Raw genomic sequence first — 114,944 nt, 5'->3', positions numbered from 1 at the left:
TTGGTCGGAACGGCGGGACGCCTGGGTCATATACCCTAGAGTGCGTCGTCGCCGAATTCTCCAGTACGGATGCGGATGGCCTGCTCGATCGAGTAAACGAAGATCTTGCCATCGCCAATGCGACCGGTTTGCGCGGCGCTGCGAATGGCCTCAATGGCCTTTTCTGCCAGGGCGTCGGGGCACACAACCTCGACCTTCACCTTGGGCAGGAAATCCACGACATATTCCGCGCCGCGATAGAGTTCGGTATGGCCCTTCTGGCGTCCAAAGCCTTTGGCTTCGGTCACGGTGATGCCCTGGAGCCCGACTTCCTGCAGTGCTTCTTTGACTTCGTCGAGCTTGAACGGCTTTACGATAGCCTCGATTTTCTTCATTTGAGCCTCCCGGGTCTATCTGCACACATACCGCAAACGGGTATGCACGGCCTGTGCCAGCTGAATTGGCGGCGTAATTGCCTTTTTCTTTCAACGCGTTAGCGGTAGTTGCCCGAGGCGGGGTCCGACTGTATCGGGCGGCCGATGATCATTTAATAGGCAAACTGCGTTCAAATTAGGCAAAACACTGATCTCAGTCCCGCCCTGCGCGGCAGTTTCGCCGTTACATTGTGCAGAGCTGTGCAGGGGCAGATTAATCCGCGCCCAAAGCGGTTGCGAAAGGGCAGGGGCATTCGGCGCAAATCGCTCAGCAAGGCTTTGACTGGCTTTCCGTCTTCATATAGATGCAACGCCAACCCGGCCAACGGGTCCCCTGCGGGTGTGGCGGAACTGGTAGACGCACTGGATTTAGGTTCCAGCGCCGCAAGGCGTGGAGGTTCGAGTCCTCTCACCCGCACCACACTGGGCCCTGGCCCCCTGATCAATGAATACGGGATTGAACCGAATGCAGGTTACCGAAACCCTCAATGAAGGCCTGAAGCGCAAGTTGAGCGTCACCATTCCGGCCGCCGACCTCAATACGCGCCTGAGCGCCAAGCTCGAAGAGCTCAAGGGCCAGGCCAACATCAAGGGCTTCCGTCCCGGCAAGGTTCCGCTGGCGCACATCAAGAAGATGTTCGGCCGCTCGGCGATGTCCGAAGTGATGACCGACGCGATCAATTCCACCGTCTCCGAGACGCTGGATAGCCGCAGCGAGCGCGCTGCCGCCCAGCCCAAGGTTGACCTGCCCGACGATCAGGCCGTGATCAACGACGTGCTCGACGGCAAGGCTGACCTGGCTTTTGAAGTCGAATATGAAGTTCTGCCCCCCGTCGCGCTGATGGACCTCAAGGGCGTGCCGCTGACCAAGCCGGTCGTGGCCATCACCGAGGACGAAGTCACCGCTGAAGTGAACCGCGTGTTCGCCCAGAACCGCGGCTACACCGACAAGGGCGATGGCGCCGTGGTCGAAAATGGCGATCGCCTGGGTCTGTCGTTTGTCGGCAAGATCGACGGCGTGGCCTTTGATGGCGGCACCTCCGACCATGCCCACCTGACCGTTGGCTCGGGTGAATTCATCCCCGGCTTCGAAGAGCAGCTGGTTGGCATGAAGAAGGGTGAGCCGCGCGAAGTGAAGGTGACCTTCCCCAAGGATTACCAGAACGCCGAGCTGGCCGGTAAGGAAGCCACGTTCGACGTGACCGTGCTGCATATCGACGGCCCCAATGCCGGCGAACTGGATGATGAATTCGCCCAGCGCCTCGGCGTCGAGAACGTCCAGGCCATGCGCGACGCCGTCAAGGCCCAGATGGAAGCCGCTCTTGGCTCCATGAGCCGCCAGCACATGAAGCGCCAGGTCCTCGATGCCCTGGACGATGGCCACAAGTTCGACGTACCCGCCCAGCTGGTCGAGGCCGAGTTCGCCACGATCTGGCAGCGCGTCGAGCATGAAGTGCAGAGCCATGGCCGCTCGTTCGAAGACGAAGGCACCACCGAGGAAGCTGCGCGCGAGCAGTATCGCTCGATCGCCGAGCGCCGCGTCCGCCTGGGCCTGGTTGTTGCCGAGATCGGCAACCAGAACGAAGTCAACGTGACCGAGGAAGAGCATCAGCAGGCGCTGATCGCCGAGGTCCGCCGCTTCCCGGGCCAGGAACAGCAGGTTTACGACTATTACCGCAAGAACCCCCAGGCCCTGGCTGGCCTGCGCGCGCCGGTGTTCGAGAACAAGGTCGTCGACTTTGTCATCGACCAGGGCAAGATCACCGAGAAGGCCATGGGCCGCGAAGAACTCGCCAAGCTCATCCAGGCCGACGAGGACGAGGTTCCCGAAGAGCATCACCACTAAGATGTCTCGCCTTTGAATAGGAAGCCGCCCAGAATTGGGCGGCTTTTTCGTTTCTAGTCCCTGGCATTCTGTTTCCATTGCGAGTTTTCATGGCCCCCACCAGCATCGACATTCTCCTCACGCCCCAGCAGATGGCCCAGGCCGACCGCCTGGCCATGGAGGCGGGCACGCGCGGGCTCAAGCTGATGGAGGCAGCCGGCAAGGCCGTCGCCGAGGCGGTGATCGAGCGCTATTACCAGCGCTCGGTACTGGTGCTGTGTGGGCCGGGCAATAATGGCGGCGACGGCTTTGTGGTGGCGCGGCTGCTCAAGGACAAGGGCTGGCCGGTGCAGGTGCGCCTGGTGGGCGAGATGAGCGCGCTCAAGGGCGATGCCGCGGCCATGGCGGCGCAGTGGAGCGGCCGCGTGGTGGCGCCGAGCCTGCAGGACATCGAGGACGCCGATCTGGTGATCGATGCGCTGCTGGGCGCCGGGCTCGACCGCGACGTCGACGGGGAGATGGCCGAGATCATTGCGGCGGTGAACGCCAGCACACGGCCGGTCGTCGCCATCGATGTGCCCAGCGGGCTGGACGGGGCACTGGGCCAGCCGCGCGGCGTGGCCATGATCGCCGAAATGACGGTGACCTTTTTCCGCCTCAAGCCCGGCCATCTGCTGCAGCCGGGTCGCGACCTCTGCGGCGAGGTGGTGCTGGCCGATATCGGCATCGGCCAGGAGGTGCTCGAGACTATCGGCGCCAGCGCCTGGCAGAATAGCGCGAGCCTGTGGACGCTGCCCGCGGCCGAGACGGGCGGCAACAAATTCCACCGTGGCCATTGCATTGTCGTCTCTGGCGGGGCGCTGCAGACCGGCGCCGCGCGGCTGGCGGCCATGGGGGCCTTCCGCGTCGGGGCGGGGCTGGTGTCGCTGGCCGGCTCGGAAGAGGCTCTGCTGGTGCACGCGGCCCATGTGACGGCCGTCATGCTCAAGCCCGTCGAGGCGCCCGAGGATCTGGTGGACTTGCTCAGCGACAGCCGCATCACCGCGGTGGTGATCGGGCCGGCGGCCGGCATCGGCGAGCAGACGCGCGCAGCGGTGCTCAGCGTACTCGAATCGGGTGCAGCGGCGGTGGTGGATGCTGATGGGCTCACCAGCTTTGCCGGTTCTGCCGAGGTGTTTTTTGCTGCCGTGAAGGCGGCCGAGCAGCCGGTGGTGATCACCCCGCATGAGGGCGAGTTCGAGCGGCTGTTCGGCATGGTGGCGGGTAGCAAGCTGGAGCGCGCCCGCGCCGCCGCAGCTCAGAGCGGCGCCATTGTGGTGCTCAAGGGCAGCGATACGGTGATTGCCAGCCCCGATGGGCGTGCTGCCATCAATGCCAATGCGCCGGCCTGGCTGGGGACGGCCGGTTCGGGCGATGTGCTGGCCGGCATGATTGCCGGATTGATGGGGCAGGGCATGGAGGGCTGGGAAGCCGCCTGCGCTGGTGTATGGATCCATGCCGAGGCCGCCAATCGCTTTGGCGGCCCGGGGCTGATCAGTGAAGACCTGCCGCTTCTGGTGCCCGGCGTGCTGGCGAGCCTTTAGTCCCAGCGCACCATCAGCTTTTCCAGCCCGTGGAAGTGGTAGACGTCGTTGTAGCGTGGGGCTTCGGCGAGGCGCAGCCTGGGCAGGCGACGGAAGAGTTCGCTGAGCGCTACCTGGAGCTCGATGCGGGCCAGCGGCGCACCGATGCAGAAGTGGATGCCGGCGCCGAAGCTGACATTGAGGCCGTCCGTGCGGAAGGGATCGAAGCGGTCGGCATTGGCAAAGCGGGCTGGGTCGCGATTGGCGGCGCCCAGCATCAGGCCGACGACATCGCCCTTGCGCAGATGAATGCCCTCAAATTCGAGATCGCTCAGGGCATAGCGGGTGAACAGGTGCAGCGGCGCATCAAAGCGCAGGCATTCTTCCACTGTCGCCTCAGTCTGCTCGGGGGAGCTGAAAAGCGTAACCGGATCGATACCGCTTTCCAGGATCGATTTGACCCCATTGCCGGTAGTATGGACGGTGGCCTCATGGCCGGCATTGAGCAGCAGGATGGCGGTGGACATGACCTCGTCGTCACTGAGCCGGTCACCGCCGCGGTCTGAGGTCAGCATGTGGCTGAGCAGGTCTTCGCGCGGCTGCTTGCGGCGCTCGGCGATAATCGCGGCCAGATAGTCCATGAAATCCTGCGAGGCCTGGTTGGCGTCCAGTTCGGTCTCATGGCTGACCCCGAACATATACATGGCCACCATGCGATTGGACCAGGCAAGCAGTTGCGGCGCGCTCTCGGCTGGCAGGCCGATCATTTCAGCGATGATGATGGCCGGGATGGGCGCGGCAAAGGCCTTGATGAGGTCAACGCTGGCCTCGCCCTCGAAGCCGTCGATGACCTCGTTGGCCAGCTTGACGATGCGCGGGCGCAACTGCTCGACATGGCGGGACACAAAGGCGCGGTTGACCAGGGTGCGCAGGCGCGTATGGGCTGGCGGCTCAAGATTGAGCAGGGAGTGCTTCTCGGTCAGGTCAAAGGCAGCGGTGTGCGCCTTGGGTTCGGGCAGGCCGATTTCCTCACGCGTCGCCACGTGCAGAATCTCGCGGCCGAAGCGCTTGTCGCGCAGCAGGGCGTTGACCTCCTTGAAGCCGGCAAAGCACCAATGCCCATACTGTTCCCAATAGAAGTTGGGCGCGCTGGCGTGGCGCTCGGCATAAAAGCCATAGGGGTTCTGGAAGAAGGCCGGGTCGCGCGGGTCGGCGCTGGCGCGGCGCTGGGCGGGAACGTCGGTGATCGGCTTGATCTGGAGAATGGCGGCCATGGTGGTCCAAGCAGGTAGGGTTCTGATACCATAGGGGCCGGAAGCGGCGTTGCAACTGCTGTTGCGCAAGGCGTGCAATTGGCCACACAGAAATAGTCGATCGGGCGCGGGCCGGTTCGTCGGGAGCGTGTCCAACACCGGAGACCCGACCATGAAGTTCCTTTGCCTCGTGCATTTCGAACCCGATGCCTTTGCCGGGCTCAGCCCGCAGGAGATGGCCCGCATCGACGACGCCACCATTGCGCATGACCACAAGCTGCGGGACGGCGGGCATTTGCTGATCGCCTCGCCGCTGATGGCGCCAGAGGAGAGCGTCAACATCGACCGGCGTACCCGCATGAAGATGGAGCGCCTCGACGGTCCCTTTGCGGAAGCCAAGGAAATGGTGGGCGGCTTTGTGCTGATCGAGGCGGCCGATATGGCCGAGGCAGTGGCGCTGTTCGATGATGACCCGATCGCGGCCTATGCCCGGGTCGAAATCCGGCCGCTGATGGTTGAGCATCGGCACAGCGAAACCGGGGTTGCCCGGCCGGATTTCGAGGCGCGGTAAGCCAAGGGCGCCATTTTGGAGCCGGCATACGGCGGTCAGGCCAGCGCGCCGCCGCCGCATTGCCGTCAAAAGGGCTTGGCAAGGCGGCTGCAATCATGTCTTGAAGGCGGCCAAACGACCAAGGACCTTGCCATGAGCGACATCACCGTTTCCCAGGCGATCGATGCGATCTACGCCTCGATCAAGAACAACAACGAAGACATCGACCTGCATATCGCTGCGCTCAAGGCGGCCATGGCGCGCGAAGGCGTTAGCGAAGCCGTGTTCGAGCCGGGCAAGTTGGCCCAGCCCAATCGCCAGGGCCGCAAGATCATGCAGTCCTATTTCAAGAAGAAGGGCGTGACGGTCGGCTTCACGGCCTAGACCGTTGCCAGCTGCTGGCGCCGCATAGCGCGCAGCAGCAGTCCACTGAACAGCACGGCATTGAACATGGGGAAGGCCGATACGCTCAGCGGGAGAACGCCCGTTGCCGTATAGTAGAGGCCTACGCCCAGATCGACCAATTGGATGCCCCCCATGGCCTGCAGCCAGAGAGGATCAACCTGCTGGCGTCGGGCCAGCACGACCAGCACAACGCCAAACGCCAGGAAGCGCGCGGCGAGCATGCCGATCAGGTAGAATCCGTATGCGGGCACAGCGTTGAGGCCCATGGCCTGGATGAAATATCCGGGTGCGAGCAGGGTCAGCAGGCCAAGGGCGAGCTGTGAGACTGCAATAAGCAGCAGGACGATGCGGAGATAGGTCATTGTTGTGCCTTTCGGTCGTTGATTGCCGAAGGCTAGATTGCTAGCTATATAAAAGTAAGTAGTTACAAAAAGTATAGCGCAAAATGCTGGATCCGAAAGCCGACTGCGCCTCCGATTGCCCGGTTGCGGAAGCCGCCGGTGTTCTTGACGGCAAATGGACGACATTGATCTTCCGCGAGTTGCTCGGTGGTACCAAGCGGTACAGCCAGTTGCAGCGCGCTATCGCGGGGATCAGCCCGCGCATGCTGGCGACGCGGCTGCACGATCTGGAAGCTCGCGGATTGATTGCAAAGACCATCTATCCAACCGTTCCACCCAAGACGGAGTACACGCTGACAGCGCTCGGGCATTCGGTGGAGCCGGTGATTGCGGCGATGGCCCAGTTTGGCGTTCAGTTGCAGCAACGGGCAATTAACCCCACGCATGGAGAATGATCACCGTGACGTTGCCCCTATTGAAGCGGGGGCGATTGCCGCCTATCTGTGCTTTTACCGCGCGTTAAGGCGGCATGGTCTGCAATCGGCCAGTACCGCTGATTCGAATTCGACATGATTGCGCTGGTCCGGGCACTCGCCCCGGTCACTGATCGTGTCCCAAACAACGACACCGCTCGCCCGGTCCGCGACCTGGCACAGCAAAGGGGCATTCCATGCGGGATCCGCACGATACTTATATGAACACCCTCGTTCCCATGGTGGTGGAGCAATCCAACCGTGGCGAGCGTGCCTTCGACATCTATTCGCGCCTGCTGCGCGAGCGCATCATTTTTGTGACCAGCGTTGTCGAGGACAACATGGCCTCGCTGATCGTGGCGCAGCTGCTGTTCCTCGAATCAGAGAATCCGAAAAAGGAAATCTCGCTGTACATCAACTCGCCTGGCGGTGTTGTGACGGCGGGCCTGTCGATCTACGACACCATGCAGTTCATCCGCGCACCGGTCGCCACCATGGTGATGGGGCAGGCGGCCTCGATGGGTTCGCTGCTGCTGGCAGCCGGCGAAGCCGGCATGCGCACCGCGCTGCCCAACGCCCGCGTGATGGTGCACCAGCCGTCCGGCGGCTTCCAGGGTCAGGTCACCGATATCCTGATTCATGCCAAGGAAGTCGAGGGTTTGAAGCGCCGTCTTAATCAGATCTATGAGAAGCACACCGGCCGCACCTACGAGGAAATCGAGAACGCTCTCGAGCGCGATCGCTTCCTGTCGCCCGAGGAAGCCAAGACCTTTGGCCTGATCGACAACGTGTGGGACAAGCGCGTCGTTCCGGAGACCGCGAGCTGATTGGGCCCGCGTTAAGCACATTGCTGACGCGCCGTGGACTGTGATCCCTGCGCGATTGCACCGAGCCGGATCGATCTTTAGGATCGGTTCGGCTTAGACTTTCTTTAGGCTCAAGCGATACCGTCAGGGAATGGCTTGGTTTTGGAGGCGCTCTGCCTCCGGGAGTAACAGGATGTCCAAAGAGACAACGAACGGCGAAACCTCAAAGAACACGCTTTATTGCTCGTTCTGCGGGAAATCCCAGCATGAGGTTCGCAAGCTGATCGCCGGCCCGACCGTCTTCATCTGTGATGAATGCGTCGAGCTGTGCATGGACATCATCCGCGAAGAGAACAAGACCTCAATGGTCAAGTCCTCCGATGGCGTGCCGACACCTGCCGATATCTGCAAGGTGCTCGACGACTACGTCATCGGCCAGTTCCGCGCCAAGCGCGTGCTCTCCGTGGCCGTCCACAACCACTACAAGCGTCTGCACCACGCGACCAAGAACCAGGATGTGGAGCTGAGCAAGTCCAACATCCTGCTGATCGGGCCGACCGGTTCGGGCAAGACGCTGCTGGCCCAGACGCTGGCGCGCATTCTGGATGTGCCGTTCACCATGGCTGATGCCACCACGCTGACCGAAGCCGGCTATGTCGGTGAGGACGTGGAAAACATCATCCTCAAGCTGCTGCAGGCCGCCGACTACAATGTCGAGAAGGCCCAGCGCGGCATCGTCTATATCGACGAAGTCGACAAGATCAGCCGCAAGTCCGACAACCCGTCGATCACCCGTGACGTTTCGGGCGAAGGCGTGCAGCAGGCCCTGCTCAAGATCATGGAAGGCACCGTGGCTTCCGTTCCGCCCCAGGGCGGCCGCAAGCATCCGCAGCAGGAGTTCCTGCAGGTGGACACGACCAATATCCTGTTCATCTGCGGCGGCGCCTTTGCTGGTCTGGAAAAGATCATCTCGGCCCGTGGCGAAGGCTCGGGCATCGGCTTTGGCGCCACCGTCAAGGACCCCAACGACCGTCGCGTGGGCCAGATCCTGGCCGATGTGGCGCCCGAGGACCTGGTGCGTTTCGGCCTGATTCCGGAATTCATCGGCCGCCTGCCTGTGCTGGCGACGCTGGAAGACCTGGACATTGCAGCGCTGATCGAAATCCTGACGTCTCCGAAGAACGCCCTGGTGCGCCAGTACCAGCGACTGTTCCAGATGGAAGAGGTCGAGCTGACGTTCCACGAAGACGCCCTCAAGGCGATCGCGGAAAAGGCCATCGAGCGCAAGACCGGCGCCCGCGGCCTGCGGTCGATCATGGAAGGCATCCTGCTCGACACCATGTATGACCTGCCATCGCTCGAAGGCGTGGAAGAGGTGGTGATCTCGGCCGAAGTGGTGAATGGCAAGGACGTGCGTCCGCTGTACATCTATTCGGAACGCAAAAAGGAAGACCTGCCCGCCGGGGCATAAGGTTTTCGTCGGATTGAATTGAAAGCGCCGGGCCCTTGGGTCCGGCGTTTTTGTTTTTGGGGGATCTGATAGTCAACCGCCGCGAGGGCCGCGTCAGGCGGCCTGTTGCGGCTGGGGGCCGATATAGACCGACATGGGGCGGATGAGGCGGCCGGTTTCGGCCTGTTCGCGGGCGTGGGCGATCCAGCCGCCGGTGCGGCCCATGGCAAAGACGCAGGTGAAGGCGTCGCGCGGGAAGCCGAGGGCCTCGAGCAGTAGCGCAGTGTAGAACTCCACATTGGTGTCCAGCGCCCGCTCGGGCTTGCGTTCGCGCAGCACGGCGAGGGCTGCGGCCTCGACCGCTTCGGCCAGGGCCAGGCGCTTGGGATCGATGGCGCCCGAGCTGGCCAGGAGACGCACTGCGCCCTTGAGCGCATCGGCGCGCGGGTCGCGCACGCGATAGACGCGGTGGCCGAAGCCCATCAACCGGTCGCCGCCGTCGAGCGCGGCTTCCAGCCAGGCGCGGGCATTGGCGGGCGTGCCGACACCGTCGAGCATGTCGAGCACCGGGCCGGGCGCCCCGCCATGCAGCGGGCCCTTGAGGGCACTGAGCGCGGCCAGCACGGATGAGGCGAGACCGGCCTTGGTGGAGGCGACCACGCGGGCGGCAAAGGTCGAGGCGTTGAGGCCATGGTCAGCGACCGTGACCAGATAGCGGTCGAGCGCGGCGGTCTGCTGCGGGCTGGGCAGGGCGCCATGCAGCATGCGCAGCGTATCGGCGGCGTGGGTGAGGCTGGCATCGGGCGCCAGCGGCGCCTGGCCCGCCCGCAGGCGCAGGAGGGCCGTGGTGAACACGGCGGGGCCGGCCACCAGTTGCAGAGCGGTATCGCGGTCCTCGCCGTCGCCCAGCCGGGCCAGCAGGGCCCGCATGGCATCGACCGGCGGCAGGGCGAGCAGGGCAGAATCGGCGGCAGCGACATGGGCAAAGACGGCGACGCGGGCCTGGCCCAGCGCCCGTGTCAGATCGTCGGCCTCGGCGAAGAAGCCGCCAAACAGCAGCGCCAGCACATCCTCATAGCGGCTGCGGCTCACCAGCTCGTCCAGCGATCGGCCGCGCACGATCAGGCGCCCGTTCTTGCCGTCAACATCGGACAGCACCGTCTGGGCGGCGATCACATCTTCCAGACCAGAGTTCATGGTCATCTCCTGTGGTTGTTGCGCGGCAAAGTAGGAGCATTTACATTGACGTCAATCTTGACCAATTGGATCAATGTATCGCCATGGACTGGTTGACTGCCGCCGAGGCGCTGGCGCTGCTGGGGACGCAGCCCCAGACGCTCTATGCCAATGTCAGCCGCGGCCGCATCAAGGCGCGGCGCGACCCGGCCGACAGCCGCAAGAGCCTCTATCGCGGTGACGACGTACGCCGACTGGCGACGCGGGCCGCCGGCCGCAAGAAGCAGGAGGCGGTGGCGGCGGCGGCCATCGACTGGGGCGAGCCGGTGCTGCCGACGCGGCTCTCCACGGTTCAGGGCGGGCGGTTGCTCTATCGCGGAATGGATGCCGTGGTGCTGGCCGAGACGGCGACGCTAGAAAGTGCTGCCGATCTGCTATGGCAGATGCGGTGCCAATTGCGCGATTCAGCTAACCAAGTGACAGGGTACGGGTTACGCGGTGCGTTCCTGGCGCTGGCGACGGGGGCGGCAGAGCCGGTGGGGCAAGTGCTGGGGCCGGCTGCGTTGGGTCAGCAGGCGGGCGCCGTACTGGGGGCGGTCGCCGGGTCGCTGTGTGGTCCCGGCGATGCGGCCATGCCGCTGCATGCGCGGCTGGCGCAGCGCTGGCAGCGGCCGGAGGCTGCCGACATCATCCGCCGCAGCCTGGTGCTGCTGGCCGACCATGAGCTCAATGCCTCGACCTTTGCGGCGCGGGTGGCGGTCTCTACCGGGGCGTCGCTGTGGGCCGGGGCGCTGGCCGGGTTGGCGACGCTCAATGGTCCCCGGCACGGCCTGGCGTCGCGCAGCGTGACGGCGCTCGCCGAAGACATCGGCACCGAGGCTGAAAGAGCCGAGGGGGCGCTGCGCGACTGGCTGGGCGAGGGGCGCGCCGTGCCTGGCATGGGCCATCCGCTCTATCCTGAGGGCGATATCCGCTGCGCGGCCTTGCTCGATTGCTTCAGCCTGCCGCCGGCCTTCGTGGCTTTTCGGGCGGCGGCAGAAGCCATTACTGGGGATGCACCCAATGTCGACTTCGCCCTGGCAGCACTGGCGCAGGCCTATGGTCTGCCGGACGAGGCGCCGCTGGTGCTGTTTGCCCTGGCGCGCAGCGTGGGCTGGCTGGCGCATGGCATCGAGCAGGCCGGCAGCGGCCAGCTGATCCGGCCCCGGGCGCAGTATGTCGGCCCGGGCGCTGGGGGCTAGACGGCGGTCGGCGCCTCGCTGATGCCGTCCTGCACGGTCTGTCTCGGCATGATCTGCCGGCCGAACAGGCTCGCCGCCAGATCGACCAGCAGGCGGGCGCTCATGCCCGCGTGATCGAGATAGGGGTTGAGCTCGACGATATCGAGCGAGCCCAGCGCGCCGCTGTCATGGATCATCTCCATGGCCAGATGCGCCTCGCGGAAGGTCAGGCCGCCCGCCACCGGCGTGCCGGCGCCGGGGGCAATGGCCGGGTCGACCGCGTCGACATCCAGACTCACATGCAGATGCGCCCCGGCCGCCGTCACCTTGGCCAGCACGTCGCGCATCAGGGCCACCACGCCCATTTCGTCGATCTGGCGCATGTCGATGACGGTGACGCCGCGGCGCTCCAGCAATTGCCGCTCGGGCCGGTCGATAGAGCGGGCGCCAAAGACCGTAACGTTGCGCGGGTCCACGACATCGCGCCAGGGCCCATTGTAGTCGGGGCCGAAGTCCGGTTCGCCGCAGAGCAGGGCCAGCGGCATGCCGTGGATATTGCCGGTCTCCGAACTGGCCGGGGTATTGAAATCGCCATGGGCATCGACCCAGAGCACGTGCAGCGGCCGACCATTGGCCCGGCAATGGGCCGCTACGCCAGCCAGCGTGCCGATGGAGAGGCTATGGTCGCCTCCGATGAAGGCGGGCAGGGCGCCGCTGGCAAGGCTCTCCAGCCCCCTTGTATGGCTCTGTGCGGCCATGGCCAGCACGGTGACCAGACGCTCGTCAGGCGTGGCTGCGCGCTCGCCGGCGGCGGCAATGCCAGCGGCCAGGTCGCCATGGTCAGTGACCGCGTGGTCCAACGCCGCCAGCGTGTCGGCCAGGCCCGCCACACGCATGGCCGCCGGTCCCATGCCGCAGCCGCGCACCGAGGCGCCGGCTGAAGTCGGGATGCCGAAGAGGTCGATGCGGCGCGGTCTGCTCATGCTGATATCCTTGTGTCTGGGCCCGATGATCACCAAATGCGGCGGCGGGGCAAGGCTGTTCCTGCGCCCGATTTGTGCCGCTGTCGCGACAGGCGTTGGCAGTGCCCCGCATGCAGTGTGCAGCCAAGGCACATGGCTGTTCCTGGCCCCTGGAACATATCTTGTGTGCACTGTCACATTAACCGTCACTTTTACCGGGAGGTTGACTTGCAGCGGCCCCGGGGGGACCTATTTATTAACCGGAATCAGCCCAGCCTTGATGTTTGGAGCTGTCTACTACGGGCGCGCACCTCACCTTTCCTCCGCGCGCCCCGGAAAGGATACGAGATGACGGACGTCAATCCCACAGGCGGCGAATCCAGCCGGGATCGCGTTTACCCAGTGCTTCCGCTGCGCGATATCGTCGTTTTCCCCGGCATGATCGTGCCGCTGTTCGTGGGCCGTGAAAAATCGGTCAAGGCGCTTGAAGAGGTCATGCGCGACGACAAGCACATTCTTGTTGTGACGCAGAAGAATGCGCAGGACGATGATCCTGCGCCCGACCAGATCTATGAAACTGGCACCATTGCCACGGTTCTGCAGCTGCTCAAGCTGCCCGACGGCACCGTCAAGGTGTTGGTCGAGGGGCTGAACCGCGCGACCATTGATCGCTATCTGCAGACCGTGGACTATTTCGAGGCGGAAGCCTCGCCCTTGCCCGAGCCGGTGGAAGATGCCACCGAGGTCGAGGCGCTGTCGCGTTCGGCGGTCAATGAGTTCGAGAACTACGTCAAGCTGAACAAGAAGATCTCGGCCGAGGTCGTTGCGGCTGTCGGCCAGATCGAGAACGCATCCAAGCTCTCCGACACCATTGCCAGCCATCTGGTGATCAAGATCCACGAGAAGGAAGATTTGCTGTCCACCGTGTCGGTGGTGGAGCGCTTCCAGAAGATTCTTGGCCTGATGGAAGGCGAGATCGGCGTGCTGCAGGTGGAAAAGCGCATCCGTAGCCGCGTCAAGCGGCAGATGGAAAAGACGCAGCGCGAATACTATCTCAACGAGCAGATGAAGGCGATCCAGAAGGAACTGGGTGACGGCGAAGAGGGCTCCAACGAGATCCAAGAGATCGAGGAGCGCATCGCCAAGACCCGGTTGAGCAAGGAAGCCAAGGCCAAGGCGGAAGCCGAGCTGAAAAAGCTCAAGGCCATGAGCCCGATGTCGGCCGAAGCCACGGTGGTGCGTAACTATCTTGATACGCTTCTGGGCCTGCCCTGGGGCAAGAAGAGCAAGGTCAAGCGTGACCTGGTCCTGGCCGAGAAGGTTCTGGATGAGGATCACTATGGCCTCGAAAAGGTCAAGGAACGCATCCTCGAGTATTTGGCCGTGCAGGGTCGTACCGGCACGCTCAAGGGGCCGATCCTCTGCCTCGTTGGTCCTCCGGGCGTCGGCAAGACCTCGCTGGGCAAGTCGATCGCTAAGGCGACAGGCCGCGAGTTCGTGCGCATGGCGCTGGGCGGGGTGCGGGACGAAGCCGAAATCCGTGGCCACCGCCGCACCTATATCGGCTCGATGCCCGGCAAGGTGATCCAGTCGCTCAAGAAGGTGGGCAAGTCCAACCCGCTGTTCCTGCTCGACGAAATCGACAAGATGGGCCAGGACTTCCGTGGCGATCCCTCTTCGGCGCTGCTTGAGGTGCTGGATCCGGAACAGAACCACACCTTCGCCGATCACTATCTCGAGGTCGATTATGACCTCAGCGACGTGATGTTCGTGACCACCTCGAACACCCTGAACATTCCCGGCCCGCTGATGGACCGCATGGAGATCATTCGCCTGTCCGGCTATACCGAGCAGGAGAAGCACGCGATCGCCAAGCAGCACCTGATCCCGGAAACGCTCAAGGAAAACGGGCTGGCCCATGGCGAGTTCGAGCTGAGCGATGCGATGCTGACCGCCTTGATCCAGCGCTACACCCGTGAAGCGGGCGTGCGTAACCTCAAGCGCGAGATCAGCAAGCTGATGCGCAAGGCCGTGACCGAGATCGTCAAGACCAAGGTCAAGACCGTGGTCATCGACGAAGAGAAGCTGACCAAGTTCCTGGGCGCCGACATCTACACCCATGGTGAGATCGAAGCCGAGGCGCAGGTTGGCCTGGTGACGGGGCTGGCCTGGACATCGGTGGGTGGCGAGCTGCTGACCATCGAAGGCGTGATGACGCCGGGCAAGGGCCGCATGACGGTCACCGGCAACATCAAGGAAGTCATGAAGGAATCGCTGACTGCCGCGACGGCCTATGTCCGCTCCAAGTCGATCGATTTCGGTATCAAGCCGCCGATGTTCGACACGCGCGACATCCATGTCCACCTGCCCGAAGGCGCCACCCCCAAGGATGGTCCGTCGGCTGGTATTGGCCTGGCCACGGCAATCGTCTCGGTGATGACCGGTATCCCGGTGCGCAATGATGTCGCCATGACCGGCGAGATCACGCTGCGGGGCAGGGTGCTGCCCATCGGCGGCCTCAAGGAGAAGCTGCTTGCGGCCCTCCGCGGTGGCATCAAGACCGTGCTGATCCCGGCCGAGAACGTCCGCGACCTCGCCGAGATCCCCGATATCGTCAAGGACGGCATGGAGATCGTGCCGGTGAGCCGCATGGACCAGGTGATCGAGCGCGCCCTGGTGCGCAAGCCCGAGCCCATCGAATGGAACTTCGATGAAGCCACACCCGCCGTCTCCACCACGGTGGAAGCGGCCGGCGAAGACACCACCACCGGCCTGCCGCACTAAGCAGCGGCGCTTTGAAATGCAAACGGCGGCCCCCATGGGCCGCCGTTTTTTGTTGCGGGATCGTCAGCCTAGGTTTGCCCTGTCCTGGACTTCAGGCTGAGGGCAATACCGTCGACAAAATAGTGCAGGCCGCTTTCGAAGGCCTTTTCAGTGTTGACCGTTCCGGTTTCGAACAGCGACCTGGCGCCTTCGGCCAGAAGCGGGAAGTCCGCCAGCTCGGGCGCCAGATCGCCGCCTTCAGCCGCGTCCAGGTCGTTGCGCTCACGCTCGCCCTGTTCTTCCAGCACATAGCCGACCACGTAGCGCGCGAGCGACAGGGCGATGTTGAGCGCATCCTCGGGCGAGAAACCGGCATCGCAGTAGAGCTTGAGCACTTTTTCGGTGTCGGCGAATTCGGGCGCCGACGGCCTGGTGCCTGCGGTGAGACGAGCGCCGTCGCGGACCGCCAGCAAGGTGCGGCGCATGCTGCGCGCATTGGCCAGGGTGAACGCCATCCAGTCTTCACCGGGGGCCGGCAGGCGATGCACATGATAGCGCGCCAGCATGGCGCTGTTCATGGCGTCGAGCAGGAGCGACTTGTTGCGGAAGTGCCAATAGAGAGCTGGCTGGGCCACGCCCAGCCGTTCAGCCAGCTTGCGGGTGGTGAATTTGTCGATGCCCACTTCGTTGAGCAGCTGCAGCGCCTGCTCGACAATATGGTCACGATCAATGGCCATGCCTGAATCCTCACTTGACTTATCATTGATAAAGCGCTTATCGGTGATAAGTGAATTTATCACCGATAAAGTACTTTAGGAGGTCCTGATGAACAAGGCCTTGATCGTCATTCTTGCCACCGTTGTCCTGGATGCTATCGGCGCCGGGCTGATCATTCCCATCCTGCCGGACCTGCTGGCCCAGGTGAGCGGTGATGGCGATTTCGCCCTGCTGTTTGGGCTCATGCTGGCAGTCTATGCGGTGATGCAGTTCGTGTTTTCGCCGGTGCTGGGGGCGCTCAGCGACCGCTTCGGACGACGGCCGGTGTTGCTGCTGTCGTTGGCAGGCACGCTGCTCGACTATCTGGTGATGGCGCTGTCGCCGGTGGGCTGGGTGCTTGTCGTCGGGCGGGCAATGGCGGGCATCACCAGCGCCAATATGGCCGTGGCCTCGGCCTATATCACCGATATCACCCCGGCCGAGCAGCGGGCGCAGCGCTTTGGCCTGGTCGGCGCCGTGATGAGCTCGGGCTTTATCATTGGTCCGGTGATTGGTGGCGTCCTGGGCGCGTGGTGGCTGCGGGCGCCGTTCTTTGCGGCGGCGCTGTTCAACGGCATCAACCTGCTTGTGGCGCTGTTCGTGTTGCCCGAGAGCCGGCAGGCCAGCGACAGCAAGTTTGCGCTCAAGGAGCTGAACCCGCTGGCGCCACTGGTCTGGCTGTGGAACTTCAAGCCGCTGCTGCCCCTGGTTGTGGTGTCGGTGGTGTTCGGGCTGATCGCGGCCGTACCCGGAACCATCTGGGTGCTCTATGGCGCCGAGCGCTTCGGCTGGGACCCGGTGCACATGGGGTTGTCGTTTGCCACATTCGGGGTGGCCAGTGCTCTGGCGCAGGCGCTGCTGGTCGGGCCGCTGTCGCGCCGTTTCGGTGATCTGGGCACGTTGATGATCGGCGTGGCCTTTGACATGCTGGCCTATACCCTAATGGCCTTCGCCGATCAGAGCTGGATGGGCTATGCCGTGGCGCCGCTGTTTGCGCTGGGCGGCGTGGCCATGCCAGCGCTGCAGTCGCTGCTGACCAGCCGGGTCTCGGACGATCAGCAGGGGCAGCTGCAGGGTGTGATGGCCAGTCTGATGAGCCTGGCCGGGATCGTCGGGCCCGTGCTGACCACGGCCCTGTTCTTCTCGACGCGGACCGTGTGGATCGGGACGGTGTGGCTTGTCGGGGCAGGGCTCTATCTGGCCGTTACGCCACTGTTCGCCACCTTTCAGCGGTCCAAAGCGGGGGCGGTATCTGCGGGCTAAGCGGGGCTTCTACTCTGGCAGGCCGGGCGGTAGCTGGCCGAGGCGCAGCAGGACTTTTGGTTCGTCATAGGTGTCGGTTTCGATATCGACGTCCTGAGAGAAGCAGAAGACGCCGGCCCGGCTGGTGGCCATGCGTTCGGCCAGGATGATGGCGTCTTCGCGGGTCTTGGCGGTGCGCGCCTGGTCGGGCATCAGCTTGCGGCCCCTCAGTTGAAAGCCCTGCACGATAAAAGCAACGACCATGAAATCCTCGCGGTTCTGAGGCTATGGCCTATCACACCCACGGCCAGACGCCGCCTGCCAAATGGTGCTGCCACGATTTGGCAGGGATAGGCGGCAAATGGGACTGCGCTGCAGCTCTTGCCTAGGCAGTGCGGAGGCCTTACCCCAGAGCCGCCACAGCGATGGCGGAGGAGAGAACCCCGTGAACAAGCCCCTGGTCGTCATCCTTGCTGCGGTCATGCTTGATGCCGTCGGTATCGGGCTGATCTTCCCCATTCTGCCGGCCCTGCTGCGCGAAGTGGGCCATACCAGCCAGATTTCGACCATGCTGGGGCTGATGCTGGCACTGTATGCAGCCTGCCAGTTCCTGTTCTCGCCCGTGCTGGGCGTGCTCAGCGACCGCTTCGGGCGCCGTCCGGTGCTGCTGCTGTCGCTGGCTGGGGCGGCCATCGACTATGTCATCATGGCCTTTGCGCCGCATCTGTGGATGCTGGTGCTGGGCCGGGCCATTGCCGGCATCAGCAGCGCCAATATGGCTGTGGCGACTGCGTATATCACCGACATTTCCAGCGAAGAGCAGCGCGCCAAGCGATTCGGCTATTTCCACGCCATGTTCGGCATCGGCTTTATCATCGGGCCGGTGCTGGGTGGGTTGCTGGGCGATTTCTGGGTGCGGGCGCCGTTCATCGCCGCTGCCGTGCTCAATGGCGCCAATTTCGCGGTCGCGCTGTTCCTGCTGCCCGAATCGCGTCCGGGCGCGGCGGGCGGAAAGATCACGCTGGATACGCTGAACCCCTTCACGCCGCTGCGTTGGGCGCTGACCTTCAAGGCGCTGATCCCGCTGATGGGCCTGTTCGTCATCCTCAATTTCGTCGGCACCATCTATGGCACCACCTGGGCGGTCTATTCGGAAGATGTGTTCCAGTGGAGCGGGCTGACCATCGGCCTCTCGCTGGGGGCGTTCGGCGTATTCCATGCGCTGGCGCAGGCCTTTCTTACTGGACCGGTGGTGGCGCGGCTGGGCGAGCGGCGCTCGCTGTTGCTGGGCATGGCCTTTGAGATCGGCGCCATGTTGACACTGGCCTTCACCCCGTTTGGCTGGGTGCTGTTTGCCATGGCGCCGGTGTTCGCCATGGGTGGCATCGGCATGCCGGCGCTGCAATCGCTGACCACCCGCCAGGTCGATGGCGAACGGCAGGGGCAGCTGCAGGGTGTTCTGGCCAGTCTGGTGAGCCTTTCGGCGGTGTTCGGGCCGGTATTTTTCAGCACCATCTACTTTGTGGTGCGGCCCGATTGGCCAGGCATGATCTGGCTGGTGGCCATTGGCGTCTACCTGCTGGCGCTGCCGCTGATGCTGGGAATCGGCCGCTTGCCGCGCGAGACGGCGCCGGCTGCCGATAGGGCGGAATAGGCGCGGAAAAGCCCGGAAAACCTTGGGATGGGCACAATCCGGACTTGCTCGCCCGGTTTTTCAGGTTCATTAACGCATTTGTACCGTCCGGCCTCGCCTCAAGCCCGGAAATCCTTGCGTTTGGTCCAGAATCGACCAAGGGTTGCCGCGTTTTAAAGTTCGCCAGCGAGGGCGGGCACTTCACTGTGAGGAAACGCAATGAACAAGAACGATCTGGTTGGCGTTGTCGCCGACAAAGCGACGATTACCAAGGCTCAGGCCGCTGAAGCGGTTGACGCAGTGTTTGAAGCTATTACCAACACCCTCAAGGCCGGCGACGAAGTTCGTCTGGTTGGCTTTGGCACTTTTGCCGTGTCGCAGCGCAAGGCTTCGACCGGTCGCAACCCGGCCACCGGCGCCGAGATCCAGATTCCGGCCTCCAATCAGGCCAAGTTCAAGCCCGGCAAGGGCCTGAAGGACGCGATCAACTAAGATCGGTTCTGTTTGAACTTTTTGATCGGCCCCGTGCGCTTTGCGCCGGGGCCTTTCATTTTGCCGGTTGACGGCTTGGGGCAGGGCCCTTAATCAGGGCCACCTTGCAGCGGCAATGCCCTGCGGGCGATTAGCTCAGTTGGTAGAGCGCTTCGTTTACACCGAAGATGTCGGCGGTTCGAGCCCGTCATCGCCCACCATTTCTCCTCTCAGTGGCGCCGGACGCCAACGCAGTGCCCCCAGCGGCCGTGGTGACCGCCAGGCGCGTTTGCGGCGCGGCGGCGCGATTCTGAGGTTACACATCAAGTTTCGCGTGCTAGCGGCTGATCCCATGGGGGTTTTCCACAGCTGGCTGCAGTTTCTTGAAAATGTCGCATCAATGTGGATTTGCTCGCTTGACTTGCTCATGGCTGGTCGGTAAACGACACCCACGTTGCGCAGATGACCAGTTCATCCGCCGCTGCGGGAGTAGCTCAGTTGGTTAGAGCGCCGGCCTGTCACGCCGGAGGTCGCGGGTTCGAGCCCCGTCTCTCGCGCCACCCTTTCTCAGGGTTTGCGCGCAATGATCCCCAGACGTCTCAATTCCTGCGCTGACCGAGTTTCGGTTGTTTGAAATCGTTCGGCACGCCAGCGTGTCGCTTGCGCCTCTTCTCGCACGCTTCGTCGTCCAGCCTCAGCCTTGTGACCCAATGTCGCGATTGGGAATTCTCCTGTGACCGAGGCGTCAATGGTATTGGCCGTTCCGGCACTGTCGTTGTTGTCGATATCGCAATGTGCCGAGGTCGAAGCGATACGATAAAGCGGGCGCCCCGTGCGGCAACCACGCGCAATCTCGAGACCGGCGCAGCGGTTTTCTCGAGGCGTTTTCATCGCCATGCTCCATAACGACGACGCGAACGGGAGCGTTGTGACCAGCGCATTTGCTATGGCTCTGGTCCAGCGGCGGGCCGTAGACAGCTCGCCTGCGAATCTGTAAGTCATTGACAGATAATAATTTTTTAGTTCGCCCGTCGAATTTAACCGGGCGTCTTTGTTCAAGTTTGAGCGGGGCGCGATCAGCCGTTTCTGCGGTGATCGCGCTGGTGTAGGCAGAATGGGCTTCGTTAACGCGTTTGATGGTGTGCGTCTTCTGGCGACGGTGATGCACTGTGCTGGCATCTGGCTGAAGCGCCTGGCAAGAGTGGTGAAAACCGGCCTTATCGGGCTGCTGGCGATTACGCTGGCGAGCTTGGGCATGGCAACGGCAGGCCGTACCGGCGGGTACAACCGCGTCCTACGGACTGTTCTGGGCGCCCTCTTTGCCATTCCACTGGCTGTCAGCTTGGCCGTTGCGCCCGCCTATGCGCTGTCGAACGATTGTACCGCCATCAATTCGACCCTGGGGTCACAGACCTGGGCGCCGGCCAATGGTCAGCGCCGCCTTCAGAACTATGAGTTCTTCAGCCTGGCCGAGGGTGAGACAATCACTGTGTCGGCCTCCTCGACGGGCAATGGCCCGAATGGCAATTCATCCACAATATCGCTCGGCTATGGCGCCAATGGTGATATCATCGTTGAGGCCGACAACAGCCCGCGCAATGGCGGCAACTTCAATGTGTCGGGTTCGCACACGTTCGTCGCTGGCGAAGTGCCGGGATATCTTTCCGTGTATCTGGATGCCGACAATCAGGGCAACCAGGCCAACACGCTGACCTTCAATATCACCTGCTCGGTTGGCGGCGTCATCACACCCGGCGCGCCGGTGATCGGCACCGCGACGGCCGGCGACGCGGAGGCGACGGTGACCTTTACCGCCCCGGCCAGCAATGGTGGCGCGGCGATCACCAGCTATACCGTCACTGCAAGTCCCGGTGGTGCGACCAAGTCCGGCTCGGCCAGCCCGATCACCGTGACGGGCCTGACCAATGGCACAGCCTATACCTTCACCGTGACTGCCACAAACAGTGTCGGCTCCGGCTCAGCCTCGCAGGCGTCCAACTCCGTCACGCCAGTGGCGGCATTGCCGGCTCCCGTCGCCAATGCGGTCAGCGCCACGGTCGCCGCCAACTCGTCGAACAATGCGATCACGCTGAACCTGACCGGCGGTGCGGCCTCGGGCGTTGCCATCGGCGCGGCTGCCTCGCATGGCACGGCCACGGCGTCGGGGACCACGATCCGATATACGCCGACGACAGGCTATTCTGGCAGCGACAGCTTTACCTACACCGCCACCAATACCAGCGGCACATCCACGCCAGCCACTGTGACCGTCACCGTCACGGCTCCGACCTTCGGCTTCGCACCTGCGGCCGGCGCATTGACGGCGGCACGTGTTGGAACCGCCTATAACCAGGCGATTGCTGCCTCAGGCGGCACGGCGTCTTATACCTATGCCATTACCGCAGGCACGCTTCCGGCCGGCTTGAGCCTCAACACCTCGACCGGTGCCATTACCGGCATGCCGACGACGGCCGGCAATGCCTCCTTCACCATCACGGCCACCGATGCCAACAGCGCCACCGGATCGGCGAACTATACGCTGGCCGTGGCTGCCACGGCACCCGGCGCGCCGTCGATCGGAACCGCGACTGCTGGCGATGCCCAGGCGAGTGTGACCTTCACCGCGCCATCCAGCAATGGCGGCGCGGCGATTACCGGCTATACGGTGACCGCAAGCCCGGGGGGCGCCACCGGAACCGGTTCGGCCAGCCCCATTACCGTCTTTGGCTTGACCAATGGCACGGCCTATACGTTCAGCGTGGTCGCCACCAATGGTGTCGGCCCCGGCTCAGCCTCGCAGGCGTCCAACAGCGTCACGCCGGTGGCGGCATTACTGGCTCCCGTCGCCAATGCGGTCACTGCCACGGTCGCCGCCAACTCTTCGAACAATGCGATTACGTTGAACCTGACCGGGGGCGCGGCTGCGTCGGTGGCGATAACCACGGCCGCCGGCCATGGCACTGCCACGGCTTCGGGGACCGCCATCACCTATACGCCGACCGCTGGCTACTCCGGCACCGACAGCTTTGCCTATACCGCCACCAATGCCAGTGGGACGTCCGCACCGGCCATGGTAAGCATCACCGTCTCGGCGCCAACTCTCGCCTTCTCGCCATCGGCTGGCGCGCTGACTTCGGCGACAGCTGGCACAGCCTATAACCAGTCGGTTGCCGCCTCGGGCGGTGCCGCGCCCTATGGCTATGCCGTCACCTCCGGTTCTCTGCCGGCTGGATTGAGCCTCAATACCGCGAGCGGCGGCATCTCCGGCACACCGACTGCAGCCGGCAATGCGACGTTCACTGTCACGGCCACGGACGCCAATGGCGTGACCGGATCGGCCAACTATAGCTTGGCCATAGCGCCGCAGCCGGTCGCGCTCTCCCTGTCGCCAAGTGGCGGAGCGCTGACGGAGGCCATGGCTGGCGAGGCCTATAGCCAGACCATTTCCGCCACCGGCGCGGTAGCGCCGCTGATCTACAGCCTCACTTCAGGCAGCCTGCCCAATGGCATGACCCTGAATATCTCGACGGGTGAACTCACGGGGCCTCTCGCGGCTGCGTCGGAAGGCGACTATGCCTTTTCGATCCAGGTTCGCGCCAACAATGGTGTCATCGGTACCGCCAGCTTCACGTTGAAGGTGAAACCCCGGGCCGTCACGGTCGACAACAAGGTCGTGTCGGTTCCGTCCGGCTCGAGCCCACCCAACGTCAACCTGGCGGCTGGCGCGACCGGCGGTCCCTTCGTGTCTGGCGACCTGACCTTTGTCGAGCCGCCCAATGCGGGCACCGTCAAGGTCGTCAATGGCGAGTTTGCCCAGTCCGGCGGCGCGACACCGACGGGGTGGTATTTGAAGTTCATCCCGAACCCCGCCTATTCTGGTCTGGTGCGCGTTGGTTTCCGTCTTACCAGTGCTCTGGGCATCTCCAATACCGGCACCGTCACCTACAATGTCGGCTTCTCAGCAGCGGCCGTCGCCAAGGACATCGACAATCTGGTTTCCGGGTTTGTGCAGTCGCGTCAAAGCATGATCGCCTCCACCATCAAGGTTCCCGGCCTGATACAGCGCCGTCAAATGGGGATGGCCATCGATCCGATCACGGCGCGCATGGCACCCGCGCAGGATGGGGTAAGAATGGCGGTTTCCACCAGCCTTGCACAGATGCAGGCCGCAGACGATGCCGCCAATGGGCGGGCGCAGGATAACCTAACGCCTCTCAACATCTGGCTCGACGGGACCTTTTGGGCCCACAACCGTGCGCAGAACGCAGGCAAGTGGGGCAGCCTGGCAACGGTCTCGGCCGGCATAGACTATCTGCTCACAGAAAAGGCATTGCTGGGGTTCTCATTTCACTATGACCGCATGACAGACCCAAGTGGGCCGGACACGACCCTGACAGGCAACGGCTGGCTGGCCGGCCCCTATGCCTCGTTCGAACTTGGTGAAAACGTGTTTTGGGACACGAGCCTGCTGTATGGCGGTTCGGGCAACACGATCAATACCCAGTTCTGGCGCGGCACATTTGCCACCAGCCGTTGGCTGTTCGACACCGCCATCATGGGGCGCTGGAGCCTGGATGAGGTGACGTTCCTCACGCCCAAGCTGCGTGCTGTCTATCTGTCTGAGACCGTGCGCGACTATGACATTTCGAACGGCACGGGCGGTGTGATCGGCCTGCCAGGGTTCACCAGTGAACAATTGCGCGCCAGCGTCGGTCTGGAGATCGCCCGGCAATTCCTGCTTGAAAGCGGCCTGTCGCTGACGCCCAAGCTCGGCGCGACGGCCGGTTTTGCGGCGCGCCACGGCTCTGGGGCCTTTGGGCAGGTTTCCGCCGGACTGTCCGCCGAACTCGGCCAGGCACTCAACATCGATCTCGGGGTGAATTTCAACGTCGAGGGGGACGGCCAAAGATCGGTCGGCGCCAGATTGGGGCTTATCGGTCGGTTCTAGCGGTCACGGGCCTGTGCGACGTCATGGCCATAGCAGCCGGATTATGGCTCCTCGGCGATGCTGCGTTCCGCGCGCTGGATCGCGACATAAGGCGCCGCCGCAGGCATGACGATCTCAGCAAGCCGGGGCCGCCTCCCATAGCCACTACCGGTGGCCGGTAGCTGCAAATGACCGGCAACCCCTTGCCGAGCGCGATCTGCCCGGCCGGGTCCTGGCGCCTTGGCGCCGCTGGCGGGGCCGGTCCAGCCGATTGCGGTCAACTGTCCCGATTCTTGACTCTCAACGCCTGCGATGCCTGGATCACCCTGGGCTCAACCGCGAACAGCCCCTGAAGCCGGCCTTCCCCAAGTGAACCGAGGACATCATGGGCACGGTCGTGGCGGACTGCTGGTCCCTTGGCCGAGATCGAGAGCCCCAAGAGGCCAGAGGCCGCTACCGCTAATGGCCTGCCATGCCGGTCCGGTGTCCAGGTTTCCGGCCCAGCTACGCTTGGCCAACCGCCGCGCCAAAACCAAGCGATGAGGCGCGACCTTCTGCAACCGCATGGCAGGCCACGCGTGTCGCACCGGCGGCGGTCAGCACGGGCAGTTCCGCCTTGCAGCGGTCGTTGGCCAAGGGACAGCGGGGGTGGAAGGGGCAGCCGCTTGGAGGATTGAGCGGCGACGGCAGTTCGCCCGTCAAGCGCACACGCTCGCCACGCTGGTCGGGATCGGCGATCGGCGTGGCCGAGAGCAGGGCCTGCGTATAGGGGTGGCGCGGATTGGAGAACAATGTGTCCGCTGGGGCCATTTCGACGGCATGGCCAAGATACATCACCATCACGTCGTCGGCGATGTGGCGGACCACAGCCAGATTGTGGGAGATGAACATCATGGTCAGGTTGAACTGGTCCTTCAGTACGCGCAGCAGATTCAGGATCTGCGCCTGCACCGATACGTCCAGGGCCGATGTCGGCTCATCGCAGATCAAGAGATCCGGATTGAGGATCAGCGCGCGGGCAATGCCGATGCGCTGGCGCTGGCCACCCGAGAATTCATGCGGGAAGCGATCAGCCGTCTGCGACGGAAGCCCCACCCGCTGCAGGATCTCTCCGACGGCCTGCCGACGGCTCGCCGTGTCCCCGATCCCATGGATGACGAGCCCCTCACCGATAGAAACGCCGATGGGAACGCGCGGGTCGAGCGAGGAATAGGGATCCTGGAAGACCATCTGAATCCGTCGGCTGGCGGCAAAGTCGATGCCCGAGGGGCTGCCGCTGATGGTCCTGCCGTCAAATACCACTTCGCCGCCGGTTGGCGGATGCAGACCGATGACGATCCGCGCCAGGGTGGACTTGCCGCAGCCACTTTCGCCGACCACGCCCAGGGTGCGGCCCTTTTCAATGGCAAGATCGATATCGGTGACTGCGTTGACCTGGCCGACCACTCTCTGAAAGGCACCGCCCCTGACGGCGAAAGTCTTTTGGATCCCGCGCAGTTCGAGGAGCGCGCTCATGCCAGTTCTGCCTTTTCTCGCGTTTCGCCGGCCGCTGGCGCCGTCAGCCAGCAACGACAGCTATGCTCAACCCCGACTGGTAGCAGCGGGGGCACAGTGGTGGTGCAGCGCGGCTCGTCGGCGCTGCGTCGCGCCGAACAGCGCGGGGCGAACCGACAGCCCTCGGGCAGGTTGGTCAACTGGGGTACGCGTCCCTCGATCACTTCGAGCATCTCCGTGCCGGCATCCATGCGGGGCACAGAGCGGAGAAGGGCCTTGGTGTAGGGGTGCTGGGGGGATCGGAACAGCGTCCGCACATCGGCATGTTCCACAATCTGGCCCGCATACATGACGGCCACATGGTCGGCCATTTCGGCCACAACACCGAGGTCATGGGTGATCAGGATGATGGCTGTGCCGTAGTCGCTTTGCAGCTGGCGCATCAGGTCCAGGATCTGGGCCTGGATGGTGACGTCCAGCGCGGTCGTTGGCTCGTCGGCGATCAGCACCTCCGGTTCGCAGGCGAGCGCCATAGCAATCATGATCCGCTGCGCCATGCCGCCGGACATCTCGTGCGGGTAGGCTTTCATCCGGCGCGCCGGGTCAGGGATGCCTACGGCGGTCAGGAGCCGTATGGCAGCTGCTTCGGCCTGCCGCGCGTCCATGTCCTTGTGCAACCGGTAAACCTCGGCGATCTGGCGGCCGACGGTGTGAACGGGATTGAGCGACGACGACGGATCCTGAAAGATCATCGACAGGCGGTTGCCGCGGACTTTGCTGATTTCCGCAGGCGTCATCTTGCGCAGGTCGACGCCGGCGAGCAGCACTTCGCCGCCAGTCACCGCGCCCGGGTAGGGCACCAGATCGGCCACACTCAGCGCGGTGATTGATTTGCCGCAGCCGCTCTCGCCCACGATGCACAGCGTCTTGCCCGCAGCGATCTCGAAACTGACACTGTCCACGGCTTGAGCCGTGCCTGAGCGCGTGGAAAAGACAGTGCTCAAGTCGCGCACTTGAAGGATGGGTTCGCTCATCGGCTCCACCTCAGCTGTTCAGTCGCGGATCAAGCGCATCGCGCAATCCGTCGCCAAGAAGGTTAAAGCCGAGCACGGTGACTACGATGGCGATGCCGGGGAAGAACACCAGATGCGGCGAGGAGAACATCTGGTCCTTCTCGGTTCCCAGCATCGTGCCCCATTCCGGGGTCGGCGGTTGGGCGCCCAGTCCCAAGAAACTCAGACCAGCGGCCTCGAGAATGCCGCCTGCTACACCCATTGTCGCCAGGACGACGATCGGGGTCAGCGCATTGGGCAGCACGCGGGTGAACAGGATCCGCCACTTGCTGCCACCCAAAACGCGGCTGGCGGCGACGAAGTCCTGTGACTTCACCGACAGCACGCTGGCCCGGGTGACGCGGGCATAGCCGGGAACGGAAACTACCGATATGGCGAGAAGGGCGTTGATGATGCCTGGCCCGAGCACAGCCACGATGGCGATGGCCAGCAGGAGCGAGGGGAACCCCAGGATAACGTCCATGCACCGCATGATCAGATTGTCGGTCCAGCCGCCGAAATAGCCGGCGACGGCGCCAAGGAACACGCCGAGGATCAGCGCAATGGAAACGGTCACGACACCGATCATCAGGCTGATCCGCGACCCGAAGACCAGTCGCGAGAAGACGTCGCGCGAATTGCCGTCGATCCCCATGATGTGCTGCGGCTTGGCGGTGTCGCAGCCGAGCATATGGATGCAGGGTGGATCGCGCCGCTTGACCTGTTCGATCCCGATCAGGACCTCGTTGGGATCATAGGGGGCGATGATCGGGGCAAAGATCGCGACCAGCACCATGAAGCCGATCAGGAAGAGGCCGACCTGGCCCGAGCGCTTGCGCAGCAGGCGCTTCAGGGTCTGCTTCCACAGCGGGACCGGGTCGCCCAGCAGTCCATCCTCGATCAAGATAGTGGCCGCATTGGCACTGGCGGAGTTCAGGCTGGTCATATCAGGTCCTATTGCGGCCGGACGCGGGGGTCGAGGTAGGTGTAGGAGAGGTCGACGATCAGGTTCACCACGACATAGATCGTGGCGATCATCACGGTGAACGCCTGCACGATCGGGTAGTCGCGCGCGAAGATCGCCTCGACCAGCATGCGCCCCACACCGGCGAGACCGAACACGGTCTCGGTCAGCACGGCGCCGCTGAGCAGGGCGCCCATCTGCAATCCCAGAATTGTCACCACCGGCAGCATGGCGTTGCCCAGGGCGTGCCGCCGCACGACCTTGTTGTCGGGCACGCCCTTGGCGCGGGCAGTGCGAACATAATCGCGCCCCAGCACGTCCAGCAGCGACGAACGGGTCATGCGGGCGATTACGGCCATGGGGATCGTCGCGACCGCCAGGGCCGGAAGGACCATGTGGCGCAAGGCATCGGTGAAGATCGGCCAGTTGAAGGTGATCAGCGCGTTGAAGATGTAAAAATTGGAGACGAACTCGAAGAACTTGGCGCCGAACGTGTCCTTGGCCAGATCCCACTGCCAGACTTCATAGAAAGGGACTGAACTCAGCCCCGCGCTCAGCCGACCAGAAGGCGGCAGCCACAAAGGCGTGCCCTTGAGCATGACGCCGAAGACATAGGCCATCATCAGGCCGAGCCAGAAGATGGGCATGGCGATGCCGACATTGGCTAGCGCCATCGTGCCAACATCGGCGGCGGTGTTGTGGCGGCGTGCCGCGAAGATGCCGATGGCGATGCCGGCCAGCGTGGCGACGATGAGCGCGAGCAGGGCGAGTTCCATCGTCATGGGCAGGCGCTCGATGATGATCTGCGTCACCGGCCGCGAGAAGCGGATGGAATTGCCAAAATTGCCCTGGGCGATATCGCGCAGGTAATAAAGGAACTGCACCGGAATGGGCTGGTCCAGGCCGAAATGGCGGACGAATTCGGCGCAGGTCGAGGCGCTGGCCTTGTCGCCCAGCATCGACTTGCACGGATCGCCGGGGATCAGGCGGGCGAGCGAGAAGGTGACTACCAGAATGCCAAAGATCACCGGGATGGCACTGAGGAGCCGCTTGATGGCGTATCCGAGCATTGGGCTTGTCTACCGGGGGTTAAGGCGGATGAGGCGGGCGCCGGAACGCCCGCCTCTCGAGGGGAGCGGCCTTACTTGGCGGCGGGGGCGTTCATGATGCCCCACAGGCTCGCGAAGTAGTCGAACGCACCCGTGTTGCCGACATGCGTCGGGTTGGATGCATCCAGACCCGCGGCGTAGGAGGCGACAACGTCATTGGCGTCGAAATCCGAACCGTCGGTGAACTTGACACCTTCACGCAGGTGGCAGGTCCACGCGGTCGCATCGGCGCTTGGGTCGCAGCTGGTCGCCAGGGCGCCGACGATATCGCCGCTGTCCTGAGCGTAATCGAGCAGCGTCTCGGTGATCTGCGTGCAGACCAGGGTCGACTCGCCGTCGCTCTCATCGCCGCAATACAGGCTGATCGGCTCGGCGTTCTGCATGACGACCATGGTGTCCTTGCCGGGGTCAGCCAGGTTGAACTGCTTGGCGCCAAACGGGCGGTAGCCGGCGTTCTTGACATAGGCGCGGGCGGCCGAACCGGCGGCGGCGTGGGCGATCGGCACCATAGGCACGAGTTCGCGGATGGCGTTGTTGGCGGCTTCATAGACCGGCTTGGCTTCCTCAACGTCGGCGATCGACGAACCCTTGGCCAGGGCCTCATAGATTTCCGGCAGCGAGGCGCCGAACTGCTGGGTGTCCTTGCCGAAGTGATAGTCCAGGAAGTTGGTGATGTGCGGGTAATCCGCGCCCCAGCCCAGCAGGTAGAACCCGTCGAGCTTTCCGGACGTGGCCTGGCCGATGAACTCGCCCGATTCCATGGGAGCGACTTCGGCGTCGATGCCCAGGTTTGCCTTCAGCTGTGACTGAAACTCGACCGCGATAGTGCTGGGTTCCGGCAGATAGGTGCGGAACACGTCGCGATAGTAGATCTTGGTCTTGAAGCCATCGGGGAAGCCGGCCTCGGCGAGCAGCGCCTTGGCAGCAACGGGGTCGAAGCCGTACCAGTCTTCACCGGAGCAGCCGTTGGGGATAGTGCACGGCGTGAAGTGCGTCGCCAGTTCCGACCCGTCGGGGTAATAATTGTCGACGATGCGCTGGCGATCGATGCCCATGGCGATGGCCTGGCGCACCTTGACGTTGTTGAACGGCTCAAAGGTATTGGTCATGCCCAGGTAGAGCGTGTTCGGGCCCATCTGGGGCAGGAACTGCAGATCGGGGTCGTTCTTGACAGCGTCGAAATCGTCCGGGCTCACCGTGCTGATCTGGTCGACGGTGCCCGAACGCAGTTCGTTGAGCTGGCTGGCGCCCGAAGTGCTCCAGCGGAACACCAGGGTCTCATAGTTCGGCTTGGTGCCCCAATAGGTATCGTTGCGCTTGAGGATGATGGAGTCGCCACGGTTCCAGGCATCGAGCTTGAACGGGCCGGTGCCGATCGGGTTGGTGAGGAGCTCTTTGGTGGGGCCGGCGGCCGCGATGTGCTCGGACGGCTGGATGCCGAACACGATGAATGCCGACTTTGCCTCGAAGGCCGGATCGGCAGCGCACATCTCGAAGGTAACGGTGTGCTCGTCGGTGGCGCGGATGGCACTGATCTTGCCGCCGTAGCTGCAGTCGGGTGCAACCAGCGAAGTGCCCTCGAAGCTCAATGCCGTTCCAGTTGACAACGTTGTCATGACAAGTGCGGCACTAAGAAATGCTAAACGTCTCAAGTCGAGCTCCTCTGTCTTGATACTGTGTTCAGAATTGCCGTTACTGGCAGAATGGGCTCACAATTACGCGCGCCCGATAGCAAGCGAATATTGTCCAGGACTTTCAGCTCCTGCCGTCGATCTTCTGGCGATTTTGGGCGGGCAATATTGTCAAAGTACTGGTCGAGACACCTCTTTTGACCACTTGGGCGCTAAATGTCAGACAAACGTCAAATGTCAGACAAACTCATGTCATCGAAGCTGTCAAGGCTGTCCGGTCACGGGAACGCTACGAATTTCGTTGTCAGCCCATCTATTTAAGCAGCGGGCACCTGACTATCGTGGAGATGGGGGCGCCTGCGGGGCGCGTGCCATGCTGGCGAGAGCGCCAGCGCTAGAGAATTCCGTGTTACTTGACCAAGCGGTAGCCATGTCAGACCTCGAAGCCGTCCTTGCCCGTACTGAAGTGAACCTTGAATCGAGTCTGGAGACCCTGTTCGATCTCGTCAGGGTGCCCTCGATCTCGACAGACCCGGCACATGCTGCCGACTGTCGCAAAGCGGCGCAGCTGCTGGCCGACTATCTAGCGCGCCTGGGATTTGCGGCTTCGGTGCGGGATACGATCGGCCATCCCATGGTGGTTGCGCATCACGAAGGCGCCAGCCCCGACTGCCCGCACTTCCTGTTTTACGGGCACTACGATGTCCAGCCGGTCGATCCGTTGCAGCTTTGGACCCACCCGCCGTTCGAGCCGGCGATTCGGGAAGCCGCCAACGGCGCCAAGATCATCACCGGCCGTGGCACCTGCGATGACAAGGCGCAATTGCTGACCTTCATTGAGGCGGTGCGCGCCTATAAGGAGGTGCGCGGCAACCTCCCCATCCGCCTGACTGTCATCTTCGAGGGCGAGGAGGAGTGCGGATCTCCGTCGGCCAAGCCGTTCCTCGAAGCCAACAAGGAGGAACTCAAGGCCGATTACGTGCTCGTCTGTGACACCGGCATGTGGAACGAGGACACCCCCTCGATCTGCGCCGGACTGCGGGGCCTGGTGGGCGAGGAAATCAAGATCTTCGCGGCAAGCCACGACCTGCATTCGGGCGGCTACGGTGGCATCGCCGCCAATCCGCTGCATATCATCGGCAGGATCGTTGCCGGGCTGCACGACGACAATGGCAGGGTCACCTTGCCGGGCTTTTACGACGGCGTCGAGGAGACGCCGGCTGACCTCAAGGCGGTGTGGGACGGGCTCGAACGCGGCATGCCGCACATCCTTGATCGCGTGGGCCTCTCCATCCCGGTCGGCGAGAAGAACCGCTCGATGCTCGAGCTCAACTGGGCCCGCCCGACGGCCGAGGTGAACGGGATCAGCGGCGGCTATGCGGGCGAAGGCTTCAAGACGGTGATTCCGGCCGAAGCGACCGCCAAAGTGTCGTTCCGCCTGGTGCACAAGCAGGATCCGATCAAGATCCGCGAAAGTTTCCGCGCCTATGTGCGCTCCAAGGTGCCGGCCGACTGCCGCGTTGAGTTCGTCGAACATGGTGCCGCCCCGGCTGTGCAGATGCCTTTTGATGCGCCGATCCTCGACAAGACCAAGCAAGCGCTGCTCGGCGAGTGGTCGAACCCGGCCATCGTGACCGGCGGCGGCGGCTCAATCCCCATCGTGGGTGATTTCCGCACGATCCTTGGCATGGATGCGCTGCTCGTCGGCTGGGGCCAGGCCGATGACCGCGGCCATTCGCCCAACGAGAAATACAACCTGAGCTCGTTCCAGAAGGGTACCCGGGCCTGGGTGAGGATCATCGACGCCATTTCGACGCCGTGAAGTCGCCAGGCGCGGGTGACGCGCGGCGTGAACGAACCCGTCAGCGGGCCAAGGCCCGCTGCGCATGACAAGCGCGCGGCCCAATCGGCTCGGGATCGGGCAGAGGCTACGACCATCGAGACTGAAGGGGGACTTGCTGTGACCGTTGATACCAAGGCCAGGCTCGCTGGCTTGCGCGACCGGATGAGGAGCCAGGGCGTCGATCTCGTCGCCATCTGCCCGAGCCCGCATATGGACTGGCTCGTCGGCTTTCACCCGATGCTGTGCGAGCGTCCCTGCCTGCTGCTGGTGGGCCCGGAGCGCGAGGCCTTCCTGATGCCGGCGCTCAATGCCGAGGGCTCGCGCGGACGAACTGAAATCCCCTTCCATGTCTGGGCCGACCATAACGGCCCCAATACCGCTTTCCTTGCTGCTCTCGCCGAGGTGGGCGGCACGTCAGCGCGGCACATTGTGCTCGACGAAACCATGCGCGTGGATTTTGCGGCCTTGCTGACAGATGCGCTGCCCGAGGCAAAGCGCAGCTTTACCGACGACACGCTGAGCTATCTGCGCATGCGCAAGAATCAGCGCGAATATGCCGCGCTCAAACTGAACGCGCTCACGGCGGACAAGGCGATGCAGGCGGGATTCGCGGCGATGCGTCCCGGGATGACCGAGAAGCAGCTGGCGACAATCGTCTTCGACGCATTCACCGTGCAGGGCGTGGAGCCGGGTTTCGCAGTGATTGCCGCCGGATCCAACGGTGCTTTCCCGCACCATTTCAACAGCGACAGGGCACTGGCCGAAGGCGATGCCGTGGTGATGGACATCGGCGGCCGGATCGACGGCTTTCCCAGTGATATCACGCGCATGGCTGTGGTCGGTCGTCCGCCTGAGGGCTATGGGCAAGTTCACGCCATCGTCGAACGCGCTGTCGTGGCCGCGCTAGAGGCGGTGAAGCCGGGTGCGCTGGCACGCGATGTCGACGCGGCGGCGCGCACCGTCATCGCCGATGCCGGATATGGCGAGTATTTCGTCCACCGGACAGGCCACGGCATGGGCATTGGCGGTCATGAGGAGCCCTATATCACGGCGACCTCAGACATTGTGCTGGCGGAGGGAATGGTGTTCACCATCGAACCGGGCATCTACCTTCCCGGGCGTTTTGGTATCCGTCTCGAGGATGTCGTGATTGTGCGGGCAGATGGCCCGGAGATTCTCTCCGGCCTGTCGCGCGAGGTTCGGATGATCGGCGCATAGGGCGCGATCAAATGCGATCGGGCCGGGGGCCAGACAATCGCGCGGCCGACGACAAGCGCGGACCGACCGCTTTTTGAGAAGTCGAGAACCAGCCCGTTTGGCCGACTGGGGCGCTTTGCTGGATGGCAGATGTCGACCCCACTGCGGTCAACCGTAGCAAATCGTGTCTTTCCAAAGTTGCCGTTACCTTGAGACATTCCCGTCCAGAGTTGCTCGCAATGCACCCACCACAACGGTGAACTTTGGAGCGTTCTGACGGGAGCTCGCGTAGTACATGTACCTAGTGAAGGACGCTGGCCAGACGTTCAGCACTTGGATTAACTTCCTATCTTGAACGGGCCGTCTACGGAGCTTTCCGGAAGGCAAGCAATGCTATGCACATGGACGGCGAGAGCAGTTGGACGTCGTGTTTTGCTCAGCGTTGACTCTTTGGGGGGGATCTCAATTTCACTGCCAACAAAGGTGCTGACGCAGCTTGGTCAGGTCGAGTATCGCGATCATGGCCAAGGGCCGGCGATCTTGTTCTTCCATGGCGGACAGGGAAGCGCTCTGGACGACACCCGTCGACGACGTTTTCGAGCCATCCCAGTTCCGGCTGCTCGTGCCCTCGCGCCCAGGCTATCGAGGCACGCCACTGGCTGGCAAGACCACGCCGCGCGACGCCGCCGCATTGGGGGCGGCTCTTCTCGACGAAGTCGGGATCGAAAAGACCATGGTTGTTGGCGTATCGCTTGGTGGCCGCGCAGCCATCGAGTTCGCAGCATCGTTCCCAGAACGAACGCGCGCATTGGTTCTGGGCTCGGCCATATCAGGGCCGTGGTACCAGCCACCCGACCCGATCTACGTTCAATCCAAGCGATTGTTCTCTCCGCGAAGGGAGTGGCTGGTCTAGGCCTTGGTCCGGATTGGCTTTCGCCTGTTTCCCCTGCGAATGGCGAGCATGTTTCTCCGTCAATTGTCCACAGTGTCTCCCGACACGCTGGACAGCGAAAGCATTGAGACGGTTCGCCACAAAGTGCGGGACCTTCGCTCATACGAGGGGTTCGTGACAGACCTGGACCAGTCACTAACGCCAGACGCGCTCTCGAAGGTGAGATGCCCGACCCTCATACAGCACAGTCGCAACGATGCCTCGGTCCCACTGGACCACGCGAGACGGAGTGAGCAGCAGATCCCGGGTGCAGCGCTTCGGTTATACGACAATGCGCTCGGACATTTTCTCTGGACCGGCCCTGGATCGCAAGAGGCCGTCCGGGACCTTCGAGAGTTCGCGCTAGCCCACTCGATAATGCAGCCCCCAACTAGCTCGGCACGACGCCGTCCGACCTAACTCTGGGTCGCCGGGGAGCCCGGGTTCGCGCTCCGTTGCTTGCTCCCTCCGTTCTCAGGGGCTGTGCTGGTCAGCGCCCAAAGTCTTCCTGTCCGGGCCAATCGCTGTCCAGATTAGGGGGCATTGTCGGACGCTTGGCTGCGTCTGCGCGTCGTGCGGCTGCGGCGATTCCAGCTTGCCGGCTGGAGCCGGACTACCGCGGTCACGGCGTTGCCATGCAATGGACGATAGCTCCACGATCGCGATTGCATTCGATTATCTTCTTCACCAGAAATTAAATATCCTCGCACAGGCTTAACAGTAAGTTTGTGAGGTTAACTGGCGATCTGTTCAGCAGTTGCAGCATTGGCGGGTTGAACGATGCCATTGGGAGGGTGTCTGCCTTGAAGTTACTGCCGCAAATCCGCCTCGCCCACAAATTGCCGCTGATCCTGGTGCTGTCTGCCGCCATGGTCAGTGGTGGCGTGGGACTGGCCAGCTACCTGATCGCCAGCGATACGGTCGTCAAACTGACCCAGGAGCGGCTCATCAATGCCGCCGACGAGCGCGCTGCCGAGCTGCGCACCTACCTTGAAACCATCAAGGACGATCTATTGTCGCATGCTGGCGAGTCTACCGCCGTGGCCATCCGCGACTTCGGCATCAACTGGGGGCAGATCAAGGACGGGGCGCCGGCCGATGTGCTCAGGCAGGCCTATGTTACGGGCAATCCCTTCCCGCCGGGCGAACGCATCAATCTCGATGCGGCGGAAGGCCGACTGAACTACAATTTTACCCACAGCAAGGTGCACCCCAGCTTCCGGTCTTTGATCCAGTTGCACGGTTATTATGACGTGTTCCTGTTCGATCCGAAGGGCGATCTGCTCTACACCGCGTTCAAGGAGGATGACTTCGGCAACAACTTCGCCGAGGGCGGCGGGCCCTATGCCGATACCGGCCTTGGCAAGGTCTTCCGGGCGGCACTGGCACAGGAGGCCCCCGGCGAAACGGCGATGTCCGATATTGAGAATTACGCGCCCAGCAATGGGGTTCCGGCCTTCTTCATCGCGACTGCGGTCTTTGACGGGCGCGGCAAGAAATCGGGCGTGATTGCCTACCAGCTGCCCTTGGACAAGTTCGACGCCATCCTGGACGACACGCGCGGCGTGGGTGAAACCGGCGAGGTCTTCCTGGTCGGCAGCGACAACCTGCGGCGCAATGACAGTCACCATTCGCCTGAACTGGACACCCTGGCGGTGTCCTTTGACAGTCCGCTGGTCGCGATGGCCCTGGCCGGGCAGAGCCCAATCGGGGCAGGGACCAACGAGGAGGGGGCCCCGACGGTCCTGGTTGGGGAACCGCTTGGCATTCCCCAGCTTGACTGGGCCATCATGGCCGAGCAGGAGCTTGGCGAAGCGCAGGCGCCGGTCGATGGTATTCGCAATGGCATGCTGCTGGTGGCTGCGATCTTGCTGGCTGTGGCCGCATCCTTGGGCATGTTGTTTTCGCGCGGTATCACCGGCCCCCTGGGGCGGCTGACCGGGGTGATGTCACGACTCGCCGCTGGCGACATGACAGTTGAAGTGGCTGGCGCCCGGCGGTCCGACGAGCTGGGCGCAATGGCGCGCGCCGTGGAGGTCTTCAAGGTGAATGCCCAAAAGGTGTCGCAGATGACCGAGGATGAGCTCATCGCCGATCAGTCCCGCCGGGAAGAACGGGCTAGCATGATGCGGGCCCTGCAGCGGGCCTTCGGCATGGTGGTGGATGCCGCCGTGGCCGGCGATTTCAGCAAGCGCGTGGAGACCGAGTTTCCGGACGCCGAACTCAATGCCCTGGCCGGCTCGGTCAACAATCTGGTGGCGACGGTGGATCGCGGCGTCAGCGAAACCGGCGCAGTACTGGCGGCATTGGCCAATACCGACCTGACCAAGCGCATGGACGGGGACTATCAGGGCGCCTTCGCCAAGCTCAAGAGCGACACCAACGCGGTGGCTGAGAAGCTGACCGATATCGTTGGACAGCTCCGCGATACGTCGCGCTCACTCAAGACGGCGACGGGCGAAATCCTGTCCGGCGCCAATGATCTCAGCGAACGCACCACCAGGCAGGCGGCCACCATCGAAGAGACGGCCGCTGCCATGGAGCAGCTGGCGTCTACCGTGCTGCACAATGCCGAGCGAGCCAATCAGGCCAGTGGCGTCGCCGCTAGCGTGACCCTGAACGCCGAGGAGGGGGGGCAGGTCATGGTGCAGGCGACACAGGCCATGGAGCGCATCACCCAGTCCTCGGCCAAGATCTCCAATATCATTGGCCTGATCGACGATATCGCCTTCCAGACCAATCTTCTGGCGCTCAATGCCTCGGTGGAAGCGGCGCGGGCGGGCGACGCCGGCAAGGGTTTTGCGGTGGTGGCCGTGGAAGTGCGGCGCCTGGCGCAATCGGCCGCCGGTGCCTCCGCCGACGTCAAGGTGCTGATCGAGCAATCGGCGTCCGAGGTCAGTGGCGGTAGCCGCCTGGTGTCGGATGCGGCGGCGAAGCTGGAGACGATGCTCTCCGCAGCGCGGTCGTCCGATGCGCTGATGCAGTTGATCGCCAAGGACTCGCGCGAACAGGCCGCCTCCATCGAAGAGGTGAACACGGCCGTACGCACCATGGATGAAATGACCCAGCACAATGCCGCGCTGGTGGACGAGATCAACGCCGCCATCGAACAGACCGAAGCGCAGGCCACCGAGCTCGACCAGATCGTCGACATCTTCGCCACAGCCGAGGCGCCGCCGGCGCCCCGGTCGGCGGGACGCGCTGCATCGGTCAATGCCCTTGCCGGTGGCGCCCGCGCGCTGCAGGACAAGCTCAGGACCGTCGCCCGCTCCTATCTCAGCCAGGGCAATGCAGCCATCAAGACGGAGTAGCCCGCCCCAGTGGGGCGCCTATCTGGCCGTTCCAAGGTAGGCCGTGCTCACCCAGCCTGCCTTGGCGGTCGATGTCTCAGCCTCCTTCAGGTCTTCTTGCGCATGGCCTCGCTGAGCCGATCGCCGAGAGAGCCGGTGCTGCGCAGGGCTTGCTGGGGTGGGCGCTGGTTAGCCCGCAGCGGCGCTTCGCGCGGCCGGTCGCGCGGGGCAGTCGTATCGACCTCCTTGCGCATGGTCAGGCCAATGCGCTTGCGCGGCACATCGACCTCCACCACGCGCACCCTGACCACATCGCCGGCCTTGACCACCTCGTGCGGGTCTTTGACGAATTTGTCGGCCAGCTGAGAGACATGCACCAGCCCGTCCTGATGCACGCCGATATCGACGAAGGCGCCAAAGGCGGCGACATTGGTAACCGTACCCTCCAGCATCATGCCGGGCACCAGGTGTTTGATGTCGTCCACGCCCTCGGCGAAGGTCGCCGTTTTGAAGGCGGGACGCGGATCGCGGCCGGGCTTTTCGAGTTCCGCCAGAATATCGCGCACCGTGGGCAGACCGAAGCGCTCATCGACAAAGCTCTTGGGATCGAGACCGGCGAGTGCGGATTTATCGCCCATGATGGTGCGCAGATCGCGGCCGCAGGCGGCGACGATCTTGCGCGCCACGCCATAGGCTTCCGGATGCACCGAGGAGGCATCGAGTGGCTCGGTGCCGCCGGTGATGCGCAGGAACCCGGCGCTCTGCTCGAAGGTACGCTGGCCCAACCGCGGCACGTCGAGCAGCGCCTTGCGGGAGCGGAACGGCCCATTGGCGTCGCGATAGCTGACGATGGCTTCAGCCACCGAGGGCCCGAGGCCGGAAATACGGGCCAAAAGGGGCGCCGAGGCGGTGTTGAGGTCAACACCGACCGCGTTCACCGCGTCTTCCACCACGGCGTCGAGCGAGCGGCCGAGACGGAACTGGTCGACATCGTGCTGATACTGACCAACGCCGATCGCCTTGGGCTCGATCTTGACCAGCTCGGCCAGCGGGTCCTGCAGGCGGCGGGCAATGGAGACCGCGCCGCGCAGCGACACATCGAGATCGGGGAACTCGGCGGCGGCCAGCTCGGAGGCTGAATAGACCGAGGCGCCGGCCTCGGACACGATGACCTTGGTGGGCTTGGGCGCGGGCAGGCGGTCGATCAGATCGTTGACCAGCTTCTCGGTCTCGCGGCTGCCGGTGCCATTGCCGATGGCGATCAGTTGCACGCCGTGTTTCTTGATCAGCGCCGCAATCGCGGCCTGGGAGCCCATCACGTCATTGCGGGGCGGGAAGGGATAGATGGTCTCGGTGCCCAGTACCTTGCCGGTGGCATCGATCACCGCCAGCTTGCAGCCGGTGCGAATGCCGGGGTCGATGCCCATGGTGGCGCGGGCGCCGGCGGGGGCGGCCAGCAGCAGATCCTTGAGATTGCGGGCGAAGACGCCGATGGCTTCGAGCTCGGCGCGCTCGCGCAGTTCCACCATCAGATCGACCGACAGGGTGATGCGCAGGCGCGTGCGCCAGGCCCAGCCGGCCACGTCGCGCAGCCAGGCGTCGCCAGCGCCCTGGCCCTGGGCCTTGAGCGCGGCGATCACAAGGCGCTCGGCGGGCTTGATGGGGTCGGTGACATCGGCATCCACCTCGATATCGAGGCCCAGAAAGCCCTCGTCGCGCCCGCGCATCATGGCGAGGGCCCGGTGGCCGGCCACCTTGTTCCAGCGCTCGGTATGCTCGAAATAATCGGAGAATTTGGCGCCGGGCTCCTCCTTGCCCTTGAGCACCTTGGCGCTCAGCATGGCCTTGTCGCGCATATGGGCGCGCAGCTGGCCCAGCAGGGCTGCGCTTTCCGACAGGCCCTCGATGACGATGTCGCGCGCGCCCTCCAGCGCCTCCTTGGTGCCGGGCACCTCGGGGGTGATATAGGCCTCGGCGAGCCGCTCGGGCACGGCACTGCGGTTGGCGAGAATGGCTTCGGCCAGCGGACCCAGGCCACGCTCGCGGGCGATCTCGGCCTTGGTGCGGCGCTTGGGCTTGAAGGGCAGGTAGAGGTCTTCCAGTTCGGCCTTGGTGGCGGCGCCCATGATGGCGGCGGTCAACGGCCCGGTGAGCTTGCCCTGGTCTTCGATGGATTTCAGGATCGCTGCGCGGCGGGCTTCCAGTTCGCGCAGATAGGTCAGCCGCTCGGCCAAGAGGCGCAGCTGGGTGTCATCGAGCCCGCCGGTCACTTCCTTGCGGTAGCGCGCGATGAAGGGCACCGTCGCACCGCCATCGAGCAGTTCCACGGCAGCGCGCACCTGCTCGGGGCGGGCGGCGACTTCGGTGGCGATCTGGGCGGCAATGCGGGTGTCGAGGGCGGACATGAATCTACTTCCTGGTTCGGCTGGCGCGACCATAGTCGCCTCGGGTCGAGGGGCACACCCGGCGCGGCACGATTTCCTCACTTCTTGCCGAAGCAGAGGTCGGTGGCGCGATGGCTGTCGCCGTCAGGAGGCTTTTGTCCCGTCCTGTGGCGGGGATACGGCGGCCCGGCCCAGTTCGGACAGCCCATAGATGCCGCGGCTTTCCCGCACGAACCAGCCATAGACATTGCTGCGCAGGATCGTCGGTGCCCTCGTGACCAGCGCCCTGAGCTGCTTCGGACTCTGCGGCCCGCTCAGCAAGGCCGTGGCGCAGGCGATGCAGTCTTGTCGATAGGCGGTCATGATTGGTTTGCCGCGCCCGCCGCCCACCTGTGGATCGCCGACCCGGCGCTTGTGTTCATCGAGCAGCCGGGAGCGTCTCTTGGCGTCGCGGCGCGGCGTGGGGGCAAAGGGCGTGACGATCACGGCCACGTCTCCAGCCTCCGAGACGGCAATCACCCCAAAGCCGAGCCGTCGGCACAGATTGCGGAAACGGGCGTCATGCTCGCGCCCCCGTGCGGTCTTTGCAGCGCGCGCAGCCAGCCAGACTTCATCACAAAAGGCGGCGCGCTTGACCCCCTGCATGACCAGTTCGAGATTGAAGGCCAGCTTCATCTCGCACACAACCACCACAGGCGGATCGTCATCCCTGACGCCCACCAGATCACAATCATTGACCTCGCCTTTGACGACGTAGCCGGCGGCTTCCATGAAGGCCTTCAAAGGCAGATAGAGTTCCGTCTCAGCCATGTGCTCACTTCAGACCGCGATGCCTACGCATGTGACATACCTGAGTCTGGGCGCCGCCGTCGTTGCGCGAGCCGAGGGTAAGACGGACGATTAGGGGCGGGGGAGTCTGACCTTGCGGCGCCTTGGCTGGTCGTCATAGTGTCCCAACTCACTGCGCTGGCGGCTCATTTCGTTCGCCTGGAGCTGATCTGGAGATCAGAATATGGACTACGATCCCTCCATCCGTTTGTTGACCGATCACCTGGCGCTCCGCCCCACCACCCCAAACGACATCGAACGCGCGCTCGAGATCAGGTCCAACCACGACGTCGCTCGCAACCTCGTATCGGCTACGATTCCGCCCGATTCAGAGAAGATGGCCAACTGGTTCAAAGGTCACGCGGATGAGTGGCGGGACGGCAGTGCCTACCGGCTGGCGATTACCTTGGAGGCCCGGTTCATCGGCGTCTGTGACGTCTTTGACATTGCCGACGGCCAGGGCGAGATTGGCTATTGGCTCGACCGGGCGGTCTGGGGGCGCGGCTTCGGTCAGGAAGCTGCGACGCGTCTAATCCGGTTCGCCACAGAAGAGGTGGGTCTGACCGCGCTTCGAGCTGGTTGCGCGGACGACAACGCTGCTTCGGCAGCTATACTCACACGCCTTGGGTTCAACCGGCTCAAGGATGTGCGGGTGTTCTCGCAGTCGCGCCAAGCAGAGATCACGCAGCGTCGATTTCATTTGACCGTCTGACGTCCTCGCAGTTCACCTGAAGGCGAAAGGCCACTCTTGGGCCTGTCTCTCACTCGACCTTGAACCGCCAACTTGGGCCGGGAGACCAGACCTCGCCGCCCAAACGGACCATGGTGACTCCTCATCATGGTCCAGGCTGCGCGATTGCGCAGTCGTGGCCCAACGATGGCGGCACTCGCCTTCATTGCTGCGGCAATCGGAACTTCCGCGAACGCTGTCGGTACTTTAGGGTTCCGCAGACGATCGCGTGCGGCGCCGCCGGGCATGGCGATCCGCATATCAATTCTTGGCAAGGAGAATGACTATGGAGGCCAATCAACTGCATCGGGGCCGGCTCATCGACCATATCCAGCTTGTGGTCGCCGATCTTGCTGCCAGCAGGGACTTCTACACTGCGGTACTGGCCGTTCTGGATATTCCCATCGTCGACACGGCGCATGACTTCTTCTGGGCCGATGAACTGGTGGTCTCATCGGCAGACAGTCCAGCTGCCCTAGGGGTGCTGACGGGGCGCCACCATCTGGCCTTCCAGGCCAAGGACCGCGCGACGGTGGATGCCTTCTATCGGGTGGCGCTGGCGCATGGCGGCCGTGACAATGGCGCCCCCGGCGAGCGGTCCTATCACCCTGGCTATTACGCCGCCTTCGTGCTCGATCCGGATGGCAACAATATCGAGGCCGTCTTCCATGGTGCCGCCAAGCGCAGTGTGACCTCGGTGGTCATCGATTTCTAGCGGTCCGACCATGGTCTGATCCACTTGTCACGCAGTCGCCTTATGGGTCTGTCAAAGGGCCAGGAGCACAGGCGGGCAGGGCGGCGGCTAACGATCTGGCGGCCTTGGAAGAACCCGTGACGTATGCGGCAGATGGCTTGCCAAGGCCGGACGCTGAGGGGTAGACGGGTCACTTGAAACACAGGGCAGGTCGCGGCTGACAGGCACATCATGAAACGACGCTTCTCTCTGCCCGCAATGGCGGCCGTCCTGCCAGGCCTGATGGCCTGTTCGCCTGTCGAAGGCGCGCCGTCGGTTCCCTTGTTCGGTTCGTTCTTTCCGGCCTGGATCATCTGCGCGGTCGGCGGCGTCATTGTCGCCATCGTCCTGCGCGCGGTCTTGGTTGCCCTGCGGCTCGATGAGCACCTGCCAGCGCCGCCACTGGTCTATCTGTGCCTCGCGATCAGCGGCGGCATTGTGCTCTGGTTGGTCTGGTCAGGAGCGCTGTAATGCGGGCGATATTGGGCAAGGCCATCGGATACAGCGTTTTCGCGCTGACGGCCGTTCTGATCTACTTCGCCTGGAGTGCCGGCGCGGCCAATCCGCGCTCTGACGTGGCCGAGATTGAGGCACCGGTGGTGCAGATTTCGCCCACCGTGCCGGGCCGTGTCATTTCGATATCGGTGCAGAACAATCAGGCGGTGCGCAAGGGAGACGTCTTGTTTCAGGTCGATCCCGAGCCCTATCAGCTCCGTCTCGACCAGGCGCAGGCCGAATTGCGCGCCGCGGAATCGGAACTGGCGCAGGGCGGGCGCAACATTGCCACGGCGCAGTCGAATGCCGATGTGGCGCAAAAGCAGATCGAACGGGCGCAGTTCAATGCCGACCTCGCCAAGCAGACACTCGACCGGCTCGAACCGCTGCTGGAGCGTGGTTTCGTCACCGCCCAGCAGGTCGATCAGGCGCGAACAGCCTATAATGATGCCCTGGTCAGCTTTGACCAGTCGCTGCAATCGTCGGCCGGCGCAACGCAGGTGATCGGCACGCTCGACACACGGCAGGCCCAGGTCGATACCGCCAAGGCCACGGTGGCGCTGATGCAGCGCGATCTCGACAACACCATCGTCCGCGCGCCGTTCGATGGGTTGGTGACGGGCCTGATCATGCCGCCGGGCCAATATGTGGTTACCGGCGCGCCGCTGTTCTCCATGATCGATACGTCCGGCTGGGAGGCCGTGGCCTTCTTCCGCGAAACCGAACTGCTCAATATCGCCATTGGCGACACTGCCGAGGTCTTCGTGATGGCCGAGTCCGGTCAGCCCATCTCTGGCACCGTCTCGGCCATCGGCTGGGGCGTCCGCTCGGCCGATGCGGCCACGATCCTGGGGCTGCCGATCGTTTCCAACTCGCTGAACTGGGTCAAGGTTGCCAAGCGCTTCCCGGTCTATGTGCATCTGCATGAACCGCCGGCCGATCTGATGCGCGTCGGCGCCTCGGCCATGGTCGTGATCAAGGCCGGGGTGGCGGAAGCGGTCCATGCCAGCGCCGCACAGTAAGCCGGGTCTCGCGGGCCTTCTGCTCGACGAGTTGCGTCCGTTCGAGGGGCGGCTGGGTGCAGCTTTGCGCATGGCACTGTGCTGCGTCATCGTCGTCGCCTTTGCCATGAGCCAGCATGTGCCCGAGGCGGCGGTGTCCTGCTATCTGATTTTCTTTGCCAACCGCGACAATGCCGCCAGCGGCATCCTGATCGCCATCGGCCTAATCATCGGCGTGTCGGTGGGCATTCTGCTCGGGCTGGTGTTTCTGCAACTGGCGGCGGACGAGCCCATGGTGCGGCTGGGCCTGATGGCGTTTTTCACCTTTGCCGGCATGTATTTCTCGGTCGCGACCAAGGCTGGGCCGATTGCGGCGACAGTCGGCTTTGTGTTCGCCTTCGTGATGACGCTGAACGATTTTGTGCCGGTGCCCGAGCTGCTGTCGCGCGGGATCAGCTGGATGTGGGTGGTGGTTTTCATCCCGATGGCCGTTCTGATCCTGGTCAATGCGCTGCTTGGCCCCAATCCGGCCTGGCTGGTGCGCCACAGGCTGGCCTTGCGGCTGCGGGCTGCCGCCGACCTGCTGGGTGGCGTCGCAGATGCCGACGCGCGAGTGCAGCGACTGCTCGAAGAGGATGCGGCAGCGCTGGCGGCACCGGCGCGCCTAGGCGCTCTCCTGGGGTATCACAGCAAGCAAGATGCCCGACGGCTGGCGGCCCTCATGCCGCTGGCGCAGGATCTGCTGGCCGAGACCCGCGCTGCGCCAAGGGATCGGCTTGTGGCGCAAAGGCTGGATGGCCTGGCCGAGCAGATCGCGTCCGGCCGCGGCTCGGGTGCCGCAAGTGGACCGCTGAGCCAGCTGCGCGATACCCGACCCCTGGCGGAAATGGCTGAGCGCATGGCCGATATCTGGGTGGGCAGGATTGCATTACCAGAGCCGGAGACTGAGACGGCGGCGCGTTCCTCCAGCGACATGGCCTCCAATCCGGCCTATCTGCAGTTCGCACTCAAGGCGATGCTGGCGGTGCTGATCACCTACACAATCTATACAGCCGGGGGCTGGTTCGAGATCCATACGGCCATGATCACCTGCTTTTATGTCGCGCTCGGCACGACCGGGGAGACACTGCACAAGGCCGGGTTGCGCATTGCCGGCTGTCTGATCGGCGCTGCCATGGGCATTGGCAGCATCGTGTTCCTGATGCCGCAAATGACCGATATCGGCCAATTGCTGTTGCTGGTCGGGGTCGGCAGCTTCATCGCCGCCTGGGTGGCGCAGGGCTCGACCCTGATCCAGTACATGGGCTGGCAGATGGCGCTGGCCTTCTTCCTCTGTGTGCTGCAGGGCTTCGGGCCATCGTTTGATATTGATGTCGCCACCAATCGCATTGTCGGCATCCTGATCGGCAATGTGGTCGTGGCGGTCGTGTTCCTCTGGCTCTGGCCCACCAGCGTCGCGGCGCTGACGGCCGGCCATCTGGCAAGGGCTGTCGAGGGGTTGGGCGCCGCGCTGCGTAAAGAGGGCGGCGGGTTGTCGCCCATAGCGCCCGAGCTCAGGGAGGCCCGACGGCTCTCGCGGGTTTCCGCCTTCGAGCCTGGGCGCCTGCACAGGCAGTCGGCACTGGCGCCGCATGCCGCAGCGATCATGACGGCCATCGATGCGGCCGGTCGGGACATGGCGCATCTGCGTCTGCTGCAGCAGCGTCCGCGCTACCTGTTGGGTGCGCCCCGCTGTGTGAAAGCGGCAACGCTGGCGCAGCAAGCGTCTGTGGCCCGGTTTCTCGATGTCGCCGCCGCCTCTATTGTGTTGCCAGACAGTGCGGCCCGATCCGTGCTTGATCTTGCAGCCCAGCGCTGCAAAGACAGCCTTGGCCGCCTCGAGAAACTGGTGGCCAACAGTCCCAAGCGTGCCGCCTGGTGGCACGATCTGGATGAGACGACGAGAGCGCATCGCGCATTGGCGCGGGATTTTTCCAGAGCGCTGGAGACATTATGATGGCAGCACAGCACTTCCTTGGCGTAGCGGGCGGGATCTGCGTGGCGCTGTTGCTGGCGGCCTGTTCGAGTTCAGCCCTCAAGCTGGCGCCGGCCAGCGCCGCAACGCCCTATCGCGGTGAAGCCGGCATGGCCGCCACGGCGCCCGACCGTGCCGATTTCGGTGTGACCCCCGATGCCAGCATGCCCATCACCATTGCGACCCCCGCGCTGGATGCCAAGCATAGCTACAGCCTGCCCGAGCTGATCAATATCGCCCAGCTCTCCAATCCGGCAACGCAGGCGGCCTGGCAGCGCGCCCGCGAAGCCGCCGCCGCAGCAGGCATCGCCGAAGCGGCTTATCTTCCCATCATCAGCGCCGATGTGCTGGCGGGCTATGCCATCACCTCCAATACTGCGCCGGGATTCAGCACAGCCCTGATCTCGGTTCCCGATGGCACGATCACCACTTCGGGGATGCAGGCTGCGCCCTCGCTTGCGGTCAAATGGCTGCTGTTTGATTTTGGCGCGCGCGATGCTGCCCTGGCCACGGCGCAGCAAGTGTCCTTTGCCGCCAATGTCGGCTTCAATGGCGCCCATCAGAAGCTGATCTTTGACGTCAGCAACGCCTATTTCCAGCACAGCGCGGCACGGGCGCAATCACGCATCGACCGAGCGGCGCTCGATAATGCCCGCATGGTGCTGGAGGCCGCCGAGGCCCGGCTGGGGCAGGGCATTGCCACCACAATGGAGGTGGCGCAGGCCAAGCAACAGGTGGCGCAGGCCGAGTTCGACCTGACTGGCGCCACCGGCCGCGAACGCAGCGCCTATGCCATGCTGCTCGGCGCCATGGGCATTTCCCCGACCATCACCATCAAGGTGCAGGACATCGCCGGCAAATCGCTGCCGCGGCAGGTACCGGCCGATCTGGACCAGATGATCGTCAGTTCGCTGCAGCGGCGTCCCGACGTTCAGGCCGCTTTTGCTCAGGTCAAGGCCAGCGAGCAGGGCATTGCCGCAGCGCGCGCCGAGTTCCTGCCCAGGATCGCGCTGACCGGCACCGCGAACCGTACCTTCGGTTCCTACTCGGTCAGCGATTCCCGCCTGGGGACCAGCGCGAACCTGGACGTGAGCCAGCCCAATGCGGCCGTGCTGCTGGGCATTACCATGCCGATCTTTGATGGCGGCATGCGCGATGCCCGCATGGATGCTGCCGTTGCTGCCGCCAATGCGTCCCAGCAGGACTTTGCGCGGCTGCAAAGCACGGCAGCGCAGGAGATCGTGGTTGCCTATGACGTGTTGCGCACCAGCCTTTCGGCCAATGCCGCTGCCGCGGAACTGGTCAATGCCGCGCGCACCAATTACGACGCGGCGCTGGATTACTACAAGAACGGGCTGGGCACGCTGTCCGATATCAGCGTGACGCAGACCGGCCTGCTCAAGGCGCAGTATGCCCAGGCCCAGGTTCGCAGCGATGCCTTTGTTGCGGCCGCCACGCTGGCGTTTGCCACCGGCACCCTGGTGAGCGCGGGCGGTCTTTAGGCCGCTTGCGCCCGAATATTGCATACGCAAGGGACTGACGCGCGCTGGAGCAATGTCCTGCGGTAGTCGGCCTCAGCCGGATGGCTGGGACAGGAACCAGGCCACCAGCTCGGCGGCGTTTGATACGCCAATCGAGCGCGACAGCCGCAGGCGATGGGCTTCCACCGTGCGGGGCGACAACCCGACCTCGTCGGCGATGGCGGCATTGGTTTTGCCTTGGGCGACCAGTGCCAGGATCTGACGCTGTCGTCCGGTCAGCTTGAGCGTGGTTTCGGTCACTGGCCGGACCATGGGCTCAAAGCAGTAGAGCGCGGCGGCAAAGGGATCGGCAGCATCGTGCGAGCGGCCATTGACGCGACACCAGAAGCGCCGGCCATCGGCCCCGGCCATGATGCGTTCATCGTGGTAGATCGCCCCGCCCGGCAAGTTGTGGCGCCACATGTCCCCAGTGCGCACGAAGTCGGCTATGGCCGGATAGAGCCGGGAAAAGCTGGTGTTGATGAGGTCATCCCGCCGATAACCGAACAGGTTTGCGAACTCGGCATTGCAGTCGCGGACGATGCGATGGGTGGCAAAGACCATCGGCACCGGGATGTCAGAGAGGGCAAAGCTGAGCGGTGCGGCCATGTGGTATAAATACGACTAACCGGTGTCGGCGGGCAAGACCTACCGTTGGGGCAAAACAAAGACCCCAAGGGAGGAACAGCATGCGCAAGGTTCATGCAACAGTTGCCGAGGCGCTGGCCGGTGTGCTGGCCGACGGTATGACGATCATGTCAGGCGGGTTTGGATTGTGTGGCATTCCGGAGGCGCTGATCGCCGGAATCGAGCAGTCGGGCGCCCGCGATCTCACCGTCATTTCCAACAATGCAGGGGTGGACGGCATCGGCCTGGGCCGGCTGCTGGCCACGCGCCAGATCCGCAAGATGATCTCGTCCTATGTGGGGGAGAACAAGCTGTTCGCCGAGCAATATCTGTCGGGCGATCTCGAACTTGAGTTCAACCCGCAGGGCACGTTGGCAGAACGTATCCGGGCGGGCGGCGCGGGCATTCCGGCCTTCTTCACTCGCACCGGCGTGGGCACGCTGATCGCCGAAGGCAAGGATGTGCGCAGCTTTGGCGGCGAGGATTTCGTCATGGAGACCGGGCTGGTGGCCGATCTGGCCCTGGTCCACGCCTGGAAGGGGGATGCGGAAGGAAATCTGGTGTACCGGATGACGGCGCGCAACTTCAATCCGATGATGGCGACCGCCGGCACGGTCACCATTGCCGAGGTGGAGCATCTGGTCGAGACCGGCACTTTGGACCCGGATGGCATCCATACGCCTGGCATCTTCGTTGACCGGGTGGTGCATGTCGCCAATCCCGCCAAGCACATCGAACAGCGCACCGTGCGCCAGCCGGGCGTGGAGGCAGCATAATGGCGTGGACCCGTGAACAGATGGCGGCCCGCGCCGCCCTTGAGCTGCGTGACGGCTTTTACGTCAACCTCGGCATCGGCATTCCGACGCTGGTGGCAAACTACATTCCCAAGGGCATGGACGTGCGGCTGCAGAGCGAGAACGGAATGCTGGGCATGGGCCCGTTTCCCTATGCGGGGAGCGAGGACGCCGACCTCATCAATGCGGGCAAGCAGACCATTACCGCGCTGCCAGAGACCAGCTTCTTCTCCAGCGCCGACAGCTTTGCCATGATCCGCGGCGGTCATATCGACCTGTCGATCCTGGGGGCCATGCAGGTGTCCGAGAGTGGCGATCTCGCCAACTGGATGATCCCGGGCAAGATGGTCAAGGGCATGGGCGGCGCCATGGATCTGGTGGCCGGCGTCAAGCGCGTGGTGGTGGTGATGGAACATGAAGCCAAGGGGCAGGCCAAGCTGCTCGAGCAATGCAGCCTGCCGCTGACCGGACGGCGTGTTGCCGATCTGGTGATTACCGATCTGGGCGTGTTTTCGGTCGCACGGCGCGGCGCGCCCGATATGCGCCTGATCGAGCTGGCCGATGGAGTCAGCCTCGACGAGATATCGGCCAAGACCGAGGCGCGGTTCACCGTCGCCCTTGTGGAGTAGACAGCATGAGCGACATCGTCATTGTCAGTGCCGCCCGCACGCCGGTGGGCAGCTTCCTTGGTCCGCTGAGCACGGTTCCAGCTCATGAGCTGGGGGCCATTGCCATTGTTGCGGCACTCGCGCGGGCCGGTCTGTCGGCCGATGCCATCGACGAGGTGATCCTGGGGCAGGTGCTGACGGCGGGGGCCGGGCAGAATCCGGCGCGTCAGGCCGCCATCAAGGCCGGCATCCCCGCCGGCGCCACTGCACTTGGCGTCAACCAGGTCTGTGGCTCAGGCCTGCGCGCCGTGGCGCTGGGCCTGCAACAGATCCTTTGCGGCGATGCCGATATCGTGGTGGCCGGCGGACAGGAATCGATGTCGCTGTCGCCGCATTGCCAGGTCCTGCGGGCGGGCGCCAAGATGGGCCCGGTCAGCCTGGTCGACACCATGGTAGTCGACGGTCTGACCGATGCCTTTGGTGGCTATCACATGGGCATAACCGCCGAAAATGTCGCCCGCCAGTTCGGCATTTCGCGCGAGACGCAGGACGGCTTTGCCCTGGCCAGCCAGCAGAAGGCAGCGGCAGCGCAGGCAGCCGGGCACTTCCGGGCCGAGATTGCGCCGGTGACCATAGAGACGCGTAAGGGCAGCGTTACCGTTGATGCGGATGATCACCTGCGCGCCGACACCAGCGCCGAGGCCCTGGCGCGGCTGCGGCCAGCTTTCGACAAGGCCGGTTCGGTCACCGCCGGCAATGCTTCGGGCCTCAATGATGGGGCTGCGGCCCTGGTGCTGATGCGTGAGGGTGAGGCGGCGCGGCGCGGGCTTGTACCTCTGGCGCGCATTGCCGGCTGGGCCACGGCCGGCGTTGATCCCGCCATCATGGGCACAGGCCCGATCCCCGCGTCGCAAAAGGCGCTGCAAAGGGCAGGCTGGTCGGTCGCCGACCTCGATCGTGTCGAGGCCAATGAAGCCTTTGCCGCCCAGGCCTGCGCGGTCAATGCCGGCATGGGCTGGAATCCCGACATCGTCAATGTCAGCGGCGGCGCCATTGCGCTGGGGCACCCAATCGGCGCCTCGGGGGCGCGGATCCTGGTCACGCTGGTCCATGAGTTGCGCCGGAGTGGGCTGAGCCGGGGCCTGGCAACGCTATGCATCGGCGGCGGCATGGGAATCGCCATGTGCATCGAGGCCTAGTCGGCGATTGGCCGCTCGGCAGAGCAACTGTGGAGTTCTGCACGCAATCTGCACAGTTTCTCGATGCTCGCTGGACATTGGACTGATGGGGTAAGGGCGGGCCGGATGACGGTCATGTTTCTTGACCGCAATCCAGTGACCCCATGACCCTTCATCGCCTCGCCATGCTTGTTCCGGCTGTTCTGCTGGCCGGCTGTTCGCCACTGATGTCGACCTATGTCCGGCCGGCTTTGCCCAATGCGCCGGCCTGGACGGATACGGCTGGTATTTCGGCGCCGGCCGCTGCCGAGCAATGGTGGCGTAGCTTTGGCGACTCCAAGCTCGACACCCTGGTCGAGACGGTGCTCGCCAATAACAACGATATCCTGGCCGCCACGCTGCGGGTGCGCAAGGCGCTGCTGCAGGCGGATATGGCAGGTGCCGGTCGGATGCCGCAGCTGAGCGGCACGGGCAGCGGGCAGCGCAATCTTGCGTTGGGCGAGGGCGGCGCTGCCAGCAATGCCTTTGCCTTCAGCCTTGGCGCCGCCTATGAATTCGACCTCTGGGGCCGGCTCGCCAGCAGCCAGGACATTGCCGTGCTGCAGGCTGGGGCCTCGGCCGAAGATGTGGAGACGGCGCGCACCACTGTGGTCGCGGCCACCATCGAGGCCTATTGGCGGCTGGGCTATACCAATCAGAGCCTGGCTTCGGCCAAGGCTTCGCTGGCGATCGCCCGCAAAGTACAGGACCTGGTCAAGAGCCAGGCAGCGGTGGGTGCGGCGACCGATCTGGAGCTGGCAGAAATTAGTCAGACCGTCGAGAGCCAGGCCGCCGGGATCTCCGATCTGGAACAGAACCGCGTGGCGCTGCGCAACGCGCTCGGCGTGCTGCTCAATGGCCTGCCCAATCCAGTGGCCGAGCCGCAGCGTCTGCCCGGCAAGACGCCGGTGCGGATCACCGCCGGACTGCCAGCCGAGCTTCTGGCACGTCGCCCGGATCTGCGCGCGGCGGAACTGCGGCTGCGGGCCAGTCTGCGCACCGTTGATAACACCCGCGCCAGCCTCTATCCGCAGATCAGCCTGACCGGCAATCTGGGCGCAACCAGCTCGGATCTGCTGGCGATCCTGGCCAATCCCATCGCGGCTTTGGGTGCGGGCCTCACTCTGCCATTCCTCAACTATAGGGACGGACAGCTGCGCGTCAAAGTGTCCGAAGTCGACTATCAGATCGCGGTCACCGAATTCCGCGCGGCCCTGCTCACCGCGTTCAGCGACACCGGAACGGCGCTGAGCGCCCGGATCACGCTGAGCGAGAAGGCGCGCCGGCTCAAGACGGCCTTTGCTGCCGCGCAGGCGGCTGACCGGCTAACCGAGGAGCGCTATCGCGCGGGATCGGTGGCCCTAAGGGTCTGGCTGGATGCGCAGGAACGCAGCCGCGCCGCCGAGCGGGCGCTGGCCGCCAACCGGCTGGAGCAGCTGGTGACCGAAGTCCAGATCTTCCGCGTCCTGGGCGGATCGCCCGTTCTTCCCGCCGCCCGCTGAGTGCGGCCACACAGCATTTGAGTATTGCCATGACCTTCTCCAAGCGTGTCGCTCTCGCCGCGATCCTGACTGCCGTTCTGCTGTCGGCCTGTTCCGGCCCGGCGCAGCCACCCGAACAGACAGCGGAAATCCAGGCGCCACTCGTATCAGTGATGCCGGTAAAGAGTGAATCCATCACGGTCTGGGACGAATTGCCAGGTCGAGTCTCTGCGCTGCGGATCGCCGAGATCCGTCCGCAGGTGAGCGGGCTGATCGTCAAGCGCCTGTTCGAGGAAGGCAGCGACGTTACCAAAGGGCAGCCGCTGTTTCAGATCGATACGGCCTCGTTTGCGGCCGATGTCGCCAGTGCCGAAGCGACTGTGCAGAAGACCAAGGCGGCGCTGCACCAGACGGTGACGGAGTTCGATCGCGCACAGGCGCTGCGGGCCAGCAACAATATCAGCGACCAGGCCTATGAGCAGGCCAATTCCGCACATGCGCAGGCCGTTGCCGATGTGGCGCAGGCGGAAGCGGCGCTCAAGAAGGCCCGGCTGTCGCTGGATCTGGCCACGATCAAGGCGCCGATCGACGGCCAGATCGGTGCGGCCTCGGTTGGTGAAGGGACGCTGGCCGAAGCCACTAGCACGACGAGCCTGGCCACCATCCAGCAGATATCGACCGTCTATATCGACATCCGCCAGCCCGCCTCGCGGCTGGAGCACCTGCGGGCCCAGGCCCGCAATGGAGGCCTGCAGGCAGCGGGGAGCATTCCGATCCGCATCCTGGTCGGCGAGGGCGACGGCAATGTCATCGCGGCACAGGCGCTGTTCTCCGACATCAGCGTTGATGAGGGCACGGGCAATGTGCGCATGCGCGCCCAGGCCGACAATGCGGAGCGCCGACTGTTGCCGGGCATGTATGTGCGGGCGCAGGTGCCGCGCGGTACCTATCCGGATGCCATCAGCGTGCCGCAGCAGGCGGTGGTGCGCGACAGCCTGGGCGCGCCGAGCGTTTATGTGGTGGGCGGCGACGGCATTGCCACGCCCAGGACTGTGCAGCTCGGCGAGCTGGTTGAGGGCAGCTACATCGTCCTTGACGGGCTCAAGGCCGGCGAGACCGTGGTTGTCGAAGGCCAGGAAAAGCTCTCGGCGGCCGGACCAGTGCGCACCGTGACGTTCGGCGCGCCCACGGCGGGCGTGGCAACGGAAGCCCAGCCGGGCGCCGAAACGGCCGTTCCGGCCACCAACTCCTGATCCAGGGATCGAAAATGCCTCAGTTCTTCATTGATCGTCCCGTCTTCGCGTGGGTGGTGGCCGCCTTCATCGTGCTGTTCGGCATCATCGCCATTCCACAGCTGCCGGTGGCCCGCTTCCCCTCGATCGCGCCGCCCAGCGTCAGCGTCTCGGCGAGCTATCCGGGCGCGACGGCGCAGACGGTCAATGAGGCCGTGGTCATTCCGATCGAGCGCGAGCTGACCGGCGTCAAAAACCTGCTGTTCTTCAGCTCGTCGGCCGACAACACCGGCAGTGGCAGCGTCAGCCTCACCTTTGCGCCCGGGACCAATCCCGAACTGGCCATGGTGGAGGTGCAGAACCTGCTCAAGGGCGTCGAACCGCGCCTGCCGCCGCTGGTGCGCCAGGGCGGGCTGACCGTAGAGTCGGCGACCTCGGGCTTTCTGGCGATCGTCACGCTGACCTCGGAGGGCAAACGCTTCTCCTCGCTCGACCTCGAGGACTATCTGGCCAAATACATCGTGCCCGAGCTCAAGCGCATCAAAGGTGTCGGGCGGCTGCAGTCCTTCGGCACCGAAAAGGCCATGCGCATCTGGGTCGATCCGCTCAAGCTGGAGACGCTGAGCCTGAGCATTGCCGATGTGACGGCTGCCATCCAGGGGCAGAATCTGCAGATCGCTCCTGGCCAGTTGGGCGCAGGACCGACGGTGCCCGGGCAGACCATCACGGTGCCACTCTCCGTGCGCAATGACCTGACCACGCCCGAGGAGTTCGGCAAGATCGTCATCAAGGGCCAGCGCAACGGCGCCAGCGTGCTGCTGAGCGATGTGGCGCGGGTGGAGATCGGGGCGCAGACCACGTCGTTTGACATGCTGCAGAACGGCAATCAGGCGACCGGGGCGGCGATCCAGCTGTCGCCGGGCGCCAATGCCGTGGCCACTGCCGATGCCGTCAAGGCGCGGCTGGCCGAGCTCAAGCTCGCCATGCCCGAGGGCATGAGCTATGCCCTGCCGTTCGACAACTCGCCCTTCATCAAGGTGTCGATCGAGAAGGTGATTCAGACCCTGATCGAAGCCATGCTCCTGGTGTTCGCGGTGATGTTCCTGTTCCTGCAAAACTGGCGCTACACCATCATCCCGGCCATCGTGGCGCCGGTGGCTTTGCTGGGCACCTTTGCCGTGATGCTGCTGGCGGGATATTCGATCAATGTGCTGACCATGTTTGGCATGGTGCTGGCCATCGGCATCATCGTCGACGACGCCATCGTGGTGGTGGAGAATGTCGAACGCATCATGGCCACAGAGGGGCTGCCGCCCAAGGAGGCGACCCGCAAGGCGATGAAGGAGATCACCGGCGCGGTGATCGGCATCACAGCGGTGCTGGTGGCCGTGTTCATCCCCATGGGCCTGGCCAGCGGCTCGGTCGGCGCCATCTATCGGCAGTTCACGCTGTCGATGTCGGTGTCGATCCTGTTCTCGGCCTTCCTGGCGCTGACGCTGACGCCTGCGCTGTGTGCAAGCCTGCTCAAGCCGGTTGATCACCACAGAAAGAAATGGGCGCCGTTTGCCCTGTTCGACCGCGGCGTCGACAAGGTGACCAGCGGCTATGGCAAGACCATCTCCGGGCTGTTGCGGCGCGGCGGGCGGATGATGGCGCTGTACGTCGTGCTGGTGGGCGCACTGATCTATTGGTTCCCGCTGATCCCCACGAGCTTCATGCCCGATGAGGACCAGGGCAATTACACCGTGTCGATCACCCTGCCGGCCGACGCCACTGGTACCCGTACTGCCAAGGTTACAGATCTGTTCAACACCGAAGTGCTCAAGCGCGAGGCGACGCAGGACAATTTGCTGATCAATGGCTTCAGCTTCATGGGCACCGGCTCGAACGCGGCCATGGCCTTTGTGACGCTCAAGGACTGGAAGGACCGCGCGCATCTGCCCGCGAGCGAAGAAGCTGCAGCCATGACCACAGCGATGGCGGACATCCCCGAGGGCTCAGTGATGGTGTCCCTGCCGGCGCCCATCGAGGAGCTCGGCGGCGGCTCGGGCTTTAGCTTCGTGCTGCAGGATCGGGGCGGGAAGGGCAATGACGCGCTGTTGGCCGCCCAGGCACAGCTGCTGGCGGCGGCGGGCAAGAGCACCATCCTGGCCAGCCTCTACCAGAACAGCCTGCCCAATGGCCCCAATGTCGAGCTCGAGATCGACCGCAACAAAGCGCTGGCACTGGGCGTGTCCGTCCAGTCGATCAGCGAGACGCTGGGCACGGCCATCACCTCAAGCTATGTCGGGGACTTCTCCGGCGGGGCAAAGCTGCAGCAGGTGATCGTGCAGGCCGATGCGCGCTACCGCATGAATGTGGACGATGTACTCAAGTTGTTCGTACGCAACGACAAGGGCGGCATGGTCGCCTTGGGCGAGGTGGTGACGGCCAAGTGGAGCAGCGCGCCGCGGCAGATTTCCCGTCACAACGGCTATCTGGCGACGTCGTTGCAGGGCGAGGGCGCACAGGGTGTGTCCAACGGCAGTGCCATGGCCGAGGTCGAGCGCCTGGTGCAGGCCCTGCCGGAAGGCTTCGGCATCGAATGGACCGGCGAGTCGTTGCAGGAGCGCCAGTCGGGCACGCAGATGCCCATGCTGATCGCTATCTCCATGCTGGTGGTGTTCCTGGTCCTGGCGGCGCTCTACGAGAGCTGGACTGTGCCACTTGCGGTGATGATGATGGTGCCGCTGGGTATTATCGGGGCCGTGGCAGCCGTGCAGATCGGTGGCCAGTCCAATGACGTGTTCTTCAAGGTGGGGCTGATCACCGTGATTGGCCTGTCGGCCAAGAATGCCATCCTGATCGTCGAGTTCGCCAAGGCCAAGCTCGCCGAAGGCTGGGCTCTGCGCGACGCCATCATCGAGGCCGGACGGCTGCGCATCCGCCCCATCGTGATGACCTCACTGGCCTTTGCGCTGGGCGTCCTGCCGCTGGTGCATGCCCATGGCGCCAGCGCCGAGACGCAGAAGGCGCTGGGCACGGGCGTGCTGGGTGGCGTCATCGCGGCAACCGTCTTCGCCCTGCTGTTCGTGCCGGTGTTCTACTTTGTGGTGATGTCGATTTTTGGCCGCAAGGCCAAGGCGTCCGCGCCGATTGAGGTCGAGGAACCCAAGCGGGGTGCGGGCCATGTCTGACCGGGATGACGACTTCGACGACTACGCGGCAGCGGCCGGGCAGCGTACGCCCTGGCGGCGGGTTCTCGCCCTGTTTGCGCCGCACGGCAAATCGCTGCTGACTATCCTCGGATTGATCATGATCGCCGGGATCGCTGGCGCGACGACGCCCTTCATGGTGCGCGGCATTATCGACAGTGCCTTGCCGGCCAAGGACGTGACACTGCTGGTGTGGCTCTGTGGCGGCCTGCTGGCTGTGGCGGTGCTGGCAGCTATTGCCAGCGTGCTGCAGGCCTATGTGTCAACGCGGATCGGCCAGCAGATCATGCACGACCTGCGTGTGCGGCTCTATGAGCACCTGCAGTCGCTTTCGCTCGCCTTCTTCTCTGCGGCCCGCACGGGGGAAGTGCAGTCCCGCATGTCGAGCGATATTGCCGGGCTTCAATCACTGTTCACCAATACGGCGTCGGACGCTGCCCGCAATATCAGCGTGGTGCTCACCACTGTGGTGGCAATGGTCCTGCTCGACTGGCGGCTGGCGCTGGCCTCGCTGGCATTCATGCCGCTGCTGCTCTGGCTCAACAACCGGGTGGCGGGCCTGCGTGAACGCATCACTTTCGCCCAGCAGGACCGGATCGCCGATATGTCGGCGACGGTCACGGAATCGCTGTCGGCCGGCGGCTTTATCCTGGCCCGCACCATGGGCCGGGCCCGCCATCTGGCGCAGATCTTTCGCCAGACCTCGTCCGAGGTGGCGCGGCTTGAGCTGCGCTCGCATACCGCAGGTCAGTGGGAGATCGCCATCATCATGTTTGCGCTCGATATTCTGCCAGCGCTGACCTTTCTGATCGGCGGTATCATGCTGGCGCAGGGTCTGGGCGTGTCCATTGGGACACTGGTGGCGCTGATCGCGCTACAGGAGCAATTGCTCTGGCCGATGCTGGAGTTGTTCGAGGCCCGGATCGAACTGCGCAAGGCGCGAGCACTGCTGACGCGGGTCTTCGGTTATCTCGACACCAAGCCGACGCTCACCGAGCCGGCCAGCCCGGTCGCGGTCGACGTCGACGCCATTCGCGGCGACATCGCGTTTGAGGATGTATCATTCTTCTACCAAGCGTCCGACGGGCCGACGTTGGATCATGTCAGCCTGACCATCCCGGCCGGCAGCCATACCGCCATTGTCGGCAGCACGGGGTCCGGCAAGAGCACGCTGGGTTATCTGCTGGCGCGCCTCTACGACCCCGACAGCGGGCGCGTCACAATCGATGGCTTCGATCTGCGCGCTTTCAGCTTCGAAACCCTTTCGCATATTCTCGGCGTGGTGACGCAGGATCCGTTCCTGCTGAACGCCAGCATTGAAGACAATCTTCGCTTTGCCAAACCGGATGCGACGGGGGCCGATATCGACTACGCCCTGGACATGGCCCAACTGAGCGCCAAGGTTGCTGCATTGCCGAGGGGGCTGGCCACCGAGGTGGGCGAGCGCGGCTACCAGTTCTCCGGCGGCGAGCGGCAAAGGCTTTCGCTGGCGCGGACGATCCTGCGCGGGTCGCGTATCCTGCTGCTGGACGAGGCGACCAGTGCGCTGGATCCAGAGACCGAAAAGGCACTATCCTCGGCTCTTGCGGCGGGTCACAACCGAACAGTGGTCTCGATTGCCCATCGCCTGTCCACAGTGCGGCAGGCCGATCAGATCGTCGTGCTGGAGCATGGGCGTATTGTGGAAACAGGGCGCCATGACCAGCTCGTCGCCGCTGGCGGTCGCTATCATAGCCTTGCCGGGCTTGGATGAGCCTGATGCAGCACCCCATGCGCCTGAAGCATTCTTCTGATAGGTGGCAATGACCATGACCAACCAGCTCATCCTCATCATCGAAGACGATATCGAGATCGTCCGGATCCTGCAGGCCTATTTCGAGCGCGACGGCTTTCGCACCATCGCTGCGACCGATCCGCTGACAGGACTGGCGCACCATCATCGGCTCAAGCCCGATCTGGTGGTGCTCGATGTCAAAATGCCCAAGATGGATGGCTACGAGACCCTTGCCGCCCTGCGCCGCGTGGATGACACGCCGGTGATCATGGTCACCGCGCTGGCCGAAGATCTCGACAAGCTGCAGGCGCTGCGGCTGGGGGCGGATGACTATGTGGTCAAGCCGTTCAGCCCGCTTGAGGTAGTCGCGCGAGCGCGGGCCATCCTGCGGCGCACCCAGGGCGGCCGCGCCAGCACCGTCCGCCGCTTGGGTGCGATGAGCATTGATACCGATGCCATGACGGTGCGCGTCGGCGACGACATGCTGGCATTGACGCGTACCGAATACCGGCTGCTCGAGCATATGGTGCGCTCGCCCAACCGGGTGTTTGAGCGCAGCGAGCTGATCGATGCCTGTCTGCCAGAGGGCGAGGCCATGGACCGCACGGTGGACAGCCATATGAGCAATCTGCGCCGCAAGCTGGGCGCCGCCGGCCTGCCCAACCTGATCACCGGGGTCCGCGGCGTCGGCTACAGGCTGGATGAACCGCATGGCTAGGCGGGTCAGCACGGCGCTGCAGATCGTTCTGATCGCCACCGGCCTGGCGGCCGTGGTGACGCTGGTCGTCAATTTTGCTTTTCCGGCCTATCTGGAAGTCGTCCAGCGATTTTTTCCCTCTCTGCTGGAAACCGACAATCTCTGGTCGTGGATCGACTGGGGCTATCTGGCAGTGACGCTGGTGTTTGCCGTGCCGTTGGCGGCCTGGGGCGGCACCTGGCTGTCCAAGCGCATTGTGGTGCCGCTGCTCGAAGTGGCCCGAGCCATCCGCGCTGTGGCCGCTGGCGATCTCAGCGCTCGCGCCAATCCGCGCCTGCATGGCTTCGGCGAGTCGGCGCGGCTAGTGGAGGATTTCAACCAGATGGCTGAGCGGCTCGAACGGGCAGAAGCAGAGTTGCGCTATTCGAACTCTGCTGCCGCCCATGAGCTGCGCACGCCCCTGACCATTCTCAAGGGGCGGCTGCAGGGCGTCGCCGACGGGGTGTTCACCCTGGACGACGGTCTGGTGGCACTGCTGATCGCGCAGGTCGACGGCATGACGCGGATCGTGGACGACCTGCGGACCCTGGGCCTGTTCAATGCCGGTATGATGCAGCTGAGTGTGACCGACATTGATCTGGCCGATATTGCCCGCGAGGCCACGCAGCTGTCAGCCGAGGCACTGCAGGCCAAGGCCATATCGGTAAACCTCGACCTGCGACCGGCGCCGGTGCGCGCCGATCCCGACCGGTTGCGCCAGGTGCTACTGGCGCTGCTCGACAATGCCATGCGCTATGCGCCGGGCGTGCCGCTGCACATCAGCACCAGGGTGGAGCACGACACTGCCATTCTGCGCTGCATTGACAGCGGTCCCGGGCTCTCGCCGGCAGCCATGCAGTCGGCCTTCGAGCCGTTCTGGCGTGACGAGGATTCGCGGGCGCGGGACAAAGGCGGCAGCGGCCTGGGCCTGTCGGTGGTCCGCGCCATCGTCCACGCCCATGGCGGGCGAGTGCAGGCGGACAATGCGCCGGGGCGCGGCGCCAGCTTTACGGTGACCCTGCCGCGCCGCTGAGCGCAAGCTAGAGGGTTACCGGCCGGCCGCTGCGCACGCTTTCGTCGGCGGCCAGGCAGATGTGCAGCGAGGTGACGGCGTCGCTCATGTGGCGGGTCAGGTCCATGTCCTCGGTAATGGCGCGATAGACGAAATCCTGCTCGCGGTCGCACAGGCCCTGGTGGTCCGGCTCGCCCTGCATGTCGAGCCAGTCGTCGGCGCGGGCCGGCTGGTTGCTGGCGTCAAGCGCGGCGTGGTGCACGCGGATGCGCGAGGTCTGCGTATGGGCGTTGATATCGGCCGAGGCCGCGCCTTCCTGCATGACGATGGACACCGCGCCATTGGGCGAGATCACGTCCTTCACGAAAAAGGCGGTCTCCGACATCATCGGGCCCCAGCCGGCCTCATACCAGCCGACGCCGCCATCATCGAACAGCACCTGGAAATGGCCGTAGTTGTACATGCCCTGGGGCAGGCCCTGCGCGAGTTGCACGCCCATGCCGCGCACTTCGATCGGCTTGGCATCGGTGATCTGGCACATGACGTCGACATAATGCACGCCGCAGTCGACGATGGGCGAGGTGGTCTGCATGATGGCGCGGTGGATGTCCCAGGCGGCGCCGCTCGACTGTTGGTTGAGGTTCATGCGGAACACATAGGGGCCGCCCAGGGCGCGCGCCTCTTCAATCAGCTTGAGCCAGGATGGGTGGTGGCGCAGGATATAGCCCACCACCAGCTTGCGCTGATGCGCTTCGGCTGCGGCGACGACGCGGCGGGCGTCTTCGACCGTGGCCGCCAGCGGCTTTTCGACAAAGACGTGGGCGCCGGCCTCGATGGCGGCCACGGCATAGTCGGCATGGGTATTGGTGTGGGTGGCGATCGAGACGAGGTCAGGCTTGAACTCGGCCAGGGCGGCGCTGAAATCGCTGCGCAGAGGATAGGCGGCGAGCGCCTCGGGCAGGGCGGGCGTCGAGCGGTTGACCAGACCAACGACCTCGAAGCCGGGATGGGTGTGATAGGCCATGGCGTGGCTCTTGCCCATCTGGCCGAGGCCGACCACCAGAACCTTGAGCGGGGAATGCGTCATTGTCTTGCTCCTGGGGGTCAGAGGGTGCGGCGCGCCTGGGCGATCTGTGCGGCGCCAAAGCTGGCCAGCGCCAGCGAATAGAGCGTGGGATTGGTGGCAGTGACGGTGGGAATGACGCCGTTACCGGCGACATAGAGATTGTCAAAGCCCCAGACGCGGCTGTTGCGGTCGCAGACGCTGGTGCCGTCATCGGTCTCGCCCATGCGGATACTGCCCTGGTAGTGCAGCGAGCTGCCCACCGGGAGCACGATGGTGGCAAAGCCGGGGGCAGGGCGGCCGATGATCTCGGCAATGCCGCGCGCCTTGGCCTTGGCAGTCTCGAGCCGGGCCTTGTCGCCGTCGGACTGGCGCCATTGGATGGAAATGGCCGGCAGGCCCATCCAGTCGAGCCGGTTGTCGTCAAACACCACGCGATTATCCGGGCTGATATCGCCGGGGACGAAGAAGCCCATGCCCACCGGCTGGCCGGTGAAATCGGGGGACAGCGGCATGGTGTTCAGGCTCGCCGGGGCGATGGTCACCGAGAACGGGAAGTCATCGGCGGCCGGAATCCAGCTCATGGCTCGCATGGGCACATCGGTCTGCAGCTCGCAGATCTGGGAGATGATGTAGTGGTCGTTGAGATAGCGACCCAGGGCCGCCGGGCGGATGCCGGAGGCATGGAGCAGCTGCGGAGAATGCAGCGAATCGCAGGCCACGATCACCGTGCCAGCGGCGACGAACCAGGTCTCGTCTGACCCCGGCTTGCCCAGCTCGACCCCAGTGACCGTGCCGCCCTCGTGAACGATGCGGCGGCAGGCGGTTTCGGCCAGGATGGTGAAGCTTTCGGCTGGTTCGTTGACCATCGGGCCCAGCACCACGTCGGTGCCGTGATAGCGCAGGCCTTCGGGCGTGGGCGTGGCGGCCAGCGGCATGGGCTGCACGAAGCGGTCGGGCGTGCGACCGGCGTTGAAGACGGCGCCCAGGCGCTCGCGCATCGCAATGGCGGTGGGATCGCCCGCACGCGGATCCTTGTTGGTGCCGAGTAGGGTTTCGGCAGTGGCGATAGCGGCCTCCATCGCGTCTGCGGCAATGAAGGGCACGCGCTCGGCGCGCGACGGGGTCGGGGTGCCGGTGGACCATTTGGTGCCCATGCCGCCCACATTGGCCGCCGAGAAGCCGGCGAAAAGGTTCTCTGCGGGGTCGGCGTCATTGGCGATGAACAGGCCTGAGCGGCGCAACTGGGAGGCGTCAAAGCCGCCGGCGCGGCGCGCTTCCCATTCTTCCTTGTTGATCGGCGTACGCGGGCTGCGGTCGCCGCCCTGGGCCAGCACCTCAAGCGCGCCGCGCTCTTCGAGATCGGCGATATTGTCCAGATGTGCGCCGGTCTGCGGCAGGATCTGCGGGCCGGCCTCGACCATCAGGATGCGCGCCTCGGGCCAGTCGCGGCGGATCAGCCGGGCATAGGCACTGCCGGCAGGGCCGCTGCCGATGATGACGACGTCTTTGGATAGGGGGGCCATGGCGCATCCGCTGGTTCGATAGGTGGCATCTAATTGGTATCAATGGTCCGAGCGCCCGGCAATGGGCTTTGGCGCGAAGTTACTGTTCTGCAGGTGGTTGCTGGAAAATCTCAGGAAAGCAGTGGCCTAGATTGGTATTTGTGGCATGATCGCCGCTACAACGCCCCATCGCTGTTCCCGCGGAGACCAACCCATGCAGATCGGCCTGTCCTCCTATAGTTTCCGCCCCCTGCTGGCCAATGGCAGCATGACCGTTGAGAGCCTGTTCGACTGGCTGGTGACCCATCAGGCAGAGCATCTCGAGATTGCGACCTTCAGCTTTGCAGCTGCCGGTACCGAGGCCGGCTATGACCTGACTGAGGACGCGGCGGTGATCTCGCGCATCGAGGCGGCGGTGGAGCGCACGGGCGTGCCGATCTCGGGCCTGTGCATGGGCGCCAGCTTCCTCGGGTCAGCCGCCGAGCGCGCGGCACAGATCGCGGCGGTCAAGCGCCATGTCGAACTGTGCAGCCGCCTGGGTGCCGGGTTCCTGCGTCACGATGTGGTGCCATGGGCCTATCGGCTGACTGATGTGGCCGAGTTCGAGCGGGAATTTGCCGGCATTGTCGAGGCCTGCACCGAGATTGCCGATTTCGCCCAGGGCTATGGCGTGGTGACGAGCGTTGAGGACCACGGCTTCTTCATGAATTCGGCCGAGCGGCTGTTGCGGCTGCATCATGCGGTGGGCCGCGATAACTTCAAGCTGACGGTCGATGTCGGCAATTTTCTGTGCGTGGACGACAATCCCGACGTCGCCACCCGCCGCACGCTGCCACAGGCCAGCTTCGTGCATGTGAAGGATTTTTATGTGCGCCAGACCGAGCCGGGCCTTGGCTGGCTCAAGACGCATGGCGGGCAGTTCATCCGCGGGTCGGTGTTTGGCTATGGCGATCTCAATGCGCGCGGGCTGATGCAGGCCATCGTGGCCTCGGGCTACGATGGCTTCCTGTCGCTGGAATATGAGGGCAACGAGCCCACGCTGTTCGGCTGCGAAACCGGTCTTGATACGATCCGGCGCCTCTTGGCCGAGATCAGAGGCTGACGATGCGGTCCAGCCGCTGCTTGAGATCGGCGAGATGCTGGCGGTCGCCGCCCGGCATCTCGACCGAGACCCAGCCGGAATAACCTACAGAGGCCAGGGCGGCATTGACGTCGGCCCAGTCGATGTCGCCCTCGCCGAGCGCCACGTCAAAGCCCTTCCAGGGGCCCTCCGCATTCATGCGGCTAAGGCTATATTCCTTGATGTCGATGCGCAGGATCCGGTTGCCCAGCGCCTCGATCCAATCAGCAGGGCGGCCATAGCGCAGCACATTGCCGACGTCGAAATACCAGCCCAAGCTGGGGCTGTCGAAACCATCGATCAGATGGGCCGCTTCGAGCGGGCTGAGCAGGAAGTTGTTCCAGACATTTTCCAATGCGATGGCGATGCCGATCTCCTCGGCGTGCGGCAGCAGCCGGTCGATGCCCTCCACGGCGCGATCATAGGCGGTGGCATAGCTGGTGGTGGCGTTGACCACGCCGGGCACCAGCAGCATGGTCTGGGCGCCATAGGCCTTGGCCAGCTTCATCGCCTCGATGCTGGCGACGACGCAGGCCTCGCGCACGGCCGGGTCAGGGTCGGTCAGCGGGGTCTTCCAATGGGCGGAGTTGATGACGCCGGGAATGGCGACGCCTGTGGCATCGCGGCCGGCCAGCACCCCGTGCAGCGGCAGGTCGTTGGGTGCATCAAGCTCCACGCCATCAAAGCCGAGGTCGGCAATCAGCCGGAAGGTGTCGCCGATCGAGAGCTTTTCCTCGATCATGGACCATTTCAGGCTGGTCTTGGCCATGGGCCGGCGGGCAGTGTCACTCACGGGGCATACTCACGCTAGAGGGGATGGTCGCATGCTAGGGGAAGCCCCGGCACAGGCCAAGGCGCGAAATGCCGCCGTCTGGCGTTCTGGCTTCGTGTAATCAAGGCGTTACCCGTCCTCGCGCAGGCGGTCGGCTGGCCGGGTGGACATGGCCGACCAAGTGGTGGCGGCGCCGGTGAGCGTGGTGACGGCGATGACCATGATGGTCAGCAGCGCCAATTGCCCGGGCTGCACGGCAAAATCGATGTCGAGCAGGAAATTGGCCGCCGCCCAGGCGCCGCTGAGCGCAATGGCGCCGGCGATCAGCGCGGCGATGGCGCCGAGCAGGGCATATTCGAGCATGAAGGCGGCAATGACATGGGCGCGCCGGGCCCCCAGCACCTTCATCACCACAGCATCGGCTTCGCGCTGATGCCGACCGACGCTGAGCGCGCCGGCCAGCACCAGAATGCCGGAGATCACCGCCGTGCCGCTAACCAGGGCGATGGCATTGACCAGGCCATCAAAGATCGACTGCACCCGGGCCAGCGCATCGCCGACGGGCACGAATCGCACCTGCGGGAACTGGGCGATCAGCGCTGCTTCCAGCGCCGGGGCATCGGTGGGCTTGGCCATGACCGTGGCGAAGAACGACTGTGGCGCCTTTTCGATCAGCCCGGGCGAAGCGACGATATTGAAGCTGAAGTCGGCGCTGCGGCGATCCAGGGCGCGGAAACTGGCGATGGTAAAACTCATCGGCCGCCCGGCGATGGAGAGGGTAATGGTGTCGCCCAGTGCCAGCTTGAGCCCATCCCGCAGTTCGGTGGTGAGCGAGACCAGCGGCGGGCCGTCATAATTGTCGGGCCACCAGGCGCCCTCGGCTAGCGTGGTGTTCTCGGGGAGGGCCGCCGACCAGGTGAGCGACGTATCGCCCCGGAAGATCTCGGCCAGGTCAGCGGGGACGTCGTCGGCATTGGGCGCCGGGGCGTCCTTGAGCTGGGTGACGGTGCCGCGCAGCATGGGGAAGGCCTTGTGCGCATCGATGGCCGGCGTGGTGGCCGCAAATTGTGTCAGGGCGTCCGTGGTGGCGCGGTCCATGTCGAACAGCACAAAGGCCGGGGCCTCGGCGGTAACTTCGCCTGATATCTGGCTGTTGATATTGGCCTGGGTGGTGACGATTAGCAGCAGCAATGAGAGACCCATACCCATCGAGACCAGCACCGTGGTGGTGGGCGCGCCGGGCCGGAGGATCGCAGCCATGGCTTGGCGCAGCAGGCGATTGCGCGGCGCGGGCAGGCGACGCAGCAGCAGCTTGAGCGCCGCGGCGGCAAGGCGCAGCAGGCCGAAGGCGATGAGCGTGGCGGCGAAATAGACGCCAACCAGCCTCCAGTCATTGGCAATCTGGAGTGTCAGCGCCAGCACCAGGGCAAAGCCGGCGAGGAGCGGTGCGAAAAGGGCCGGGGCCAGCAGGGCGCGCCAGGGCAGGGCCAGTGGCGCACCCGAGGCGCCGGCGCGGAACAGCAATGCCGGGCGCACGGCCCGGGCCTGGATGAGCGGCACCCAGGAGAAGAGCAGAGCGGTCACCAGACCAATGGCGCCGGCTACCAGCATGGCCCGCAGATCAAGCACGGCCGGCAACTCCAGACCGATGAGATCGGACAGCAGCGGCAATAGGGCGAGCGTCGCGACAACCACAATGGCCATGCCGATGGCAATGGCGAGTAGAGAGAGAAGCGTGATCTGGGCAAGGAAGTGCACCAGGATGCGCGGGCCTTTGGCGCCCAGGGCGCGCAGCGTGGCAATAGCGCCCTGGCGCTCGCCGACATAGGCGGTGACGGCATTGGCGGCGCCCAGCCCGCCCACGATCATTGAGGAGAGGGCGACCAGCAGCATGAAATTGCCGAAGATGGCGATGAAGCGGGCAATGGTGGCGGTGGCCTGGCTGGGTGAGCGAATCTGCCAGTCATGATCGGGGAACTGCTTGTCCAGCTGGCTTCGCGCCGCTTCGACATCGCCGTTCTTGAGCAGCAGCTTGTAGCGGAACTGGCTGAGTACGCCCTCTTCGCGGAGCCCTGCAGGTGCCAGCGCCTGGCTTGAGATCAGTGCGGGCGCCCCGATCTGGAAGCCGGCTGTGGCCTGGTCGGGCAGCTCGGTGATGATGCCACGCAGGGTGAGGTCGAGCGTGCCGATGCGCACGGTATCGCCGACACTGACGCCCAGGCGCAGTGCCGCCTGTTGCGCCAGCAGCAGGCCAAAGGCGCCGCCGCGCTGGGCCAGCAGATCGCCCGGCGTGCCAGCTTCGGCGCCCGGCGCAAGGCTCACGCTGCCGACCAAGGGATAGGCGTCGGTCACGGCGCGCAGGGTGAGGAAAGCCGATTGGCCATTGGCGCTGGCCTGGCCGCTGATCTCGACCTCGCGGCTGACCTGGCCGAGGCCGTCGAGGGCCGAGACGACGGCAGGGTCAAGGTCGCTGCGGAAGGCGCGCAGCTCCATGTCGCCGCCCAGGATGACGCGGGAATCGCGGGCAATGGCGGTTTCAACGCTGCTTCGAACGGCGCTCACCGTACCGATAGCGGCCACGCCCAGCGCCAGACAGGCAATGAGAATGCCGAAGCGCCCCGCGCCGCCGCGCAGATCGATCAGGGCGACGCGCAGCCAGCTGACGAGCCGGTTCATGCCAGTGCGCCCACAAGCTCGGTCAATTCGCCGTGGTCCATGCGCATCTGTCGGTCGGCGCGCCGCGCCAGGGCCGCATCATGGGTAATCAGCATCACGGCCATGGTGTTGCGCCGGGCCAAGTCAAACAGCAGCTCGATGGCAGACGCCGCTGTCTCCTGGTCGAGATTGCCGGTGGGCTCATCGGCCAGCAGCAGGCGAGGGCGGGTGACGATGGCGCGGGCAAGGCCGACGCGCTGCTGCTCGCCGCCGGAGAGGGCGCTGGGCAGATGGCTCTCGCGGGCGGCCAGGCCCACTTCGGCCAGGGCGGCACGAGCACGGGCGCGGATTTCGGTCAGCGGCAGGTCGTCGAAGGCAATCTCCAGCGCCAAAGCGACATTTTCCAGCGCGGTCATGGAGGGAATGAGGTGAAAGTTCTGGAACAGAATGCCGATATTGCTGCGGCGCATATCGGCGAGCTGGTCCTCGTTGAGGCCGGCGAGCCTGGTGCCGCCGACTGAGACGTCGCCGGCGCTGGCCTGTTCGAGCCCGCCCATGACCATCAGCAGGCTGGTCTTGCCGCTGCCCGAAGGACCAACGATGGAGACCACCTCGCCCGGGTTTATCGCAAACGTGATGGATTTGAGGATATGAAGGCTGCTGCCCCCGGCCTTAAGGTGCAGGTTCATGTCCCTGGTGTGGGCGATGGCATTGGTCATGGATGGGGCCGGGGTCTGGACGGGAAACAGCAATGGGCAGCAGGGCAGGCATGATGACAAGATGGGGCCGGGCGCTGCGCGCTGCAATGGCGGTGCTGACCACAATTCTGGCATTGGCTACGCCAGCCAGTGCCGCGCCGCGGACCGTGCTGCTCTATGGCGATTCCCTGCTCGCTGGCCTCGGGCTGAGCGAGCAGGACGCCTTCATGGGCCAGATGCAGGCGGCCATGGACAAAGCGGGGTTGGATGCGGTGCTGGTCAATGCAAGCGTCTCGGGCGACACCACGGCCGACGGGCTGGCGCGGCTAGACTGGACGCTGGGCACGCCGGCGGACGCAGTGATCCTGGGGCTGGGCGCCAATGACATGCTGCAGGGCCTGCCGCCGGAGGAGACGCGGCGCAATCTCGATGCCATGCTGAACGGCATAGCGGCGCTCAAATTGCCGGTGCTGCTGCTGGGTATGAAGGCCAATCGCGGGCTGGGTGACGACTATGTTGCGGCGTTTGACTCCATATATCCCGATCTGGCCGCAGCGCATGGGGCTGTGCTCGATCCCTTTTTCCTCGACGGCGTGGCGCTTGACCCGGCGCTCAACCAAGCCGACGGGCTGCATCCCAATGGACAGGGCGTGGCGGTGATCGTGGCCCGGTTGCTGCCGCTGGTCGAGACACTGCTGCGGCCGCGGGGATGAGGCCGCCGTTCATATCGGCGTGATGGTGCTGATCTGAGGTAACCAAAGGCGCGTATAAGACGAAATGACCGGCACAGCTCTTCAAACGAGGTTTGCAATGATCACTCTGGATAGACCATCAACTGTCGGCCGCCGCGGCTGGCGCCGGACCCTGGCGTCTCTTCTTGTCCTGCCGGCCCTGGCGGTCGGGCTGATGCAGGTCGGGGCAACGGCGCAGGAAGCGCCTGTCGTCATTCCGGCGCCCAGCCAAGACCTTGCCGAAACCGGCAGCAGTGCCACGGCGGTGTTTGCCGGCGGCTGCTTCTGGGGCGTGCAGGGCGTCTTCCAGCACGTCAAGGGCGTCACCCGCGCCGTGTCCGGCTATTCGGGCGGCAGCGCCGAGACGGCGCAGTATGAGACCACCGGCAGCGGCACCACCGGCCATGCCGAAAGCGTCGAGGTCACGTATGATCCCAGCGTGGTGAGCTATGGTGAACTGCTGCACATCTATTTCTCTGTGGCGCATAACCCGACCCAGCTCAACTATCAGGGCCCCGACCACGGAACGCAGTATCGCTCGACGATCTTCCCGCAGTCCGAAGCCCAGGCTGCGACGGCCAAGGCCTACATCGACGAGCTCAATGCGACGGGCCTGTTTGAAGGACCGATCGTCACCACCATCGAGGAGTTCAAGGGCTTCTATCCGGCCGAGCAATATCATCAGGACTTCCTGACCCTGAATCCGACTTGGCCCTATATCGTTGTCCATGACTTGCCCAAGATCGCCGCGCTCAAGCAGATATTCCCCGATGTCTATCGGGATGAGCCGGTGCTGGTAGGCACGCTCTAGACCGAACGCTGACAAGATGACGACGGGCCCTGCGGGGCCCGTTTGCATTGGTCGAGTCGCAATTGCCGCAAAATAGCCCAGTGTCCGGCAGGTTTTCGCCAGCAGTCTGGGGCAGGATGATCATAACGCCCGAACGGCGTTTGCGGACCGGCGATGGCCGGAAGAAATCAGACAAGGAGGCCCGGATGCGTCAATGCCAGCAATTTGCCGCCACCCTGGGCCTAGTTTGTCTGGCCACACCACCCCTGATGGCGGCCGAGACCATTGGCCTGTCCAGCGATGCCCAAGCCAAAGTCCCCGTCGCCGCGCCGTCGCGCTTTGACTGGAGCGGCTTTTATGCCGGTATCTACGGCACGGGCGCGAGCGAGCCGGTCAACGGCACTGTCGGCGCGGGCCTGGGTGTGCAGGCTGGCGTCAATGCGCAGTTCGACTTCTATCTCATGGGCGCCGAGGTGGCGGTGCAGGGGCTGGACGGCGGCATCGGCAGCAGTGTCGATGGCCAGATACTGGGGCGGGCGGGTCTGGTTGTCACCGACAATGTGCTGGTGTTTGCCGCGGGCGGCTATGGGCTAGCGCTGAGCGATCCCAAGGATGGAGCTGGGCTGCTCGGTGGGGGGCTCGAGGTCGGGCTGACTGATGCCGTTTCGCTGGAAGGCCGCTATCTCAGGACCTTCCCGGTGGATGGCACGGCGCCGGCCCAGCAGCTGACCTTGGGCGCGAACTTTCATTTCTAGTTCCGGCTCAGGGGCTTAGCGAGCGGTTGCCACTGCATGGCTTGGACTCGATTCGCAAAAATGAACCCGCAGTTAACTGCCCCCTTGACGATTTGACGCGCCAGTGCCCATATTGTGCCACGATGTCGCCGCATTGTGGCAGGGTTACGCCGCATTTGTATCGAATTGGATCAAATGCGCTGCATTGGGGCAACACTAGCCCTCCAATGGTCATCAAATGTTATCCGCACCCACGAGTTTAGGTCGCCGGGCACTTGTCACGCGCGCCGGGTTGGAGCATGTAGGGCTCGACTACGGTTAACCTATTACGGGAGTGCAAGATGTTTGTACGTTCGCTTTCTCTCGGTGTGGCTGCTGCCGCGCTGCTCGCTGGTGGTGCTCAGGCCGCCGACCTCATCGTTCCCTCGACCCCGGTTCCGATCTATGAAGCTGCTGGCTTCAACTGGGAAGGCCTGTACGCCGGTGTGAACCTCGGCGGCGTCTTCACCAACGCCAATGGCCTGACCAACCTCGACACCAATGTGTCGAAGCTGTCGCTCGGTGCTGCTGCCGGTGTGAACTTCATCGTTGCCGATCCGATCCTGCTGGGTCTGGAAGTCCAGGGTGACTACGTGTTCCAGGCCGGTGACGGCGCTGGCATGTTCCTGGCTCTGGCTCGCGTTGGCGCCGTTGTCACCGACAACGTGCTCGTCTACGCAGCTGGCGGTGTTGGCCTGACCACCAAGTCCGGCACCACCGACAGCATCTACGCCCTGGGCGGCGGTGTTGAAGTTGCTGTGACCGACGCTGTGTCGGTTCGTGGCGAAGTGCTCGGCCTCGGCGATTTCTCGAACGCCGCTGGCGACCAGTTCTTCGACGGTGCCAAGGCAACCGTCGGCGTGTTCTACCACTTCTAAGATTGCTACTCGGACGGGCGGCTCAGCCGCCCGCTCCATCTGAGTCTTGCAAACCCATTGCGACGAACCGCCCCGCGGTTCGTCGTTTTGGTTTTTTGGGCCTGTTGTCTGCTGGTGTGATCCGTCGTCTGCAGTTGAGTCGGTCTCCTGCACGGATGGTGAGCGTCCTCAAATGCTGTCGGCGTCGCTTTCCCATGGGGGGGCGCCGCATTGCCTGACCGGTTCGTTGTGCCAGGCCATGGTGTTGAGCAGTGCGCTCGGCACCTTCAGCAAGGGGCCCCAATGGTGGCTAAGGTCTTGAAACAGAAGCGCAAGCCGCCTCGCGCCAGGTTTTTGTTTGCCGGATGCCGGCGTTGACTGGCAACTGCTGTCGTAGCAACGGCACTTACTGGTGTTGCACAGGAGCCATAGCCAAAAAACAAACAACTTGACCGTGCTGAGGCGATTGCCGCTGCGCTTAATTTGATGCATGCTTTAGCCAACGTATAAATTCCTTGCAGAGGGCTCTGAAGATGTTTGGACGTTCGGTTGCTGCTGTTTTCGCTGTTGTTCTGGTTGGTGGTGCCGCGCAGGCCGCTGATCTCATTATTCCCTCGACCCCGGTTCCGATCTACGAGGCCGGTGGGTTCAGCTGGGAAGGTCTCTATGTCGGTGTGCGTGGCGGCCTGTCGACCTATGGTGACAATGGCGCTGCCCAGGTTGGTTTCGGCCAGGTTGGTGGCGCAGTCGGCGTGAACTTCATTCCGGCCGATCCGCTGCTGCTCGGTCTCGAAGTGACTGGCGACTACTATTGGAACAATGCCACCACTGGCAGCGCCTTCTATGCCAATCTCAAGGCAGGCGTCGTGGTCACCGATCAGGCACTGATCTACGCAATCGGCGGTATCGGTGTTGACACGTCTGCGGGCGTGAGCACGACCATGTATCAGGTTGGTGGCGGTGTGGAATTTGCCGTTACCGACGCTGTCACGATCCGTGGCGAGGCCGTTGCCCAGGGCGATTTCACTGGTGGTGCAGGCGACAATCTGTTCGAGGGCGCGACCGGCACGGTCGGTGTGTTCTATCACTTCTAATATGGTTTGACGGCGTGACGGCTGAGGCCGTCCCGACTGGCAGATCCCAAGCTCTGGCGGCGAACCGTTCTGCGGTTCGCCGCTTTGCTTTTGGGGCTGGCATGCTGGGGGCGGGTTGCCTAGCGGGTGCTTCGGGGCGGCTATGGACAGGGCTTTTGCCGGTTACGCACAAGTTGCGCGATTCTGGGTGTGGTGGTGTGGATGTGATCGCGCACTTGCAGGGTCGAATCAGCCGATCGATGGTCGCGCTGGTGAGGCCCAGATTCCCGTCCGGTGGGAGTCGAATTGGGTTGGCGCGTTCGTGGTCGGCGCGGCTTGGTGACGCGTTTGAGGGGTGATTTCGACGGTTTGCATGTGTGGGGGCGGGGATTGCCCACAGAAGCATATATGATTGTTTTGGTCATATTTTCTTTCCCTTGAAACCGATTGGCCAAAGGTCTAAGCCCAGACACCAACTGTCGCGTCGGTTTGCTCGCCCCAATTGCGAGCAAAACTCGCAAGACGCCGGTCGCCCGACCGGACTAGAAAACAGGCTGCCGCATGACTGATTTGCTCAGCGACTATTTGCCCATCGTGATCTTCCTGGGCCTCGCCGCCGTCATTGGCGCGGCGCTATTGGTGACCCCCTTCATCGTTGCGATCAAGAACCCCGATCCGGAGAAGGTTTCGGCCTTCGAGGCGGGCTTTGATGCCTTCGATGATGCCCGCATGAAGTTCGACGTCCGGTTCTACCTGGTGTCGATCCTGTTCATCATCTTCGACCTTGAAGTGGCGTTCCTGTTCCCCTGGGCCGTGGCGTTCCGGGATGTCGGCTGGTTCGGCTTCTGGGCGATGATGATCTTCCTGGGCGTGTTGACGGTCGGCTTTATCTACGAATGGCGGAAAGGCGCGCTGGAATGGGATTGAACGAGAACAATACCCTGGTTGCGCCCCGCCCGAGCGGGCTGATCGATCCGCGGACCAACAAGCCCGCCGGCGCGACCGATCCCTTCTTCACCGATGTGACCGACGAGCTGGCGGACAAGGGTTTCCTCGTCTCCACCGTCTCGCAGCTGGTGACCTGGGCGCGTACGGGCTCGCTGATGTGGATGCAGACGGGCCTGGCCTGCTGCGCCGTGGAAATGATGCAGATGTCGATGCCGCGGTACGATATCGAACGCTTCGGCACGGCTCCGCGCGCCTCTCCGCGCCAGTCGGACGTGCTGATCGTTGCTGGTACGCTGACCAACAAGATGGCTCCGGCGCTGCGCAAGGTCTACGACCAGATGCCAGAGCCGCGCTATGTGATTTCGATGGGCAGCTGTGCCAATGGCGGCGGCTACTATCACTATTCCTACTCGGTGGTGCGGGGTTGCGACCGCGTGCTGCCGGTGGACGTCTATGTCCCTGGCTGCCCTCCGACGGCTGAAGCGCTTCTGTACGGCATTCTGCTGCTGCAGAAGAAGATTCGCCGCACCGGCACCATCGAACGATAGGACCGCTGAAAATGGATGACGCCGTCCAGATTGATCCGCTCGAGGCCCTGGGCCAGCACATCGCTAACGCGCTGGGCGACGCTGTCGTCCTGCGTGAAGTGCTGTTCGGCGAACTGACGCTGACCGTGGCGCGCGATTCGATCGTTTCTGTGGCGCAGTTCCTGCGCGACGATCCGAAGTGCCGCTTCATCAGCTTTGTGGACGTCTGCGGTGCAGACTATCCCGAGCGCGAAGAGCGCTTTGACGTGATCTATCACTTCATGAGCCCGCATCTGAACCAGCGCGTGCGCGTCAAGGTGACGACCGACGATGTCAGCCCTGTGCCGAGCATCACCGGCGTCTATCGCGGCGCGGACTGGTTCGAGCGCGAGACCTATGACCTGTTCGGCGTGCTGTTTTCTGGTCACCAGGACCTGCGCCGCATCCTGACCGACTATGGTTTTGACGGCCATCCGCTGCGCAAGGACTTCCCGGTGACCGGCTTTGTGCAGGTTCGCTACGACGAAGAGCGCAAGCGCGTGGTCTATGAGCCCGTGCAGCTGATGCAGGAATTCCGCACCTTTGACTATTTGTCGCCTTGGGAGGGTACTGACTATGTGCTGCCCGGTGACGAGAAGGCCAAGCAATGACCGTTGAAGCGAACGTCCGCAACTTCACCATCAATTTCGGCCCGGTTCACCCCTCGGCCCATGGCGTGCTGCGCCTGATCCTGGAGCTGGACGGCGAAGTCGTCGAGCGCGTCGATCCGCATATCGGGCTGCTGCACCGCGGCACCGAAAAACTGATCGAATCCAAGACCTATCTGCAGGCCGTGCCCTATTTCGATCGCCTCGACTATGTGGCGCCGATGAACCAGGAGCATGCCTTCGCTCTGGCCGTCGAAAAGCTGCTGGGACTGGAAGTTCCGCGGCGCGGCCAGTTGATCCGCGTGCTCTATTCGGAAATCGGGCGCCTGTTGGCGCACCTGATGAACGTGACGACGCAGGCCATGGACGTTGGCGCGCTGACGCCGCCGCTGTGGGGCTTCGAGCAGCGCGAAAAGCTGATGGTGTTCTATGAGCGCGCTTCGGGCGCGCGCATGCATGCCGCCTATTTCCGTCCCGGTGGCGTGCATCAGGACCTGCCGCAGGCGCTGATCGACGATATCGGCGTGTTCTGCGAGACCTTCCCCAAGGCGCTGGCCGACATCGATGCGCTGCTGACCGAGAACCGCATCTTCAAGCAGCGCAATGTCGACATCGGCGTGGTCAAGCTCGAAGATGCCTGGAACCTGGGCTTCTCGGGCGTGATGGTGCGCGGTTCGGGCGCGGCCTGGGATCTGCGCAAGAGCCAGCCTTATGAATGCTATGCCGAAATGGACTTCGATGTTCCAATCGGCAAGAACGGCGACTGCTTTGACCGTTACCTGATCCGCATGGAAGAGATGCGCCAGTCGACGCGCATCATGAAGCAGTGCGTGGACAAGCTGAATGCTGCCGATGGCAAGGGGCCGGTCTCCTCGCTCGATGGCAAGGTGGTGCCGCCCAAGCGCGGCGAGATGAAGCAGTCGATGGAAGCGCTGATCCATCACTTCAAGCTCTACACCGAAGGCTACAAGGTGCCGGCCGGCGAGGTCTATGCCGCCGTCGAAGCGCCCAAGGGCGAATTCGGCGTCTACCTGGTCAGTGACGGCAGCAACAAGCCGTATCGCTGCAAGATCCGGGCTCCGGGTTTTGCGCATTTGTCGGCCATGGATTTCCTGTGTCGCGGCCACATGCTGGCTGACGTCTCGGCCATCCTTGGCTCGCTTGATATCGTGTTCGGAGAGGTTGATCGCTGATGGTTGCGCGTCGCCTAGCGGACGAGTCGGTTCAGCCGGCCAAGTTCGCCTTTAGTGCTGAGAACGCCAAATGGGCGGAATGGAAGATCGGGCTTTACCCGGCCGGCCGTCAGCAATCTGCTGTTATTCCGCTGCTGATGCGGGCGCAGGACCAGGACGGCTGGGTCAGCCGCGCCACGATCGAGACGGTCGCGGACATGCTCGGCATGGCCTATATCCGCGTGCTGGAAGTGGCGACGTTCTACACCCAGTTCCAGCTGCAGCCGGTTGGCCGCAACGCCCATATCCAGGTGTGCGGCACGACGCCCTGCATGCTGCGCGGGGCGGGCGAACTGATCGAAATCTGCAAGAACAAGATCCATCACGATCCGCATCATCTCAATGCCGATGGCACGATGAGCTGGGAAGAGGTGGAATGCGCCGGGGCCTGCGTGAACGCGCCCATGGTGACGATCTATCACGACACCTATGAAGACCTGACGCCCGCGCGCTTCGAAGAGATCGTGGACGCCTTTGCCGCTGGCAAGGGTGCGACCATCAAGCCGGGTCCGCAGATCGACCGCCTGCATTCGGCGGCTGAAGGCGGCCGCACCACGCTGCTGGAAAAGCCGACCGCCAAGCGCGAGAAGTTCATTCCGCCGGCCCCGCCTGCTGATGCAGCTGCCCCCGCGGCGGCTCCTGCACCGGCTCCCGCCGCTGCACAGGCACCTACGACCGCTGCCAAGCCCAAGGACGTGAGCGAGGAATCCGCGCCGGCCCTCAAGGGGACGCCGGCCGCAGCCAAGGTCTCCGAAGCCAAGGCGGAGGGTGAACGCAAGGCCACCAATGCTTCGGCCAAGGCCAATGGCAAGCCCAACGACGCTATGCGCGAGGGCGCTGTCGGCGCCGAGTCCCCAGCTGTCCAGGACACGGGCAAGGCCAGCGGCGAAAAGAAGAGCCGCACCATCATTGCGTCCAATGCTCCGGCGGCCAAGGCCGAGAGCGCAGCACCTGCGGCGACGCCGCTGTTTGCGGCTCCAGCCGGTGCTGCTGATGATCTGAAGCTGATCTCGGGTGTTGGTCCGGTGCTGGAAGGCAAGCTCAAGGCCCTGGGTGTGACCCAGTGGAGCCAGGTTGCTGCCTTCACAGAGGCCGATATCGCCAAGCTCGATGACGCACTGGGCTTTAAGGGCCGGGTGACGCGCGACGAGTGGGTCAAGCAGGCCGCCGCACTCGCCAAGGGTGGCGAAGCTGAATATGTCCGCGTCTTCGGCAAGAAGCCGCGGTAGGAGTGAACGATGCTCGCTGATAAAGATCGCATTTTCACCAATCTGTATGGCCAGCATGACTGGACCCTGGCCGGGGCGCGCGAACGCGGCGCCTGGGTCGGCACAAAGGAATTTATCGATTCCGGCCGTGACTGGATTACCAATGAGGTCAAGGCCTCGGGCCTGCGCGGCCGTGGCGGCGCCGGTTTCCCGACGGCGCTGAAATGGACCTTCATGCCCAAGGTCAACGATGGCCGTCCGCATTACCTCTTGGTCAATGCCGACGAATCCGAGCCGGGCACCTGCAAGGATCGCGAAATCCTGCGCCATGACCCGCATCACCTGGTGGAAGGGTGCCTGTTGGCCGCGCGCGCCATGGATGCGCATACCGCCTTCATCTATGTGCGCGGCGAGTTCATCCGTGAACGCCAGCACCTGGAACGCGCCGTCGAGGAGGCCTATGAGGCCCGCCTGATCGGCAAGGACAATATCCATGGCTGGGATCTGGACATCATCGTCCACCATGGCGCCGGCGCCTACATCTGCGGTGAAGAAACCGCGCTGATGGAATCGCTGGAAGGCAAGAAGGGCCAGCCGCGCCTGAAGCCGCCGTTCCCGGCGGGCATGGGCGTCTATGGCAATCCCACGACCGTGAACAATGTCGAATCGATCGCCGTTGTCCCCGAGATCCTGCGTCGCTCGGGCGCCTGGTTTGCCTCGATCGGCCGCGCCAATAACACTGGCACGAAGCTCATGTGCGTGTCGGGCCATGTGAACAAGCCGGCCACGTTCGAAGAAGCCATGGGCGAAAGCTTCAAGGACATCATCGAAAAGCACTGCGGCGGCATCCGCGGCGGCTGGGACAATCTGCTGGCCGTGATCCCCGGCGGCGCTTCGGTGCCCTGCGTGCCCGGCGAGAAGATCCAGAACGCCATCGTCGATTTCGACGGTCTGCGCGAAGCGGGCTCTTCGATGGGCACTGCTGCCATCATCGTGATGGACAAGCAGACCGATATCATCAAGGCCATCTGGCGCCTGTCGGCTTTCTACAAGCATGAGAGCTGCGGCCAGTGCACGCCCTGCCGCGAAGGCACGGGCTGGATGATGCGCGTGATGGAACGCATGGTCGAAGGCCGCGCGCAGAAGCGCGAAATCGACATGCTGTTCGAGGTGACCAAGCAGATCGAAGGGCACACCATCTGTGCGCTCGGCGATGCGGCTGCCTGGCCGATCCAGGGTCTGATCCGCAATTTCCGCCACGTGATCGAGGCGCGGATTGACCAGTACACATATTCGTCCACCAGCGATGGCGCCGTGCCGTCGATCGCGGCGGAGTAGGTCTGATGGCAAGTATCAAGGTTGACGGCAAGCTGGTCGAAGTTCCCGACCACTACACGCTGATGCAGGCTGCGGAAGCTGCCGGCGCGGAAATCCCGCGCTTCTGTTACCACGAGCGCCTGTCGGTGGCCGGCAATTGCCGCATGTGCCTGGTTGAGGTCAAGGGCGGTCCGCCCAAGCCCCAGGCCAGCTGTGCCATGGGCGTCAAGGACATGCGTCCGGGCCCGAACGGCGAGCCGCCGGAAATGTTCACCAACACGCCCATGGTCAAGAAGGCCCGCGAAGGCGTGATGGAATTCCTGCTGATCAACCACCCGCTGGATTGCCCGATCTGTGATCAGGGCGGCGAGTGCGACCTGCAGGATCAGGCCATGGCCTATGGCGTGGACAAGAACCGCTTTGCCGAGAACAAGCGCGCCGTCGAAGACAAGTACATTGGCCCGCTGGTCAAGACTTCGATGAACCGTTGCATCCATTGCACGCGTTGCGTCCGCTTCACCACCGAAGTGGCCGGCATTGCCGAGATGGGTCTGCTGGGTCGCGGCGAGGACGCCGAGATCACCACCTATCTCGAAAAGGCGCTGAGCAGCGAGCTGCAGGGCAATGTGATCGATCTGTGCCCGGTGGGCGCGCTGACGTCCAAGCCCTATGCGTTCAATGCCCGCCCGTGGGAACTGACCAAGACCGAGTCGATCGACGTGATGGATGCCGTTGGCTCCAATATCCGCGTCGACAGCCGTGGTCGCGAAGTGATGCGCATCCTGCCGCGCATCAATGAGGCGATCAACGAAGAGTGGATTTCCGACAAGACGCGCTTCATCTGGGATGGCCTGAAGAGCCAGCGGCTCGACCGCCCCTATGTCCGCAAGGGCAAGAAGCTGACGGCCACCACCTGGGACGATGCTTTTGCCACCGTCGCCAAGGCCGTCAAGAAGGCCGGCGCCCGCGTGGGTGCCATTGCTGGCGATCTCGCCGGTGTTGAAGAAATGTATGCGCTCAAGGCGCTGCTGGCCGGTCTCGGTTCGGGCAGTGTCGATGCTCGTCCGGTGGGTTCGGCGCTGTCGCCGGCGGCCGGTCGCGCCAGCTATATCTTCAATCCCACCATCGTGGGGATCGAGAAGGCTGATGCGATCCTGCTGATCGGCACCAATCCGCGCAAGGAAGCGGCTGTGCTGAATGCCCGCATCCGCAAGGCCTGGCGCGCCAAGGGCCTGCCGATCGGGGTGATCGGCGAAGCCGCTGACCTGACCTATCCGACCCAGCATCTGGGCAGTGGCTCCGAGAGCCTGAATGAACTGGCCGAAGGCAAGGGCAGCTTTGCCGAAGCCTGGGCCAAGGCCAAGACACCGCTGGTGATCGTGGGCGAAGGCGCTGCGAGTGCTGACGTGCTGGCTGCGGCTGCCAAGCTGGCGACCGGTAACGCCGAGGTTGCGGAAGGCTGGAATGGCTTTGCCGTGCTGCACAATGCAGCAGCGCGTGTCGGTGCTCTCGATATCGGCTTCGTGCCGGCCAAGGGCGCTGCTGATACTGCCGCCATGCTGGCTGGTGGCGTCGATGTGCTGTTCCTGCTCGGCGCTGACGAATTCGACCTGGCCAATGTCGGCGATACGCTGGTGGTCTATATCGGCACCCATGGTGACAACGCGGCGCATCGCGCCGACGTTATCCTGCCGGCGGCCGCCTATACCGAAAAGAGCGCCACCTATGTCAATACCGAGGGCCGCGTGCAGGTGACCACTCGCGCCGTGTTCCCGCCGGGCGAGGCCAAGGAAGACTGGGCCATCATCCGTGCGCTGTCGGCGCTGGCCGGTTCGGCGCTGCCGTTCAACTCGCTGGCCCAGCTGCGGGCGGCGATCTATGCACAGCATCCGCACCTGGCCCGTATCGACGCCATTGCGGCTGGCACGACCGCCGATATAAGCAAGCTGGCAAAGGGTTCGGCCAAGGGCAAGAAGACGAGCTTCGTCTCGCCCGTCAGCGAATTCTATCTCAGCAATCCGATTGCCCGCGCGTCTGCCGTGATGGGCGAATGCGCAGCGACTGCCGCCGGTCTTCGGCAGGCGGCAGAGTAGGGGAGCATAATGGACTTCATTCTGGCTGCCCTCGACTATCTTCTTGGCATCCCGCCCCTGGGCTGGGGCGTGCAGGTGGGGCTGATCTACAAGGCTCTGCTGCTGCTGGTGTCGCTGCTGGTGTTCACCGCCTTCATTCTGCTGGCCGATCGCAAGATCTGGGCGGCGGTGCAGCTGCGCCGTGGCCCCAACGTGGTGGGTCCGTTCGGCCTGCTGCAGAGCTTTGCCGATCTGATCAAGTTCGCGCTCAAGGAGCCCGTGATCCCCGGCGGCGCCGACAAGATCCTGTTCCTTTTGGCCCCGCTGCTGACGGCCACGCTGGCCCTGACGGGCTGGGTGGTGGTGCCTGTTGGCCCGGGCATGGCGATTGCCGACATCAACCTCGGTATTTTGTACCTCCTCGCGATCTCGTCGCTGGGCGTCTATGGCGTGATCATCGGCGGCTGGGCTTCGAACTCGAAGTATCCGTTCCTCGGCTCGCTGCGCGCTGCCGCACAGATGGTGTCCTATGAGGTGTCGATTGGCCTCGTGATCATCACGGTGCTGCTCTGCGTGGGTTCGCTGAACCTCAGCGACATCATCATGGCCCAGAAGGAAATGGGTCTGGCCAATATGATCGGCCTGCCGCAGCTGACGTTCCTGAACTGGTTCTGGCTGCCGCTGTTCCCGATGTTCGTGATTTTCTACATCTCGGCCCTTGCCGAGACCAACCGCCCGCCCTTCGATCTGGCGGAAGGCGAATCCGAGCTGGTTGCCGGCTTCATGACCGAATATTCGGCCACGCCCTACATGCTGTTCATGCTGGGCGAGTACATCTCGATCCTGTTGATGTGCGCCATGACCACGGTGCTGTTCCTGGGTGGCTGGACGTCGCCGATCGATCTGCCGCCGTTCACCTGGATCCCGGGCGTGGTGTGGTTCTTCATCAAGGTGAGCATGGTGTTCTTCATGTTCGCCATGGCCAAGGCCATCGTGCCGCGCTACCGCTATGACCAGCTGATGCGCATTGGCTGGAAGCTGTTCCTGCCGCTGTCGCTGCTGATGGTCGTCATTGTTGCATTCGTGCTTCAGCTCACCGGCTGGGGCTGGCATGGAGGGATGGCCTGATGCGCGCCGCCCAGTTCGTCAATACGCTGCTGCTCACTGAGCTGGTGAAGGCCTTTGGCCTGACCATGCGATATTTCTTCACGGCCAAGCCGACGATCAACTACCCGTTCGAGAAGGGGCATGTCAGCCCGCGCTTCCGCGGTGAACATGCGCTGCGCCGTTATCCCAATGGGGAAGAGCGCTGCATCGCCTGCAAACTCTGTGAAGCGATCTGCCCGGCGCAGGCCATCACCATCGAGGCTGGTCCGCGCCAGAACGACGGCACCCGCCGCACCGTTCGGTACGACATCGACATGGTCAAGTGCATCTACTGCGGCTTCTGCCAGGAAGCCTGCCCGGTGGACGCGATCGTGGAAGGTCCGAACTTCGAATTCGCCACTGAAACGCGCGAAGAGCTGTATTTCTCCAAGGAGAAGCTGCTCGCCAACGGTGACCGCTGGGAGCGCGAAATCGCTGCCAATCTGTCCGCCGACGCACCGTATCGCTGAGAGGGAAGCGCATGACACTTCCACTGTTCTTCTTCTACGTTTTCTCGGCGATCGCCGTGGCTGCGGCGCTGATGGTGATCTCCGCCAAGAACCCGATTCACGCCGTGCTGTTCCTGATCCTGGTTTTCTTCAACGCCTCGGGTCTGTTCATGCTGGCTGGTGCCGAGTTCCTGGCGCTGATGCTGATCGTGGTCTATGTCGGCGCCGTCATGGTGCTGTTCCTGTTCGTCGTCATGATGCTGGACGTCGACTTCGCCTCGCTGCGGCAGGGCTTCCTGCAATATGCGCCGATTGGCGTGATTGTGGGCGCCGTGCTGCTGCTCGAGCTGCTGATGGTCGCCGGCAGCTTTGTGGTGTCGCCTGAGGTCACGGCTGCAGCGGTACTGCCGCTGGGTGGCGTGGACAATATCCGCGCCATCGGCCAGGTGCTCTATACGCGCTATGTGTTCCTGTTCCTGGGCGCAGCGGCTGTGCTGCTGGTGGCCATGATTGGCGCCATCGTGCTCACGCTGCAGCACAAGAGCAATGTGAAGCGTCAGGATCCGGTCAAGCAGGTTGGCCGTCGGCCATCCGAAACGCTGGAAATCGTCAAAGTCAAAAGCGGTCAAGGGCTGTAGGAGGCATACATGGGCTTGGGTATCGGGCTCGGTCACTACCTGACCGTAGCAGCCATTCTGTTCACGCTGGGCGTGTTCGGGATTTTCATCAACCGCAAGAACATCATCGTCATCCTGATGTCGGTGGAACTCATCCTTCTGGCGGTGAACCTCAATCTGGTGGCCTTCAGCGCGCAGCTCAATGACCTTCAGGGTCAGATCTTTGCGCTGCTGATCCTGACGGTCGCTGCCGCAGAGGCCGCCATCGGCCTGGCCATCCTGGTCATTTTCTATCGCAACCGTGGCTCGATCGCGGTTGAAGACGTCAACACGATGAAGGGCTAAGAACCACCGCTATGATTCAAGCGATTGTTTTCCTGCCCCTTATCGGTGCGCTGATAGCGGGGCTTCTGGGTCGGACCATCGGTCATCGGACCAGCGAATATATCACCACCGGCCTGCTGCTGATTGCAGCGGTGCTGAGCTGGGTGGTGTTCCTGCCGGTCGCCTTTGGCGGCGGCCTCGTTGGCGCCGTGGCTGATGGCCATACGGCCGTGGTCAAGATCGAGATCATGCGCTGGATCCAGGTCGGCGACATGGACCTGCGCTGGGTGCTGCGCGTCGACACGCTGACGGCCATCATGCTGGTGGTGGTCAATACGGTCTCGAGCCTGGTGCATATCTATTCGATCGGCTACATGGCCGACGATCCGCATCGCAGCCGGTTCTTTGCCTATCTGAGCCTCTTCACCTTCGCGATGCTGATGCTGGTGACGGCCGACAACTTCCTGCAGATGTTTTTTGGCTGGGAAGGCGTGGGTCTGGCCTCGTATCTGCTGATCGGCTTCTGGTACACCAAGCCGTCGGCAACGGCGGCCGCCATGAAGGCGTTTATCGTCAACCGCGTGGGTGACTTCGGCTTTGCCCTGGGCATTTTCGGCGCCTTCATGGTGCTGGGCCATATCGACTTCGACGGCGCGTTCCATGCGGTCGGCGAGTTCGGCACCACCGGTCTGCCGGTGATGCAGTTCCTCGGCTGGCAGCTTGATGCGATGACTGTCATCTGCCTGCTGCTGTTCATGGGTGCCATGGGCAAGTCGGCGCAGTTCCTGCTGCACACCTGGCTGCCGGACGCCATGGAAGGCCCGACCCCGGTGTCGGCGCTGATCCATGCGGCCACCATGGTGACCGCCGGTGTGTTCATGGTGGCGCGTCTGTCGCCGCTGTTCGAGACCTCGCCGACGGCGATGACCTTCGTGCTGGTGATCGGCGCCATCACCGCGTTCTTCGCGGCGACGGTGGGCCTCGTGCAGAACGACATCAAGCGCGTGATCGCCTATTCGACCTGTTCGCAGCTCGGCTACATGTTCGTGGCGTTGGGGGCAGGGGCCTATTCGGCCGGCGTGTTCCACCTGTTCACCCATGCCTTCTTCAAGGCGCTGCTGTTCCTGGGCGCTGGCGCGGTGATCCATGCCATGCACCATGAGCAGGACATGGGGAACATGGGCGGCCTGCGCAAGAAGATCCCGATCACCTATGCCATGATGCTGATCGGCACCCTGGCGCTGACCGGTGTGGGCATTCCGGGTACGGAATGGCTTGGCTTTGCCGGCTTCTTCTCCAAGGACTCCATCATCGAGGCGGCCTATGCCGTCGGCGGTAACACGGGCATGTTCGCCTTCTGGCTGCTGGTGATCGCGGCGCTGTTCACGAGCTTCTACTCGTGGCGCCTGATCCACCTGACCTTCCACGGCACGCCGCGCGAGGCAGCGCATGATCACCATGACCATGCCGCCCATGACGACCATGCGCATGATGATCACGCGCATGATGACCATGGTCACCATGGCTCGGCCTATGACAATGCCCATGAGGCGCCCAATGTGATGCTGGTGCCGCTCTATGTGCTCGCCATTGGTGCGGTGCTGGCGGGTGCGGTGTTCTACGGCATGTTCTTCCACGATGTGGAGCATATCGAGCACTTCTTCGCCGGTGCGATCGTGGTCGACCACGAGATCATCGAAGCAGCGCACCATGTGCCGCTTTGGGTGAAGTGGAGCGCCACCTTTGCCATGCTGATCGGCTTCGTGACCGCCTGGTACATGTATATCCGGCGTCCGGAGACCCCGGCCAAGCTGGCGGCGACCAATCCGGGTCTCTACAAGTTCCTGCTCAACAAGTGGTACTTCGACGAGCTGTATGACTTCATTTTCGTGAAGCCTGCGCTTTGGATCGGCCGTGCCTTCTGGAAGGGCTTTGATGACTGGCTGGTGGACGACAAGATCACCGGCGGCATCAGCCGGCGCGTGCTCAACGTGACCAGCTGGGTCACCAAGCTCCAGTCGGGCTATCTCTACCATTATGCCTTCGCCATGCTGATCGGCATTGCGGCTCTGCTGACCTGGGCCATTGCGGCCGGGGGACTGATCTGATGACCTTCGAAAACTCCATTCTCACAGTCCTCACATGGCTGCCCATGCTGGGTGCCATTGCGATCCTGCTGATGCCGCGCACTGCGGAATCGGCCATCCGCTGGACGGCACTGCTCATCACTGGCGTGGTGCTGGTGCTGTCGCTGCTGATGTGGCGGGCGTTTGATGCCAGCGACGCCGGGTTCCAGTTCGTGGTCAACCTGGCTTGGATCGGCGACAGCATTGGCTATCGCGTCGGCGTGGACGGCATCTCGGTGCTGTTCGTGGTGCTGACGGCCCTGCTGATGCCCTTCGCCATCCTGGCGAGCTGGGAGTCGGTGACCGAGCGGGTCAAGGAATACATGATCGTGTTCATGATCCTTGAGACGCTGATGATCGGCGTGTTCACCACGCTCGATCTGGCCATGTTCTATGTGTTCTTCGAAGGCACGCTGCTGCCGATGTTCCTGATCATCGGCATCTGGGGCGGCGCAGCCCGCATCCAGGCCAGCTACAAGTTCTTCTTCTATACCTTCGTCGGCTCGGTGCTGATGCTGCTGGCGATCATGGCCATGTATTGGAATGGCGGCACGACCGACATCACCAAGCTGCTTGCCCATGAATTCCCCAAGTCCTGGCAGCCGTGGCTGTGGTGGGCTTTCTTTGCCTCGCTGGCGGTCAAGATGCCGATGTGGCCTTTCCATCGTTGGTTGCCGGAAGCCCACGTGCAGGCGCCGACCGCTGGCTCGGTGATCCTGGCGGCAATTCTGCTCAAGCTGGGCGGCTATGGTTTCCTGCGCTTCAGCATCTCGATGTTCCCCGATGCCTCGGCCCAGTTCGCCAATATCGTGTTCTTCCTGTCGGTTGCCGCGATCATTGTCACCTCGCTGGTGGCGCTGGTGCAGACCGACATCAAGAAGCTGATCGCCTATTCGTCGGTGGCGCACATGGGCTTTGTGACCATGGGCATCTTTGCCGGCAATGCCCTGGGCATCCAGGGCGCGATGTTCCAGATGATCTCGCACGGCATCGTGTCGGGCGCACTGTTCCTGTGTGTTGGCGTCATCTACGACCGCATGCACACCCGTGACATCGAAGCCTATGGTGGTCTGGTTGAGCGCATGCCGCGCTATGCCTTTGCCTTCATGGTGTTCACCATGGCCAATGTCGGCCTCCCGGGCACCTCGGGCTTTGTCGGTGAATTCCTCACCATGCTCGGCGTGTTCCAGGTCAACACCTGGGTGGCGTTCGGCGCGGCCTTTGGCGTGATCTTCTCTGCGGCCTATGCCCTGTGGCTCTACCGCCGGGTGATCTTCGGCGCGCTGACCAAGGACAGCCTCAAGGCCATTCTCGATCTCAACCTGCGCGAAAAGGTGATGCTCTATCCCCTGATCGTGCTGACCATCGTGTTCGGCTTCTACCCGGCGCCGATCCTCGACACGACGGCGGCGGCTGTGAACCGGCTGGTGACCAATTATGCCACGGCCATTGGCCTTGACCCGGCGGTTTCGCTTGCTGATGCGCAGGCGCCCCTTGCCCATGCTGAACCGGTTGCTGCGGCTGAAGAGCCTGCCGCCGCGCCTGCTGCCCACTAGGAGAGTCCCGTGAACTCAGACGTTATCGATTTCGCGAGCCTGGCTCCCGCCTATCCGGAAATGCTTCTGGCGATTGGCGCCGTGGTGCTTCTCATGCTCGGCGTTGTGGTCAACAAGGAACGTTCGGTGCTGGTGTCCTATGGCGCCGTGCTGCTGCTGATCGTGACTGCGGCCCTGGTGATCCTGCAGCCCAAGGACGGCGTGCTGTTCAACGGCGTGTTTATCGCCGATGGCTTTGCGCGCTATATGAAGGCGCTCGTGCTGGGTGGCTCGGCCTTCTCGCTGCTGCTGGCGCTGCCGCGGGCCGAGGAAAACGGCACGCACAAGTATGAATATGCCGTGCTCGTCGTGCTGGCGACGCTTGGCATGATGATGATGGTTTCGGCCAACGACCTTATGAGCCTTTATGTCGGCCTCGAGCTGCAGTCGCTGTCGCTCTATGTGTTGGCGGCCATCAAGCGCGAGGACAGCAAGGCGACTGAAGCGGGCCTTAAGTACTTCGTGCTGGGCGCACTGAGCTCGGGCATGCTGCTCTATGGCTCTTCGCTGGTCTATGGCTTTACTGGTCACACCAATCTCAGCGAAATCGTGGTCGCCATTGCTCAGGAAGGCCGTTCGCTCGGCCTGATCTTTGGCGTGGTGTTCCTGCTCGCCGGCGTGGCCTTCAAGATCTCGGCCGTGCCGTTCCACATGTGGACGCCCGACGTTTATGAAGGCGCGCCCACCCCGGTGACGGCCTTCTTTGCCACCGCGCCCAAGGTTGCCGCCATGGCCCTCATGGTGCGCCTGGTGACCGATACCTTCCAGGGCATTGCCCATGACTGGCAGCAGATTGTCATTTTCCTCTCCATCGCCTCGATGGTGCTGGCGGCCTTTGCGGCCATCGGGCAGAAGTCGATCAAGCGCCTGATTGCCTATTCCTCGATCGGTCACGTGGGCTTTGCCCTGGTGGGCCTGTCGTCTGGGACGCAGGGTGGCGTTGAAGGCGTCGCGATCTATATGGCGATCTATGTCACCATGACGGTGGCGCTGTTTGCCTGCATCTTGTCGCTGCGCACCAGCGCGGGCTATGTTGAAACCATCGAGGATCTGGCCGGTGCGGCACAGCGCCGTCCGTTCGTCGCCGCGATCATGGCCATTGTGATGTTCTCGCTGATCGGCATGCCGCCGCTCGCTGGCTTCTTTGCCAAGTGGCATGTGTTCCTGGCGGCCATCGATGCGCATCTCTATGTGCTGGCGGTGATCGGCGTGCTGGCTTCGGCCATCAGCGCCTTCTACTACCTGCGCGTAATCAAGGTGATGTATTTCGACGCACCGGTGCGCGAGTTCGAGGCGGTTCCGGCCGAGCTCAACATCATCATGGCCGTGACCGGTTTTGTGGTGGTGACCTATTACTTCACCGTCGGCGGACCGCTGGCGGGGTTGGCGCAGACCGCTGCAGGAAGCCTGTTCTAGGTGACCGACTTCGCGCTCGGACCCAAGGCGCGCGCAGCCGGCTATCGGCTGCGCAGCTTTGACAGCATTGGGTCAACCAATCAGGAAGCCCTGGCGGCGGCGTCTGCCGGCGATCCTGGCGGCATCTGGTTCGCCGCGCGGCAGCAGACCAGCGGGCGCGGACGGCGTGGCCGGGCCTGGGTCAATCCGCATGGCAATCTGGCGGCAACGCTGCTGGTGGTGCCGGACTGCGATCCCGCAGTGACGGCAACGCTGGGCTTTGTGGCGGGGGTGTCGCTCAACCGGGCGTTGGGCAGTATCCTGCCCAAGGGGCTGGTCAAGGTCGGGCTGGATGGCGCTGACAGCGTCAATGGCCGCGGGCGCATGGCGCTCAAATGGCCCAATGACATGTTGGCCGATGGGGCCAAGCTGGCGGGCATCCTGCTCGAGGCGGACCGTACGCCGGACGGGCGGTCCGCTGTGGCCATCGGCATTGGCGTCAATGTGGTGGCGGCGCCCGATGATTTGCCCTATCCGGCGACCTATATAAACAGTCTGGGCGTGACGCGCTCGGCCGAAGATGTGTTCGAGGCGCTCTCGGATGCCTGGGCCGAGGTGTTCGGCCAATGGAATGACGGGCTGGGCCTGGCGTCCGTGCTGGCCGACTGGCGGGCATCGGCCGCGGGGATCGGCGGACCCGTAGCGGTCACCCAGGACGGGGACGTGCTGCGCGGCATTTTTGAAACAATCGACGACGCGGGACGATTGATCGTCCGCGCCGAGGACGACCGCCTGATCGCGATCACGGCGGGCGACGTGCATTTTGGGGCAACGGCCAGCGCCCGAAGCTGACCATCAATTGCGCAGGCGACCGGCGACCAATGATCGCTCCGGCGTTGCGCTCGAAAGGACTGAAAGACCCATGGCTAAAACCCAAAGGGACGAGCTCGTATTTGTGCCGCTTGGCGGCGTCGGCGAGATCGGCATGAATATGGGCGCCTACGGCTTCGGGCCGGAGAAATCCCGCAAGTGGATCGTGGTCGATTGCGGCGTGACCTTCGGCGGGCCGGATCTGCCGGGTATCGAGCTGATCATGGCCGATCCGGAATTTCTCGAGGAACGCGCTGACGACGTGCTCGGCCTTATCCTCACGCATAGCCACGAAGACCATTACGGCGCCGTGCTCGACCTGTGGCCGGGGTTTGAGAAGCCGGTGTTCGCCACCCGATTCACCGCCGCCATGCTGGCCGCCAAGCGGGCAGGGGATGGCATTGTCGAAAATGTCGACGTGACCATCATGGTGCCCGGCAAGCCGTTCACGGTTGGCCCCTTCACCATCGAGGCCATCAATGTGGCGCACTCGATCCCCGAATCGAACGCGCTGCTGATCTCGACCCCGATTGCCCGCGTGCTGCACACCGGCGACTGGAAGCTCGATCCGACGCCCGTGGGTAACGCTCCCACCGATGTGGCGCGGCTCAAGGCGATCGGCGAAGACCGCTCGACGCCGCTGGCCCTGGTCTGCGATTCCACCAATGCGCTCAAGGAAGGCGAAAGCCCGAGCGAGGCGGAAGTCGCGGCCAATCTGGCAGCCATGATTGCCGAGGCGCCCAACCGGGTGGCCGTGACAACCTTCGCCTCCAATGTGGGCCGGGTGATCTCCATCGTTCGCGCCGCCGAGAAGGCGGGGCGCCAGGTGGTGATGTCGGGCCGGTCGCTGCACCGCATCATGGGCATTGCCCGTGAGCTGGGCATGTTGGAAGGCCTGCCGCCGCTGCTTGACCAGGACGCCTATCGCAGCATTGCGCGCAACAAGATCGTGCTGATCTGCACCGGCAGCCAGGGCGAGGCGCGTGCCGCCATTGCCCGTATCGCCCGCGGCGATCATCCGGTGATCGCGCTGACGGCCGGCGATCGCATGATCTTCTCGTCCTGGGCCATTCCGGGCAATGAGCGCGAAGTCATCGACATCCAGAACCAGCTCATCGACCAGGGCGTCGAGGTGATCACCGCCAATGACGGGCTGGTGCATGTGACCGGCCATCCGCGTCGCGACGAGATGCGCCAGCTCTATAGCTGGCTCAAGCCCGACGTGCTGGTGCCGGTGCATGGCGAGGCTGTGCACCTGACTGCCCACGCCAAGCTGGGCCGGGAATCGGGCATTGCCAATGTGTGCGAAGCCCGCAATGGCGACATGGTGCGCCTGTTCCCCGAGCCGATCCTGTTGCCGGGCGAAGTGCGCACCGGCGAGCTTTATCTCGACGGTCTCGTGCTCTGCACGCCCGAAGAATCGGGCGTCAAAGGCCGTCGCCGGCTGTCGTTCGGTGGCCATGTGGTGGTGAGCCTGTGCGTCAATGGCAGCGGCCAGGTGGTGTCGGGCCCCGATCTGGTGATCGACGGCCTGCCCGAGACCGAGGATGAGTCGCTGACCGAACTGGTGGAAGACACCATCGAGGGTGTGCTCAAGTCCATGCCGCCCAAGCGCCGCAGCGACACCGAAGTGCTCAACTCTGCAATCTTCAAGGCCATTCGCAACGAAGTGAATGCCTATTGGGGCCGCAAACCCAATGTCTCAGTGTTCGTGCACCGCGTCTGACGCCTCGACTTGTCGCGGTGGGCCGGCTCGGGCGTGCCGCGACAAGATTGCTGCTATCGCCACCAAGGGCCGCGGGCGTATGCTGGCGGCCTAGACTTTTTCCTCAGTCGCCAGGACAGACCATGCAGATCGGGTCGCTCATCGCCGTATTCTTCGTGATGTGGTGGATCAGCTTTGTGGCTGTACTGCCGATCGGCAACCAGAGCTTCCACGAAACGGGCGAGAAGGTCGTCGCCGGCAGCGATCCCGGCGCACCGGTGCGCCCACGCATCCTGCGCAAGGCACTGATAGCCACCGCACTGGCGATCCTGCTCACGGCGCTGCTGATGTGGGCTATGTCCAACGAGACGCTGCATCACTACTGGAATCGCTGAGCGCGAGGACTCGTCTGAGGGCTGGTCCCTCGTGTGCCTTGGTCTGCCTCAGGCATCCCTTCTCACACCCGTCGCACCGGTCGGCCTAGCGTTTGCGGGATGGCTTGGTGATGGCGTGGGCGTGGGCCATGGCGAGGGCGGCGGCGAGATCGGCTTCGGTGGCTGTGGCCAGGGTCAGCGTGGTCCAGCCCTGACGGCCCCAGGCATTGTCGAGCGGTGCGAAAATCGCTGGCGCAACCATGCATTTGAGGGCCTGCTCGTCAGGCGTGAACTTGAGGTTTGCCGTGGCGCCATCGGCCGCCAGCGTGGCATAGATGCGGTGCACCCTGAAAGCCCGGCGATCGACATGGGGCGCTTCGATGGTGCCGGCCAGCGCCAGGGCAAGGCGGCGCAGATCGTCTTGCGTGGCCATCAAAAAGCCTCCTCTGCCCAACAAGCTTCTGCCGCAGCATAAAAAAAGCGGGGCACAAGGCCCCGCTCAATAAGTTTGATCGACAATACGCTGGTCTTAGGCACGCTATTGAAAGCGGCGGCCAACGCTCCTCCCTTGACGTTGTCGACGTCCGGCGGATTGTGACCGCCTGTGCTTGATTGGTCGTGACACTAACAAGTCGGAGAGGGGCTGTCACGCAGATTCTGCATGCCTTCCATGCTTGCATCGGATGGACGAGTAGGATTTGAGTGGGCATCAAGAAAAGTCACGAGTCGACGGTCATTCTGGAGTTCACATGCGCCTGTCTCGCTATTTTTTGCCGGTGCTGCGCGACGTTCCCAAGGACGCCGAGATCGTATCGCATCGCCTGATGCTGCGGGCGGGCATGGTGCGCCAACAGGCGTCCGGCCTCTACACTTGGCTGCCGCTGGGCTACAAAGTGCTGATGAAGGTGCAGAAGATCATCGAAGAGGAGCAGAATCGCTCCGGCGCGGTGCAATTGCTGATGCCCACCATCCAGTCGGCCGACCTGTGGCGCGAAAGCGGGCGCTATGACGCCTATGGCAAGGAAATGCTGCGCATCGAGGACCGGCACGAGCGCGAATTCCTCTACGGCCCGACCAATGAGGAGATGATCACCGACATCTTCCGCACCTATGTGAAATCCTACAAGGACCTGCCGCTGAACCTGTACCACATCCAGTGGAAGTTCCGCGACGAGGTGCGTCCGCGCTTCGGCACCATGCGTAGCCGCGAATTCCTGATGAAGGACGCCTATTCGTTCGATCTGAACAAGGAAGATGCCGTCAAGGCTTACGAGCGGATGTTCGTGGCTTACATGCGCACCTATGCCCGCATGGGCCTGACCGCCATTCCGATGCGCGCCGACACCGGCCCCATCGGCGGCGACCTCAGCCATGAGTGGATCGTGCTGGCCGACACGGGCGAGAGCGCGGTGTTCTGCGACAAGCGCCTGCTCGACAAGCCCATTCCCGGGCCCGACACCGATTTCCGCGGCGACCTCAAGCCGATCTTCGAGGACTGGACGTCGCTCTATGCCGCGACCGAAGAAATGGTCGACATGGCCGAGTTCGAGGCCAGCGTGCCGGAAGAAAATCGCGTTTCGGCGCGCGGTATCGAAGTTGGCCATATTTTCTACTTCGGCACCAAGTATTCCGAGCCGATGAAGGCCAGCGTCACCGGGCCCGATGGCAAGGAAATCACCGTGCATATGGGATCGTATGGCATCGGGCCGACCCGGCTGGTGCCCGCATTGATCGAGGCGTTCCACGACGACGCTGGCATTGTCTGGCCGGTGTCGGTGGCGCCGTTCGAGGCCGTGCTGATCAATCTCAAGGCCGGCGATGCCGAATGCGACGCCGCCTGCGATGCGCTCTATGCAGAGCTCAACGCGGCAGGCCTCGACATGCTCTATGATGATCGCGACCAGGGCGCCGGGGCCAAGTTCACCACGGCGGACCTGATCGGCATTCCCTATCAGATCATCCTGGGGCCGCGCGGGCTGAAATCGGGCGAAGCCGAGATCAAGCACCGCAAGACCGGCGAGCGCGAAACGCTGCCGATCGCCGCGGCCGTGGCCCGCCTCAAGGGCCTGATCGAACCGCAGAGAAAGACCGATATTTGACCGAGATGGCGACGCCTGCACTGAACAAGGGCACGCGCGCCTTCTCGCGCTTTGAATGGATTGTGGCGGGCCGCTATCTGCGCGCCCGGCGCAAGGAGGCGTTCATCTCGGTGATCGCCAGCCTCACCATGGTGGGCGTGGCGATTGGCGTGGCGACACTGATCGTCGTCATGTCGGTGATGAACGGCTTCCGCGCCGAGCTGCTGACCAAGATCCTGGGGCTGAACGGGCATTTCACTGCCTATCCGATTGAGCGGGAATTCACCGATTACAAGGAAACCGTAGCCTCGCTGCAAAAGATCGATGGCGTGGATTTCGCCGTCTATTTCGTCGAGGGCCAGGTGCTGGCTTCCGGCAATGGCAGCTCCACGGGCGTGACCGTGCGCGGCATGGACGAAGAGAATATCGCCAAGCTCAAGCTGCTGCATGATGCGGCCAAGCAGGGCGGCTGGGACAATTGGGACACCAGCAAGGGCGTGGCCATCGGCTATCGTCTGGCGCAGACGCTGGGCGTGTCGCTGGGCGACCAGGTGACCATCATCACGCCGGACGGGGCGATGACGCCCTTTGGCACGACGCCGCAGATCAAATCCTATCCGGTCAATGTGATCTTTGACCTGGGCATGGTCGAGTTCGACAGCTTCTTTATGTACATGCCGCTCGAGCCGGCGCAGGACTATTTCAAGCTGGTCGACGAGGTGCTCAAGCCTGGGCAGAAGCCGCTCGACCCGCTGGCCAGCGACGCCGAGATCGACGCCGCCTATCAGCGCGTGGGCAAGGCCTCGGCGGCCGAGATCTTCATCAAGGACCCCGACGATGTGGCCGGCATGCGCGTCAAGCTGCAGGCCGATCCGTCGACGCGGCCGCTGGTGCTGACCGACTGGCAGCAGCGCAACGAGACATTCTTCTCGGCGCTGCAGGTGGAGCGGGTGGTGATGTTCACGATCCTCTCGATGATTATCCTGGTGGCAGCGTTCAACATCATTTCCAGCCTCATCATGCTGGTGAAGGACAAGAGCTCCGACATCGCCGTGCTGCGCACCATGGGCGCGACGCGCGGGGCGATCATGCGCATCTTTTCGATCACCGGCACGACCATTGGTGTGATCGGCACCATGTCGGGCGTGGTGCTGGGGCTGATCGTGGCCGCCAATGCCGAGCCGCTGCGGGCCTTCCTCTCCAATTCGCTGGGCGTGGCGATCTTTCCGCCGGAGGTGTTCTACCTCTCCTCGCTGCCGTCCAAGACCGATCCGGTCGAAGTGGCCGTGGTGATCTGCCTGGCACTGGGGCTGAGCTTCCTGGCGACGCTCTATCCGGCCTGGCGCGCCGCGCAATATGATCCGGTCGAGGCCCTGCGTTATGAGTAAGCCGCATCTTATCCTGACCGATGTGCACCGCCATTACGGGCAGGGCGACAAGATCGTGCGCGTGCTCGAGGCGGCGAACCTGACTGTGCACAGCGGCGAGCTAGTGGCATTGGTGGCGCCCTCAGGCGCCGGCAAGTCGACGCTGCTGCATCTGTCGGGGCTATTGGAAAGCCCGCAGTCGGGTGAAGTGGAAATCGTGGGGCACAAGACCAGCCAGCTGGGGGACCGCGGCCGCACCCAGCTGCGCCGCTCGACGGTGGGCTATGTCTATCAGTTTCACCACCTGCTGCCCGAATTCACGGCGCTGGAAAATGTCACCATGCCGCAACTGATCGCTGGCGTGTCGCAGGCGGCAGCAGACAAGCGCTCAATGGAGCTCCTGGACCTGCTCGGCGTCGGCCCGCGGGCCAGCCATCGTCCAGCAGAACTGTCCGGCGGCGAGCAGCAGCGCGTGGCCATTGCCCGGGCGGCGGCCAATCATCCCAAGGTGATCCTGGCCGACGAGCCGACGGGCAATCTCGATCCGGAAACCAGCGAGATCGTCTTTGGCGCGCTGGCCAATCTCATTCGCAATGAGGGCGCGGCGGCGCTGATCGCCACGCATAACCACGATCTGGCGCGACGCGCCGACCGCATTGTCACGCTCAAGGGCGGGCTGGTGGTCGACCACACGCTTTAGGGCGTGTGCGGGGCGCTAGAGCGCTGCCGCGATCGCCTTGGCCAGTTCTGCCAATTCGGCGTCATCGGCCTTGCCGCCGGCGTGCGGCGCCAGGGCCATGCCCTCATAGACCGGGATCAGGTGGAAATGCAGATGGAACACCGTCTGCCCGGCTACCGCCTCGCTGAACTGGGCGAGGCGGATGCCATCGGCGCCCGTGGCGACCTTGAGGGCATTGGCGACGCGCTGCACCACCGGCATGACCGCTGACAGGGCCGCCGGGTCCGCATCGAGCAGATTGCGCGAGGGCGCCTTGGGAATGACCAGCGTGTGGCCGCGCGACTGGGGAAAGATGTCCATCATCACCAGTGCGGTCTCGTCCTCATAGACGCGGTGGGCCGGGATTTCACCGCGCAGGATGCGGGCGAAGATATTGGTGGGGTCATAGCTCATGGTTCACTCGGCCGGCTGGGAAAGGTCCGGCTGCTCCTTCTGGAAGAAACGAAAGCGGAAATAGTTGAGCACGGCCAGTCCGGTCAGAGTAACGGGCACGTAGCGGAAGTCGCGCCGGATGAAGAACAGCGCTATGCCGGCGGCGGTGTCGGCACTCATCTTGCCTTCGCCCATGGGTGAGGTGAAGGCCGATGGCACGATGTGGCGGTAGATCAGCGCATTGGAGCGATAGTAGTCGCGGGCGCGGGCGGCAAAGGCGCGCTTGGAGGCGGCATAGTCCTTGAGCCAATCGAGGCCCAGATCGCCATGGAACTCGACCTCCGAGCCCAGGCCCCAGACTTCGGGCGGCGTCAGGCGGGTGCTGCCGATGGCGATGAAGCGCTCGGTGAGGTCGGTGGCGGTGACGTAATTGGCGTTCCAGCAATCATCCTTGATGGCGCCATGGGCCAGGATCAGCACATCGGCGCGGGCGAGCTTCTCATCCATGCGCTCATAGTCGCCCGGGGCATAGTCGACGCCGGACTTGGCGGTTTCGACGCTGGCGCCGAGGTTTTGCAGCCGGGCGATCATGGCGGTGCCGAAGGCGCCGCTGGCGCCGGTGACAAGGAAGCGCCGCCCGGCGATCTGGCAGCCCGTGCCCATTACCAGGTCAAAGACATTGGTGAATGAGGAGAAGAAATTGTGCGGATAGAGGTGGTGCATGGCGTGGTAGTTATTGTCCACCCACAGCCGCCCCTGCTGGCCGCCGACGCGGTCCATGGACATGTGGTTGTAGTCCAGCCCTTCCTCTCGCAGCGTCATGCCCAGCATGATGGTGCGGACGACAACCACCACGGCAATGGCGGGCCAGGGGAAGACCAAAAGGAAGATCAGCGTGCCGGCCAACGAGGTCAGGTATTCCGGCAGGATATGGAACCAGATATTGGCCCGGGCATAGGCCGGGTTGACCTGCATATCGAGGCCGAGGAATTTGTGGTGCACCCAGTGCCAGGACGAAAAGCGGCGCAGCAGCGGGTTGGTCGAGCTTTCCCAGCGGTGCAGGATCCAGTGCAGGGCGTCAAACAGCGCCGTGGAGACCACGAACACCAGACCAGCCTGCAGCGCGAAGATGACAATGTCCCAGATCATGCTCATTCCTTAGAGGGGAACGCCGGGCGGGGAAAGGGCGGGCACGGCAAAGGGCGGATTATCGATCGAGCCGTTCGCCCTTGCGGAAGGGCGTGAACTGATCGAGCAGCAGCTGATTGCGCTCGACGGCGCGACGCTCCTGCTCGAGGTAGTCGGCAACGGCGCTGCGCAGGCCCGGGTGGGCGATCCAGTGGGTGGAATAGGTGGTGGCAGGGGCATAGCCGCGGGCCAGTTTGTGCTCGCCCTGGGCGCCCGCCTCAACGACCGCCAGCTTGTGGGCAATGGCGTAGTCGATGGCCTGATAATAGCAGAGCTCGAAATGCAGGAACGGCACATCGCGGGTGCAGCCCCAGTTGCGGCCGAAAATGCGGTCGTGGCCGAGAAAATTGATGGCGCCGGCAATGGCTTCGTCGCCGTCATAGGCCAGCATGAGCACGATGCGGTCGGCCATGGTCTGGTTGAGGCGGGAGAAGAACTCGCGGTTGAGATAGGGGCGGCCCCATTTGCGGGCGCCGGTATCCTCGTAGAAGGCGTAAAAAGCGTCCCAATGGTGTTCCTGCAGGTCCGCGCCGGTCAGCCATTTGACGGTGAGGCCGTCGATCAGCGCGTCGCGGCGCTCGCGGCGGATGGTCTTGCGCTTGCGCGAGGACAGCGATTCGAGAAAGTCGTCGAAGCTTGCATAGCCTTCATTGTGCCAGTGGAACTGCGTGTCGAGGCGCTTGAGCCAGCCGTCGGCGGCCATGGCATTGGCCTCGGCTTCTGGCAGGAAGGTGGCGTGGACCGAGGAGGCGTCGCGCTGATGCGCCAATTGCTGAGCCGCGTCCAAGAGGGCCGCACGGATCGCAGGATCGCCCGAGGGCACCAGCAGCTTGGGCGCCGTTGCCGGGGTGAAGGGCACCGAGCATTGCAACTTGGGATAGTAGCTGCCGCCGGCCCGCTCCAGCGCATCGGCCCAGCCATGGTCAAAGACATATTCGCCCATGGAATGGGATTTCAGGAACAGCGGCATCAGCCCGACGGGCGCGCCAGAGGCGTCGCTGAGCAGTATATGCTGGGGCTGCCAGCCAGTGCGCGCCGTGGCGCAGCCGGATTCTTCGAGTGCCAGGAAAAAGGCATGGTCGAGAAAGGGGTTATCGACCATGCCCTGGGTGGAGGGGACAAGGCTGTTCCACACGGCGGCCGGAATGGCGGCTGTCGCGGCGTGGATGCTGGCCGTGTATCCGCTATTGGGCACTATCGGGATTGAAACCTTCGAAAACGATCTGGTCGATGTGGGGTGCCGCAGCCTCGGCTTCAACCCTGGACTTGATGGTCCAGGCAGTCACGGGCTTGCCCAAGGCGCGCCAGAACACGACTGCCGGCAGGTCGAGCGAGATATTGTGGCAGGAGATGAAGTCGAACTGGGTTTCGTGCCAGTGCAGCAGATGGCGCAGACGGTAGCGCTGCTCTTCGCTGAGGTGGCCATCCCAATCAGGGCGATCATAGCCATAGGTGATGATGCCACGCGGACCGGTGAAGCCGAACTGGCGGATGGCGGTCAACAGGTTCGGATCAAACGATTCGATGGTCACCGGGCCCTCATAGGCCTTGAGGGCCTCGGCCACGGCACGAGCCAGCAGCTGGGTGCCGGTGGCATCGCGCTGACCCTTGAGCTCGATCTGCAGCAGGGTGCGCCCGGCGATCTGGGCAAGGAAGTCGGTGAAGCGCTGCGGGCAATCGCCGGCGGCGCTGCCGAGCAGGGGCGAGGAGGTGATTTCGCCCGCGCTGGTATCGGCGATGGCGCCCTCGCGGCCGAGCAGGCGGACCATGTCGTCATCATGGAAGACGACAGGCACACCATCGCTGCTCAGCTGCACATCGCACTCGATGGCAAAATTGCCGGCGATAGCGGCCTCGAAGGCCGACGCCGTGTTTTCGATGATCCCCGCGGCACGATCATGCAGGCCGCGGTGGGCGATGGGGCGGGGGAACATGGGTTCGGTCGGCGGAACGGTGTTGAGCTCAGTCATGGGTCCAGTCCTGGCGTTATCGTGTCTGGTTACGGGCCTGACCTGCCACCGAACTGTGACGGTGCCGTAACGTCAGACCTCGACCACGGCCTCGATCTCGACGGCGGCACCGAAGGGCAGGGAGGCCACGCCAAAGGCGGCGCGGGCATGCTTGCCCTTGTCACCCAGCACGCCCACCAGCAGGTTGGAACAGCCATTGGCCACCAGGTGCTGCTCGGTGAACTCGGGCGTGGAGGCCACCAGAACGGTGATCTTGAGGATCCGCTTGATGTCCTGCAGCGGTACGCCACCCATGTGGACGATCTGTGACAAGACGTTGAGCGCGGCCAATTCTGCGGCATTGCCACCCTGGACGACGTTCATGGTGTCGCCGAGCAGGCCGGTGACGACGCCGTGTTCGTTGCTGGAGATCTGGCCGGAAACATAAAGGATATTGCCGGTGCGGGTGACCGGCACATAGCTGGCGACAGGGGCCTTGGGCGCAGGGAGCTCGTAGCCATATTCGCGGAGCTTTTCGATCGGGCTGGTCATTTGGTCTTGCCTTGGTTCTGGTCGTCGTCAGTGTGTGCCGGCGGGGTGGCCGGCGCGTGTTTGTAGAGCTTGCCGCGCACGACGGCTTCCCGGCCGAAGCGGTTGCGAACACGATCCATGGCGCGTTCGGCGGCCGCCTTGCGGGCGACGCTCGGCTCCAGCAGATCGGCGGGATCATTGCCATCGGCGGCATCGATACCTGAAACGCCGATTCCGATCAGCCGGAATGCGGTGCCATCCACTTCGCGTTCGAGCAATTGCAGCCCGGTCTCGTAAATGACATTGGCAAGCTGTGTGGGGATCATCAAGTGCCTGGCCCGCGTACGCAAGCGGAAACCGGCCGACTTGAGCTTGAGCGTCACTGTGTCGCCAACAATGCTTTTGGCCTTGAGCCGTTCGGACAGGCGCTCGCTGACCTTGAGCAGTTCAGTCGAGAGGCCCTCGAGGGTGGCGATGTCTGTGTTGAACGTGGTCTCGGAGGAGACGGTCTTCATCTCGCCATCACTGGAGATGCGCCGATTATCCTCGCCCCGGCAGAGCCGGGCCAGGCGGGCGCCGGTCTCGCCATAGCGGCGAATCAGGTTCTCCGGTGGCTCGGCCTGCAATTGCCCGATGGTGGTCAGGCCATCCTTGCGCAGGGTTTCAGCCAGCACCTTGCCGACGCCATAGATCAGGCTGATGGGGCGCGGCGCGAGGAAGGACAGGGTCTCTGCCTTGCCGATAACGGCAAAGCCGCGCGGCTTGTCGAGATCGGAGGCGACCTTGGCGAGGAATTTGTTGTGGCTCAGGCCCACCGAGATGGTGACGCCGATCTCGCTGGCGATGGTGCGGGCAAAGCGCGCCAGCACGACGGCGGGCGGTGCCTTGTGCAGTGACTGGGTGCCGGCGAGATCGAGAAAGGCCTCGTCGATGGAAATGGGTTCCACCAAGGGCGTAATTGCATCCATGTGCTGGCGGATCTGTTTGCTGACACCGACATATTTGCTCATGTTGGGCTTGATGATCACCGCGTCCGGGCAGAGCTGGCGCGCCTTGAACATGGGCATGGCCGAGCGCACGCCGGACTGGCGAGCAATGTAGCAGCAGGTGGAGACCACCCCGCGCACGCCACCGCCGATGATCAGGGGCTTGTCGGCCAGGCTCGGGTCATCGCGCTTTTCGACCGAGGCGTAGAAGGCGTCGCAATCGACATGGGCGGTGGTGAGGGCGAAAAGCTCGGCATGGCTGCGCAGGCGCGGCGAGCCGCAGGCCGGGCAGCGGCTGGGCACCGGTTCCGTGCTGGCATAGGTCAGGCAGTCGCGACAGAGCCAGTCCACAGCCATGGCTCATCCCGCCGGATTGAGCTTGTACCAGACTCGCATGAAGTCCTCCGGAGTCATGGCGGCATTGGCGCAAAAGGCGAGCAGAATCGGTTCGTTTGCCGCAAAATAGTCGATGAGACCGCGCTGCAGATCGGGGGAGCCGACGGCGGCCTGCAGCGCTGCGGGGTCGAGACCGGCATGCTGCATGAAAGCCAGCAGCTCTTCGGGGTGCTGGATGAGGTAGCCCAGGCAGGCTTCGGCCAGTGGCGCGACAGAGTGTTGGACTTTCTCGATACGCGGCACAGGCGGGCTCATTTGGTGATTTGTAAGAGTTTTGATGCTAGCTGAAACAGGCGACAAAGCGAAGCGTCGCCAGCGCCAGTCGGCGCGAGGAAGGACCCATGCCCAAGACTGTGATGATCGTTGAGGACAATGAGCTCAACATGAAGCTCTTCAACGATCTGCTCGAATCGCGTGGCTATGCCGTCATCCAGACCCGCAATGGCATGGAAGCGCTCGATCTGGCGCGTGCCCATCATCCCGACCTGATCCTGATGGATATCCAATTGCCCGAGGTTTCCGGGCTCGTGGTGACCAAGTGGCTCAAGGATGATGACGAACTGGCCCATATCCCGGTCATCGCCGTTACAGCCTTTGCCATGAAGGGCGATGAAGAGCGGATTCTGCAAGGCGGATGTGAGGGTTACATCAGCAAGCCGATCTCCGTGCCTCACTTTCTGGAAACTATTGCCCGCTACATTGGGCCGGCCTGATCGGACAATCTGGCGCTTCTGCTGCGTCCGGTCAGCGAGACCGGGCCAGGCAGTCTAGCCGGCGCCGGCGTGAATTCCGGGGCTGACAGTGACCGCACGCGTTCTGATCGTTGATGATATTCCCACCAATGTCCGCCTGCTCGAGGCGCGGCTGACGGCCGAATATTACGATGTGGTGAGTGCGACGTCGGGGCCGCAGGCCCTGGCCATCTGCGATAGCCAGGACGTCGATATTGTCCTGCTCGACGTGATGATGCCCGACATGGACGGCTTTGAGGTCTGTCGGCGGCTCAAGGCAAATCCAAAGACCCTGCATATTCCCGTGCTGATGGTGACCGCGCTCGATCAACCCTCCGACCGGGTGAAGGGGCTTGAGGTCGGCGCCGATGACTTTTTGACCAAGCCGGTTGATGACATGCAGCTGATGGCCCGGGTGAAAAGCCTGGTGCGCCTGAAGTCGCTGACCGACGAGTTGCGCGCCCGCGCCATGACCGGCCAGCAACTGGCCGTGGAAGATTCCTTGCGGGCGATGGACCGCATCAGCACCAATGGCGGCTCGATCCTGATCATTGATACCGACCAGCGCCATGCCGAGCGGCTCAAGAGCTATCTGACGCCCGAACATGACGTGGATATCCTGACCCAGCCGTCCGACGCTGTGTTCCAGGTTACGGGTGCGCATTACGAGCTGGCGCTGGTGTCGATGGCCATGGCCGATTTCGACCCGCTGCGGGTATGCTCGCAGATCCGCACGCTCGAGCATACCCGGCACCTGCCGATCATCCTGGTGGCCGAGGAGGCCGACAAGCCCAAGGTGGTGCGGGCGCTGGACCTGGGCGTCAATGATTTCATCTCCCGCCCAGTAGAGCGCAATGAGCTGGCCGCGCGGGTGCGCACGCAGATCCGCCGGCAGCGCTATGCGCTGGAGCTGCGCCAGAGCGTGACCAACACCATGGCGCTGGCGGTGACGGACGAGCTTACAGGCCTGTATAATCGACGCTATTTCGACCGGCACCTGGGAATGATGCTGGGCAAGGCGCAGAGCCAGGATCGCAATATGGCGCTGATGATCCTGGACATCGATCACTTCAAATCGGTCAATGACACCCATGGCCATGACAGTGGCGACGTGGTGCTGAAAGAGTTCGCGGCCCGGTTGAAGAGAAACATCCGAGGCATTGATCTGGCTTGCCGATTCGGCGGCGAGGAATTCGTGGTGCTGATGCCCGATACCGAGTATCGGCAGGCGGAATCGGTGGCCGAGCGCGTGCGGCAGTCCATCGCTGACCGGCCGTTCGAGCTGGGTGGCGGCAAGACGCTGGCCATGACGGTGTCGGCCGGGGTGACGCTGAACGAGAGCGGAGCCGATACGGCGGAGTCGCTGGTCAAGCGGGCGGATGTGGCGCTCTATCGCGCCAAGCGCGAAGGGCGCAATCGCGTGGTGTTCGACGCGGCATGATCAATGCCGACAATTGGACCTATTAGGGTTATTCGTTATAATTAACAAAAGGTTGCCGGCCGGAGAGGGCCGGTTTTCCTTGTGTTTTGGCGGCTTGAGCGTAGGTTGCCCCCAACACCGACAGCGACCCCAAGGGGCCGCGGTTGAGGGTTCCCTACGGCTCGTCTCAGGTCCGCCGCAACTCCTGAGCCCCGTAGGGCGGTTGGTCCGGACGCGGACAGAGTGGCCTCTTCGACATGCCGCTCCGGACCAGCCACTCCATTGAAATTTCAGCATCACTTGCAGTCAATGTGTCAGCACTCGGCTCACCGCCCGGGGCGCACATTTGGCAAACTGCTAACACAAAAAGGCCCCGCATCGTGCTGATGCGGGGCCTTAAACTGCTCACCGAACAGGCGCCAGATTACTTGATCTTGGCTTCCTTGAATTCGACGTGCTTGCGCACAACCGGGTCGTACTTGTTGTACGACAGCTTCTCGGTCTGGGTGCGGGCGTTCTTCTTGGTGACGTAGTAATAGCCAGTGTCAGCCGTCGACACGAGCTTGATCTTGACGGAAGCAGCTTTGGCCATTCTGTAGTCCTTCACAAAGCAAAAGGCGCCGCGGATTCCCCGGCGCCGGAATTTGGCCGCAACCTACGGATTTACCGCAGATTGTCAAGCCGGGTTTCAGTCGATCTGGCCGGTGCCGAAGCCATACATGCGATTGGCCCACTGCAGGCCGACGATGGCGCCCTTGATGGAGGGCAGCATGGCCAGCGGCAGGATCACCGCCAGGGGCACCATGGTGTAGAGATAGGTCAGCGGATCGACATGCCAGACCATATCCATGTGCAGCATCAGGCCGACCAGGATATGGCCGACGATCATGATGGCGATATAGGGCGGGAAGTCATCGGCGCGATGCAGGTCGAGCTGCTCGCCGCAGGCGTCGCAATGGTCGGCGACCTTGAGATAGGCGCGGAACATGCTGCCCTGACCACAATGGGGGCATTTGCACAGCGTGCCGCGCCACATGGCCTGGCCGACGCTGCGATGCTCGATTGTGCGTGCTTTGCTGTCCATTGTCCTACCTCTTTGAGCGGCCCTTGGGCCCGAAGGACCTAGATGGGCGTTTCTTGTCACGACGAACAGATGACGGATTGACGCGTGCGCCTTCCGACAGCAGTTCAAAGCGCAAGGCGCCGGCCACCGGGGCGGCTTCGAGTAACCGCACGGTGACGCGATCGCCCAGGGCAAATTTCTCGCCCGTGCGCTCGCCGATCATGGCCTGGCGCTCCTCAACATAGCGATAATAGTCCTGGCCCAGGGTGGAGGCCGGGATGAAGCCATCGGCGCCGGTTTCGAGCAGGCGCACGAACAGGCCCGAGCGGGTGACGCCGGCAATGCGGCCCTCAAAGCGCGCGCCGATCTTTGTGGCAAGGAACTGCGCCAGCAGGCGATCGGCGGTCTCGCGCTCGGCATTCATGGCGCGGCGTTCGGTGGCCGAGATGTGCTGGGCAATGCCGGGCAGGCGGATGGCTTCGTTTTCACTCAGGCCATCGTCGCCCAGGCGGAGGGCAGCGATCAGCGCACGGTGCACGATGAGATCGGCATAGCGGCGGATGGGCGAGGTGAAATGCGCGTAGCGGTCGAGATTGAGACCGAAATGGCCATAGTTCTCGGCGCTGTATTCGGCCTGGGCCTGGCTGCGCAGCACCATTTCGCTGACCTGCTCGACATTGCCGGCCTTGCGGGCCTGGGCGAGGATGCCGTTGAAATCGCTGGCGCGCACGCTGTCGGACTTCTTGATGGCCAGATCAAGCGAGCCAAGGAAGTCGCGCAGGGCCTGGAGCTTTTCGGACGAGGGCTCGTCATGGGTGCGATAGAGCAGGGCCGAGCGGTGCTGTTCGAGGGTTTCGGCGGCCGCGACATTGGCCGCGATCATCATTTCCTCGATCAGGCGATGGGCATCGAGCCGCTCGGGGATGCGGATGTCCTTGACCAGCCCAGCGTCGTCCAGGACGATCTTGCGCTCGGGCAGGTCGAGATCGAGCGGGCCGCGCTGATCGCGCGCTTTGGCCATTGTGTCATAGGCTGCATAGAGCGGGCGCAGGATGGGGCCGAGCAGCGGGCCGGTCTGATCGTCGGCATTGCCGTCGATAGCGGCCTGGGCCTGCTGGTAGCTGAGCTTGGCGGCCGAGCGCATCAGTACACGGTGGAAGCTGTGGCTGCGCTTCTTGCCATCGGCGCCAAAGATCATGCGCACGGCCAGGGCGGCGCGGGGTTCACCCTGCTTGAGCGAGCACAGTTCATTGGAGATGCGCTCGGGCAGCATGGGCACGACGCGATCGGGGAAATAGACCGAATTGCCGCGCAAATAGGCCTCGCGGTCGAGCGCGGTGCCGGGGGTGACATAGGCGGCGACGTCAGCAATGGCGACGGTGACGATATGGCCGCCGGAATTGGCGGGATCACTGTCGGCCACGGCATGCACGGCGTCGTCGTGATCCTTGGCGTCGAAGGGGTCGATGGTGATCAGCGGCAGATCGCGCCAATCCTCACGGCCCTTGAGCGTGGCTTCCTTGGCCTCTTCGGCCTCGCGCAGCACGGACTGCGGGAAGCGGAAGGGGATTTCCAAATTATGGATGGCGATCAGGCTGACCGCGCCTTCGCTCATGGGATTGCCGATGACGGCGATCACCTTGGCGCGTGGGATCATCAACCGGCCGGACAGTTTGACCTCGACTTCGACGAGGTCGCCATCGGCGGCGGTGAGCAGATCGCCCAGCGGGATGCGCATTTCCTTGTTCTTGCGATCGACCGGAATGAGGCGGGCGCCATCATCGTCCATGCGCACGATGCCGATCTGGCCGCGGCGCGGCTTGTCGAGGATCTTCATCGCCTTGGCGGTATAGACCGGCAGTTCGCCGTCGCCGGCGTCGATCCGGGCCAGAATGCGGTCGCCCGGGGCCGGTGCGACGCGGGCATCGCGGCCGGTGAGCACGGCCACGCGGGGCTTTTCGCCTTCCTCATCGTTCCATTGGGCGGGGAAGGCGTGCATGTCCTCGGGGTCGGCATCGGCGGGGATGTCGAGCACGGTGACATGGGGCAGGGCGGCGGTGCGGCGCAGGGCCTTGCGGGTCCGGGTGATGACGCCCTCGCCCTCGAGCTCGGCCAGCATGGCCTTGAAGGGGCGGCGCATATCGCCGCGAATGCCGAAGACCTTGGCCAGATCGCGCTTGCCCTTGATGTCGGTCTGCTCGGCGAGCGCAGCCAGCAATTGCTCGCGGCTGGGCAGCGCATCGGCGCGGGGCGCAGTGACGCGGCGGGGGCCGGAGGTGTTCCTGGGCTTGGGGCTCGGCTTGCGGGTCGGCGTCTTGCTGGTAGGGGGCTTGGGCATAAATCAATTTCAATGGAGGGCAGGATCTATGTAGGCGATTGGCGGGGTTTTGCCAAATCGGCGCTCGGCGCAGGCCTTGAGATGGTCGCGGTGAGGGCGTTGTATCGGGGCTTCAGCGTTGAAAGCGATTCCCGATGACCATTCCCTTTTTTGACGGCCACAACGACACCCTGCTCAAGCTGCTGGAGGCCGAGGGGGATCGGACGGCGCTGTTTGTCGAGGGCCTGCCCAAGGCCGATATCGATCTGCCGCGGGCCAAGGCGGCCGGCATGGCGGGCGGGTTCTTCGCGATGTTTCCGCCGCCGCTCAAGGTCAAGCTCGATGCCGTGGTGGCTGCACCCAACTACAGCGAAGGCGTGCTGCCGCCCGAGCTGGCGGTGGCTGATGCACAGCAGTCGACCTTCGGTATGAGCGCCATTCTGCTGCGGCTGGAGCGGGTCGGCGCGCTGGCTGTGTGCCGCACGGCGGCCGAGGTGCGCGCGGCCAATGGCCGGGGCGCGCTGGCGGCGGTGATGCATATCGAGGGGGCCGAGGCCATCGACACCGATTTCAACGCCCTGGAGGTGCTCTATGCCGCCGGGCTGCGCTCAATCGGGCTGGTGTGGAGCCGGGCCAACGCCTTTGCCACCGGCGTGCCGTTCCGCTTCCCCTCGGACGCCGAAACAGGGCCGGGACTGAGCGAGGCCGGCAAGGCGCTGGTGCGCGAATGCAATGCGCGGGGGATCATGATCGATCTCAGCCATATCAATGCCGCCGGCTTCCGCGATGTGGCCGCGGTGAGCGACAAGCCGCTGGTGGCAACGCACTCCAATGTGCATGCCATCTGCGCCAGCTCGCGCAATCTGGTGGACTGGCAGCTCAAGGCGATTGCCGAAAGCCGTGGGATCGTGGGCGTCAATTATGCCACGGGGTTCCTGCGGCCGGACGGACAATGGCGCGCTGACACCGAGATGGAGGTCATCGTGCGCCATGTCGATGCGCTGCTCGAAGCACTCGGCGAGGACGGCGTGGCGCTGGGCAGCGATTTCGACGGGGCCATGCTGCCCGCGCCGATGAAGGACGTCACGGGCGTGCCCAAGCTGCTGCAGGCCTTGCTCGACAAGGGTTATGGCGAAGCGCTGGTCAGCAAGATCGCCTATGGCAATTGGCTGAGCATGATCGAGCGCGCCATCGGTTAGGGTTTTGCGCGGAGCGGGTCGTTCGGGGTGGATTGCCCGGACGAGCCGGGCATTGACGGGGTATGGGGCGGAGGAGATTGTCTCTGGCGCTGCCTGAGGCACAAGTGCCCCGTCCCATCGACCCCCACCCTTTATCCCTCCCCTCAAGGGGGAGGGAGACGATGGAACCTCTTCCCCCGCGGTCGTAATCACCCGGCTTGTCCGGGTGATCCAATGTGATGGTCCGGATGTGGATTGCCCGGACGAGCCGGGCATTGACGGTGGGCGTGGGGCGGGCCTGCGCTCAGGGCGCGAGATCGCCCAGGCGGACAAACTCGTAGCCCTTAGCGTGCAGCTCAAGCAGGCCCTTGGCGATGCCGGCGCCGGCGGGGCGGCCGGGCTGGTTGATATGGGCGATGATGACATCGCCATCCTTGGCCGAGGCGATGCGGCTCTGGGCGGTTTCAGCCGAGGCCGAAGCGCCGAAATCGGCATTGAGCGAGAAGCCGGCGACGCGATAGCCCAGATGTTCGATTTCGGCGATGGCGTCGGGCGTATAGAGCGCGGTGGCGCCGCGGAACCAGGTGGGCTGGCGGCCAAAATTGGCCAGGATCGCCTCGGCGCCGCCCAGCACTTCGTCATCGACGGCGGCCAGCGTGCCGGCCGGGGTGATGCCATAGGGCTTTTCGCTGCCCGTGACGGCGGGCACGTGGTTGCGGCCGTGATCCTGGATGTCGAAGAGCTCGGGATGCGCCGCCAGCACGGCGATGGTCTCAGGATTGTGGTTGAGCCAGCGCGCGGTGGCAAAAATGGTGGTGGGGATGGCCTCGGACACCAGCACGTCGAGAATGCGATGGTCGATGTCGCCCATGCAGGCATCCAGCGTCAGCGCGACGCGGGGGTGATCGCCCTGCGAGGGCGGCACGGTGAGCGCCGGCTCAAGCAGCTTGTCGGCCGAGGCGGCCAGAGTGCTGGCCAGCACGGCCAGACCGGTGATGAGAAATCGACGCATGTGAGCCTCCCCCAAGCGGAGGCTTATCGCGTTTTTTGCAGCGGGCAAGGGGAATTTTGGCGGCAGCGCCAGGGGCGCTGCCTGAGGTTCTGGCCGCCTAGAAGGGCACGTCTTCGTCGGCGACGATTTTCTTGGTGGCGGGCTTTTTGGCCGCAGCGGGCTTTTTGGCTGCTGCGGGCTTCTTGGCGGCCGTGGTCTTGGCCGCCGCCGTCTTTGCAGCGGGCTTTTTGGCGGCAGCCTTTTTGGCGGGGGCCTTCTTGACCTTGGCGCCGGTCGCTTCGGCGCGGGCGGCAATCCAGGCGACGGCCTGGTCGAGCGTCACGGCCTCGGGCTGGATATCCTTGGGGATGGTCGCGTTGATCTTGCCCTGGTTGACATAGGGACCATAGCGGCCGGCCCGCACGGTGATGGGGCCATTGTCGTGCTCGAAGGTCTGGATGGCGGCCACGGCGGTGCCGCCGCCGCGCTTGAAGCCGCCAGCGGCCTTTTGCGCCAGCAGGTCCACCGCGCGGTTGAGGCCGACGGTAAAGACCTCCTCGACATCGGGCAGGTTGGCATATTTGCCATCGTGCAGGATGAAGGGACCATAGCGGCCCAGGCCCGAGGAAATGGGCAGGCCGGTTTCAGGATGCAGACCCACTTCGCGCGGCAGCGACAGCAGCTTGAGCGCTGATTCCAGCGTCAGGGACGCGGCTTCCCAGCCCTTGGGGATGGAGCTGCGCTTGGCTTCCTTGCCGTCGCCGAGCTGGACATAGGGGCCAAAGCGCCCGGTCTTGAGGAAGACCTCGTCGCCCGATTCCGGATCAGTGCCGAGCACGCCGTCGCCGGCTGCCGCTTCCGAGGATTGGCCGGAGGCGGCGTCCGAGAGCTGCATGGTGTGCTTGCATTCGGGATAGTTCGAGCAGCCGATGAAGGCGCCGAACTTGCCCAGCTTGAGCGAGAGCTGGCCGGTGCCGCAGGTGGGGCAGCGGCGCGGATCGGAGCCATCTTCCTTGGGCGGGAAGATGCGGCTAGCCAGGGCGTCGTTGAGGGTATCGAGCACCTCGGAGACGCGCAGATCCTTGATCTCGGTGGTGGCGGCGGTGAAATCCTTCCAGAAATCGCGCAGCACCTGCTTGTAGTCGAGCGTGCCGGCCGAGATCTCGTCGAGCTGTTCTTCGAGGCCCGCCGTGAAGCCATATTCGACATAGCGGGTGAAGAAGTTTTCGAGGAACGCCGTGACGATGCGGCCGCGATCCTCGGGATGCAGCGCCTTGCCCTCGAGCCGGACATAGTCGCGGTCCTTGAGCGTGGTGAGCGTGGCCGCATAGGTGGAGGGCCGGCCGATGCCGAGCTCTTCCATCTTCTTGATCAGGCTCGCCTCGGTATAGCGGCTGGGCGGCTGGGTGAAATGCTGCTCGATGTCGACCGCTTCGAGCGCGGGCTTGTCGCCCACGGCCAGCGGCGGCAGTTCGCGGGTGTCCTCATCCTCGTCATCGGGTTCGTCGGACTTGGCCTCGACGCCATAGAGCTTGAGAAAGCCGGGGAAGGTGACGACCGAGCCGATGGCGCGCAGTTCGACAGCGCGGCCGGGCACGTTGACGGCGATGTCGACCGTGGTGCGGTCGATCTCGGCCGAGCGCATCTGGCTGGCCAGGGTCCGGCGCCAGATCAGGCCATAGAGCTTGGCCTGGTCGGCATCGATGCTGAGCTGCTCGGGACGCTTGAACATGTCGGTGGGGCGGATGGCCTCGTGCGCTTCCTGGGCGTTCTTGGCCTTGGTCTGATAGATGCGGGCCTTTTCGGGGAGATATTCCTCGCCGAAATATTTGCCGATCACCGAGCGGGCCATGGCAATGCCCTCGGGGGCCATCTGCACGGCGTCGGTTCGCATATAGGTGATCAGGCCGTCTTCGTAGAGGCGCTGGGCGATCTGCATGGTGCGGTTGGGCGAAAGGCCCAGGCGCGAGGAGGCGTCCTGCTGCAGGCTCGAGGTGGTGAAGGGCGCATAGGGATTGCGCTTGGTGGGCTTTTTCTCGACGGCCGAGACGTTGAACTGGCCGGCTTCGATGAGCTTTTTCAGCTCAGCGGCATTCTCGCCGGTCCGAATCGCCAGCTTGTCGGTCTTCTTGCCATCCACCGAGAGCAGACGGGCCAGGAAGCTCTTGCCCGACTGGGCGAGCTTGGCCTCGACCGACCAATATTCGTCGGGCTTGAATTTTTCGATCTCGGATTCGCGGTCCGACACCAGGCGCAGCGCCACCGACTGCACGCGGCCGGCCGAGCGGGAGCCGGGCAGCTTGCGCCAGAGGATGGGCGAGAGGGTGAAGCCGACGAGATAATCGAGGGCGCGGCGGGCCAGATAGGCATCGACCAGCGGCATGTCGATTTCGCGCGGCACCTGCATGGCCGCCAGAATGGCGTCCTTGGTAATGGCGTTGAACAGGACCCGGCGCACGACCATGTCCTTCTTGATGGCCTTTTTCTGGCGCAGCACATCGAGCACGTGCCAGGAAATGGCCTCGCCTTCGCGGTCAGGGTCAGTTGCCAGGATCAGTTCGTCAGCGCCCTTGAGGGCGGCGGCAATGTCGGCAATGCGCTTCTTGGAGGCGGTGTCGACATCCCAGGACATGGCGAAGTCCTCGTCGGGACGCACCGAGCCATCCTTGGCCGGCAAATCGCGGACATGGCCGAAGGAGGCCAGGACTTCATAGCCCGAACCCAGATATTTGTTGATTGTCTTGGCTTTAGCCGGACTTTCAACGACGACGACCTTCATGGAATACCTGTCCGCAAGCGCTCTGTAGGAAGTGGCGCAACATGGTGAAGCCGGAACAAAGTGTCAACGGCCTCCCCGAGCACGGCGTCCATGCCGCAGGCCCTCCCCGAAGGGGAGAGAAAACTTGCATACAAGATGGGACGGGTGCAGACTTGGTTTCGGCGCGGTTCTGCGCCCCACCCATTCACAGTGCAATCGCGCCCAATCTGTCCCGCGCTCCCTGGCGAGGACGCCGATTGCCTGTCGGGTCGATCATGAGGAGATGATTGCTATGGACTATCGCAGGCTGGGTAACAGCGGCACCGTGGTTTCGAACTATTGCCTGGGCACCATGACCTTTGGCGCGGAATCGGACGAGGCCACGTCCTTTGCGCTGATGGACGCCTATGTGGCGGCGGGCGGCAATTTCATCGATACGGCCAATGTCTATAGTGCCGGGGTCTCCGAGGAGATCGTCGGGCGCTGGCTCAAGAGCAAGCCGGGGATCCTGCGCGATCTGGTGATCACCACCAAGGGGCGCTTTCCCATGGGGCCGGGGCCCAATCACCTGGGCCTGTCGCGCAAGAACCTCAACGAGGCGCTGGACGCTTCGCTCAAGCGCCTGGGCGTCGAGCATATCGACCTCTACCAGATGCACGCCTGGGACGCGCTGACGCCGATCGAGGAGACGCTGCGCTTCCTCGACGATGCCATCCGTAACGGCAAGATTGCCTATTATGGCTTTTCCAACTTCCTGGGCTGGCAGATGACCAAGGCGGTCTGGACAGCAAAGATGGCCGGTTTCGCCGCGCCGGTGACGCTGCAGCCGCAATATAACCTCCTGGTCCGTGATATCGAGCACGAGATCGTGCCGGCGGCGCAGGATGCGGGCATTGGCCTGCTGCCCTGGTCGCCGCTGGGCGGCGGCTGGCTGAGCGGGAAATACAAGCGCGACCAGATGCCGACTGGGGCCACGCGGCTTGGCGAAAACCCCAAGCGGGGCATGGAGGCCTTTGAAAAGCGCAACAGCGACCTGCGCACCTGGGAGGTGATCGGGGCGGTGGAAGACCTGGCCAAGGCGCGCGGCGCCAGCATGGCCCAGGTGGCGCTGGCCTGGGTGGCGGCACAGCCGGCTGTGACCTCGGTGATCCTGGGCGCGCGCACGACCGATCAGCTCAAGGACAATCTGGGTGCCGCCGGGCTGGTGCTGACGCCGGAAGAACTGGCGGCACTGGGCGCCGTCAGCAAGCCGGAGATGAGCGACTATCCCTATGGCGAGGGCGGCATCGGCCAGCGCAACCGCAATATCGGCGGCGGGCGGTAAGCCCTGGGGTGGGGGCTCGCCCCCCACCCGACCTCCCCCTGAAGGGGGCGGCCAAGAGAGGGACCGGTCAGCTGTAGCGCAGTGCGACCAGTTGGCCGCTGGACCATTCGATCTGGCCGGCCAGGTCGAGTTCGAGCAGCAGCATTTGCACACTGGCGGCGGGCAGGCCGGATTGGGCGACCAGATCGTCCACCGCGACCGGCGTGGCGCTGAGGGCGACGAGAAGCTGGGACTTGTCGTCTGGCGAGGGCGGCGGCAGCTCGGGCGTGAGGGCCGGCGTCCAGTCGTGGTCAAACAGAGCGGTGCGCGCGGGATCAGCGGTGCCAAGTACGGCGATGATATCGGCGGCCGAGGTGACCAGATGGGCGCCCTGCTTGATCAGGGCATTGCCGCCTTCGGCGCGGGGGTCGAGCGGCGAGCCGGGGACGGCAAAGACGTCGCGATCCTGCTCCAGCGCCAGGCGCGCCGTGATCAGCGAGCCGCTGCGCTGGGCGGCCTCGACGACGACAATGCCCAGTGACAGACCCGATACCAGCCGATTGCGGCGCGGAAAGTCGCGGGCGCGCGGCTCCCAGCCGAGCGGCATTTCGGTGAGCAAGGCGCCGCCGGCATCGAGAATCGCATGGGCCAGCGGGATGTTTTCGGCGGGATAGATGTGATCGAGCCCGCCGGCGAGGACGGCGATGGTGCCGGTGTCGAGGCTGGCCTTGTGGGCGGCGGCATCAATGCCGCGGGCGAGGCCGGAGATGACGGTATAGCCGGCCGCGCCGAGATCGCCGGCCAGGAGGCGGGTCATCTTGATACCGGCCGAGGAGGCATTGCGGGCGCCGACCAGGCCCACGGTGCGCTGCCAGTCGCGGTTGTCGCCGCCGGCGATGGTCAACACCGGCGGGGCGGCAGCGATAAAAGTGAGCAGCGGCGGATAGTCGGGGTCGGCGCTGGTGACGAGGCGCGCGCCATAGCGGCTGAGCCCGGCCAGTTCATCCTCGGCCTCGGCGAGGCTGGGAACACGAACCGGGCGACCGGAGCGGCGGGCAATGTCGGGCAGGGCGTCCAGCGCCGCTTCGGCGGTGCCGAAGCGGTTGAGCAGTTGGCGGAAGGTGGCGGGGCCGACGTTTTCGGTGCGGATCAGCCGCAGCCAGGTGAGACGCTGGGCAGGGCTGAGGCCCTTGTCACCCGGCGCCCGCCGCAAGGGTCAGGACGCCTTCTTGCTGCCGCCGATCCGGGGTTCGGTGCCCTTGATCAGACGCAGGATGTTTTCGCGGTGCTGGAAGAACAGCAGCAGGGCCATGAGCGCCACGGCGCCAGCGAGGCGTTCGCTGACCACGACATAGGCAAAGATCGGCGCGGTGGCGGTGGCGGTGAGCGCGGCCAGCGAGGAAAATTTGCGGGCAACGGCAATCAGCAGCCAGACGGCGCAGAAAATCAGGCCCACCGGCCAGCTCAGCGCCAGGAGCGAACCGATCATCACGGCGACGCCCTTGCCGCCCTTGAAGCCCAGCCAGACCGGGAAGCAGTGGCCAAGGAAGGCGCCGATGGCGGCCAGCATGGCGGCATCGTCACCCCAGAGGCTGCGGGCAATCAGCACGGGCAGGGCGGCCTTGGCGGCATCGAGCACCAGGGTGGCCGCAGCCAGTCCGCGGTTGCCGGTGCGCAGCACATTGGTGGCGCCGATATTGCCCGAGCCGATGGCGCGGATATCGCCCAGGCCCGCAGCGCGGGTGAGCAGCAGGCCAAAGGGAATGGAGCCGAACAGATAGCCCAGCACGAGCGCGTAGAGCAGGGAAAGAACGGCAGGGGACATGGGGATTCCTTTGCGGGCCTAAGGGCAGAAATACCCCGCGCGGGCCGGTGGCGGCAAGGGGGCAGGCGGGACAGGGAGAGGCGGGTTTGGCCTGGCCTCACCCGGCGCCCCATTTCAGAGGGGCCGGGTGAGGGTCAGTCTCAGTCGATATGCTGGAACACCGTGGCGCCGCCGACGATGGTGCGGATGACCTTGCCGGCGAGGCGGGCGCCTTCAAAGCAGGTGTTGCGCGAGCGCGAGCGGAGCTGACGCACGTCGACCTGCCAGGGGTAGTCGAGATCAATGAGGATCAGGTCGGCCGGGGCGCCCACGGCGATGCGGCCGGAGGCCAGGCCGAGGATTTCGGCGGGCCGGCTGGTCATGGCGCGCAGCACGGTGAGCAGGTCGACATCACCGGAATGGACGAGGCGAAGAGCGGCGGGCAGCAGGGTTTCAAGGCCAATGGCGCCGTCGGAGGCCTCGGCAAAGGGCTGGCGCTTGACCTCGGTGTCCTGCGGATCGTGGTCGGAATGGATGGTGTCGATGGTGCCGTTGCGCAGGCCCTCGATGACCGCCTGGCGATCATCCTCGCTGCGCAGGGGCGTGGAGAGCTTGAAGAAGGTGCGGTAACGGCCGACGTCGTTCTCGTTGAGCGCGAGGTTATTGATGGAAACCCCTGCCGTAACAGACTTGTTACGTTTCTTGGCCGCAGCCAGGAGATCAACCGAGCCGGCGCAGGAGATCTGGGCGGCGTGGTATTTGACGCCGGTGAGAGCGGCCAGTTGCAGGTCACGGGCCAGGGGAATGGTCTCGACTTCGCGCGGCTGGCCGCGCAGGCCCAGGATGGTGGCAAACAGCCCCTCGTTCATCACGCCGTCGCCGGCCAGCTCGGCATCGCGCAGGTGATGCACGAAGGTCATGCCGTAATTGGCGGCATAGCTCATGGCGGTGCGGAGGAGGCTCGTCGACTGGATGGCGTGGCGGCCATCGGTGAGGCAGACGACGCCGGCCTCGCGCAAGAGGCCAAATTCGGTGATCTCCTTGCCACCGAGGCCCTTGGTGATG

Annotated in this window: 98 protein-coding genes and 3 tRNA genes (1 of these 101 only partly in view); 65 read left to right on the top strand and 36 right to left on the bottom strand. The window is 64.0% G+C overall.

The window, feature by feature from the left end:
* Positions 1–35: 35 nt before the first annotated feature.
* The gene (locus E8M79_RS11735; protein WP_137152074.1) at positions 36–374 is read right to left on the bottom strand and encodes a P-II family nitrogen regulator; all 339 of its coding nucleotides are present in this window, start codon (positions 372–374) and stop codon (positions 36–38) included.
* A 375-nt stretch (positions 375–749) separates the two neighbouring features.
* Between E8M79_RS11735 and E8M79_RS11730 the strand changes: the two genes are divergently transcribed.
* From E8M79_RS11730 to E8M79_RS11720, 3 genes are all read left to right on the top strand, one after another.
* Positions 750–834, top strand: a tRNA-Leu gene (locus E8M79_RS11730).
* Between the two features lie 45 nt (positions 835–879).
* Positions 880–2,259, top strand: a complete 1,380-nt coding sequence (gene tig, locus E8M79_RS11725; RefSeq protein ID WP_137152073.1) for a trigger factor — start codon at positions 880–882, stop codon at positions 2,257–2,259.
* 89 nt (positions 2,260–2,348) lie between these two features.
* A complete protein-coding gene (locus E8M79_RS11720; protein ID WP_137152072.1) occupies positions 2,349–3,821 on the top strand; it encodes an NAD(P)H-hydrate dehydratase in 1,473 nt (490 codons plus the stop codon).
* Here the strand turns inward: E8M79_RS11720 and E8M79_RS11715 are convergent.
* Complete coding sequence (locus E8M79_RS11715) at positions 3,818–5,074, bottom strand: cytochrome P450 (RefSeq protein WP_137152071.1); 1,257 nt, start codon at positions 5,072–5,074, stop codon at positions 3,818–3,820. The genes E8M79_RS11720 and E8M79_RS11715 overlap by 4 nt on opposite strands.
* Before the next feature lie 151 nt (positions 5,075–5,225).
* Here E8M79_RS11715 and E8M79_RS11710 point away from each other — a divergent pair, with 151 nt between their 5' ends.
* Both E8M79_RS11710 and E8M79_RS11705 read left to right on the top strand, forming a co-directional pair.
* Complete coding sequence (locus tag E8M79_RS11710) at positions 5,226–5,624, top strand: YciI family protein (RefSeq protein ID WP_137152070.1); 399 nt, start codon at positions 5,226–5,228, stop codon at positions 5,622–5,624.
* 132 nt (positions 5,625–5,756) lie between these two features.
* The gene (locus E8M79_RS11705; RefSeq protein WP_137152069.1) at positions 5,757–5,987 is read left to right on the top strand and encodes a hypothetical protein; all 231 of its coding nucleotides are present in this window, start codon (positions 5,757–5,759) and stop codon (positions 5,985–5,987) included.
* On the opposite strand, the gene E8M79_RS11700 is transcribed toward E8M79_RS11705, so the two are convergent.
* On the bottom strand, positions 5,984–6,370 hold the full coding sequence (locus E8M79_RS11700) for a hypothetical protein (protein WP_137152068.1): 387 nt from the start codon (positions 6,368–6,370) through the stop codon (positions 5,984–5,986). The genes E8M79_RS11705 and E8M79_RS11700 overlap by 4 nt on opposite strands.
* Before the next feature lie 83 nt (positions 6,371–6,453).
* On the opposite strand from E8M79_RS11700, the gene E8M79_RS11695 reads away from it, so the two are divergent.
* The 3 genes from E8M79_RS11695 to clpX all read left to right on the top strand — a co-directional run bounded on the left by E8M79_RS11695 (position 6,454) and on the right by clpX (position 9,099).
* Complete coding sequence (locus E8M79_RS11695) at positions 6,454–6,804, top strand: helix-turn-helix domain-containing protein (protein WP_137152067.1); 351 nt, start codon at positions 6,454–6,456, stop codon at positions 6,802–6,804.
* A gap of 215 nt (positions 6,805–7,019) precedes the next feature.
* Positions 7,020–7,649 carry an ATP-dependent Clp protease proteolytic subunit gene (locus E8M79_RS11690; RefSeq protein WP_137152066.1) on the top strand — a complete coding sequence of 210 codons (630 nt, stop codon included), beginning with the start codon at positions 7,020–7,022 and terminating at the stop codon, positions 7,647–7,649.
* A gap of 172 nt (positions 7,650–7,821) precedes the next feature.
* Positions 7,822–9,099 (top strand): ATP-dependent Clp protease ATP-binding subunit ClpX, encoded by a 1,278-nt coding sequence (clpX, locus tag E8M79_RS11685; protein WP_137152065.1) that lies wholly within the window; start codon positions 7,822–7,824, stop codon positions 9,097–9,099.
* Positions 9,100–9,192: 93 nt separating this feature from the next.
* On the opposite strand, the gene E8M79_RS11680 is transcribed toward clpX, so the two are convergent.
* Entirely contained in the window at positions 9,193–10,275 is a 1,083-nt protein-coding gene (locus E8M79_RS11680) for a citrate synthase/methylcitrate synthase (protein ID WP_137152064.1), read from the bottom strand.
* Positions 10,276–10,358: 83 nt separating this feature from the next.
* Here E8M79_RS11680 and E8M79_RS11675 point away from each other — a divergent pair, with 83 nt between their 5' ends.
* On the top strand, positions 10,359–11,495 hold the full coding sequence (locus tag E8M79_RS11675) for a citrate synthase (RefSeq protein WP_137152063.1): 1,137 nt from the start codon (positions 10,359–10,361) through the stop codon (positions 11,493–11,495).
* Here the strand turns inward: E8M79_RS11675 and rocF are convergent.
* On the bottom strand, positions 11,492–12,457 hold the full coding sequence (rocF, locus tag E8M79_RS11670; protein ID WP_137152062.1) for an arginase: 966 nt from the start codon (positions 12,455–12,457) through the stop codon (positions 11,492–11,494). The genes E8M79_RS11675 and rocF overlap by 4 nt on opposite strands.
* Positions 12,458–12,784: 327 nt before the next feature.
* On the opposite strand from rocF, the gene lon reads away from it, so the two are divergent.
* Positions 12,785–15,220 carry an endopeptidase La gene (lon, locus tag E8M79_RS11665; RefSeq protein ID WP_137152061.1) on the top strand — a complete coding sequence of 812 codons (2,436 nt, stop codon included), beginning with the start codon at positions 12,785–12,787 and terminating at the stop codon, positions 15,218–15,220.
* Positions 15,221–15,288: 68 nt separating this feature from the next.
* On the opposite strand, the gene E8M79_RS11660 is transcribed toward lon, so the two are convergent.
* Positions 15,289–15,936 carry a TetR/AcrR family transcriptional regulator C-terminal domain-containing protein gene (locus E8M79_RS11660; RefSeq protein ID WP_137152060.1) on the bottom strand — a complete coding sequence of 216 codons (648 nt, stop codon included), beginning with the start codon at positions 15,934–15,936 and terminating at the stop codon, positions 15,289–15,291.
* An 88-nt stretch (positions 15,937–16,024) separates the two neighbouring features.
* Between E8M79_RS11660 and tet(30) the strand changes: the two genes are divergently transcribed.
* Positions 16,025–17,218 (top strand): tetracycline efflux MFS transporter Tet(30), encoded by a 1,194-nt coding sequence (gene tet(30), locus E8M79_RS11655; RefSeq protein ID WP_137152059.1) that lies wholly within the window; start codon positions 16,025–16,027, stop codon positions 17,216–17,218.
* Between the two features lie 9 nt (positions 17,219–17,227).
* Here the strand turns inward: tet(30) and E8M79_RS11650 are convergent, their stop codons facing one another.
* Positions 17,228–17,461, bottom strand: a complete 234-nt coding sequence (locus E8M79_RS11650) for a hypothetical protein (RefSeq protein ID WP_137152058.1) — start codon at positions 17,459–17,461, stop codon at positions 17,228–17,230.
* Positions 17,462–17,642: 181 nt separating this feature from the next.
* On the opposite strand from E8M79_RS11650, the gene E8M79_RS11645 reads away from it, so the two are divergent.
* From E8M79_RS11645 to E8M79_RS11625, 5 genes are all read left to right on the top strand, one after another.
* A complete protein-coding gene (locus E8M79_RS11645) occupies positions 17,643–18,851 on the top strand; it encodes a TCR/Tet family MFS transporter (RefSeq protein ID WP_137152057.1) in 1,209 nt (402 codons plus the stop codon).
* Between the two features lie 198 nt (positions 18,852–19,049).
* Positions 19,050–19,322: an HU family DNA-binding protein gene (locus tag E8M79_RS11640; RefSeq protein ID WP_137152056.1), complete on the top strand. Its 273-nt coding sequence runs from the start codon at positions 19,050–19,052 to the stop codon at positions 19,320–19,322.
* Between the two features lie 124 nt (positions 19,323–19,446).
* Positions 19,447–19,522: transfer RNA gene (locus tag E8M79_RS11635), tRNA-Val, on the top strand.
* Between the two features lie 262 nt (positions 19,523–19,784).
* Positions 19,785–19,861 (top strand) — tRNA-Asp (locus tag E8M79_RS11630).
* A 554-nt stretch (positions 19,862–20,415) separates the two neighbouring features.
* Positions 20,416–24,249 (top strand): putative Ig domain-containing protein, encoded by a 3,834-nt coding sequence (locus tag E8M79_RS11625; RefSeq protein ID WP_137152055.1) that lies wholly within the window; start codon positions 20,416–20,418, stop codon positions 24,247–24,249.
* A gap of 483 nt (positions 24,250–24,732) precedes the next feature.
* Here the strand turns inward: E8M79_RS11625 and E8M79_RS11620 are convergent, their stop codons facing one another.
* From E8M79_RS11620 to E8M79_RS11600, 5 genes are all read right to left on the bottom strand, one after another.
* A complete protein-coding gene (locus E8M79_RS11620; protein WP_137152054.1) occupies positions 24,733–25,743 on the bottom strand; it encodes a dipeptide ABC transporter ATP-binding protein in 1,011 nt (336 codons plus the stop codon).
* Positions 25,740–26,756 (bottom strand): ABC transporter ATP-binding protein, encoded by a 1,017-nt coding sequence (locus E8M79_RS11615; RefSeq protein ID WP_137152053.1) that lies wholly within the window; start codon positions 26,754–26,756, stop codon positions 25,740–25,742. Before E8M79_RS11615 ends, E8M79_RS11620 begins: the two co-directional genes overlap by 4 nt.
* Positions 26,757–26,766: 10 nt before the next feature.
* Entirely contained in the window at positions 26,767–27,720 is a 954-nt protein-coding gene (locus E8M79_RS11610) for an ABC transporter permease (protein WP_137152052.1), read from the bottom strand.
* 8 nt (positions 27,721–27,728) lie between these two features.
* Positions 27,729–28,808, bottom strand: coding sequence for an ABC transporter permease (locus tag E8M79_RS11605; protein ID WP_137152051.1), 1,080 nt, complete (start codon positions 28,806–28,808; stop codon positions 27,729–27,731).
* A 71-nt stretch (positions 28,809–28,879) separates the two neighbouring features.
* Positions 28,880–30,463: an ABC transporter substrate-binding protein gene (locus tag E8M79_RS11600; protein WP_137152050.1), complete on the bottom strand. Its 1,584-nt coding sequence runs from the start codon at positions 30,461–30,463 to the stop codon at positions 28,880–28,882.
* Positions 30,464–30,908: 445 nt separating this feature from the next.
* On the opposite strand from E8M79_RS11600, the gene E8M79_RS11595 reads away from it, so the two are divergent.
* From E8M79_RS11595 to E8M79_RS11580, 4 genes are all read left to right on the top strand, one after another.
* Positions 30,909–32,300 (top strand): M20/M25/M40 family metallo-hydrolase, encoded by a 1,392-nt coding sequence (locus tag E8M79_RS11595; RefSeq protein WP_137153360.1) that lies wholly within the window; start codon positions 30,909–30,911, stop codon positions 32,298–32,300.
* 138 nt (positions 32,301–32,438) lie between these two features.
* A complete protein-coding gene (locus E8M79_RS11590; RefSeq protein WP_248304978.1) occupies positions 32,439–33,539 on the top strand; it encodes a Xaa-Pro peptidase family protein in 1,101 nt (366 codons plus the stop codon).
* A gap of 499 nt (positions 33,540–34,038) precedes the next feature.
* A complete protein-coding gene (locus E8M79_RS11585) occupies positions 34,039–34,431 on the top strand; it encodes an alpha/beta hydrolase (RefSeq protein ID WP_137152049.1) in 393 nt (130 codons plus the stop codon).
* An 821-nt stretch (positions 34,432–35,252) separates the two neighbouring features.
* The gene (locus tag E8M79_RS11580; protein WP_137152048.1) at positions 35,253–37,760 is read left to right on the top strand and encodes a methyl-accepting chemotaxis protein; all 2,508 of its coding nucleotides are present in this window, start codon (positions 35,253–35,255) and stop codon (positions 37,758–37,760) included.
* Positions 37,761–37,846: 86 nt separating this feature from the next.
* Here the strand turns inward: E8M79_RS11580 and E8M79_RS11575 are convergent, their stop codons facing one another.
* Positions 37,847–40,144, bottom strand: a complete 2,298-nt coding sequence (locus E8M79_RS11575) for a Tex family protein (RefSeq protein ID WP_137152047.1) — start codon at positions 40,142–40,144, stop codon at positions 37,847–37,849.
* A gap of 123 nt (positions 40,145–40,267) precedes the next feature.
* Positions 40,268–40,933, bottom strand: a complete 666-nt coding sequence (locus E8M79_RS11570) for a DUF2161 family putative PD-(D/E)XK-type phosphodiesterase (protein ID WP_137152046.1) — start codon at positions 40,931–40,933, stop codon at positions 40,268–40,270.
* 202 nt (positions 40,934–41,135) lie between these two features.
* On the opposite strand from E8M79_RS11570, the gene E8M79_RS11565 reads away from it, so the two are divergent.
* From E8M79_RS11565 to E8M79_RS11540, 6 genes are all read left to right on the top strand, one after another.
* Complete coding sequence (locus E8M79_RS11565) at positions 41,136–41,663, top strand: GNAT family N-acetyltransferase (protein ID WP_137152045.1); 528 nt, start codon at positions 41,136–41,138, stop codon at positions 41,661–41,663.
* A 304-nt stretch (positions 41,664–41,967) separates the two neighbouring features.
* Positions 41,968–42,396 (top strand): VOC family protein, encoded by a 429-nt coding sequence (locus E8M79_RS11560; RefSeq protein ID WP_137152044.1) that lies wholly within the window; start codon positions 41,968–41,970, stop codon positions 42,394–42,396.
* 210 nt (positions 42,397–42,606) lie between these two features.
* Complete coding sequence (locus E8M79_RS11555; protein WP_248304977.1) at positions 42,607–42,885, top strand: YtcA family lipoprotein; 279 nt, start codon at positions 42,607–42,609, stop codon at positions 42,883–42,885.
* Positions 42,885–43,931, top strand: a complete 1,047-nt coding sequence (gene mdtN, locus E8M79_RS11550) for a multidrug transporter subunit MdtN (RefSeq protein ID WP_137152043.1) — start codon at positions 42,885–42,887, stop codon at positions 43,929–43,931. Before E8M79_RS11555 ends, mdtN begins: the two co-directional genes overlap by 1 nt.
* Positions 43,912–45,906, top strand: a complete 1,995-nt coding sequence (locus E8M79_RS11545) for an FUSC family protein (protein WP_137152042.1) — start codon at positions 43,912–43,914, stop codon at positions 45,904–45,906. Before mdtN ends, E8M79_RS11545 begins: the two co-directional genes overlap by 20 nt.
* Entirely contained in the window at positions 45,906–47,426 is a 1,521-nt protein-coding gene (locus tag E8M79_RS11540; protein ID WP_171015831.1) for a TolC family protein, read from the top strand. The genes E8M79_RS11545 and E8M79_RS11540 overlap by 1 nt, the downstream gene beginning before the upstream one ends.
* A 72-nt stretch (positions 47,427–47,498) precedes the next feature.
* On the opposite strand, the gene E8M79_RS11535 is transcribed toward E8M79_RS11540, so the two are convergent.
* Complete coding sequence (locus E8M79_RS11535) at positions 47,499–48,053, bottom strand: PAS and helix-turn-helix domain-containing protein (protein ID WP_137152040.1); 555 nt, start codon at positions 48,051–48,053, stop codon at positions 47,499–47,501.
* A gap of 80 nt (positions 48,054–48,133) precedes the next feature.
* On the opposite strand from E8M79_RS11535, the gene E8M79_RS11530 reads away from it, so the two are divergent.
* From E8M79_RS11530 to E8M79_RS11490, 9 genes are all read left to right on the top strand, one after another.
* Positions 48,134–48,847 carry a CoA transferase subunit A gene (locus E8M79_RS11530; protein WP_137152039.1) on the top strand — a complete coding sequence of 238 codons (714 nt, stop codon included), beginning with the start codon at positions 48,134–48,136 and terminating at the stop codon, positions 48,845–48,847.
* Positions 48,847–49,494 (top strand): 3-oxoacid CoA-transferase subunit B, encoded by a 648-nt coding sequence (locus E8M79_RS11525; RefSeq protein WP_137152038.1) that lies wholly within the window; start codon positions 48,847–48,849, stop codon positions 49,492–49,494. Before E8M79_RS11530 ends, E8M79_RS11525 begins: the two co-directional genes overlap by 1 nt.
* A 5-nt stretch (positions 49,495–49,499) precedes the next feature.
* Entirely contained in the window at positions 49,500–50,672 is a 1,173-nt protein-coding gene (locus tag E8M79_RS11520; protein WP_137152037.1) for an acetyl-CoA C-acetyltransferase, read from the top strand.
* A gap of 143 nt (positions 50,673–50,815) precedes the next feature.
* Positions 50,816–52,192, top strand: a complete 1,377-nt coding sequence (locus E8M79_RS11515; RefSeq protein ID WP_137152036.1) for an efflux transporter outer membrane subunit — start codon at positions 50,816–50,818, stop codon at positions 52,190–52,192.
* A gap of 29 nt (positions 52,193–52,221) precedes the next feature.
* Positions 52,222–53,424 carry an efflux RND transporter periplasmic adaptor subunit gene (locus E8M79_RS11510; RefSeq protein WP_137152035.1) on the top strand — a complete coding sequence of 401 codons (1,203 nt, stop codon included), beginning with the start codon at positions 52,222–52,224 and terminating at the stop codon, positions 53,422–53,424.
* 14 nt (positions 53,425–53,438) lie between these two features.
* A complete protein-coding gene (locus E8M79_RS11505; protein ID WP_137152034.1) occupies positions 53,439–56,579 on the top strand; it encodes a multidrug efflux RND transporter permease subunit in 3,141 nt (1,046 codons plus the stop codon).
* Positions 56,572–58,350, top strand: coding sequence for an ABC transporter ATP-binding protein (locus tag E8M79_RS11500; RefSeq protein ID WP_137152033.1), 1,779 nt, complete (start codon positions 56,572–56,574; stop codon positions 58,348–58,350). Before E8M79_RS11505 ends, E8M79_RS11500 begins: the two co-directional genes overlap by 8 nt.
* Positions 58,351–58,405: 55 nt before the next feature.
* On the top strand, positions 58,406–59,089 hold the full coding sequence (locus E8M79_RS11495; RefSeq protein ID WP_137152032.1) for a response regulator: 684 nt from the start codon (positions 58,406–58,408) through the stop codon (positions 59,087–59,089).
* Positions 59,082–60,140 (top strand): ATP-binding protein, encoded by a 1,059-nt coding sequence (locus E8M79_RS11490; RefSeq protein WP_171015830.1) that lies wholly within the window; start codon positions 59,082–59,084, stop codon positions 60,138–60,140. The genes E8M79_RS11495 and E8M79_RS11490 overlap by 8 nt, the downstream gene beginning before the upstream one ends.
* A 7-nt stretch (positions 60,141–60,147) precedes the next feature.
* On the opposite strand, the gene E8M79_RS11485 is transcribed toward E8M79_RS11490, so the two are convergent.
* Both E8M79_RS11485 and E8M79_RS11480 read right to left on the bottom strand, forming a co-directional pair.
* Complete coding sequence (locus E8M79_RS11485) at positions 60,148–61,206, bottom strand: Gfo/Idh/MocA family oxidoreductase (protein ID WP_137152030.1); 1,059 nt, start codon at positions 61,204–61,206, stop codon at positions 60,148–60,150.
* A 17-nt stretch (positions 61,207–61,223) separates the two neighbouring features.
* Complete coding sequence (locus tag E8M79_RS11480; protein WP_137152029.1) at positions 61,224–62,708, bottom strand: GMC oxidoreductase; 1,485 nt, start codon at positions 62,706–62,708, stop codon at positions 61,224–61,226.
* A 193-nt stretch (positions 62,709–62,901) separates the two neighbouring features.
* On the opposite strand from E8M79_RS11480, the gene E8M79_RS11475 reads away from it, so the two are divergent.
* Positions 62,902–63,789: a sugar phosphate isomerase/epimerase family protein gene (locus E8M79_RS11475; RefSeq protein ID WP_171015829.1), complete on the top strand. Its 888-nt coding sequence runs from the start codon at positions 62,902–62,904 to the stop codon at positions 63,787–63,789.
* On the opposite strand, the gene E8M79_RS11470 is transcribed toward E8M79_RS11475, so the two are convergent.
* The 3 genes from E8M79_RS11470 to E8M79_RS11460 form a co-directional block, all read right to left on the bottom strand.
* The gene (locus E8M79_RS11470; protein WP_248304976.1) at positions 63,779–64,600 is read right to left on the bottom strand and encodes a sugar phosphate isomerase/epimerase family protein; all 822 of its coding nucleotides are present in this window, start codon (positions 64,598–64,600) and stop codon (positions 63,779–63,781) included. The genes E8M79_RS11475 and E8M79_RS11470 overlap by 11 nt on opposite strands.
* Positions 64,601–64,708: 108 nt before the next feature.
* A complete protein-coding gene (locus E8M79_RS11465; protein ID WP_137152027.1) occupies positions 64,709–67,255 on the bottom strand; it encodes an FtsX-like permease family protein in 2,547 nt (848 codons plus the stop codon).
* Positions 67,252–67,953 carry an ABC transporter ATP-binding protein gene (locus E8M79_RS11460; RefSeq protein ID WP_137152026.1) on the bottom strand — a complete coding sequence of 234 codons (702 nt, stop codon included), beginning with the start codon at positions 67,951–67,953 and terminating at the stop codon, positions 67,252–67,254. Before E8M79_RS11460 ends, E8M79_RS11465 begins: the two co-directional genes overlap by 4 nt.
* A 50-nt stretch (positions 67,954–68,003) precedes the next feature.
* Between E8M79_RS11460 and E8M79_RS11455 the strand changes: the two genes are divergently transcribed.
* The 22 genes from E8M79_RS11455 (at position 68,004) to E8M79_RS11350 (ending at position 90,729) form a co-directional block, all read left to right on the top strand.
* Complete coding sequence (locus E8M79_RS11455) at positions 68,004–68,645, top strand: arylesterase (RefSeq protein ID WP_205747908.1); 642 nt, start codon at positions 68,004–68,006, stop codon at positions 68,643–68,645.
* A 97-nt stretch (positions 68,646–68,742) separates the two neighbouring features.
* Complete coding sequence (gene msrA / locus E8M79_RS11450; protein WP_137152025.1) at positions 68,743–69,474, top strand: peptide-methionine (S)-S-oxide reductase MsrA; 732 nt, start codon at positions 68,743–68,745, stop codon at positions 69,472–69,474.
* A 185-nt stretch (positions 69,475–69,659) separates the two neighbouring features.
* Positions 69,660–70,208 (top strand): porin family protein, encoded by a 549-nt coding sequence (locus E8M79_RS11445; RefSeq protein WP_137152024.1) that lies wholly within the window; start codon positions 69,660–69,662, stop codon positions 70,206–70,208.
* Between the two features lie 320 nt (positions 70,209–70,528).
* Complete coding sequence (locus E8M79_RS11440) at positions 70,529–71,104, top strand: porin family protein (protein WP_137152023.1); 576 nt, start codon at positions 70,529–70,531, stop codon at positions 71,102–71,104.
* 512 nt (positions 71,105–71,616) lie between these two features.
* Positions 71,617–72,177, top strand: coding sequence for a hypothetical protein (locus E8M79_RS11435; protein ID WP_137152022.1), 561 nt, complete (start codon positions 71,617–71,619; stop codon positions 72,175–72,177).
* 540 nt (positions 72,178–72,717) lie between these two features.
* Positions 72,718–73,083, top strand: coding sequence for an NADH-quinone oxidoreductase subunit A (locus E8M79_RS11430; RefSeq protein ID WP_137152021.1), 366 nt, complete (start codon positions 72,718–72,720; stop codon positions 73,081–73,083).
* Positions 73,074–73,652 carry an NADH-quinone oxidoreductase subunit B gene (locus E8M79_RS11425; RefSeq protein ID WP_137152020.1) on the top strand — a complete coding sequence of 193 codons (579 nt, stop codon included), beginning with the start codon at positions 73,074–73,076 and terminating at the stop codon, positions 73,650–73,652. The genes E8M79_RS11430 and E8M79_RS11425 overlap by 10 nt, the downstream gene beginning before the upstream one ends.
* Before the next feature lie 11 nt (positions 73,653–73,663).
* Positions 73,664–74,281 (top strand): NADH-quinone oxidoreductase subunit C, encoded by a 618-nt coding sequence (locus tag E8M79_RS11420; protein ID WP_137152019.1) that lies wholly within the window; start codon positions 73,664–73,666, stop codon positions 74,279–74,281.
* Positions 74,278–75,471, top strand: a complete 1,194-nt coding sequence (locus E8M79_RS11415) for an NADH-quinone oxidoreductase subunit D (protein WP_137152018.1) — start codon at positions 74,278–74,280, stop codon at positions 75,469–75,471. Before E8M79_RS11420 ends, E8M79_RS11415 begins: the two co-directional genes overlap by 4 nt.
* The gene (nuoE, locus tag E8M79_RS11410) at positions 75,471–76,739 is read left to right on the top strand and encodes an NADH-quinone oxidoreductase subunit NuoE (protein WP_137152017.1); all 1,269 of its coding nucleotides are present in this window, start codon (positions 75,471–75,473) and stop codon (positions 76,737–76,739) included. The genes E8M79_RS11415 and nuoE overlap by 1 nt, the downstream gene beginning before the upstream one ends.
* 9 nt (positions 76,740–76,748) lie before the next feature.
* On the top strand, positions 76,749–78,056 hold the full coding sequence (nuoF, locus tag E8M79_RS11405) for an NADH-quinone oxidoreductase subunit NuoF (RefSeq protein ID WP_137152016.1): 1,308 nt from the start codon (positions 76,749–76,751) through the stop codon (positions 78,054–78,056).
* A gap of 5 nt (positions 78,057–78,061) precedes the next feature.
* Positions 78,062–80,128 (top strand): NADH-quinone oxidoreductase subunit NuoG, encoded by a 2,067-nt coding sequence (nuoG, locus tag E8M79_RS11400; RefSeq protein WP_137152015.1) that lies wholly within the window; start codon positions 78,062–78,064, stop codon positions 80,126–80,128.
* A gap of 9 nt (positions 80,129–80,137) precedes the next feature.
* Positions 80,138–81,235 carry an NADH-quinone oxidoreductase subunit NuoH gene (gene nuoH / locus E8M79_RS11395; protein WP_137152014.1) on the top strand — a complete coding sequence of 366 codons (1,098 nt, stop codon included), beginning with the start codon at positions 80,138–80,140 and terminating at the stop codon, positions 81,233–81,235.
* Complete coding sequence (nuoI, locus tag E8M79_RS11390; protein WP_171015828.1) at positions 81,235–81,723, top strand: NADH-quinone oxidoreductase subunit NuoI; 489 nt, start codon at positions 81,235–81,237, stop codon at positions 81,721–81,723. Before nuoH ends, nuoI begins: the two co-directional genes overlap by 1 nt.
* A gap of 11 nt (positions 81,724–81,734) precedes the next feature.
* Positions 81,735–82,340, top strand: coding sequence for an NADH-quinone oxidoreductase subunit J (locus E8M79_RS11385; RefSeq protein ID WP_137152012.1), 606 nt, complete (start codon positions 81,735–81,737; stop codon positions 82,338–82,340).
* 15 nt (positions 82,341–82,355) lie between these two features.
* Positions 82,356–82,664 carry an NADH-quinone oxidoreductase subunit NuoK gene (nuoK, locus tag E8M79_RS11380; protein WP_137153355.1) on the top strand — a complete coding sequence of 103 codons (309 nt, stop codon included), beginning with the start codon at positions 82,356–82,358 and terminating at the stop codon, positions 82,662–82,664.
* A gap of 11 nt (positions 82,665–82,675) precedes the next feature.
* The gene (gene nuoL / locus E8M79_RS11375; protein WP_137152011.1) at positions 82,676–84,751 is read left to right on the top strand and encodes an NADH-quinone oxidoreductase subunit L; all 2,076 of its coding nucleotides are present in this window, start codon (positions 82,676–82,678) and stop codon (positions 84,749–84,751) included.
* Positions 84,751–86,325 (top strand): NADH-quinone oxidoreductase subunit M, encoded by a 1,575-nt coding sequence (locus tag E8M79_RS11370; RefSeq protein WP_137152010.1) that lies wholly within the window; start codon positions 84,751–84,753, stop codon positions 86,323–86,325. The genes nuoL and E8M79_RS11370 overlap by 1 nt, the downstream gene beginning before the upstream one ends.
* A 9-nt stretch (positions 86,326–86,334) precedes the next feature.
* The gene (nuoN, locus tag E8M79_RS11365) at positions 86,335–87,780 is read left to right on the top strand and encodes an NADH-quinone oxidoreductase subunit NuoN (protein ID WP_137152009.1); all 1,446 of its coding nucleotides are present in this window, start codon (positions 86,335–86,337) and stop codon (positions 87,778–87,780) included.
* Positions 87,781–88,611, top strand: coding sequence for a biotin--[acetyl-CoA-carboxylase] ligase (locus E8M79_RS11360; RefSeq protein WP_137152008.1), 831 nt, complete (start codon positions 87,781–87,783; stop codon positions 88,609–88,611).
* 70 nt (positions 88,612–88,681) lie between these two features.
* On the top strand, positions 88,682–90,355 hold the full coding sequence (locus E8M79_RS11355) for a ribonuclease J (protein ID WP_137152007.1): 1,674 nt from the start codon (positions 88,682–88,684) through the stop codon (positions 90,353–90,355).
* A gap of 122 nt (positions 90,356–90,477) precedes the next feature.
* A complete protein-coding gene (locus E8M79_RS11350; protein ID WP_137152006.1) occupies positions 90,478–90,729 on the top strand; it encodes a DUF1467 family protein in 252 nt (83 codons plus the stop codon).
* 85 nt (positions 90,730–90,814) lie between these two features.
* Here E8M79_RS11350 and E8M79_RS11345 read toward each other — a convergent pair whose 3' ends face one another.
* Positions 90,815–91,141, bottom strand: coding sequence for an MmcQ/YjbR family DNA-binding protein (locus E8M79_RS11345; RefSeq protein ID WP_137152005.1), 327 nt, complete (start codon positions 91,139–91,141; stop codon positions 90,815–90,817).
* Between the two features lie 316 nt (positions 91,142–91,457).
* Here E8M79_RS11345 and proS point away from each other — a divergent pair, with 316 nt between their 5' ends.
* From proS to E8M79_RS11330, 3 genes are read left to right on the top strand one after another with little or no spacing between them, the layout of a single operon-like run.
* Positions 91,458–92,807: a proline--tRNA ligase gene (proS, locus tag E8M79_RS11340; RefSeq protein WP_137152004.1), complete on the top strand. Its 1,350-nt coding sequence runs from the start codon at positions 91,458–91,460 to the stop codon at positions 92,805–92,807.
* A gap of 5 nt (positions 92,808–92,812) precedes the next feature.
* Entirely contained in the window at positions 92,813–94,174 is a 1,362-nt protein-coding gene (locus E8M79_RS11335; protein WP_137153354.1) for an ABC transporter permease, read from the top strand.
* Positions 94,167–94,853: an ABC transporter ATP-binding protein gene (locus tag E8M79_RS11330; RefSeq protein ID WP_137152003.1), complete on the top strand. Its 687-nt coding sequence runs from the start codon at positions 94,167–94,169 to the stop codon at positions 94,851–94,853. Before E8M79_RS11335 ends, E8M79_RS11330 begins: the two co-directional genes overlap by 8 nt.
* Positions 94,854–94,868: 15 nt before the next feature.
* Here E8M79_RS11330 and E8M79_RS11325 read toward each other — a convergent pair whose 3' ends face one another.
* From E8M79_RS11325 to E8M79_RS11295, 7 genes are all read right to left on the bottom strand, one after another.
* Positions 94,869–95,285 (bottom strand): HIT family protein, encoded by a 417-nt coding sequence (locus tag E8M79_RS11325; RefSeq protein ID WP_137152002.1) that lies wholly within the window; start codon positions 95,283–95,285, stop codon positions 94,869–94,871.
* Positions 95,286–95,288: 3 nt separating this feature from the next.
* Positions 95,289–96,413, bottom strand: coding sequence for a hypothetical protein (locus E8M79_RS11320; RefSeq protein WP_171015827.1), 1,125 nt, complete (start codon positions 96,411–96,413; stop codon positions 95,289–95,291).
* A 58-nt stretch (positions 96,414–96,471) separates the two neighbouring features.
* Positions 96,472–97,647 (bottom strand): GNAT family N-acetyltransferase, encoded by a 1,176-nt coding sequence (locus tag E8M79_RS11315; protein WP_349236042.1) that lies wholly within the window; start codon positions 97,645–97,647, stop codon positions 96,472–96,474.
* Entirely contained in the window at positions 97,637–98,422 is a 786-nt protein-coding gene (locus E8M79_RS11310; protein ID WP_137152000.1) for a glycerophosphodiester phosphodiesterase family protein, read from the bottom strand. The genes E8M79_RS11315 and E8M79_RS11310 overlap by 11 nt, the downstream gene beginning before the upstream one ends.
* 72 nt (positions 98,423–98,494) lie before the next feature.
* Complete coding sequence (locus tag E8M79_RS11305) at positions 98,495–98,953, bottom strand: RidA family protein (protein WP_137151999.1); 459 nt, start codon at positions 98,951–98,953, stop codon at positions 98,495–98,497.
* Positions 98,950–100,275: a DNA polymerase IV gene (locus E8M79_RS11300; protein ID WP_137151998.1), complete on the bottom strand. Its 1,326-nt coding sequence runs from the start codon at positions 100,273–100,275 to the stop codon at positions 98,950–98,952. Before E8M79_RS11300 ends, E8M79_RS11305 begins: the two co-directional genes overlap by 4 nt.
* A gap of 3 nt (positions 100,276–100,278) precedes the next feature.
* Positions 100,279–100,569 carry a DUF3572 family protein gene (locus E8M79_RS11295; protein ID WP_137151997.1) on the bottom strand — a complete coding sequence of 97 codons (291 nt, stop codon included), beginning with the start codon at positions 100,567–100,569 and terminating at the stop codon, positions 100,279–100,281.
* 86 nt (positions 100,570–100,655) lie between these two features.
* Here E8M79_RS11295 and E8M79_RS11290 point away from each other — a divergent pair, with 86 nt between their 5' ends.
* Both E8M79_RS11290 and E8M79_RS11285 read left to right on the top strand, forming a co-directional pair.
* A complete protein-coding gene (locus E8M79_RS11290) occupies positions 100,656–101,027 on the top strand; it encodes a response regulator (RefSeq protein ID WP_108459298.1) in 372 nt (123 codons plus the stop codon).
* An 88-nt stretch (positions 101,028–101,115) separates the two neighbouring features.
* A complete protein-coding gene (locus E8M79_RS11285) occupies positions 101,116–102,486 on the top strand; it encodes a PleD family two-component system response regulator (RefSeq protein WP_137151996.1) in 1,371 nt (456 codons plus the stop codon).
* A gap of 403 nt (positions 102,487–102,889) precedes the next feature.
* On the opposite strand, the gene rpmG is transcribed toward E8M79_RS11285, so the two are convergent.
* From rpmG to rnr, 3 genes are all read right to left on the bottom strand, one after another.
* Entirely contained in the window at positions 102,890–103,057 is a 168-nt protein-coding gene (gene rpmG / locus E8M79_RS11280; RefSeq protein ID WP_056233989.1) for a 50S ribosomal protein L33, read from the bottom strand.
* A 96-nt stretch (positions 103,058–103,153) separates the two neighbouring features.
* Complete coding sequence (locus tag E8M79_RS11275; RefSeq protein WP_137151995.1) at positions 103,154–103,549, bottom strand: DUF983 domain-containing protein; 396 nt, start codon at positions 103,547–103,549, stop codon at positions 103,154–103,156.
* Between the two features lie 4 nt (positions 103,550–103,553).
* The gene (gene rnr / locus E8M79_RS11270; RefSeq protein ID WP_137151994.1) at positions 103,554–105,866 is read right to left on the bottom strand and encodes a ribonuclease R; all 2,313 of its coding nucleotides are present in this window, start codon (positions 105,864–105,866) and stop codon (positions 103,554–103,556) included.
* A gap of 134 nt (positions 105,867–106,000) precedes the next feature.
* Between rnr and E8M79_RS11265 the strand changes: the two genes are divergently transcribed.
* Complete coding sequence (locus tag E8M79_RS11265) at positions 106,001–107,044, top strand: dipeptidase (RefSeq protein WP_137151993.1); 1,044 nt, start codon at positions 106,001–106,003, stop codon at positions 107,042–107,044.
* 283 nt (positions 107,045–107,327) lie between these two features.
* On the opposite strand, the gene E8M79_RS11260 is transcribed toward E8M79_RS11265, so the two are convergent.
* Complete coding sequence (locus E8M79_RS11260) at positions 107,328–108,035, bottom strand: polysaccharide deacetylase family protein (protein ID WP_137151992.1); 708 nt, start codon at positions 108,033–108,035, stop codon at positions 107,328–107,330.
* 97 nt (positions 108,036–108,132) lie between these two features.
* On the bottom strand, positions 108,133–110,793 hold the full coding sequence (topA, locus tag E8M79_RS11255) for a type I DNA topoisomerase (RefSeq protein ID WP_137151991.1): 2,661 nt from the start codon (positions 110,791–110,793) through the stop codon (positions 108,133–108,135).
* Positions 110,794–111,064: 271 nt separating this feature from the next.
* On the opposite strand from topA, the gene E8M79_RS11250 reads away from it, so the two are divergent.
* Positions 111,065–112,096 carry an aldo/keto reductase gene (locus E8M79_RS11250; protein ID WP_137151990.1) on the top strand — a complete coding sequence of 344 codons (1,032 nt, stop codon included), beginning with the start codon at positions 111,065–111,067 and terminating at the stop codon, positions 112,094–112,096.
* A gap of 67 nt (positions 112,097–112,163) precedes the next feature.
* Here the strand turns inward: E8M79_RS11250 and dprA are convergent, their stop codons facing one another.
* The 3 genes from dprA to pyrC form a co-directional block, all read right to left on the bottom strand.
* Entirely contained in the window at positions 112,164–113,288 is a 1,125-nt protein-coding gene (dprA, locus tag E8M79_RS11245) for a DNA-processing protein DprA (protein WP_137151989.1), read from the bottom strand.
* Between the two features lie 3 nt (positions 113,289–113,291).
* Positions 113,292–113,900, bottom strand: a complete 609-nt coding sequence (plsY, locus tag E8M79_RS11240; protein ID WP_137151988.1) for a glycerol-3-phosphate 1-O-acyltransferase PlsY — start codon at positions 113,898–113,900, stop codon at positions 113,292–113,294.
* A gap of 140 nt (positions 113,901–114,040) precedes the next feature.
* Positions 114,041–114,944: the 3' portion of a dihydroorotase gene (pyrC, locus tag E8M79_RS11235; RefSeq protein WP_137151987.1), read on the bottom strand. Its footprint extends 392 nt past the window's final position; only the last 904 of its 1,296 coding nucleotides appear in the window; its start codon lies beyond the right edge, outside the window; its stop codon occupies positions 114,041–114,043.

Origin of the sequence: Devosia sp. FKR38 (assembly GCF_005222805.1) — a bacterium.
Taxonomy (GTDB): domain Bacteria; phylum Pseudomonadota; class Alphaproteobacteria; order Rhizobiales; family Devosiaceae; genus Devosia.
This window is presented reverse-complemented; position numbering and strand designations above follow the sequence as displayed.

Bases quoted from the DNA above. Each gene is read 5' to 3' on its own strand.
- E8M79_RS11515 (WP_137152036.1), top strand. From the start codon at position 50,816: ATGACCCTTCATCGCCTCGCCATGCTTGTTCCGGCTGTTCTGCTGGCC.
- nuoL (WP_137152011.1), top strand. From the start codon at position 82,676: ATGATTCAAGCGATTGTTTTCCTGCCCCTTATCGGTGCGCTGATAGCG.
- E8M79_RS11650 (WP_137152058.1), bottom strand. From the start codon at position 17,461: ATGGTCGTTGCTTTTATCGTGCAGGGCTTTCAACTGAGGGGCCGCAAG.
- E8M79_RS11615 (WP_137152053.1), bottom strand. From the start codon at position 26,756: ATGAGCGAACCCATCCTTCAAGTGCGCGACTTGAGCACTGTCTTTTCC.
- plsY (WP_137151988.1), bottom strand. From the start codon at position 113,900: ATGTCCCCTGCCGTTCTTTCCCTGCTCTACGCGCTCGTGCTGGGCTAT.
- E8M79_RS11330 (WP_137152003.1), top strand. From the start codon at position 94,167: ATGAGTAAGCCGCATCTTATCCTGACCGATGTGCACCGCCATTACGGG.
- proS (WP_137152004.1), top strand. From the start codon at position 91,458: ATGCGCCTGTCTCGCTATTTTTTGCCGGTGCTGCGCGACGTTCCCAAG.
- tig (WP_137152073.1), top strand. From the start codon at position 880: ATGCAGGTTACCGAAACCCTCAATGAAGGCCTGAAGCGCAAGTTGAGC.
- E8M79_RS11460 (WP_137152026.1), bottom strand. From the start codon at position 67,953: ATGACCAATGCCATCGCCCACACCAGGGACATGAACCTGCACCTTAAG.
- E8M79_RS11565 (WP_137152045.1), top strand. From the start codon at position 41,136: ATGGACTACGATCCCTCCATCCGTTTGTTGACCGATCACCTGGCGCTC.
- rnr (WP_137151994.1), bottom strand. From the start codon at position 105,866: ATGCCCAAGCCCCCTACCAGCAAGACGCCGACCCGCAAGCCGAGCCCC.
- E8M79_RS11295 (WP_137151997.1), bottom strand. From the start codon at position 100,569: ATGAGCCCGCCTGTGCCGCGTATCGAGAAAGTCCAACACTCTGTCGCG.
- nuoI (WP_171015828.1), top strand. From the start codon at position 81,235: ATGCGCGCCGCCCAGTTCGTCAATACGCTGCTGCTCACTGAGCTGGTG.
- E8M79_RS11570 (WP_137152046.1), bottom strand. From the start codon at position 40,933: ATGGCTGAGACGGAACTCTATCTGCCTTTGAAGGCCTTCATGGAAGCC.
- E8M79_RS11545 (WP_137152042.1), top strand. From the start codon at position 43,912: ATGCCAGCGCCGCACAGTAAGCCGGGTCTCGCGGGCCTTCTGCTCGAC.
- E8M79_RS11370 (WP_137152010.1), top strand. From the start codon at position 84,751: ATGACCTTCGAAAACTCCATTCTCACAGTCCTCACATGGCTGCCCATG.
- E8M79_RS11265 (WP_137151993.1), top strand. From the start codon at position 106,001: ATGACCATTCCCTTTTTTGACGGCCACAACGACACCCTGCTCAAGCTG.
- E8M79_RS11610 (WP_137152052.1), bottom strand. From the start codon at position 27,720: ATGACCAGCCTGAACTCCGCCAGTGCCAATGCGGCCACTATCTTGATC.
- nuoE (WP_137152017.1), top strand. From the start codon at position 75,471: ATGGTTGCGCGTCGCCTAGCGGACGAGTCGGTTCAGCCGGCCAAGTTC.
- E8M79_RS11520 (WP_137152037.1), top strand. From the start codon at position 49,500: ATGAGCGACATCGTCATTGTCAGTGCCGCCCGCACGCCGGTGGGCAGC.
- E8M79_RS11335 (WP_137153354.1), top strand. From the start codon at position 92,813: ATGGCGACGCCTGCACTGAACAAGGGCACGCGCGCCTTCTCGCGCTTT.
- E8M79_RS11595 (WP_137153360.1), top strand. From the start codon at position 30,909: ATGTCAGACCTCGAAGCCGTCCTTGCCCGTACTGAAGTGAACCTTGAA.
- E8M79_RS11415 (WP_137152018.1), top strand. From the start codon at position 74,278: ATGACCGTTGAAGCGAACGTCCGCAACTTCACCATCAATTTCGGCCCG.
- rpmG (WP_056233989.1), bottom strand. From the start codon at position 103,057: ATGGCCAAAGCTGCTTCCGTCAAGATCAAGCTCGTGTCGACGGCTGAC.
- E8M79_RS11690 (WP_137152066.1), top strand. From the start codon at position 7,020: ATGCGGGATCCGCACGATACTTATATGAACACCCTCGTTCCCATGGTG.
- E8M79_RS11300 (WP_137151998.1), bottom strand. From the start codon at position 100,275: ATGGCTGTGGACTGGCTCTGTCGCGACTGCCTGACCTATGCCAGCACG.
- E8M79_RS11680 (WP_137152064.1), bottom strand. From the start codon at position 10,275: ATGAACTCTGGTCTGGAAGATGTGATCGCCGCCCAGACGGTGCTGTCC.
- E8M79_RS11310 (WP_137152000.1), bottom strand. From the start codon at position 98,422: ATGACTGAGCTCAACACCGTTCCGCCGACCGAACCCATGTTCCCCCGC.
- mdtN (WP_137152043.1), top strand. From the start codon at position 42,885: ATGCGGGCGATATTGGGCAAGGCCATCGGATACAGCGTTTTCGCGCTG.
- E8M79_RS11290 (WP_108459298.1), top strand. From the start codon at position 100,656: ATGCCCAAGACTGTGATGATCGTTGAGGACAATGAGCTCAACATGAAG.
- E8M79_RS11435 (WP_137152022.1), top strand. From the start codon at position 71,617: ATGTTTGGACGTTCGGTTGCTGCTGTTTTCGCTGTTGTTCTGGTTGGT.
- E8M79_RS11585 (WP_137152049.1), top strand. From the start codon at position 34,039: ATGGCCAAGGGCCGGCGATCTTGTTCTTCCATGGCGGACAGGGAAGCG.
- rocF (WP_137152062.1), bottom strand. From the start codon at position 12,457: ATGAGCAGACCGCGCCGCATCGACCTCTTCGGCATCCCGACTTCAGCC.
- E8M79_RS11705 (WP_137152069.1), top strand. From the start codon at position 5,757: ATGAGCGACATCACCGTTTCCCAGGCGATCGATGCGATCTACGCCTCG.
- clpX (WP_137152065.1), top strand. From the start codon at position 7,822: ATGTCCAAAGAGACAACGAACGGCGAAACCTCAAAGAACACGCTTTAT.
- E8M79_RS11490 (WP_171015830.1), top strand. From the start codon at position 59,082: ATGGCTAGGCGGGTCAGCACGGCGCTGCAGATCGTTCTGATCGCCACC.
- E8M79_RS11735 (WP_137152074.1), bottom strand. From the start codon at position 374: ATGAAGAAAATCGAGGCTATCGTAAAGCCGTTCAAGCTCGACGAAGTC.
- nuoF (WP_137152016.1), top strand. From the start codon at position 76,749: ATGCTCGCTGATAAAGATCGCATTTTCACCAATCTGTATGGCCAGCAT.
- E8M79_RS11530 (WP_137152039.1), top strand. From the start codon at position 48,134: ATGCGCAAGGTTCATGCAACAGTTGCCGAGGCGCTGGCCGGTGTGCTG.
- E8M79_RS11620 (WP_137152054.1), bottom strand. From the start codon at position 25,743: ATGAGCGCGCTCCTCGAACTGCGCGGGATCCAAAAGACTTTCGCCGTC.
- E8M79_RS11525 (WP_137152038.1), top strand. From the start codon at position 48,847: ATGGCGTGGACCCGTGAACAGATGGCGGCCCGCGCCGCCCTTGAGCTG.
- E8M79_RS11480 (WP_137152029.1), bottom strand. From the start codon at position 62,708: ATGGCCCCCCTATCCAAAGACGTCGTCATCATCGGCAGCGGCCCTGCC.
- nuoG (WP_137152015.1), top strand. From the start codon at position 78,062: ATGGCAAGTATCAAGGTTGACGGCAAGCTGGTCGAAGTTCCCGACCAC.
- E8M79_RS11535 (WP_137152040.1), bottom strand. From the start codon at position 48,053: ATGGCCGCACCGCTCAGCTTTGCCCTCTCTGACATCCCGGTGCCGATG.
- E8M79_RS11440 (WP_137152023.1), top strand. From the start codon at position 70,529: ATGTTTGTACGTTCGCTTTCTCTCGGTGTGGCTGCTGCCGCGCTGCTC.
- E8M79_RS11510 (WP_137152035.1), top strand. From the start codon at position 52,222: ATGACCTTCTCCAAGCGTGTCGCTCTCGCCGCGATCCTGACTGCCGTT.
- E8M79_RS11660 (WP_137152060.1), bottom strand. From the start codon at position 15,936: ATGGCCATTGATCGTGACCATATTGTCGAGCAGGCGCTGCAGCTGCTC.
- E8M79_RS11355 (WP_137152007.1), top strand. From the start codon at position 88,682: ATGGCTAAAACCCAAAGGGACGAGCTCGTATTTGTGCCGCTTGGCGGC.
- E8M79_RS11385 (WP_137152012.1), top strand. From the start codon at position 81,735: ATGACACTTCCACTGTTCTTCTTCTACGTTTTCTCGGCGATCGCCGTG.
- E8M79_RS11715 (WP_137152071.1), bottom strand. From the start codon at position 5,074: ATGGCCGCCATTCTCCAGATCAAGCCGATCACCGACGTTCCCGCCCAG.
- E8M79_RS11555 (WP_248304977.1), top strand. From the start codon at position 42,607: ATGAAACGACGCTTCTCTCTGCCCGCAATGGCGGCCGTCCTGCCAGGC.
- E8M79_RS11305 (WP_137151999.1), bottom strand. From the start codon at position 98,953: ATGACCAGCCCGATCGAAAAGCTCCGCGAATATGGCTACGAGCTCCCT.
- E8M79_RS11695 (WP_137152067.1), top strand. From the start codon at position 6,454: ATGCTGGATCCGAAAGCCGACTGCGCCTCCGATTGCCCGGTTGCGGAA.
- E8M79_RS11640 (WP_137152056.1), top strand. From the start codon at position 19,050: ATGAACAAGAACGATCTGGTTGGCGTTGTCGCCGACAAAGCGACGATT.
- E8M79_RS11625 (WP_137152055.1), top strand. From the start codon at position 20,416: ATGGGCTTCGTTAACGCGTTTGATGGTGTGCGTCTTCTGGCGACGGTG.
- E8M79_RS11720 (WP_137152072.1), top strand. From the start codon at position 2,349: ATGGCCCCCACCAGCATCGACATTCTCCTCACGCCCCAGCAGATGGCC.
- E8M79_RS11325 (WP_137152002.1), bottom strand. From the start codon at position 95,285: ATGAGCTATGACCCCACCAATATCTTCGCCCGCATCCTGCGCGGTGAA.
- E8M79_RS11495 (WP_137152032.1), top strand. From the start codon at position 58,406: ATGACCAACCAGCTCATCCTCATCATCGAAGACGATATCGAGATCGTC.
- E8M79_RS11600 (WP_137152050.1), bottom strand. From the start codon at position 30,463: ATGACAACGTTGTCAACTGGAACGGCATTGAGCTTCGAGGGCACTTCG.
- E8M79_RS11420 (WP_137152019.1), top strand. From the start codon at position 73,664: ATGGATGACGCCGTCCAGATTGATCCGCTCGAGGCCCTGGGCCAGCAC.
- E8M79_RS11455 (WP_205747908.1), top strand. From the start codon at position 68,004: ATGATGACAAGATGGGGCCGGGCGCTGCGCGCTGCAATGGCGGTGCTG.
- E8M79_RS11700 (WP_137152068.1), bottom strand. From the start codon at position 6,370: ATGACCTATCTCCGCATCGTCCTGCTGCTTATTGCAGTCTCACAGCTC.
- E8M79_RS11320 (WP_171015827.1), bottom strand. From the start codon at position 96,413: ATGATCTGGGACATTGTCATCTTCGCGCTGCAGGCTGGTCTGGTGTTC.
- E8M79_RS11465 (WP_137152027.1), bottom strand. From the start codon at position 67,255: ATGAACCGGCTCGTCAGCTGGCTGCGCGTCGCCCTGATCGATCTGCGC.
- E8M79_RS11445 (WP_137152024.1), top strand. From the start codon at position 69,660: ATGCGTCAATGCCAGCAATTTGCCGCCACCCTGGGCCTAGTTTGTCTG.
- E8M79_RS11505 (WP_137152034.1), top strand. From the start codon at position 53,439: ATGCCTCAGTTCTTCATTGATCGTCCCGTCTTCGCGTGGGTGGTGGCC.
- E8M79_RS11605 (WP_137152051.1), bottom strand. From the start codon at position 28,808: ATGCTCGGATACGCCATCAAGCGGCTCCTCAGTGCCATCCCGGTGATC.
- E8M79_RS11250 (WP_137151990.1), top strand. From the start codon at position 111,065: ATGGACTATCGCAGGCTGGGTAACAGCGGCACCGTGGTTTCGAACTAT.
- E8M79_RS11475 (WP_171015829.1), top strand. From the start codon at position 62,902: ATGCAGATCGGCCTGTCCTCCTATAGTTTCCGCCCCCTGCTGGCCAAT.
- E8M79_RS11560 (WP_137152044.1), top strand. From the start codon at position 41,968: ATGGAGGCCAATCAACTGCATCGGGGCCGGCTCATCGACCATATCCAG.
- E8M79_RS11425 (WP_137152020.1), top strand. From the start codon at position 73,074: ATGGGATTGAACGAGAACAATACCCTGGTTGCGCCCCGCCCGAGCGGG.
- nuoH (WP_137152014.1), top strand. From the start codon at position 80,138: ATGGACTTCATTCTGGCTGCCCTCGACTATCTTCTTGGCATCCCGCCC.
- E8M79_RS11575 (WP_137152047.1), bottom strand. From the start codon at position 40,144: ATGTCCGCCCTCGACACCCGCATTGCCGCCCAGATCGCCACCGAAGTC.
- E8M79_RS11275 (WP_137151995.1), bottom strand. From the start codon at position 103,549: ATGGACAGCAAAGCACGCACAATCGAGCATCGCAGCGTCGGCCAGGCC.
- E8M79_RS11540 (WP_171015831.1), top strand. From the start codon at position 45,906: ATGGCAGCACAGCACTTCCTTGGCGTAGCGGGCGGGATCTGCGTGGCG.
- topA (WP_137151991.1), bottom strand. From the start codon at position 110,793: ATGAAGGTCGTCGTCGTTGAAAGTCCGGCTAAAGCCAAGACAATCAAC.
- E8M79_RS11350 (WP_137152006.1), top strand. From the start codon at position 90,478: ATGCAGATCGGGTCGCTCATCGCCGTATTCTTCGTGATGTGGTGGATC.
- E8M79_RS11675 (WP_137152063.1), top strand. From the start codon at position 10,359: ATGGACTGGTTGACTGCCGCCGAGGCGCTGGCGCTGCTGGGGACGCAG.
- E8M79_RS11710 (WP_137152070.1), top strand. From the start codon at position 5,226: ATGAAGTTCCTTTGCCTCGTGCATTTCGAACCCGATGCCTTTGCCGGG.
- lon (WP_137152061.1), top strand. From the start codon at position 12,785: ATGACGGACGTCAATCCCACAGGCGGCGAATCCAGCCGGGATCGCGTT.
- E8M79_RS11430 (WP_137152021.1), top strand. From the start codon at position 72,718: ATGACTGATTTGCTCAGCGACTATTTGCCCATCGTGATCTTCCTGGGC.
- E8M79_RS11345 (WP_137152005.1), bottom strand. From the start codon at position 91,141: ATGGCCACGCAAGACGATCTGCGCCGCCTTGCCCTGGCGCTGGCCGGC.
- E8M79_RS11485 (WP_137152030.1), bottom strand. From the start codon at position 61,206: ATGACGCATTCCCCGCTCAAGGTTCTGGTGGTCGGCCTCGGCCAGATG.
- E8M79_RS11260 (WP_137151992.1), bottom strand. From the start codon at position 108,035: ATGCGTCGATTTCTCATCACCGGTCTGGCCGTGCTGGCCAGCACTCTG.
- msrA (WP_137152025.1), top strand. From the start codon at position 68,743: ATGATCACTCTGGATAGACCATCAACTGTCGGCCGCCGCGGCTGGCGC.
- E8M79_RS11500 (WP_137152033.1), top strand. From the start codon at position 56,572: ATGTCTGACCGGGATGACGACTTCGACGACTACGCGGCAGCGGCCGGG.